The organism is Cupriavidus cauae (genome assembly GCF_026210475.1).
GTDB classification, from domain to species: Bacteria; Pseudomonadota; Gammaproteobacteria; order Burkholderiales; family Burkholderiaceae; genus Cupriavidus; species Cupriavidus cauae.
Genome location: NZ_CP080293.1, coordinates 1,246,451 through 1,361,793, shown reverse-complemented (window position 1 = coordinate 1,361,793; position 115,343 = coordinate 1,246,451). Strand labels below are relative to the sequence as shown.

The following is a 115,343-nucleotide window of genomic DNA, read 5'->3' as shown; positions in this document are numbered from 1 at the left end:
GCCTTCGGCTCGGGCGTGCGCAGGCGGATATGCAGCTCGCGCAGCTGCTTCTCGTCGACCGAGCTCGGCGCCTGCGTCAGCAGGTCCTGCGCGCGCTGCGTCTTCGGGAAGGCGATCACGTCGCGGATCGAATCGGCGCCGGCCATCATCGTGACGATACGGTCCAGGCCGAAGGCGATGCCGCCATGCGGGGGCGCGCCGTACTGCAGCGCATCCAGCAGGTAGCCGAACTTGACGCGCGCCTCTTCCTCGTTGATCTTCAGCGCGCGGAACACCTTGCTCTGCACGTCCTCGCGATAGATACGCACCGAGCCGCCGCCGATTTCCCAGCCGTTCAGCACCATGTCGTAGGCCTTGGCGATGCACTTGCCCGGATCGGTGGCCAGGTACTCCAGGTGCTCGTCCTTGGGGCTGGTGAACGGGTGGTGCATCGCGACCCAGCGGGCGTCTTCCTCGTCGTACTCGAACATCGGGAAGTCCACCACCCACAGCGGCTTCCACGCGTCCTCGAACAGGCCGTTGGCCTTGCCGAATTCCGAGTGGCCGATCTTCAGGCGCAGCGCGCCCATCGCGTCGTTGACGACCTTGGCCTTGTCGGCGCCGAAGAACAGGATGTCGCCATCCTGCGCGCCCGAGCGCTTCAGGATCTCGGCGATGGCGGCGTCATGCAGGTTCTTGACGATCGGCGATTGCAGGCCGTCGCGGCCCTTGGCCACTTCGTTGACCTTGATCCAGGCCAGGCCCTTGGCGCCGTAGATGGCGACGAACTGCGTATAGGCATCGATCTCGCCGCGCGAGATCTGGCCGCCGCCGGGCACGCGCAGCGCGACCACGCGGCCGTTGTCGCTGTTGGCCGGGCCCGAGAACACCTTGAAGTCGACGTCCTTCATGACCTCGGTCAGCTCGGTGAACTCGAGCTTGACGCGCAGGTCCGGCTTGTCCGAGCCGAAGCGGGCCATCGCCTCGCGGAATTCCATCACCGGGAAGCGGTCGTCCAGCGCCACGCCGATGGTGTTCTTGAACACCGTGCGGATCATGTTCTCGAACAGGTCGCGGATGTCCTGCTCGGTCAGGAACGAGGTCTCGCAGTCGATCTGCGTGAATTCGGGCTGGCGGTCGGCGCGCAGGTCCTCGTCGCGGAAGCACTTGGTGATCTGGTAGTAGCGGTCGAACCCCGACACCATCAGCATCTGCTTGAACAGCTGCGGCGACTGCGGCAGCGCGAAGAAGTGGCCCGGGTTGACCCGCGACGGCACCAGGTAGTCGCGCGCGCCCTCGGGCGTGCTCTTGCCCAGCATCGGCGTCTCGATGTCGATGAAGCCCTGCTCGTCCAGGTACTTGCGCACTTCCATCGCGACCTTGTAGCGCAGGCGCAGGTTGTATTGCATCTGCGGGCGGCGCAGGTCCAGCACGCGGTGCGTCAGGCGGGTGGTCTCCGACAGGTTGTCGTCGTCGAGCTGGAACGGGGGCGTGACCGACGGGTTCAGCACGGTCAGCTCATGGCACAGCACCTCGATCTTGCCCGAGGTCAGGTTGGCGTTCTCGGTGCCGGCCGGACGCGCGCGCACCTTGCCGGTCACGCGGATGCAGAACTCGTTGCGGATGTCCTCGGCGACCTTGAACATTTCGGGGCGGTCCGGATCGCAGACGACCTGCACCAGGCCCTCGCGATCGCGCAGGTCGATGAAGATCACGCCGCCGTGGTCGCGGCGCCGTTGCACCCAGCCGGTCAGGGCCACTTCCTGGCCGGTCAGTTGTTCGGTCACGAGACCGCAGTAGTGAGTTCGCATGGAGGACATAGGAGAAATTCCCGGTAAGGCGCGGCCGCGCTCGGGCGGCCCGCGGTCAATTGGAGTGCGATGGGTCGGCGGCGGAGGCGCCGGCGGCAGCGGCGGCGGGGGCTCGGCTCGGCGCGGCCTTGCGCGGCAGCTCGGCCGGCGCGACCACGCCCATCGACACGATGTACTTCAGGGCGGCATCGACGGTCATGTCGAGCTCGATGGTGTCGGCCTTGGGCATCATCAGGAAGAAGCCCGAGGTCGGATTCGGCGTGGTGGGCACGTAGACGCTGACGTATTCGCCCTGCAGGTGGTTCTGCACGTCGCCGCCGGGCCGGCCGGTCAGGAAGGCGATGGTCCACGAGCCCTCGCGCGGGTACTGCACCAGCAGCGCCTTGCGGAAGGCGTTGCCGGACGAGGACAGCAGCGTGTCCGAGACCTGCTTGACGCTGGAATAGATCGGTCCCACCACCGGGATATGGTGCAGCAGCGCTTCCCACCAGCGCACCAGGCGCTGGCCGATGAAGTTGTGCGTCAGCACGCCGACCAGCAGGATGAACAGCAGCGTCAGGATCGCGCCCAGGCCGGGCACGCGCATGCCGAACAGCTGGCGGTCAAACTGCCAGGCCTCGGGCAGCAGCGCGAGGCTCTGGTCCATCGTGCCGATGATCAGGCTGAGCACCCACAGCGTGATGCCCAGCGGGACCAGCACCAGCAGGCCGGTCAGGAACCAGGTCTTCAGTGCGGAAGTTTTCTTGTTGGTTGCCACGTTCCTTCCTGGTTCAGTGGCAGGCGCAGGCGCTGCCGCAGCCGCCGGCCGCGGGCGCCGCGCTGGCGGACGCCGACGTCTCGGCCGGCTTGGCGGCGCCGGCGTCGCCGGTGCTGCCCGCGCCCGAGCTGGCGCCGGTGCTGGCGCCGTTGTTGGTGTTGCCGCCGCGGAAGTCGGTCACATACCAGCCCGAACCCTTGAGCTGGAAACCGGCCGCGGTCAGCTGTTTCTTGAAGGCCCCCGCCGTATTGCAGGATGGGCAGTCGGTGAGCGGGGCATCGCTCATTTTCTGCAGCACATCGCGCCCATGGCCGCAGGCGTCGCAACGGTAGGCATAGATCGGCATCGTGGCTCTCCGGGAGATCCCCATTGGGTCAACAACGGGGGTCAACAAAGGGGTCAACAAAAAATCAAAGGAAATCAACGCGCGCGGCCGGCGCGGCGTTCCGGGCTGTCGCCCGCCACCGTCCGGCCATGCAAAGCCTTGAATTATAAACCGTTTGGGCGCCGTTGCCGCCGGAAAAGCGGCCTGCCTGGGGCGCAGACCGGCCGATTGAGGGGATTCGGCCGGATCGACGCCGGATTGGCGGCAGATGGGGCCCGGATTCGACTCGGATCGGCCCCGGATTTGCCGCGAATCCGCTCCGGAATCGCCCGGGTTCAGCGCCTCGCTTCAGCCCCGGATTGGCGTGCGCCAGCCCTTCCCGGCCGGAAATCACGCGATGTGCACTTCCTTGACCGGCGGGCGGTCGCCTATCCATTGCGGCAGCAGCGAGCCGACCAGCATGCCGCCCAGCGAGAACAGCAGGCCGACCATCTGCGGCGGCACCGCGGCCTCGGAGAACAGGATCTCGCAGACCAGCCACGAGCTCAGGCCCAGCAGGATCGCCGCCAGGCCGCCCTGGCGCGTGGCGCGCTTCCAGAACAGGCCGAAGGCCAGCGGCACGAACGACGACACCAGCGTGACCTTGTAGGCATTCTCGACCATGTGGAAGATCGACAGGTGCGAGTTCAGCGCGAACAGCGTGACCAGGACGGTAAACACCAGCACGACCGCCTGCATCACCCGCAGGAAGCGCCTGTCGTCGAGATGGCGGAAATACGGCCGCAGGATGTTCTCGGCGAACGTCACCGACGGCGCCAGCAGCGTGGCCGACGCGCAGCTCTTGATCGCCGACAGCAGCGCGCCGAAGAACATCACCTGGGCGAACAGCGGCGCGTGGTCCAGGATCAGCGTCGGCAGGATCAGCTGCGAATCGGTATTGATATAGCGCTGCACCATCGCCGGATCGATCAGCGTGGCCGAGTACGCCAGGAACATCGGGATGAAGGCGAAGCAGAAGTACAGCACGCCGCCCAGCACCGAGGCGCGGCCGGCGATCTGCTCGGTGCGCGACGACGTGACGCGCTGGAACACGTCCTGCTGCGGGATCGAGCCGAGCATCATCGTCGACAGCGCGGCGGCAAAGCCGATGATCTGGATCAGGTCGAGCTCCGGCAGGAACTCGAACTTGCCCGCCGCGGCCGCGTGCGACACCACCGCCGACACGCCGCCGGCCTGGCCGCTGACCTCGTAGCCGATATACAGCATGCCGATCACGATGATGATCATCTGGATGAAGTCGGTGATCGCCACCGACCACATGCCGCCGAACAGCGTGTAGACCAGCACGCTGGCGGCGCCGATCATCATGCCGGCGTCCTGCGACAGGGCGCCGTCCGACACCGTATAGAACACCAGCCCCAGCGCCTTGATCTGCGCCGCGACCCAGCCCAGGTAGGACACCACGATGCACAGCGTGGTCAGGATCTCGGCCAGGCGACCATAGCGGTTGTGATAGTAGTCGCCGATCGTCAGCAGGTTCATCCGGTACAGCGGACGGGCGAAGAACAGGCCGACCAGGATCAGGCACAGCGACGAGCCGAACGGGTCGGAGACGACGCCGGACAGCCCCTCCTTCAGGAATACCGCCGGAATGCCGAGCACCGTCTCGGAGCCGAACCAGGTCGCGAACACGGTCGCGGTGACCACGTAGAACGGCAGGCTGCGGCCGGCCACGGCGAAATCGGTCGTGTTGCGCACGCGCAGCGCGGCCCACAGGCCGATGCCGACCGAGATTACCCAGTAGATGATGACAAACCAGATCAGCATGCTGCTGCCCTATCCCAAAGAGCCCAGGGGCCAAGAAACCGAATGGCGGACGGCGGCAAGGTGCGCGCGTCCGCAGTCCAATTCATCGGTCGGGGCCGCGTGGGTGGCGGATCGGGTGCCCTGGGAGGAGCACTGGCCTGCGGTCGTAGCCGAATCAAGACGCGGATTATAGCGATGCAAGCGACGATACAAGCCCGTTGTGCCAAAAAAATTGGCAGCCGGGCGGGGCATCGGCCCGCACAGGGTCAGCGGCCGATATAGGCCAAACCGTCGGCCAACGGCGGGTCAACATCGGGCCACCATCGGGTCAGCATCGGGTCAACATCGGGCCAGCCGGCAGCCAGACCAACCCCGGCCAAACCCTCAACCGAACCAGTCCGCCAGCTGCGTCAGCACCAGCGCGATGGTCACCGCGCCGCCCAGCAGCAGCCCGATCGCCAGCATCCGGTTGGTGCGGCGCTGCTCGACCACCAGCGCGGCCAGCAGGCGGTCCTGCTGGCTGTTGTTGACCAGCGCGCGGCGCTCCAGGAACTGGTGGGCCAGGCGGGGAAAGTCGGGCAGCATCTTGGCCCACTGCGGCGCCTCGACCTGGATGCGTTCCCAGGCGCCGCGCCAGCCGACCTGCTCGTGCATCCAGCGTTCCAGGTAGGGCTTGGCGGTCTTCCACAGGTCCAGGTCCGGATCCAATTGCCGGCCGAGCCCCTCGATATTGAGCAGCGTCTTCTGCAGCAGCACCAGCTGCGGCTGGATCTCGACGTTGAAGCGGCGCGAGGTCTGGAACAGCCGCATCAGCACCATGCCCAGCGAGATTTCCTTCAGCGGCTTGTCGAAGTACGGCTCGCAGCAGGCGCGCACCGCGCTCTCGAGCTCCTCGACCCGGGTCTGCGGCGGCACCCAGCCCGATTCCACGTGCAGCAGCGCGACGCGGTGGTAGTCGCGGCGGAAGAAGGCAATGAAGTTCTGCGCCAGGTAGTTCTTGTCGAACTCCGACAGCGCGCCGACGATGCCGAAGTCCAGCGCGATATAGCGGCCGAAGGTCTCGGGCTGCACCGATACCAGGATGTTGCCGGGGTGCATGTCGGCGTGGAAGAAGCCGTCGCGGAACACCTGGGTGAAGAAGATCTCGACGCCCTCCTCCGCCAGCCGGTGCAGGTCGACCCCGGCGGCCTTCAGCGATTCCGTGCGCGAGATCGGGATGCCGTGCATCCGCTCCATCACGAACACCTCGCTGCTGCAGAAGTCCCAGAACACTTCGGGCACCAGCAGCAGTTCGGTGTCCTGGAAATTGCGGCGCAGCTGGCTGGCGTTGGCCGCCTCGATCATCAGGTCCAGCTCGTCGTGCAGGTACTTGTCGAACTCGGCGACCACCTCGCGCGGCTTGAGCCGCTTGCCGTCGGCCGAGACCCGCTCGATCCAGATCGCGACGTCGCGCATCAGCGCCAGGTCGCTGTCGATCACCGGCAGCATGCCGGGGCGCAGCACCTTGACCGCGACCTCGCGGCCGCGGTGCGTGCCGGCCTTCAGCGTGGCGAAGTGCACCTGCGCGATCGACGCGCTGGCGACCGGCTGGTATTCGAAGGTCTCGAACAGCTGCGTCAGCGGCCGGCCCAGCGAGCGCTCGATGATGGCGACCGCGACGGCCGGATCGAACGGCGGCACCTGGTCCTGCAGCAGCGCCAGTTCATCGGCGATGTCGGCCGGCAGCAGGTCGCGCCGGGTCGACAGCACCTGGCCGAACTTGACGAAGATCGGCCCCAGCCGCGTCAGCGCCAGCCGCAGCCGCACGCCGCGCGGCACGGTATCGAGCCGGCGGCCGATCGTGATGACCCTGACCAGCAGGCGGATATGCCGGTTCTGGAAACCGGACAGCACCAGCTCGTCCAGGCCGTAATAGAAGATGACAAAGGCGATCTTGCAGAGGCGCAGGAAACGGGTCATGCAGGTCTTGTTGGTAAGCCGGCCGGATCGGGGCGCGCTGTTGCGCGTCCTTGCCGCCGGCAGGCGGGATTCTCGTCAGCGGTTCCGCGGTCGGCGCGGTTGGCCCGGTGGCTCCGGTTCAGCGATGCGCGGACGGCAGCCGGGCGGGGCCGGTACCGGTGCCAGCGCCGGAGCCAGCACCCGTGCCGCGCTCCAGCCGCTCCAGGCGCTTTTCCAGCCGGGCCAGATCGTCGCGCAACGCGGCCACGTCGGCGCGGAAATCGTCCAGCGCGGCATGGCGGACCAGCGTCGGCTGTTCGTCCAGCAGGTATTCGGTCACGTTCTCGACCAGCGCCCGCCCGACCCGCAGCGCGCCGGCATGGGCCTGCTGCGCGCCGTCCACCAGCCGCTGCGCGACGCTGTCGCCGACGGTGCCGCCCATCACGGCACGCAAGGCCCGCGCCAGATCCTCCGCGGCATCCCAGCGCAGGCTGCGCGCCAGCGTCGACACGGTATTGGCCAGCTCGGCATCGCCTTCCAGACGCACATGGCGCATCGCGGCGGCCTGCCCGCCGGCGGCGACGTCGGCCACCACCAGCGGCCATTGCTGCAGCGGCACGGTGATGGTCACCGCGGGCGGCGGCGCGTCGGCGGCGGCCAGCGCCACCAGGCCCTGCGCGTCGATCCGCAGGGCCATCGCAAAGGCGGCGGCATCGAAGCCGATCACGCGGCCGGCATAGGGCGTCAGCAGCTTGCGCGCCCACGGTTCCTGTTCCAGCAGATGATTGAGCGCGGCGACGATGGGGCCGGCCAGCGCGGACGGAAGAGTGTTCATGGCGTGATGGGGCGGACCACGCCGGCCAGGCCGGCGCCAATGAAAAAGGCCCACGCGCGTTGGCGCGTGGGCCTCCATTCTAAGCCAGCGCCGGGCACATCACGCCGCGCCCGGAGACTGGCTCGACCAGCGGCTCAGCCGCGGACTCAGGATTCCTGCTGGATCCCGGCCAGCACCCAGCCGCCGGCGCCGCTGGCCGGCTTGGCCAGGTTCCACACTTCGGCGAACGGCTGGGCCGCCTCGCCCTCGTTCTCGCGGATCATGCCGCTGAAGCGCACGCTCGCCACATGCTGGTTGTCGGTGGACTCGATGCCGAGCAGCGTCGCGTCCAGCGTGACCACGTCGGTGTGGTTGCTTTGCGCGCCGCGATCGCCCAGGTCCATCTTGATCTCGGCAAACATTTCCGGCGTGGTGAATTCGCGGATGTCGTCGAGATTGCCGGCGTCCCAGGCGGCCTGCAGGCGCACGAAGTAGACCTTGGCGTTGCGCAGGAAGGCTTCGGTATCGAAGTCCGCCGGCACGCCCCAGGGCTGCACGCCTTGCGACTGCGCCACCCCGGCCGGTTGCAGGGCCGGTTGCGCGGCAGGCTGCGCCGAGGGCTGCAGCACGGGCTCGCGCATCATCGGCTCCTGGCCGCGATCGAAGGCGCCGCGGTTCAGGTCGGTACGGCCTGCACCGGGTGCAGCGCCAGCGCCGGCGTAGGCCGGCTGCGGGCGCTTGGCGCCGCCGCGGAACTTGCGGATCAGCCAGATGGCGACCATGGCGATCAGCGCGATCAGGATCAGGTTGGACAGGAAGGTCAGCGCGGCGCCGCCCAGGCCGAAGTGCGACAGCAGCCAGCCGATACCCAGGCCGGCGGCGATGCCGCCGAGGATGCCGCCCCAGTTGCGGCGGGGCGCGGCGGCCGTCGCGGCGCCGGCTCCGGCGGTCGCCGGCGCCGCCTGCTGGGCCGGTTGCTGAGCCTGCTGCTGGGCCGGCGTCTGCGGCGCCTGCTGGCGCTGCTGGGTCACGTTGGACGACTGCTTGCCGAAGCTGCGGGAGCCGCCCATGCGCTTGGCCTCCGCATCGAACACCATCCCGAAGGCCAGCATGCCGGCCAGCGACCCCGCCAGGAATTTTCCGCGAATCGTGGACATGATTTGTTATCCCCTTTTATTGCGCCGCAATCGGCGCTGATTCAGTACTTACGGCCGACATGCAAGGCGACCACGCCTGCCGTCAGGTTGAAGTATTCGACGTTCTCGAGGCCCGCTTGTTCCATCAACCGCACAAGCGACCCCTGGTCGGGGTGCATGCGGATCGACTCGGCGAGATACCGGTAGCTGTGGGCGTCGCCCGCGACGCGCTGGCCCAGCCAGGGCAGCACCTTGAACGAATAGACATCGTACGCCTTTTCCAGCGGCTTCCAGACCTTGGAGAACTCCAGCACCATGACCTTGCCGCCAGGCTTCGTCACGCGCCGCATCTCGGCCAGCGCCCGGTCCTTGTGGGTCATGTTGCGCAGGCCGAAGGCCACGGTGACCAGGTCGAAGTGATTGTCCGGGAACGGGATCCGCTCGGCGTCGCACAGGCAGGTCGGCGTCACGATGCCGTCGTTCAGCAGCCGGTCGCGGCCGACGCGCAGCATCGATTCGTTGATGTCGGTCAGCCAGACCTCGCCGGTCGGGCCGGCCTGGCGGGCGAATGCCTTGGCCAGGTCGCCGGTGCCGCCGGCGATGTCGAGCACCTTGTGGCCCGGCCGCACGCCGGCCTGGGCGATCGTGAACAGCTTCCACAGACGGTGCATGCCGCCCGACATCAGGTCGTTCATCAGGTCGTACTTCGACGCGACCGAATGGAACACGCCGGCAACCTTGCCGGCCTTCTCGGTCTCGTCGACCTTCTCGAACCCGAAGTGGGTTTCGCTCATCGCTGGCTCCAGAAATCCAGGGGAGTCGGTGGGGACCGGCCGGCTCAGTGGTGGCCGCAGCCGTGGCCGTGCGCCGCGGCGGGCGGCATCGGCGTGTCGCGATCGGCGCCGGCGGCCTCGAGCCGCCGCAGGTAGTCCTGCCACAGCGCCTCCTGCTCGGCGCCGAGGCGGTACAGCAGATCCCAGGAATAGATGCCGCTGTCGTGGCCGTCGGAGAAGCGGATCAGGATCGCGTAGTTGCCGACCGGCTCGACCGCGGTCACGTTGACGTCGCGCTTGCCGGTCTGCAGCACTTCCTGGCCCGGGCCGTGGCCCTGCACCTCGGCGGACGGCGAATAGACCCGCAGGTACTCGAACGGCAGCCGGAAGCTGGCGCCATTGTCGAAGCCGATTTCCAGCACGCGCGATTGCGTATGGACCGTCAGCGCGGTGGGGTGCGGGGTATCTTTTTCCAGTCCTGCCATGATTGTCGGCGCCAGCCGTGTTGGCGCGAACCCGGGCCCCGGGTCGGGACTCACGCCGAGTTCACGCTTCTTGTACGACCCGATAGCTTACCGCACGCGACCCGCCTTGCCCATCTTCCAGCGCCGGCCGGGGCACGCCGGCCTCGGTCGCCACGCCATCGGCCGCGCCATCGGACTGCAAGGTCTCGCGCTCCGGCAGATAGCGCAGGCGGCGATTGTGGAAGGCCGCGACCGTGCTGCGGTGCGCGATGCTGACGATTGCCGCGCCGGGCAGCGCGTCGACCATCAGCTGGTACATGGCACGCTCGGTTTCCTCGTCGAGCGCGCTGGTGGCCTCGTCGAGGAACAGGAAATCGGGCTTGCACAGCAGCGCGCGGGCGAACGCCAGCCGCTGCTGCTCGCCGGGCGACAGCCGCAGCGCCCAGTTGTCGAACACGTCCAGCTGGTTGGCGAGCGCGCCGAGCTGGGCCTGGCGCAGCGCGTCGCGCAGCGCCTCGGCCGGATGCGCGTCGCCGGCCTGCGGATAGGCCAGCGCGTCGGCCAGCGTGCCGACCGGCAGATAACTGCGCTGGGGCAGGAACAACGTGCGCGACGCCGCCGGCATCGCCACCGAGCCGCTGCCGTATGGCCAGATGCCGGCCAGCGCGCGGAACAGCACGCTCTTGCCGCAGCCCGACGGACCGGTCACCAGCCAGCGCTCGCCGCGCTCGATCGTCAGCGAGAACGCCGACACCAGCGGCCGCTTGACCACCGGCAGGCCGGGGCCGGACAGGACCGGAAGGGCCAGCGCCAGCGCGTCGATCTCGATGCGGTCGCGCCCGCCCGCGTGCGCCTCGCCGACGTTGACCTGGATGTCGTGCTCGCCGTCGTGCAGGCGCTCCTGCCGCTGGGCCTCGCGAATCGCGTGCTGGAAATCGATCAGGCGGTTCGACGCGGCCTTCCAGCCGACCAGCGTCGCGTAGTTGTCGACGAACCACGACAGCGCGCCCTGCACCTGGCCGAAGGCGGTCGACATCTGCATCAGCCCGCCCAGCGTCATCTTGCCGGCGAAATAGCGCGGCGCGGCCACCAGGATCGGGAAGATGATGGCGAACTGGCCGTAGCCCGAGCTGATGAAGGTCAGCCGCCGCGTATAGAACATCAGCTGGTTCCAGTTGACGCGGATCTGCTCGAAGCGCGCGCGCAGCCCGGCCTGCTCGGTGGGCTCGCCGCGATAGAGCGCGACCGGCTCCGCGTTTTCGCGCAGCCGCACCAGCGAGAAACGGAAGTTCGCTTCGTATTGCTCCTGCTGGAAATTCAGGCCGATCAGCGGCCGGCCGATCCAGTGCGTCAGCAGCGAGCCGAGCACCGCGTAGCCGCCGGCGAACCAGACCATGTAGCCGGGGATCGTCATCGTCGTGCCGCCCAGCGCGAAGCTGATCGGCCCGGACACCGCCCACAGGATGCCGACGAAGGACACCAGCGTGACCACCGAATTGAGCAGGCCGAGCGACAGCGACAGCGCGCCGTCGGTAAACAGCCGCAGGTCATCGGCCAGCCGCTGGTCGGGGTTGTCGGTGGCGTGGGTCTGCTCGATGCGGTAGTAGGCCTGCCAGGCCAGCCACTTGCCGAGGAACTGGTTGGTCATCCAGGTCCGCCAGCGCATCTGCAGCATCATCGTGTAGTACTGGCGGAAGATCGCGGCGACGATGAAGCAGGCCGCGATCATGCTGAACCGAAGCAGCAGATCCTTGAACGAGGCGTAGTCGCGCTGCTCCAGCGCGTTGTAGAACACGCGGTTCCACTCGTTGAGCAGCACGTTGATGTAGACGATGCCCAGGTTCAGCGCGACCAGCAGCAGCAACAGCCCGAGGCCGGCCTTGCGGTCCTCGGATTTCCAGTAGGGCTTGATCAGCGCCCAGGTCGCGCGAAAGCGCAGGCGGCTCTGGATCTGCAGCTCGCGGGCCGGAACGGCCGGACCGGGCACGGTAGCGGTGGTGGGCGTGGACATGAAGTCGGGTCGGCGAAGGGGAAAACGGGAGCGGCGGAATTGGCGGAAACGGCGTCATCGGCCTATCCAGCCGGATCAGGCATCAGACGGCGCCCGCCCCGGCCGGGTTCCACGCCCGCGGGGCAGACATCCCTATTGAGCGCATTGGCGGCGCGTCGGGTTGACAGCCGGGTTGACGGCCGGGGCGACCGGAGCGCGATGCGGGATCGGCGTCAGTCGGGATCGGCGTCAGTCGGCTCGCAACGCGGCCAGCGCCGCGCGCAAGGCCGGCAGCCGCGCCTGCAGCGCCTCGATGCGGCTCGCGTCGCCCTCGCGCTGCGGCGCGGCCCAGACCGCCTCGGGGAAGTGGGTATCCCAGCGATAGCGCGGGATGATGTGCCAGTGCAGGTGCGGCACCATGTTGCCGAAGGCGGCCAGGTTGACCTTGTCGGGCGCCATTACGTCGCGCACGGTGCGTTCGACGCGGGCCACCAGCCGCATCAGCCAGGCCTGGTCCGCCTCGGACAGATCGGTCTGCTCGGCCACGTGGTCCTGCCAGACCACGCGGCAGAAGCCCGGAAAGCGCTCGTGCTCGACGAGGATCACGCGGGCGCGCCGGCCCGGGTCCTGCCAGGCCAGCTCGCCTCCCTCCCCTTCGCAAAGCGGGCAGCCCGCCGCGCGGGCCGCGCCCTGCTCCGCCGCGCTCATGGCCGGGCCCTCACACCAGGACCCGCTCGATGCCGCCCGCGTTGGCCGCGGCGACGTAGTCGGGCATCCAGTTCTCGCCCAGCAGATGGCGCGCCATCTCGACCACGATGTAGTCGGCCTGCACCGAGGCGTCCTCGTTGTAGCGCGACAGGCCCTGCAGGCACGACGGGCAGCTGGTCAGGATCTTGACGTCGCCGTCGAAGCCGTCGGCGCGCAGCTTGCCGGCGCCCTTGCGCATTTCCTCTTCCTTGCGGAAGCGGACCTGCGTCGACACGTCCGGACGGGTCACCGCCAGCGTGCCCGATTCCCCGCAGCAGCGCTCGTTCTTCTCGATGCTGCCGGCCTCGCCATTGCCGCCCATCAGCTGGTTGACCAGCCTGGTCGGGTCCATCGTCTTGATCGGCGTGTGGCAGGGGTCGTGGTACATGTAGCGCGCCCCGGTCACGCCCTCGAGCTTGACGCCCTTCTCGAGCAGGTATTCGTGGATGTCGATGATGCGGCAGCCCGGGAAGATCTTCTCGAATTCATAGCCGGCGAGCTGGTCATAGCAGGTGCCGCAGCTGACCACCACCGTCTTGATGTCGAGGTAGTTCAGCGTATTGGCGACCCGGTGGAACAGCACGCGGTTGTCGGTGACGATCTTCTCGGCCTTGTCGAACTGGCCGGTGCCGCGCTGCGGATAGCCGCAGCACAGATAGCCCGGCGGCAGCACGGTCTGCACGCCGACGTGCCACAGCATCGCCTGCGTGGCCAGACCCACCTGCGAGAACAGCCGTTCGGAACCGCAGCCCGGGAAGTAGAACACCGCCTCGCTCTCGACCGAGGTGGCCTTCGGATTGCGGATGATCGGCACGATCTCGTTGTCTTCGATATCGAGCAGCGCGCGCGCGGTCTTCTTGGGCAGGTTGCCCGGCATCTTCTTGTTGACGAAGTGGATCACCTGCTCGCGCACCGGCGGCTTGCCGACCGTGGCGGGCGGATGCGCGGTCTGCTTGCGCGCCAGCGTCTTCATCAGCTCGTTGCCGGCGCGCTGGGCCTTGTAGCCCCAGTCCATCATGACCTTGCGGGTCATGTTGATGGTCTGCGGGTTGGTCGCGTTCAGGAAGAACATCGCCGCCGCGGTGCCGGGGTTGAACTTCTTCTGCCCCATCTTGCGCAGCAGGTTGCGCATGTTCATCGACACGTCGCCGAAGTCGATCTTGACCGGGCACGGCGTCACGCACTTGTGGCAGACGGTGCAGTGGTCGGCCACGTCGGAGAACTCGTCCCAGTGCTTGATCGACACGCCGCGGCGGGTCTGCTCCTCGTACAGGAAGGCCTCGATCAGCAGCGAGGTGGCCAGGATCTTGTTGCGCGGGCTGTACAGCAGGTTGGCGCGCGGCACGTGCGTGGCGCACACCGGCTTGCACTTGCCGCAGCGCAGACAGTCCTTGACGCTGTCGGCGATCGCGCCGATGTCGCTCTGCTGCATGATCAGCGACTCGTGCCCCATCAGGCCGAACGACGGCGTGTAGGCATTGCGCAGATCGGCGCCCGGCAGCAGCTTGCCCTTGTTGAAGCGGCCCTGCGGATCGACGCGCTGCTTGTACTGGCGGAAGTCGCCGATCTCTTCCTCGGTCAGGAATTCGAGCTTGGTGATGCCGATGCCGTGCTCGCCGGAAATCACGCCGTCCAGCGAGCGCGCCAGCGCCATGATGCGGGCCACCGCCTTGTGGGCGTCCTGCAGCATGTCGTAGTCGTCGGAGTTGACCGGGATGTTGGTGTGCACGTTGCCGTCGCCGGCGTGCATGTGCAGCGCGACGAAGACACGGCCGCGCAGCACCTGCTTGTGGATCTTCTGCGCCTCGTCGAGGATCGGCTTGAACTCGCCGCCGTTGAAGATCTTGCGCAGCTCGGCGCGCAGCTCGTTCTTCCACGATAGGCGGATGGTGCGGTCCTGCAGCAGGTGGAACACCGCGGCATCGGGCTGCTGCGCCAGGCGCGCCTCGAAGGCCTGGCCCAGCAGGCCCAGGCCATGGCCGATCAGCGCGGCGCGCGCCTGCGTCAGCGGCGTGTCGAGGTTGTCGCGCAGGTACATCCAGCGCGCGCGCACGTCGCGCAGCAGCGTCAGCGCCTGCTGCACGCGGTCCTCCAGCAGTTCGGCGCTGGGGATTTCGTTGGCGTCGTCGCTGCGGCCCAGCGGCAGGTTGCCGCGCGCGAAGAAGCTCTCCAGCTCGTCGGCGAGCTTGAGCTTGTTCTTGATCGACAGCTCGATATTGATGCGCTCGATGCCGTCGGTGTATTCGCCCATCCGGTTCAGCGGGATCACCACGTCTTCGTTGATCTTGAAGGCGTTGGTATGGCGCGCGATGGCGGCGGTGCGCGAACGGTCGAGCCAGAACTTCTTGCGCGCCTCCGGGCTGATCGCGACGAAGCCCTCGCCGCTCTTGCCGTTGGCCATGCGGATGACTTCCGAGGTGGCCCGCGCGACCGCGTTCTCGTCGTCGCCGACGATGTCGCCGATCAGCACCATCTTCGGGAAGGCATTGCGCTTGCTCTTGGTGGCGTAGCCGACCGCGCGCAGATAGCGCTCGTCCAGATGCTCGAGGCCGGCGAGGATCGCGCCGCCCGGCGTCTTCGACTCGATATCGAGGAAGTCCTTGATCTCGACGATGCTCGGGATCGCGTCGCGCGCCTGGCCGAAGAACTCCAGGCAGACCGTGCGGATATGGCGCGGCATCCGATGCAGGATCCAGCGCGCGCTGGTGATGATGCCGTCGCAGCCTTCCTTCTGCACGCCCGGCAGGCCGGCCAGGAACTTGTCGGTGACGTCCTTGCCCAGCCCTTCCTTGCGGAACTTGCGGCCCTCGATCGCCAGCGTCTCGCTGCGCAGCAGCTTCTCGCCCGGGGCGCGATTGCCGTCGAACCACTTGAGCTCGAAGGTGGCCACCGGCACGTCGTGGATCTTGCCCAGGTTGTGGTCCAGGCGCGTGACCTCGAGCCAGTTGCCCTCCGGATCCACCATGCGCCACCAGGCCAGGTTGTCCAGCGCGGTGCCCCACAGCACGGCCTTCTTGCCGCCGGCGTTCATCGCGACGTTGCCGCCGATGCACGACGCGTCGATCGAGGTCGGATCGACCGCGAAGACGAGGCCCGCCTTGTCGGCCGCGTCGGCGACGCGGCGCGTCACCACGCCGGCGCCGGAGAAGATCGTCGCGACCTTGCCCTGCACGCCCGGCAGGTCGGTCTCCTCGACCGGACCCAGCTGTTCGAGCTTCTCGGTATTGATGACGGCCGACAACGGTGTCAGCGGCACGGCGCCGCCGGTATAGCCGGTGCCGCCTCCGCGCGGAATGATGGTCAGGCCCAGTTCGAAGCAGCCCTTGACCAGCCCGGCGATCTCTTCCTCGCTGTCGGGGGTCAGCACCACGAACGGATATTCGACGCGCCAGTCGGTGGCGTCGGTCACGTGCGACACGCGCGAGAGCCCGTCGAACTTGATGTTGTCCTTCTGCGTGACGCGGCCCAGCACGCGCAACGCGCGCTTGCGCAGGTCGTAGGCGTCGGTGAACTCGCGCTTGAATTCCTCGATGGCCTGCCGGGCGAAGGTGACCAGCTGCTCGACCCGGTGCGAGCGGTCCTCGGCGGCCGGCTCGGCATGCTCCGCGCGATCGGCGGCGCGGCGCTTCTCGATCTCGGCGAGCCGGTGGTGCAGCGCGGAGATCAGCATCTCGCGGCGCTTCGGGTTCTCCAGCAGGTCGTCCTGCAGATACGGATTGCGGCGGACCACCCAGATGTCGCCCAGCACCTCGTAGAGCATCCGCGCCGAACGGCCGGTGCGGCGCTCGCCCCGCAGTTCGTCCAGGATCCGCCAGGCCTCCTCGCCCAGCAGGCGGATCACGATCTCGCGGTCGGAAAAGGAGGTGTAGTTATAGGGGATCTCGCGCAGGCGCGGAGGGGCGTCCTGCGCGGCGAGCTTGGCGTCGAGCACGAGTGGGGCATTCATGGGCGGGACCGCGGCATGCGGCGCACGGGGACGGTGCGCCTGTCGTCAACTAAAGCGCGATTGTACTGCAACGCCCCGTTTTTCCGCGGCGCAGCAATTCCATACCCGCGCTGGGGCGATGGGCACTCCGGCTGGCGGCGGGAATCGGCGGACCGTCTAGAACCAGGCCCGCATGGTGTCGCCGAGCCGCTGCCAGAAGCTGTCCGGAATCCACAGCAGCGCGCTGGTCATCGCCAGATAGCGCAGCAGCTTGCCGATCGCCATGTAGCCCAGGCTCGGCCAGAACGGCAGGCGCAGCCATCCGGCCAATGTGCACAATGGATCACCCAACATCGGCAGCCAGGACAGCAGCAGCGTCTTCGGGCCGAGCCGGCGCATCCAGCGGAAGTAGCGCGCGTCCAGCGGCGGCTTGCGGGGCTTGCGCGGATGCTTGCGGTGCTCGGCATGCTCGCGCTCGTGTTCGCGATGCTGGCGCCGCAGGTGGTAGCGCACCAGCGCCAGCTTGGCCGCATAGCCCAGCCACCAGTCGATCGCGCCGCCGAGCGTGTTGCCGGCGGTGGCCACCAGCAGCGCGGGCCAGTACATGTCCGGATTGAGCTTGATATAGCCGAATACTGCGGGCTCCGAGCCGACCGGCAGCAACGTCGCCGACAGCAGGCTGACGAGAAAGATCGCGCTCAGTCCAACCTTGGGCAGCGCGGCGGTGTCGAACAGCCAGTCGATCAGGCCTTCCATCGATGAATGCGGTGGTTCGGTGCAGGGTTCGAAGAGGGGTACGGTGGCCGTCGGCGACAAGGTCATGCCGGACCTGCCCCGCCCACGCGGCCGGCCATTCTAGCAAGCGCCGAACGGGGCAACCCGCATGGCACACCCCAGGGATTTGTGATTTACTGTTAGAGCCTTTTCGGCCCGAACGTTCACCGGCCGATGGACCGCGGCGGATCGCCCGTCGCCCGGATTGACCGCTGCATCGTTAGCTGCATCGTTGCTGTAACACTCGCTGCACCACCATCACGAAATAGCCGCGTTCCAACAAGCGGCAGCACCGCGCCGTAGCCTGTTCCGGGCAGTCATCGCGCATTTTCGGGATACACGCGGGATGTCCGGGGCCGGCCATGTGCGTCCACCCACATGGAGACCAGCATGGCGATTCCCATCCGCCTGACCGTCAACGGCAAGACCGTCGACGCCCAGGTCGAACCCCACACCCTTCTCGTCCAATTCCTGCGTGAACAGCTGCGCCTGACCGGCACCCATGTCGGCTGCGACACCGCGCAATGCGGCGCCTGCACCGTGCATCTGGACGGGCGGGCGGTGAAGTCGTGCAACCTGCTGGCGGTGCAGGCGGACGGTAGCCAGGTGACCACCATCGAGGGGCTGGCCCCCGACGGCGAACTGCATCCGATGCAGGCCGCCTTCCGCGACTGCCACGGCCTGCAATGCGGCTTCTGCACGCCCGGCATGGTGATGAGCGCGACCGCGCTGGTGCAGGAGCACCCGAACGCGGACGCCGCGACGATCCGCGCGCATCTGGACGGCAACCTGTGCCGCTGCACCGGCTATCACAACATCGTGCGCGCGGTGCAGCAGGGCCAGGCCGCGATGACCGGCGGCGCTGCATCGGCCAACGCATCGGCCAACGCATCGGCCACGGCACCGACCAACGCAGCGGCCACCGCAGCGGCCGAGTAAGGAGGAGCCCGCCATGAACGCACCCGAGACCCAACGGCTGGTCGGCGCCTCCGTCAAGCGCAAGGAAGACTACCGCTACCTGACCGGCATCGGCCAGTACACCGACGACATCGTGCAGCCGCAGCAGAGCTACGGCTATTTCGTCCGCTCGCCCTACGCGCATGCGCGCATCCGTTCGATCGACACGCGCGAGGCGATGGCCTCGCCGGGCGTGATCGGCGTCTTCACCGGCGAGGACATGGCGGCCGACAAGGTCGGCGGCCTGCCTTGCGGCTGGCTGATCCACAGCATCGACGGCTCGCCGATGAAGGAGCCCCCGCATCCGGTGCTGGCCCAGGGCAAGGTCCGCCATGTCGGCGACCAGGTCGCGCTGGTGGTGGCCGAGACGCTGCAGCAGGCGCGCGACGCCGCCGAGAAGATCGAGGTCGATTACGAGGAGCTGCCGGCGGTGGTGCGCACCGCCGACGCGACCTCGGCCACCGCGCTGGTGCACGACGACGTGCCGGCCAACACCTGCTACGTCTGGGGCCATGGCGATCGCGCGGCCACCGATGCGGCGTTTGCCAAGGCCGCGCACGTGACCACGCTGGAGATCGTCAACAACCGGCTGGTCCCCAACGCGATCGAGCCACGCGCGGTCAACGCCAGCTACAACCGCATGGACGACAGCTATACGCTGTACGTCGCCAGCCAGAACCCGCACGTCGAGCGGCTGCTGATGGGCGCCTTCGTGCTGGGCCTGCCGGAATCGCGGCTGCGCGTGATCGCGCCCGACGTGGGCGGCGGCTTCGGCTCGAAGATCTTCCTGTATCCGGAGGACGTCGCGCTGACCTGGGCGTCGAAGAAAGTCAAGCGGCCGATCAAGTGGACCGCCGAGCGTTCGGAGTCCTTCCTGACCGACGCCCACGGCCGCGACCATGTCACGCGCGCCGAACTGGCGCTCGATGCCGACGGCAAGTTCCTGGCGATGCGGGTCCACACGACCGCCAACATGGGCGCCTACCTGTCGACCTTCGCCTCCAGCGTGCCGACGATCCTGTACGCGACGCTGCTGGCCGGCCAGTACGCGACCCCGGCGATCTACGCCGAGGTCACGGCGGTGTTCACCAATACCGCGCCGGTCGACGCCTATCGCGGCGCGGGCCGGCCCGAGGCGACCTATGTGGTCGAGCGCCTGGTCGAGACCGCGGCGCGCGAGCTCGGCATCGATCCGGCCGAACTGCGCCGCCGCAACTTCATCCGCAGCTTTCCCTATGCCACGCCGGTCGGCCTGACCTACGACACCGGCGACTACGAGCCCTGCCTGCAGCGCGCGCAGGAACTGGCCGACGTGGCCGGCTTCCCGGCGCGCCGCGACGAAGCCCAGCGCCGGGGCAAGCTGCGCGGTCTCGGCTATTCCTGCTACATCGAGGCATGCGGGCTGGCGCCGTCCAATATCGCCGGGGCGCTCGGCGCGCGCGCCGGCCTGTTCGAGGTCGGCGAGATCCGCGTCCATCCGACCGGCACCGTGACCGTCTTCACCGGCTCGCACAGCCACGGGCAAGGCCACGAGACCACCTTCGCGCAGGTGGTGGCCGACCGGCTCGGCATCCCGCTCGACGCCGTCGAGGTGGTGCACGGCGACACCGGCCGCGTGCCGTTCGGCATGGGCACCTACGGCTCGCGTTCGCTGGCGGTGGGCGGCTCGGCCATCGTCAAGGCGCTCGACAAGATCGAGGCCAAGGCCAAGCAGATCGCCGCGCACCTGCTCGAAGCGTCGGCCGACGACATCGAGTTCAGCAACGGCGTGTTCCGCGTGGCCGGCACCGACCGCAGCAAGACCTTCGGCGAGGTCGCGCTGTCGGCCTACGTGCCGCACAATTACCCGCTCGACCGGCTGGAGCCGGGCCTGAACGAGAACGCGTTCTACGACCCGACCAACTTCACCTATCCGTCGGGCGCCTATGTCTGCGAGGTCGAGGTCGACCCGGACACCGGCGAGACCCAGGTGGTCAAGTTCACCGCTGTCGACGACTTCGGCAACATCATCAATCCGATGATCGTCGAGGGGCAGGTGCACGGCGGCATCGGCCAGGGGCTGGGGCAGGCGATGCTCGAGCAGTGCGTCTACGACGGCGACAGCGGCCAGCTGCTGACCGGCTCGTACATGGACTACGCGATGCCGCGCGCGGCCGATCTGCCCGACTTCACCGTCGAGACCGCGCAGGGCACGCCGTGCACGCACAACCCGCTGGGCGTCAAGGGCTGCGGCGAGGCCGGCGCGATCGGCTCGCCGCCGGCCTTCATCAACGCGCTGATCGACGCGCTGTCGCCGCTGGGCGTGCGCGACCTGCAGATGCCCGCGACCCCGCACCGGGTCTGGCAGGCGATCCACGCGGCCAGGCAGGGCGGCGGCACGCAGGGGGCTTCCCCGGCCGCGGGCCAGGCCGCGAACCAGACCACCGGCCAGACCGCCACCGCGGCCCGGACCATCTGACGCGCGAGGAGACTTCCATGTACGCATTCGAGTTCCAACGCGCGACCGATGCCCAGGCCGCGGCCGCGCTGCTGCGCAACGACCCCGACGCCAAGATCGTGGCGGGCGGACAGAGCCTGATCGCCGCGATGAAGCTGCGGCTGGCCGCGCCATCGACGCTGGTCGATATCAACCGCATTCCCGGCATCCGCGATATCCGCGTCGAGGGCGACACGCTGGTGATCGGCGCCGGCGCGCGACACGCCGATGTCGAGGCGCACCCCGAGGTCAAACGCCGGCTGCCGGCGCTGGCCGCGCTGGCCGGCGGCATCGGCGACCGCCAGGTGCGCGCGCTCGGCACGCTGGGCGGCTCGATCGCCAACAACGATCCGGCCGCCTGCTATCCGGCAGCGGTGCTCGGGCTAAACGCCACCGTGGTGACCGACCGGCGCAGCATCGCCGCCGACGATTTCTTCGTCGGCATGTACGAGACCGCGCTCGAGCCGGACGAGCTGATCACCGCGGTGCGCTTCCCCTGTCCGCGGCAGGCGGCCTACGTCAAGTTCCGCAACCCGGCCTCGCGCTTTGCGCTGGTCGGCGTGATGGTGGCGCGTGGCGTCGGCGGCGGCGCTGCGAACGGCAGCGGCGGTGGCAACGGTGGTAGCGGTGGCAACGGCGGCGACGTGCGCGTTGCCGTGACCGGCGCCGCCGACGCGGTGTTCCGCTGCGAGCCGCTGGAGCGGGCGCTGTCGGCCGACTTCAGCGCGGCGGCCGCCCGCGCGGTGACGATCCCGGCCGAGGGCCTGAACGACGACCTGCATGGGTCCGCCGAGTACCGGGCGCATCTGATTCCGGTGCTGGCGGCGCGGGCGGTCGAGCAGGCGCTGGGGCAATCGTCCATGCAGGCCTCCTCGCAGTCGTCCACGCCATCGCCCTGAAGCGGGGCGGGGCGGGACGTGAAGCGGCGCGGCGGGCCGTGAAGGACAGCGGCTCGCCGGTCCGCCGTCCCGCCGCAGTCTTTCCCCCTGCGAACCTGATTTCGTTTATCAGCGCGCCGCCCGCCTGCCAGCCATAGCCATCGCCAGCCATCGCCCGACCTCGCCTTCATGCTGCCCGATTCGATCGACCAGACCCTGACGCTGCTCCAGCGCGAGCAATATTTCGCCGACCGCGAGACCGCGACCGTGCTGTTCCTCGCGCTGAAGATGCAGCGCCCGCTGTTCCTGGAAGGCGAACCCGGCGTCGGCAAGACCGCGCTGGCGCAGGCGATCGCCGCGGGCCTCGGCACCAGGCTGTTGCGCCTGCAGTGCTACGAAGGGCTCGACGCCGCCAGCGCGCTGTACGAATGGGACTATCCGCGCCAGATCATGGCGCTGCGGCTGGCCGAGGCGCGCGGCGAGCGGCCCGAGGCGCAATCGCTGTACCGCGACGAATTCCTGCTCAAGCGCCCGCTGCTGGAGGCGCTGCTGCCCGACCCGGCCGCTCCTGCGGTGCCGCGCGTGCTGCTGATCGACGAGATCGACCGCGCCGACGAACCGTTCGAGGCCTTCCTGCTCGAGGTGCTGTCCGAATACCAGGTGTCGATCCCGGAGATCGGCCGCATCGCCGCGCAACGCCCGCCGCTGATCGTGATCACGTCGAACCGCACGCGCGAGGTGCACGACGCGCTCAAGCGCCGCTGCCTCTATCGCTGGATCGGCTATCCCGAGCGCCAGCGCGAGCTCGACATCGTCGCCGCCCGCGCACCAGAGGCCGCGGCCGCCTTGCAGACACAGGCGATCGACTTCGTGCACCGCCTGCGCGGCATCGATCTGTTCAAGGCGCCCGGCATCGCCGAGGCGATCGACTGGTGCCGCGCGCTGGCGGCGCTCGGCGTGACCGAGCTGGATCCCGATTCGGTGCGCGACACGCTCGGGGTCCTGCTCAAGTACCAGGACGATCTCGCGCGCGTCGACGGGCCGACGGTAGCCGAACTGCTGGCCGGCACGCCGACGGAGCCGGCCGGGGAGCGCTGAATGACGCCGCGCCAGCCAGCCGACGCGACTCCGCCCGAGCCTCGTTCGGGGACAGCGCCGGACGCGGCGGCGGCGCCGGTCCCGCCGGAGCCGCCGGGTCCACCGGTCGGGCACGCCACGCCGGTCGCGCCGGCGGCGCTGCCGCCGCCCCTGCCGGTGCTGGCCCGCAATATCACCCATTTCGTACGGCTGCTGCGCGCGGCCGGCCTGCCGCTGTCGCCGGCGCAGGCGGTCGACGCGCTGCAGGCGCTGCGGCATGTCGACCTGGGCCGGCGCGACGAGGTGCACGCCACGCTGGCGGCGCTGATGCTGTCCGGCCCAGATCAACGCCCGCTGTTCGACGCCGCCTTCGACCTGTTCTGGCGCGACCCCGACTGGGAGGGCAAGCTGCGCGCGCTGCTGCTGCCGCGCGTCGAGGCCGGCGCACCGCCGCCCCGCCGCAGCAATCGGCTCGCCGATGCGCTGGCCGCGCGCGAGCCGCCTGGCGCACAACCCGCACCGGTGCCCTCGCCTGCCGAGGAGCGCATCGGTGCGGTGCTGACCTTCTCGGCGCAGGAGCGGCTGGCGCAGCGCGACTTCGACACGCTGTCGGCCGACGAATGGCGCGCGCTGCAGCACCTGATCCGCTCGCGCCGCACGCATCTGGCCACCGAGCGCACGCGCCGGCTGCGCGCCGCCGCGCACGGCACCCATGCCGACCTGCGCGCCAGCGCGCGTCTGGCGGTGCGCCAGCACGGCGAATGGATGCGCTGGAAATATCGCCGCCACGCCGAGCGCCGCCCGCCGCTGGTGCTGCTGCTCGATATCTCGGGATCGATGAGCCAGTATTCGCGTGCGGTGCTGTACTTCTGCCATGCCTTGATGCAATCGCGCGAGCGGCTGTCGGTCTTCCTGTTCGGCACGCGGCTGACCAATGTCAGCCGGGCGCTGCGCGAGCGCGATCCGGACGACGCGGTCGAGGCCATCTCGCAGCAGGTGAGAGACTGGGCCGGCGGCACGCGCATCGGCGCCGCGCTGGCGACTTTCAACCGCCAGTGGGCGCGCCGCACGCTGGGCGGCCGCGCCACTGTGCTGCTGGTCACCGACGGCCTCGATCACGAACGGATCGACCTGCTCGGCGACGAGATGGCGCGCCTGCGGCGTTTCGCCCATCGCATCGTCTGGCTGAATCCGCTGCTGCGCTACGCGGGCTTCACGCCGCAGGCGCGCGGCGTGCAGGCGATCCTGCCGCATGTCGACGCGCTGCGCCCCGCCCACAACCTGGCCAGCCTGTTCGCGCTGGATTCGCTGCTGGCGGCGCCGCCTTCCGCATCGCATTCCGCATCGCATTCCGTGGCGCAACAGCGCCCCGGTCCGGCCCCGGGCCGGCGAGCCCCCAACGACAAGGAGAACACCGCACCATGGAAATGACCCAAACCCACCGGCTGCCGGTGCCGCAGCAGGTCGCCTGGGAGGCGTTGAACGACACGGCCCTGCTCCAGCATTGCATTCCGGGATGTGAGAGTATCGAGCCCGATGGCGACAACGCCTATCTGCTCAGCATGACGGCCGCGATCGGGCCGGTGAAGGCGAAGTTCAAGGGCCGGATGGCGCTGCAGGACATCCAGGCGCCGGACAGCTATACCATCGCGTTCGACGGCCAGGGCGGCGCGGCCGGCTTCGGCAAGGGCACCGCGAAGGTGCGGCTGGACCCCGACGGCGACGAGACCGTGCTGTCGTACACGGTGCAGGCGCAGGTCGGCGGCAAGATCGCGCAGATCGGCTCGCGGCTGGTCGACGGCGCCGCGCGCAAGATGGCGGACACCTTCTTCACGCGCTTTTCCGAGGCGGTCAGCGGCGGCCAGCAGCCGGCCGACGGACAGGCAGGCGAAGCCGGTGAACCTTTGGCGGGCGAATCGAACCAAGCCACTGCCGCCGGCGAACCGGCTGACAAACAAGCAGGCGAACAAACCAAACGGAAGCGATCATGGACAGCGTGGATCTCGAAGTCCTGAAAAGCAGCGTGCGCTGGACCGCCGAGGGCCACCGCACGCTGCTCGTCACGGTGGTCAGGACCTGGGGCTCGTCGCCCCGCCCCGAGGGTGCGATGCTGGCGGTGCGCGACGACGGGCTGGTGGTCGGCTCGGTGTCGGGCGGCTGCATCGAGGACGACATCATCGACCGGGTCCGGCGCGAGGGCATCGCGGCCCGCGCGCCGGAGGCGATCAAGTACGGCATCAGCGCCGAGGAGGCGCACCGCTTCGGCCTGCCCTGCGGCGGCACGATCGAGCTGGTCGCCGAGCCGGTCAGCGCCGACAGCGGACTGGCCGAGCTGCTGGACGCGGTCGAGAACGGCAGGCTGGTGACCCGCACGCTCGACATGGAGACCGGCAAGGCCACGCTGGGCCCTGCCGAGGCCACCGACGGCCTGACCTTCGACGGCCGCACGCTGGCGACGATCCACGGGCCGCGCTACCGGATGCTGGTGATCGGCGCCGGCCAGCTTTCGAAGTACCTGTGCCAGATCGCGGTCGGCCTCGGCTTCCAGGTCACCGTCTGCGATCCGCGCGAGGAATACACCGAGACTTGGGACATTCCCGGCGTCACCATGGTGCGCACCATGCCGGACGACACCGTGATCGAGATGAAGCTGGACGAGCGCTGCGCGGTGATCGCGCTGACGCACGACCCCAAGCTCGACGATCTCGCGCTGATGGAGGCGCTGCGCACGCGCGCGTTCTATGTCGGCGCGCTGGGCTCGCGCCGCAACAACCAGGCGCGGCGCGAGCGCTTGAAGGAATTCGACCTGAACGACGCGCAGCTGGCGCGGCTGCATGGGCCGGTCGGCATCTATATCGGCAGCCGCACCCCGCCGGAGATCGCGATCTCGATCCTGGCCGAGGTGGTGGCGGCGAAGAACCACGTGTCGCTGCCCGACATCCTGCAGGTCGAGGGCGCCAAGGCCGCGCGCGAACTGGCCGCCAACGAGGCGAGCGCATGCAGTCCGGGCCGCTGATCGATTCCGATCTGCCGGCCGGCATCCTGCTGGCCGCCGGCTACGGCCGCCGCTTCGATGCCAGCGGCGCGCGCAACAAGCTGCTGCAGGCGCTGCCGGACGGACGCACGGTGGCCTGGCACAGCGCCCGCACGCTGGCCACCGCGCTGCCTGGCGCGATCGCCGTCGTGCGGCCGGGACAACCCGAACTGGAACGGGAACTGAGCGAGGGCGGCTGCAAGGTCGTTGCCTCGGCGCGCGCCGAGGCCGGCATGGGTGCCGCGCTGGCGGCGGCGGTCACGGCCAGCGAACAGGCGGCCGGCTGGCTGGTGGCGCTGGCCGACATGCCGTGGCTACCGGTCGAACTGGTGCGCGCGGTGGCGCTGAGCATCGTCACGCCGGAGGCCAGCGCCGAAGCGATTGCCGCGCCGTGGCGCGACGGCCGGCGCGGCCACCCGGTGGCGTTCGGCCGCGCGTGGCGCGACGCGCTGCTGCGGCTGGACGGCGACGAGGGCGCCCGCGCGCTGCTGCAGGGCCGGGCGGTGACACGCATCCTGACCGATCACGACGGCGCCTTCAGGGATATCGATACGCCCGAGGACCTGCGCTGACGGCTGCGGGCGCGGCCCGCTAGCTGATTGCGTTCTCCCTCTCCTCCTCAGGGGGAGAGGGTTGGGGCGACGGAAAAAAGATGGAGTGCCCCATCACCCCTGATCGCTCTCCGCAAGACTGCGCAGGTATTCGCGGCTCCACCAGTGCACGTCCTGGGCGCGGATGTTCTCGAGCAGCTTCTGATGGCGGCTCTGCCGCTCTGCCAGCGGCATGTGCAGCGCCTGCTGGATCGCCTGCGCGGTGCCCTGGATGTCGTAGGGATTGACCAGCAGCGCTTCCTTGAGCTGCTCGGCAGCGCCGGCGAAGCGCGACAGCACCAGCACGCCGGGATCGTCCGGGTCCTGCGCGGCGATATATTCCTTGGCGACCAGGTTCATGCCGTCGCGCAGCGGCGTCACCAGCGCGACGCGCGCCGCGCGGCACAGCCCGGGCAGGCGCCGGCGCGACGTGGTGCGGTGGATATAGCGGATCGGCATCCAGTCGAGCTCGCCATACTCGCCGTTGATCGCCCCGGACATGCCCTCCAGCTGGCGGCGCAGATCGGCATAGGCGTCGACGGACTCGCGCGAGGGCGCCGCGATCTGGATCAGCGTGGCGCTCGAACGGTTCTCGGGATACTGCGCCAGCAGCGCCTGGAACGCCTTCAGCCGCTCCGGCAGCCCCTTCGAATAGTCCATCCGGTCCACGCCCAGCAGCAGCCGCCGGCGCGCGTACTGGGCCATCATCATCTCGTAGGTTTCCTGGGCCTCGTGGCCCTTGCCCAGCGAGACGAATTCGTCGACGTCGATGCCGATCGGAAACGCCTGCGCCCGCACGGTGCGATGGAAGGCGCGGTAGCGGTGGTCGCCCATCGGCTCGGCGCCGGCCTCGGACTGCGCGTAGCGCGCGAAGTGCTCGAGGTCGGCCTGGCTCTGGAAGCCGATCAGGTCGTAGGCGAACAGCGCGCGCATCAGCCATTCGTGCTGCGGAATGGTGGTCAGGATTGGCGGTGGCGGCAGCGGGATATGGAGGAAGAAACCGATGCGCTGGCCGCATCCCATCGCCCGCAGTTCCGCGGCCAGCGGAATCAGGTGATAGTCGTGGATCCAGATCATGTCGTCCGGCCGCAGCAGCGGCGCCAGCTTGCGCGCGAACAGCTGGTTGACGCGGCGGTAGACGTTCAGATGGCCGGCGTCGAAATCGGCCAGATCGACGCGGTAGTGGAACACCGGCCATAGCACGCCGTTGCTGTAGCCGAGGTAGTAGGCGTCGTGGTCCTCGCGGCTCAGGTCGACCGTGGCCAGCGTTACGTCGCCGGCATGCTGCAGATGCAGTTCGCCTTCTCCGGGCGTGCCACCCTGCGCGGTCTCGACGACCCGGCCGCTCCAGCCGAACCAGAGCCCGCCGGTGGCATTCAGCGTTTCGCCGAGCGCCACCGCCAAACCGCCGGCGGCGGCATTGCGGGGGTCGGCGACGCGGTTGGATACCGCTACCAGTCTTGACATAGGCCTCCTGTGTGGCGGCGCGCCGGCGCGCGCCGCCCGGTGAATCGGGGCCGGCTCAGATCACCGCGTCCCATGGCGACGACAGGCGCATCGCGCCGTTGATCAGGCCGACCATCGAATAGGTCTGCGGGAAGTTGCCCCACATTTCGCCGGTGACCGGATGCGTGTCCTCGGACAGCAGGCCGAGCGGATTGCGCGCGGCCAGCATCGCCTCGAAGATCTCGCGTGCCTGTTCCTTGCGGCCGATGCGCGCGAGCGCATCGATCCGCCAGAAGGTGCAGATGTTGAAGGCGGTCTCGGGCTTGCCGAAATCGTCGGGCGCCTCGTAGCGGCGCATGTAGGGGCCGTCGCACAGCACCTCTTCCAGCCGTTCGAGGGTCGCGACGAAGCGCGCGTCGCGCGGATCGATGAAGCCGACCTCGGCCATCAGCAGCACGCTGGCGTCGAGCTCGCGTCCGCCGAAGCTCTCGGCGAAGGCCTGGCGTTCCTCGCTCCACGATTCGCGCAGGATGCGCTCGCGCATCGTGTCCGCATGCTTGCGCCAGTAGGCCGCGCGCGCCGGCAGCCGCAGCTCGTCGCCGATCTTGGCGAGCCGGTCGCAGGCCGCCCAGCTCATCAGCGCGGACGAGGTATGCACCCGGGCGCGCGTGCGCAGCTCCCACATGCCGGCATCGGGCGTGCCGAACACGCGCACCGCCTGTTCGCCGACCTGCTCCAGCACGCGGTATTCGGCCGGGCCGCCGCGATGCAGCAGCCGGTGGTCGTGGAAGGCCTGCGCGGCGCCGAGCACCACGTTGCCGTAGACGTCGTGCTGGAAGTGTTCCTGCGCCTGGTTGCCGACCCGCACCGGCCCCATGCCGCGGTAGCCGGCGACATGTTCGAGCACGCTCTCGGGCAGCTCGCGTTCGAGGCCGATGCCGTACAGCGGCTGGATATGGCCGTCCTTGGACTGCATCACCACATTGGACATCCAGCGCAGATAGTCCTCCATGGTGCCGACTTCGGACAGGCTGTTGAGCGCGCGGATCACGAAGAAGGCGTCGCGCAGCCAGCAGAAGCGATAGTCCCAGTTGCGGCCGCTGTGCGGGGCCTCGGGAATGCTGGTGGTCATCGCGGCGACGATCGCGCCGGTCTCCTCGTACAGCGACATCTTCAGCGTGATGGCGGCCCGGATCACCGCGTCCTGCCATTCGCGCGGCACCGCCAGCCGGCGCGTCCACAGCTTCCAGTACGAGATGGTCTCCTGCTCGAAGTCGCGCGCGGTCTCGTCGACGCCGTGCTGCAGCGTCTCGTCGGGGCCGAGGATGAAGTTCATGCCCTGCGTGACGAGGAACGGCGTGTTGGCCATCACATAGGTCAGCGGCGCGTCGGTGGTCATGCGCAGCGTCATGTCGTCGCCGACGAAGCGGACGTGGCTGCTGCCGCGCGAGGTCTGCGGCACCGTGCGGCCCCAGTTGAAGCGCGGCGCGATGCAGACCCGCACGCGCGGCGCGCCCTTGACCGGGCGGATGCGCCGCACCAGCGTCAGCGGACGGAAATAGCGGCCGAGGCGGAAAAAACGCGGCGCGAAATCGGTGATCTCGAGGCAATTGCCGTGACGGTCCGTCAGGCGCGTGCGCAGCACCGCGGTATTCGGCTCGTACCATTGGCGCGATTCGGCGAAGTCCTCGATCTCGATCGAGAAGTGGCCGGCGTTCTCGCTCGGATCCAGCAGCGCGTTGAAGACCGGATCGCCGTCGAAGCGCGGCAGGCAGCACCAGACGATGCGGCCGCGCGAATCGACCAGCGCCGAGAAGGCGCAGTTGCCGATCATGCCCAGCGATAGCGAAGGCGGGCAATATCGCCCGCCCTGCTGTGTGCCGTCGCTGTTGATCTCGTCGGCGCGGTTGCGTGCTACCCCGGATTCAGGCTGACTCACAAACTTCCCCCTTGTCAGGATGAGGTGGTGGACGCGGATGGATTGGTGCCGCTGCCGGACGGCGCCGCTGCCGCGGCAGCGGCGGGAGCGGCGTCGATATCGGTGCCGGCATCGGTGCCGGCATGGGTGTCGGCGCCGGCGGCATGCGCGGAAGATGGCCCGCCAGCCTCGCCGCCCTCGCCGGCGGCACCGGCACCACCGGCCGCACCGCCATCGAGCGCCTTCGCGCTGCGATGCAGCCAGGCGCGCAGGTCCGCGGGCGCCGGCACGCTGACGGTGGCGGCGCTCGGCCGCTGGCCGACCAGCACGCCGACCCCGCCCAGATGGGCGACCATCGCGAAGCCGTCCTCGTCCGTCACGTCGTCGCCGGCGAAGATCGGCATGCGGCCGGCAAACGGCGGCGAGCGCATGATCAGCTCGACCGCGCTGCCCTTGGTGACGCCGGCCGGCTTGACCTCGACCACCATCTTGCCGTGGAGCATTTCGAGTCCGCTGACATCGCCCAGCGCCTGGGCGACCTGTTCGCGCACCAGCGTCTCGAGCTCCGGCGCGGCGCGGTAGTGGACCGCCAGCGCCATCGGCTTGCGTTCGAGCCGCAGGCCGGGATGGGCCTGCGCGAAATCCTCGAGCCGCCGGTGCAGCCGGTCCAGGTCGGGGGCGGGGACTTCGAGCCGCCGGCCCTCGGCGTCGCGCAGTTCGGCGCCATGCACGCCCGCGGTGGGCAGTTGCAGCGGGGCCAGGAAGGCGTCAAGTTCGGCGATGGTGCGCCCCGATACGATCGCGACCGCGCCGCCCAGCTGCCGGTGCAGCGTGCGCAGCGTTCCCACCAGTCCCGCTTCGACCTGCACGAGCTCCGGGCGTGGCGCCAGGTCGGCCAGCGTGCCGTCGAAGTCGAGGAATAGCGCGTTATCGGGATCGATCAGCGGAAGGGATGACATCGCCGCACACCGTATCACGTTAGCTTGACGAGCGTCCACCGGATGGCGTCCTACAAGGCGGATGGGTCACCGGCGCACGCACGCCGCCGGCCGCGACGCCCCGCGAGCACCGCGGCGGTGCGGCACGCCAGGGGGCCTGCACCATGGCGTAGCACCGGGCGCCATGCGGACCCGACGCCGCCCGATCCTTTATCATTAGCGGTTTCCCGAACGCCAAGGCCGATGCCGGGGCGGCGCAAGCATCGCGCGCCGCGACCCCGAGCCGCCCTGCGCCCCGCCCCCGGCGCCGGCCCTCCGCCTTCCTCCGTCCATCCAATCCGGCCCCGCGCCGGTCGTCGACATGACCCGCAAGACAGCCAGCAAACCCGACTACCTGAAGAAGATCCTGACCGCCAAGGTGTACGACGTGGCGCAGGAGACCGAGCTGACCTACGCCCGCGAACTGTCGGCGCGAATTGGCAACGGGGTCTGGTTCAAGCGCGAGGACACCCAGCCGGTGTTTTCGTTCAAGCTGCGCGGCGCCTACAACAAGATGGCCTCGCTGAGCGCCGACGAACTCAAGCGCGGCGTGATCGCCGCCTCGGCCGGCAATCACGCGCAGGGCGTCGCGCTGGCCGCGGCGCGGATGGAGTGCAAGGCCATCATCGCGATGCCGGTGACGACGCCCCAGGTCAAGATCGACGCGGTGCGCAAGCACGGCGGCAAATGGGTGCAGGTCGTGCTGCACGGCGAGTCGTACAGCGACGCCTACCAGCACGCCGCCGAACTGCAGCGCAAGCACAAGCTGACCTTCATCCATCCGTTCGACGATCCCGAGGTGATCGCCGGCCAGGGTACCGTGGCGATGGAAATCCTGCGCCAGCACCCGGGCCCGCTGCACGCGGTGTTCGTCGCCATCGGCGGCGGCGGGCTGATCGCCGGCGTGGCGTCGTACATCAAGGCCGTGCGGCCCGAAATCAAGGTGATCGGCGTGCAGACGGTCGACTCCGACGCGATGAAGCGCTCGATCGAGGCCGGCAAGCGCGTCGAACTCAAGGACGTGGGCCTGTTCTCGGACGGCACCGCGGTCAAGCTGGCCGGCAAGGAAACCTTCCGCATCGCGCGCGAACTGGTCGACGAGATCGTGCTGGTCGACACCGACGCGCTGTGCGCGGGCGTCAAGGACGTGTTCCAGGACACCCGCAGCATCCTGGAGCCCTCGGGCGCGCTGGCCGTCGCCGGCCTGAAGGCCTATGCCGAGCGCGAGAAGCTCAAGGGCAAGAACCTGGTGGCGATCGCCTCGGGCGCCAACATGAACTTCGACCGCCTGCGCTTCGTGGCCGAGCGGGCCGAGGTCGGCGAGGCGCGCGAGGCGGTGTTCGCGGTGACCATCCCCGAGGAGCGCGGCAGCTTCCGCCGCTTCTGCGAGCAGCTGGGCACGCGCAACGTGACCGAGTTCAACTACCGCATCGCCGACAACCAGCTCGCCCACATCTTCGTCGGCGTGCAGATCGGCAGCCGCGCCGAGAGCGACAAGATCGCCGCGAGCTTCCGCCGCCATGGTTTCGCGGCGCTGGACCTGTCCAACGACGAACTGGCCAAGCAGCACATCCGCTATATGGTCGGCGGGCACTCCGCGCTGGCCCAGGACGAGCTGCTGTACCGCTTCGAATTTCCCGAGCGTCCGGGCGCGCTGATGAAGTTCCTGTCGAGCATGAGCCCGAACTGGAACATCAGCCTGTTCCACTACCGCAACCAGGGCGCCGACACGTCCAACATCCTGGTCGGCATCCAGGTGCCGAAGAACGAGAAGCGCGAATTCCGGGCCTTCCTTGCCACGCTCGGTTACTTACACTGGGAAGAAACCGACAATCCGGTCTACAAGCTGTTCCTGGCGTGACGGCGGCTGCCGTCCGCCGCCGTCACGCCGGGTGGCCGAACCGCCGGATTGCGGAAATCGCTTGATCGACGGATCGCCGAACCGCCGACCCGCCGAACCGCCGAACCGCTGAACCGCCGAACCGCTGAACCGCCGAACCGCTGAACCGCTGAACCGCTGAACCGCCGAACCGCTGAACCGCTGAACCGCTGAATGGCGGAACCCCGACAGGAGTCCTCATGACCGTGCCCGAACATTCGCCGCTGGGCAAAGTCTCGGCCTACAAGACCGAGTACGACGCCAGCCTGCTGTTTCCGATCCCGCGCGCGCCCAAGCGCGCCGAGATCGGCCTGCCCGACGGCCGCGCGGTGCCGTTCTTCGGCGTGGACATCTGGAATGCCTACGAGCTGTCGTGGCTCAATCCGAAGGGCAAGCCGCAGGTCGCGCTGGCGAGCTTCATCATCCCGGCCGACACGCCGAACATCGTCGAATCGAAGTCGTTCAAGCTGTATCTGAACAGCTTCAACCAGACCCGGCTGGAATCGCCGGAGGCGCTGCAGCAGCTGCTGCGCAACGACCTGTCCGAAGCGACCGGCGGCGCGGTGCAGGTGCGCCTGACGGCCGAGCCGGACTTCGGCCGCCAGCAGATGGGCGAGCTCGACGGCCTGCTGCTGGACCGCCTCGACATCGAGACCGACATCTACGAGCCGGCGCCGCAGCTGCTGCGCGCCGACCAGGAAGAGACGCCGGTCGAGGAGACGCTGGTCTCGCATCTGCTCAAGTCGAACTGCCTGGTCACCGGGCAGCCGGACTGGGGCAGCGTGCAGATCCGCTATGTCGGCGCGCCGATCGACCAGGAAGGGCTGCTGAAGTACCTGATCTCGTTCCGCAATCACAACGAGTTCCACGAGCAGTGCGTCGAGCGCATCTTCATGGACGTGCTGCGCCAGTGCAAGCCGGTCAAGCTGGCCGTCTACGCGCGCTATACGCGGCGCGGCGGCCTGGACATCAATCCATTCCGCACCAACTTCAACACGCCGTGGCCGGATAACCGGCGCAACGCGCGGCAATAAGGCCCCTCTCCGAAGACAAGGCCGGGCCGGCGTCGGCGCGACAGCGCTGCGCCGGCCTTCTTTGTAACAGGGCTTGAATTAATTAATGCGCCAATTAATATCCAGCACACCAGATCCTTCCGACCATGACCGCCCGCCGCTCCCGCTCTTCCGCCGCTTCTCCCGCCGCCCTCCCTGCTTCGCCGCAGCAGCCCGCGCCGTTACGGCGCCCCGGCCGTCCCGGGCGCAGCGCCCCGGCGGGCAAGGGCCTCGGCAGCGCGCCGCCGCGCGGCCCGGGCCGTACGCTTGCCGCCGAGGACCAGCGCGAGCGCCTGCTGGACGCCGCCGTGACGCTGTTTGCCGAGCACGGCATTGCCGCGACCCAGGTCAAGGCCATCGCGGCCCGCGCCGGCGTGACGCCGGCGCTGGTCCACTACTACTTCGGCGACCGGGGCCGTCTGCTGGACGCGGTGGCCGAGGAACGCCTCGGGCCGCTGGTGGACCGGGTCTTTGCGCAGGCTGAGCCGGGCGACGCCGCGCCTGGTGCCGGTGCTGGTGCTGGTGCTGGTGCTGCTGCTGGTGCTGGTGCTGGTGCTGGTGCTGGTGCTGGTGCTGGTGCTGGCGTTGGTGCTGGTGCTGACGTTGGTGCTGGCGCTGGTGCTGGTGCTGGCGCCGGGGGCGGTGCTGGTGCGAAGGCCGCCGCCAAAGCCGGGGACAGGGCCGGAGCCGGTTCAAGGGCAGGAGCCGATATCGATGCTTCGGGCGCGGTTGCCGACCCCGCCGCGCTGCTGGCCGGCATCGCCGAACGGCTGATCCGCGCGGCGGTGGCCACGCCATGGTTTCCGGCCCTCTGGGTGCGCGAGATCGTCACCGGCGAGGGCCAGCTGCGCGAACGCGTGATGCAGCGCTTCGGGCTGCAGCGCCTGGGCGTCGTGGTCGCCGCGCTGAGCGAGGCGCGCGAGCGCGGCCGGATCGACGCCGCGCTGGCCCCGCCGCTGCTGATGGTCTCGGTGATCGGCCTGGCGCTGCTGCCGCTGGCCACCGGCCATATCTGGCGGCGCCTGCCGGGGGCCGACGCCGTCGATGTCGACGCCATGGTCGCGCATGCGCGCGCGCTGCTGACGCATGGCATCCGTCCCGCGGAACGTGCCGTCCCCTCTGCCGTCCCCTCTGCCGTGCCCTCTGCCGTCCCCTCTGCCGTGCCCTCTGCCGTGCCCGGTGCCGCGCCCGATGCCGTGCCCTCTGCCGTCTCCTCTGCCCGCCCTGAGGTGCGGCCCACCGATCGCCGCAAGGGCCGCGCCGCCGATCGCCGCTGACCACCACCGACCCGCACCGCCGCCATGCCCGCCGCCGACCTTCCGCAGATCGATTGCCACCCACCCGCGTCATCGCCTCCGGCAGGTCGACGGAGCGCATGGTTACGGATTGGGGCGCTGGCGGCGCTGGCTCGGGCCTGGGCGCTGGCGGCGCTGGCCCGGGCCTGGGCGCCGAACCCGGCGGGGGCCGGCGCGCTGGCGGCGGCGCTGGTCCTGTCCGGCTGCGGCGACGCGCCCCCCGCCCGCTGGCAAGGCTATGTCGAAGGCGAGTTCGTCCACCTGGCCTCCCCCTTCCCCGGCCGGCTGGAGCGCCTGAGCGTCGAGCGCGGCCAGCAGGTCGCCGCCGGCGCGCCGCTGTTCGCGCTGGAGACCGAGGAAGAATCGACCGCCCGCGCACAGGCGGTCGCGCAGCTCGAAGCCGCGCAAGCGGAGCTCGCCGATCTGCAGACGGGCCGGCGCCCCCCGGAAATCGACGCCGTCCGCGCGCAACTGGCGCAGGCCGAGGCCGCCGCGCAGCGCAGCGCCGCCGCGCTGGCGCGCGACGAGGCGCAGTTGCGCATCGGCGCGATCCCGCAGGCCCAGCTCGAACAGAGCCGCGCCACCGCCCAGGCCGACGCCGCTCGGGTGCGCGAGCTGCGCAGCGATCTGGCGGTGGCCCGACTGCCCGGACGCGAAGCGCGCCGCGGCGCGCAACAGGCCCAGGTCGAAGCCGCGCGCGCCGCGCTGGCGCAGGCGGACTGGCGGCTCTCGCGCAAGGCCATCGCCGCGCCCGCGGGCAGCCTGGTCTACGACACGCTCTACCGGCAGGGCGAATGGGTGCCGGCCGGCAGCCCGGTGGTGCGGCTGCTGCCGCCGGGCAACGTCAAGGTCCGCTTCTTCGTGCCCGAAGCGGCGGTCGGCACGCTGCGGGCCGGACAAACCGTACGGCTGACCTGCGACGGCTGCGGCGCCGCGATCCCGGCCACGATCCGCTACGTCTCCAGCCAGGCCGAATACACGCCGCCGGTGATCTACAGCAACGAGACGCGGCGCAAGCTGGTCTTCCTGGTCGAGGCGCGTCCGGCGCCGGCCGACGCGGTGCGGCTGCACCCGGGCCAGCCGGTGGAGGTCGAGCCGGCTGCGGCGGCAACGAACGAATCGGCCCCAACGGCCCCCGCAAGTGGAGCGCGGCCATGAACGGCAGCGCGCCAGCCGACACCCCGACGATGGAGCGCGATGCCCCCGAACTGGCGATCGACGTGCACGACCTGGGCAAGCGCTTCGGCGACAAGCAGGTGGTCGACGGCCTGACGCTGCAGGTGCGCCGCGGCGAGATCTTCGGCTTCCTCGGCCCCAACGGCAGCGGCAAGACCACGTCGATCCGCATGATGTGCGGGCTGCTGACGCCCGACGCCGGCCACGGCACCTGCCTGGGCTTCGACATCCTGCGCGACAGCGCGCAGATCAAGCGCCGCGTCGGCTATATGACGCAGAAGTTCTCGTACTGGGAAGACCTGTCGATCCGCGAGAATCTCGACTTCGTCGCGCGCGTCTACGGCGTGCCCGATCGCAAGGCGGCGGTCGAGCGCGCGCTCGACGGACTGGGGCTGGCCAGCCGCGCGCGCCAGCTCGCCGGCGCGCTGTCGGGCGGCTGGAAGCAGCGGCTGGCGCTGGCCGCCTGCCTGCTGCACGAACCGGAGCTGCTGCTGCTCGACGAGCCCACCGCCGGCGTCGATCCGAAGGCGCGGCGCGATTTCTGGGAGCAACTGCATCGGCTCGCCGCGCGCGGCATCTCGGTGCTGGTCAGCACGCACTACATGGACGAGGCCGAGCGCTGCCACAAGCTCGCCTATATCGCCTACGGCAAGTTGCTGGCGCAGGGCACCGCCGAGCAGGTGGTGGCGGCGCAGGGCCTGTCGACCTTGTCGGTCGAGGGCGGCGACCTGAACGCGCTGTCGCGCCAGCTCGCCGACGAAGCGGCGGTCGAGCAGACCGTGGTGTTCGGCAACGCGCTGCATGTGACCGGCCGCGACGCCGCCGCGCTGGAAGCCACGCTGCGGCGGCTGGCCGGCGAGGGCCGGCACCGGATCGCACCGGTGGACACCAGCCTGGAGGACGTGTTCATCCACATGATGAACCGGGCGGACGACAACATGCGGGCCGACAACAGTGCGCGCGCGGACCGGCGGGCCGCCGGGCATGCACGGAGGGCCGGACCGTGAGGCGCGATGCGCGAGGCCATGCGAGAGGAGATGCGGGAGGCGATATGAGAGCCGGCGGGCACGCCGGCGAAGCGCCCCTCGGCTTCTCGCTGCGGCGCTGGTGGAGCATCGTGCTGAAGGAATTCCTGCAGCTGCGCCGCGACCGCGTGACGTTCGGCATGATCGTCGGGCTGCCGGTGCTGCAGCTGCTGCTGTTCGGCTTCGCCATCAATACCGATCCGCGCCAGTTGCCCACCGGCGTGATCGCCGCCGACCACAGCGAATTCACGCGCTCGCTCGTGGCCAGCATGCAGGCTTCGCGCTATTTCCGCGTAATCGGCACGCTGCCGGACGAGGCCGCGGGACGCGAGGCGCTGATGCGCGGCGAGCTGCAGTTCGTCGTCACCATCCCGCCCGATTTCACGCGCCGGCTGCTGCGCGGCGAACGGCCCGCGGTGCTGGTCGAGGCCGACGCCACCGATCCTTCGGCGACCGGCGCCGCGCTGGCCGCGCTGGCGCAGATGCCGGTCGCGGTCGCCGACAAGGACCTGAAGGGCCCACTGGCGCCGCTCGCCGGCGGCAAGCCGGCCTTCGACGTGCAGGTGCACCGGCTCTACAACCCCGAGGGCCTGACCCAGTACAACATCGTGCCGGGCCTGATGGGCGTGATCCTGTCGATGACGATGGTGATGATGACCGGGCTGGCGATGACGCGCGAACGCGAGCGCGGCACGATGGAGAACCTGCTCGCCACGCCGGTGCGCCCGCTCGAGGTGATGAGCGGCAAGATCGTGCCCTATGTCTTCATCGGGCTGATCCAGAGCACCATCATCCTGCTGGCGGCGCGCTGGGTCTTCGGCGTGCCCTTCGTCGGCTCGGTGGTCGCGGTCTATCTGGCCGCGCTGCTGTTCATCGCCGCCAACCTGACGGTCGGCATCACGCTGTCATCGCTGGCGCAGAACCAGCTGCAGGCGATGCAGCTGACCTTCTTCTACTTCCTGCCGGGCATCCTGCTGTCGGGCTTCATGTTCCCGTTCCAGGGCATGCCGCAGTGGGCGCAGGCGATCGGCAACCTGCTGCCGATGACGTATTTCCACCGGATGATCCGCGGCATCCTGCTCAAGGGCAGCGGCTGGACAGAGCTCTGGCCCAATGTCTGGCCGTTGCTGCTGTTTACCGCGGTGGTGATGGCGATCGCGGTGCGCTTCTATCGACGGACGCTGGATTGAGGGCGGTGAGATTGTGGTGCCGATGCGACCGTGATGGCCGATGCGACTGCGACTGCCGAAGCGACGGTGAAGACCGATCGGGCTGTGACGATCGACCGATGCGTTCGCCAAACCTCGATGCCAGCAAGGAGATTGCGATGACCCTGTCCGCGTTCCGATGCAAACGGCTGGCACCGCTCGTCGGTGCCGCCACGCTGCTCGCCGGCTGCGCCGTCGGCCCGGACTTCGTCGCACCGCCCGCGCCCGACGACACCCGCTACGGCGCCGGGTCCTCGCCTTCGACGACGACCTCCGCGCCAGTGCGGCACGGTGATGCGCAGCGTCTGCTCGATGGAGCCGACGTGCCGGCGCAGTGGTGGACGCTGTTCGGCAGCGCCGCGCTCGATGGCGCCATCCGCACCGCGCTCGCCAACAGTCCGACGCTGGCGCAGGCGCAGGCCAGCCTCGAGCGCGCGCAGCACGACTACGCGGCGGCGGCGGGCATCGCGCAGTGGCCCGCCATCGACGCGCGCCTCGACGCCGCGCGCCAGCAGGTCAATATCGAGTCGATGGGGATCACGGCGTTCCCCAGTCCCCCGCCCTTCACGCTGTACGGCGCGTCGGTGCGGGTCTCTTACGTGCTGGACCTGTTCGGCGCCCAGCGGCGTGAACTGGAAGGCCTGCGCGCGGCGGTGGATTTCCAGCGCTTCGAGCTCGAGGCCGCGCGGCTGTCGCTGGCGGCCAATGTCGCCACCGCCGCCATCCGCGAGGCCAGCCTGCGCGCGCAGATCGAGGACACCGAGGCGCTGGTCGACGCGCAGCGGCGGCAGCTGGCGATCGTCGAGCAAGGGGTCACGCTCGGCGGGACCGCGAGGGTCGAAGCGGAGCGCCAACGCGGCGAACTGGCGCAGACCGAGACGCTGCTGCCGGGCCTGACGCGGCAGTTGGCGGCGACGCGCCATCAGCTGGCGGTCTATCTGGGATTGCCGCCGGCAGCGGCGGCGGAGCCGGTGAGCGAACTCGCGGGCGAACCGGCGCACAAGGCGGCGAGCGCTCCGACCAGTGGACCGGCGAGCGAACGCGCGCGCCAACCGTCGAGCGAGCGGTCGAACAAAGCGGCGAGCGCCCCGACGGGCGGACCGGCGGCCGAACCTGGGGCGGACAGCGAGGCGGGACAGGCCGCTTCCAACGCGCCGGCCACCGCCGTGCCGGTATTCCGCCTTGCCGAACTGCGGCTGCCCGACACCTTGCCGGTCAGCCTGCCCTCGACGCTGGCGCGCCGGCGTCCCGATATCCGCGCGGCCGAGGCGCTGCTGCACCGGGCCAGCGCCGATATCGGCGTCGCCACCGCCAACCTGTATCCGAGCCTGACGCTGTCGGCGAGCGCGGGCACGCAGTCGCGCAGCGGCGGCGACCTGTTCGATCACCTCAATGTATGGAATATCGCCGCGGGACTGGTGCAGCCGGTGTTTCGCGGCGGCGCGCTGCGGGCGCGGCAACGCGCGGCGGAGGCGGCCTATCGCCAGGCGCTGGCGGCGCACCGGCAGGCGGTGCTGCAGGGGCTGCGCGAGGTTGCCGATGCGCTGCAGGCGGTGCACAGCGATGCCGCCACGCTGCGCGCGCGGGCCGAAGCGGCCCGGCGCGCCGCCGCCACGCTTGCCATCGTCACCGAGCAATATCGGCTCGGCGGCGTCAGCCAGCTGGCGCTGATCGACGCGCAACGCCAGCATCGCGAAACCACGCTGGCGCTGACGCGGGCCAGCGCCGATCGGCTGGCCGATTCGGCGGCCCTGCTGCAGGCACTCGGCGGCGGCGGGTGGCAGACCGAGGCCGAGGCCAATGCCGGGGCCCCGCCGCCGCACCGGGCCGCCAACCCCGCGACCACGGCCTCGCGCTGAACCTCCGCGGCGGCTGGTGGCAGGCCGAGGCCGACGGCGCGCCGCGGGAACTCGCCGGCGGCCCCGCGACGACGGCCTCGCACTGAGCCTCGGCGGAGGCTGGTGGCGGGGCGGGACCGGCGGCGCCACGGAACCACGGCCTTGCGCTGAAGCGTCGGCCCGGCGTCCAAGCTCGGCTCCGCCTCAGACCGGCGCGTTCGCCGCCGCGGCCAGCAGCGCGGCGACTTCGTGCTGTCCCGCGGCCTGCGCCAGCGTCAGCGCGGTGTGCCCCTTGGCATTGCGCAGCAGCGCATTGGCGCCGCCCTCGAGCAGCAGCCTGACCACGGCGACGTCGCCGGACCGTGCGGCGAACATCAACGGCGTCGTGCCGTGCTGATCGGCCGCATCGACGCCGGCACCGGCCTGCAGCAGCAGGGCCACTGTGCGCGCCCGCACCGCCGGGGACCGCCCCAGCTCGTCGCTCGCCGCCGCCAGCAGCAACGGCGTGCGCAGCGCCGCATTGCGCTGCTGCAGGCTATCGCCGGCGCCATGCATCAGCAGCATCGCCACCACCTCCGGGTGCAGCGCCGCTGCCGCGTAGCCGAGCGGCGTCCAGCCTTCGGCCTGGCACGCCCGCGGATCGGCGCCCGCGGCCAGCAGCGTCGCGGCCACGTCCGCATGGCCGTAGACCGCGGCGCGCATCAGCGGCGTACGCCGCGCAGCGTCGCGCCCGTCGACCGCGGCGCCATGTTCGAGCAGCAGCGCCACCGCGTCGCGCCGGCCGAAGGACGCCGCGCGCGCCAGCGGCGTCTCGCCGTCGGGAAAGGAGGCCAGGTCTATCAGCCAGGCGCCGTGCGGCTGCGCAGCCGCGATCAGCTCGCGCATTGCCGCCAGATGGCCGCGCCCGGCGGCGATGGCCAGCGCCCCGTGTCCGCGCGGCGACAGCGGCAGCGACAAGGATTCGGCGCGCGCCAGCCACGGCGCCAGTTGCGCCACGTCTCCGCTGCCGGCGGCGTGGGCCAGTTCGCCGGTACCGCTGCGTGCGAGCCAGCCGAGATAGTCCGAGACCAGTTCGCCGATGGTGGCCGACAGCGCGCCGTCGTCTGCCAGCGTGTCCGCCGCCAGCGCCACCGGCGGCTGATGGTCGCCATTGCGGGCCGACAGCGCCAGTTTCGCGGCATGGGTGCCCTGGTACTCCAGCTGGCGCAGCAGCGCGCGTACCAGCTGCGGCGCGGGCGGCCGGACCAGGAAGGCCAGATGCAGCGCGGTATCGCCATTGACGTTGGTCAGCGCCGGATCGGCGCCATGCTGCAGCAGACGTTCGACGGTCTTCAGATCGCCGCCGGCGAGCATCGCCAGGTGCAGCGCGGTATTGCCATCGCGGTCCGGCGCCCGCAGCAGCGCGGGCTGGCCGGCGGCGAGCGTGTCGATCGCCGCGGCGTCGCCGCGCGTGATGGCGGCATGCAGGGCGGCATGCAGGGCGGCGACCTCCGCCCCTTCCACGGTGGGTGCGCCGCCCGCCGCACCGGCAGGTTTGGCGTCGACGAGACTCCTGGTTGTTAGCACCATGCGTGTTCTCCTGGCGTTGGGGATGGGCGCCGCGGAAGGTGGCGGCGCCGGTTGCCAGCCGAGCGCCGGGATGGCGGGCTGGCGGCGTAAGGACGGCGGTGGACTTGCTGGTGGGAGCAGGCGGCTGCCTGTGGAATCGGGTAGCTGCCGGCGGCCGCCGGTGGCGGCTTGTCGTTGCCAGCGGCGGCCGGGGGACTGCGGAGACTGCCGGCGGCGATTCCGGCAGCCGGAGCGGTATGCCGCTCGACCGGACGCGCCCACCGCCGGCGCCGCCATGCTATGGGTGCCGGCTGGCGGAATCTATTGAAAACACCCGGAATCTGTGCAAAGGAGCGCGCCGGGAGAATCGGCGGCAGTCGGTGCGGCGTCCCGCGTCCGGCGGCCATCGGCGGGCCGCCAGGCGGCGTCCGGGTGGCATTCGGACGCGTCCGCGGGACTTTTGCTAAAGTTTACGCCCGACTTTCCACCGCCCCCGGCCTTGGGCGCGGTGCGGCCATCGAAAGGATTCCCCCATGTCTTCCGGCGTCATCCGCATCCGCGGCGCGCGTCAGCACAATCTCAAGCAAGTCGATCTGGACCTGCGCACCGGCGAAATGACGGTGGTCACGGGTCCGTCCGGCTCCGGCAAATCCAGCCTGGTCTTCGACACCCTCTATGCCGAAGGGCAGCGGCGCTATGTCGAGACCTTCAGCGCCTACGCCCGCCAGTTCCTCGATCGCATGGACCGCCCGCAGGTCGAGCGCGTCGAGGGCGTGCCGCCGGCGATCGCGATCGACCAGACCAATCCGGTGCGCAGCTCGCGCTCGACGGTCGGCACCATGACCGAGCTGAACGACCACCTGAAGCTGCTGTTCGCGCGCGCGGCCCAGCTGTTCGACCGCGAGACCGCGCTGCCGGTGCGCCACGACACCCCCGAGACGATCTACGCCGAGCTGCTCGAACGCACCCGCGACGGCGATCCGCGCCTGGCGGTGACCTTCCCCGTCGAGCTGCCGGAGTCCGCGACCGAGGACGAGATCGCGCAATGGCTGTCGGTCAGCGGCTACACCCGCGTGCAGGCGCAGCGCGTGGTGAACTCGCCGACAGGCCCGCGCAAGATGCTCGACGTGGTGGCCGACCGCTTCCGCCTGCAGCGCGCCGACAAGGCGCGCGTGGTCGAGGCGATCGAGTCCTCGCTCAAGCGCGGCGCCGGAAGGGTCAATATCTACGTGCTGCCGGAGGGCGAAGCGGCTTCCGGGGAAGCCGCCGACGCCGAAGCCACCATCTGGCGCTTCTCCACCGGCCTGCACTGTCCTGAAAGCGACCTGCGCTATGCAGACCCGCAGCCGGCGCTGTTCTCGTTCAACTCGGCCTACGGCGCCTGCGAGGCCTGCCGCGGCTTCGGCCGCGTGATCGGCGTCGATCTGGGCCTGGTGATTCCCGACCGGCGCAAGACGCTGCGCGAGGGCGCGATCAAGCCGATGCAGACGCCGGCATGGAAGGAGTGCCAGGACGACCTGATGCGCTACGCCGCGCGCGCCGGCATTCCGCGCGACACGCCGTGGGCCGAACTGACCCAGGCGCAGCGCGACTGGGTCATCGACGGCGATCCCGCCTGGAACGGCAAGTGGAACAGCCAGTGGTACGGCGTGCGCCGCTTCTTCGACTATCTGGAGTCGAAGGCCTACAAGATGCATATCCGCGTGCTGCTGTCGAAGTACCGCAGCTACACGCTGTGCGAGACCTGCGGCGGCGCACGCCTGAAGACCGAGGCGATGCTGTGGCGCCTGGGCTCGCGCGAGAACGCCGATGCCGTGCTCGATCCCGCCCGCCGCGTGATGCCGCGTGGCGTGGCCTGGCGGCGCGACCAGCTCGAGGCGCTGCCCGGCCTGACCGTGCACGACCTGATGCTGCTGCCGATCGAGCGCATCCGCCGCTTCTTCGACACGCTGACGCTGCCGAGCGCGCTGCTCGACGACGCGCTGAAGCTGCTGCTGACCGAAGTCCGCACGCGCCTGAAGTACCTGTGCGACGTCGGCATCGGCTACCTGACGCTGGACCGCCAGAGCCGCACGCTGTCCGGCGGCGAGGTGCAGCGGATCAACCTGACCACCGCGCTCGGCACCTCGCTGGTCAACACGCTGTTCGTGCTGGACGAGCCCAGCATCGGCCTGCATCCGCGCGACCTGAACCGGATCGTCGAGGCGATGCGGCGGCTGCGCGATGCCGGCAACACGCTGGTGGTGGTCGAGCACGATCCGTCGGTGATGCTGGCCGCCGACCGCCTGATCGACATGGGCCCGGGCCCCGGCGAGCGCGGCGGCGAGATCGTCTACGACGGCACGCCGGCCGAGATCCGCCACGCCGGCACGCTGACCGGCCAGTACCTGAGCGGCCAGCGCCGCGTCGCCGATGCGTCGGACTGGGTCCGCCGGCCGGTCGACGACACCACGCCGCGGCTGGTGCTCGAAGGCGCCAGCGAGCACAACCTGCAGGACGTCACCGTGTCGATCCCGCTGCAGCGCCTGGTCTGCGTGACCGGCGTGTCGGGCTCGGGCAAGTCGACGCTGATCCAGGACGTGCTGCACCCCGCGCTGGCCCGCCATTTCGGCCGCGCCACCGAAAGCCCCGGCGCGCATCGCGCACTGGTCGGCGCCGAGCAGATCGGCGATGCGGTGTTCGTCGACCAGTCGCCGATCGGCAAGACCGCGCGCTCCAATCCGGCCAGCTATGTGGGCGCCTTCGACGAGATCCGCAAGCTGTTCGCCAAGGCACCGCTGGCCAGGCAGCGCGGCTATACCGCCGGCACCTTCAGCTTCAACTCGGGCGACGGACGCTGCCCGACCTGCGGCGGCTCGGGCTTCGAGCACGTCGAGATGCAGTTCCTGTCCGACGTCTACCTGCGCTGCCCGGACTGCGACGGCACGCGCTATCGCGCCGAAATCCTCGAGGTCAGGATCGAGCGCGGCGGCCGCGCGCTGGGCATCGCCGACGTGCTGGAGCTGACCGTCAGCGAGGCGGTGGCGCTGTTCGCCGCCGACGCCGAGGTGCTGCGCGTGCTGCAGCCGATCGTCGACGTCGGCCTCGAATACGTGAAGCTGGGCCAGCCGGTGCCGACACTGTCGGGCGGCGAGGCGCAGCGCCTGAAGCTGGCCGGCTTCCTGGCCGAGACCGCGCAGGCCGCGCGCAAGCGGGTCGCGCCGGACGCCAGCGAAGGGCGGCTCTTCATGTTCGACGAGCCGACCACCGGCCTGCACTTCGACGACATCGCCAAGCTGATGCGCGCCTTCGGCAAGCTGCTGGACGGCGGCCATTCGCTGATCGTGATCGAGCACAACCTCGACGTGATCCGCGCCGCCGACTGGCTGATCGATCTCGGCCCCGAAGGCGGCGACGCCGGCGGGCAGCTGGTCTGCGCGGGCACGCCGGACGACGTCAAGCGGTGCGCGGCTTCGCATACCGGCGCGGCGCTGGTGCAGTACGAGAACCAGATCGGGCGCAGCGACGCGCAGGCCGAGCACGACGCGCTGCGGCTGCAGTCGGCGCACGGCTCGCCGGCGGCCCGCCGCGCGCGGCGCGCGCTGGCCGAAATCCAGGGCGAGAACGTGGTGCGCATCGTCAACGCGCACGAGCACAACCTGAAGTCGCTGAACGTCGATATCCCGCACAACAAGTTCAACGTGGTGACCGGCGTGTCGGGCTCGGGCAAGTCGACGCTGGCCTTCGACATCCTGTTCCACGAGGGCCAGCGGCGCTATCTCGAATCGCTGAACGCCTACGCGCGCTCGATCGTGCAGCCCGCGGGCCGGCCCGAGGTCGACGCGGTGTTCGGCATTCCGCCGACCGTGGCGATCGAGCAGCGCCTGTCGCGCGGCGGCCGCAAGAGCACGGTGGCGACCACCTCCGAGGTCTGGCACTTCCTGCGGCTGCTGTACGTGAAGCTCGGCTTGCAGCACTGCGTGCACGACGGCACGCCGGTCAGCGCGCAGAGCCCCGAATCGATCGTCGCGCAGCTGCTGCGGGAATACCGCGGCCAGCACGTCGGCCTGCTGGCGCCGCTGGTGGTCAACCGCAAGGGCGTCTATACCGATCTCGCCAAATGGGCCAAGGCGCGCGGCCATACGCACCTGCGCGTCGACGGTGCCTTCCTGCCGGTCGATCCGTGGCCGCGGCTGGACCGCTTCCGCGAACACACGATCGAGCTGCCGGTCGGCGACGTGGTGGTCTCTCCCGACAACGAGGCGGCGCTGCGCGCGCTGCTGGAGCAGGCGCTCGAGCACGGCAAGGGCGTGATGCATCTGCTGGCGCCGCTGGACGGCCTGCGCGAAGCGTTCGGCAACGGCCACAACGGCGATGGCGTCGGCCAGACCAAGGTCTTCTCGACCAAGCGCGCCTGCCCGCAATGCGGCACCAGCTATCCCGAGCTGGACCCGCGCATGTTCTCGTACAACAGCAAGCATGGCTGGTGCGAGAGCTGCGTCGGCACGGGCCTGGCGCTGACGGGCGAGCAGCGCGCCGCCTATGACGACAGCGTGATCGGCGGCGACGAACGCGGCCGCGAGCAGACGCTGCCGTCGGAGGAGCTCGAGCCCGAAGGGGTCGGCCATGCGGCCTGCCCCTCGTGCCACGGCACGCGGCTGAACGCGGCCGCGCGCGCGGTCAGCTTCGCCGGCCGCTCGATCGTCGACATCGCGCAGTGGACCGTGTCGCAGACCCGCGCGTGGATCGAGCAGCTGACGCTGGGCGGCCGCGACGCCGAGATCGCGCGCGACGTGGTCAGCGAGATCCGCAGCCGGCTCGAATTCCTCGAGGAGGTCGGCCTGGGCTACCTGAGCCTGGACCGCGCCGCGCCCAGCCTGTCGGGCGGCGAGGCGCAGCGGATCCGGCTGGCGGCGCAGCTCGGCAGCAATCTGCAGGGCGTCTGCTATGTGCTGGACGAACCGACCATCGGCCTGCATCCGCGCGACAACCGCATCCTGCTCGACGCGCTGCGCAAGCTCGGCGACAAGGGCAACACGCTGGTGGTGGTCGAGCACGACGAGGACACCATCCGCCGCGCCGACCACATCATCGACATCGGCCCCGGCGCCGGCAAGCGCGGCGGCCATGTGGTCGCGCAAGGCGGCGTCGCCGATCTGGCGGCGCAGCCGTCGTCGCTGACCGGGCAGTTCCTGGCCCGGCCGATCGTCCATCCGCTGCAGGCGCGCCGGCCCGTGTCGGTGGCGGCAGCGCGAGGCAAGGCGAGCACTGCCGACGCGGCCGTGCCCGAGCGCTGGCTGACCGTGCACGGCGCCACGCTGCACAACCTGCGCAACGTCACCGCCAGCCTGCCGCTGTCGCGGCTGGTGGCGATCACCGGCGTCAGCGGCTCGGGCAAGTCCACGCTGGCGCGCGATGTGCTGATGACCAACCTGCTCGATGCGGTCGGCCGCTCGGTGCTGTCGTCGCCGGCCACGCGCCGCGCGCGCAAGTCGGCGCAGGCAAGCGAGACGGCGGCGGGCACCGCGGGCGCCAGCAAGGGCGTGAGGAAGCTCGACGTCCAGCATGTCTGGCAGGGCTGCGAGTCGGTGACCGGCTGGGAGGCGATCGACCGCGTGCTCGAGGTCGACCAGACCCCGATCGGCAAGACGCCGCGCTCGTGCCCGGCCACCTACATCGGCGTCTGGGACGCGATCCGGCGGCTCTTCGCCGATACGCTGGAGGCGCGCGCGCGTGGCTATACCGCGTCGCGCTTCTCGTTCAACACCGGCGACGGCCGCTGCCCGGCCTGCGAGGGCCAGGGCGTGCGCACCATCGGCATGAGTTTCCTGCCGGACGTCAAGGTGCTGTGCGACGTCTGCCACGGCCAGCGCTTCAACGCGGAGACGCTGGCGGTGTCCTGGCGCCGCCGCAATATCGGCGAGGTGCTGACGATGGAGATCGACGAGGCGGTGGAGTTCTTTGCCGCGCAGTCGAACATCGCGCATCCGCTGCAGCTGCTCAAGGACGTGGGACTCGGCTACCTGACGCTGGGCCAGCCGTCGCCGACGCTGTCGGGCGGCGAGGCACAGCGGATCAAGCTGGTCACCGAACTGGCCAAGGTGCGCGACGACATCACGCGCCGCGGCCAGAAGCCGCCGCATACGCTGTACGTGCTGGACGAGCCGACCGTGGGCCTGCATATGGCGGACGTCGCCAAGCTGATCCGCGTGCTGCACCGGCTGGTCGACGGCGGCCACAGCGTGGTGGTGATCGAGCACGACCTCGACGTGATCGCCGAAGCCGACTGGGTCATCGACCTCGGTCCGGAAGGCGGCGACGGCGGCGGCACCATCGTCGCGGCGGCACCGCCGGACGTCCTGGCGCGCACGCCGGGCAGCCATACCGGGGCGGCGCTGGTGCCGGTGCTGGCGCGCACCGCGGCGGTCGCGGCCAACGAGGTCGGGCCGAGGGTGGTGCGCGGGGCAGTGGCATAGCCCCGCTCGATCCCCAGACAGCAGAAGAAGCAGAAGAGGCCGCGCGAGCGGCCTCTTCTGCCATGGGCTCTGGCGAAGCACCACCAGCGCGCACATCCTTCCCGCGAAGCCGAACGGGAATCCCAACGTCTTTCCAACGTCGCTGGATCCCCGCGTCCGCGGAGACGGCTGCGTTCTCGCTTACGCCCCCAACGCTCCCGCATCCGGCACCACCAGCGCCACCAGGTCGTTCAGTTCCGTCAGGGCGGTGCGATGCACGACCGCGGCGGGTACCACCTCGCCGTTGACGGGATCGGGCAGATCGCGCGTCGCGCAGGCGGCCGCGACTACCGTGGTGGTGAAGCCCAGATCGAGCGCGGCGCGCGCCGTTGCGCTGACGCACATATGGGTCATGAAGCCCGCCACCACCAGCTGCTTGCGGCCGGTCCTGGCCAGTGCGTCGGCCAGGCCCGTGCCGGCGAACGCGTTCGGCAGGGATTTGGCGATCACCGCCTCGCCCTGCGCAGGCGCCAGTTCGGCAATCAGCTCGACATAGGGCCCCTGCGGATCGAAGATCGCCCCGCCGGGCTTGCCGTGATGCTGGATGTGCACCACCGGTGCGCCCGCCTTGCGGGCGGCGGCCAGCAGGCGCTGGCACTCGGCGACGGCCTCGGCCATGCCGGACAGCGGCAGGCTGCCGTCGACATACTCGCGCTGGTGGTCGATCAGCACCAGGCTGGCTTGCTGCCAGTCGGCCGGCTGGCGGGTCGCGCCGGCGAAATCCATCAGGGTCTTGGCTTGCGGCATGGGGTCTCTTCCTCGTCGAATGCACGACATCGTGCGGTGCCGCCATGATAGGGTTCGGCTTGCCGATTCACCATGCCAAATTCCGACGAGGCACTGTGCAAAAACGAACAGCCGGGACCACCCATTGGGACGATCTGCTGACCCTGGCCGTGCTGGCCCGTTCGGGCAGCTACGCCGCCTGCGCGCGCGAGCTCGGACTGACGCACGCCACCGTGATTCGCCGGCTGCGGCGGCTGGAGACGGCGCTGGGCGCATCGGTGGCCGAATCGATGCAGGGCCGGATCGAACTGTCGCCAGCCGGGCGCATCGCGCTGGCCGCCGCCGAGCAGATGGAGCGGCATGCCGCGCGCATCGGCCGCGAACTCGAAGCGCGCCGCGCCAGTCCCGGCAGCGTTTCGGGCACCGTCAAGCTGACCGCCACCGAGGGCGTGGCGACGCTGTTCATCGCGGAGCGGCTGCCGGCGCTGCGCGAGCGCCATCCCGGGCTGACGGTGGAACTGATCGTCGAGGCGCGCCGCGCCAGCCTGGCACGCCGCGAGGCGCATCTGGCCATCCGGCTCAATCGCCCGGTCGAGGAGCAGGTGGTAGCGCGCCGCGTCGGCACGATCCACTACGGCGTCTACGGCAACGCGGCCATGCGCCGCCGCTACGCCGACGAGGGCCTGGCCGCGCTCCCGTTCTGCCAGCTCACGCTGTCGCTTGCCCCCGGCGTGGCGCTGCCCGAGATTCGCTGGGTCGACCGGCAGATCGCGCGCGACGCCATCGTGCTGTCGAGCAACAGCGTCGACACGCTGCTGATGGCCGCCGCGGCCGGCACCGGGGCCGCGCTGCTGCCGCACTTTGCCGCGCGGACGCAGCCATCGCTGCATCGGCTGCAGGACTGCCCCGACGTAAGGCGCGAGGTCTGGCTGGCCTATCCGTCCGAATACCGGCGCCAGCCGCGCTTTCGCGCCGTCGCCGACTGGCTCGCCGAGTGCTTCGCGGAGATGCCATAGGGGGCCATTGGGGGGGCCATTGGGGGGGGGCCATTGGCGGGTCATTGGGGGCCCATGGGGCCATGGGGGCCATGGGGCCACAGGCAGCCATACGGGGCCATAGGGAGCCATAGGTCAGCCCCAGCACGCCAGCCGCTACGGTGTCTGCCGCTGCACCGGCGCCCCGATGCCGGCGTCCGTCACGGGCGCGATCACCAGATAGCGCCGCGCCTCCTGGCGCTCGCCGCCGCCGGCGACCACCTGCCGGATCGGTCCGACCGTATTGACGATCGCCGATCCCGCCGGATTCGCCATGAAGCGCGCCAGCGGCTCGATGCGGCCGCCGCCGTCGGCCCGCTCCGCCAGGCCCAGCACATAGGCCTGCTTCGGCTGCAGTCCGGTGACCGAGGCCTGCAGCACCTGCACCAGCCCCTGATCGAACAGCGCGACGCTGGTCGGCGCCTGCTGGGAAGGTGGTTGTTGCGCAAGCGGCTGTCCGCCGGCAGCGACCGGCACCAGCGACAGTTGCGTGGCCCGGGCGATCGTTCCCGCAGGCTGCAGGTTCTGCCGCCCATCTCCCTGCCTGACCGCGTCCGGCACGTAGACCACCGCCTGCGGCGCCTGACCGACGGGGATCGTCGCGACCACGCGCTGGCTCAGCGTGTCGATCGCCGCCAGCGCGTCCTCGTTCTCCAGCCCGACATAGATGCGGCTGCCGTCGCCCGACGGCCACAGGCCGTGCGGCAGCTTGCCGACCGGAATGGTGGCGACCGCCGCGAAGTCGTCGGTGCGGAACACCGTGACCTCGTTGGTCCCGCCCACCGTCACGTAGGCGAACTGGCCGTTGCGGTTGCGGACGAAATTGACGTGGTTGGTGATCGGCCCGGTATCGATGGTGCGGATTGGTGCGAACGGCGGACGCGCATCGAACACCTGCACCTTGCCGATGTCCTTCAGCGTGAACCAGACCTGCTTGCCGTCGGGCGTCGCCGCGATGTTCGGGCAGAAGGCGCTGGCCTGCTCGATGGTGGCGATCACCTTGTGCTCGGCCACCGAGACCACGCTGGTGCGCGGCTGGAACGACGAGCAGACATAGCCGTACTTGCCGTCCGGCGAGAAGATCTGCATGCCGGGACCCGCAGGCACCGTGATGCGCGTCTTCTCCCGATAGGTGGCCGCGTCGATCACGGCAACATAGTCCTCGCCGCGCACGGTGACCCAGACCTCCTTGCCGTCCGGCGTGTAGAACGCCTCGTGCGGCGAGCGGCCGAGATACGTCACGTGCCTGACCGCATTGGTCTGCGTGTCGATGAAGGACACCGAGTTCGAGCCGATCGACACCACCGCCAGCGTGCGGCCGTCCGGCGAGAAGCCGAGGCCATGCACAAGCAATTGCCCCTTGTACAAGGGGCTGAAGTTCGCCGGCGTCGGCTCGCCCAGCCGGATCATGCCGAGCACCTCGTTGGAGGCGGGGTCGGTGACGGACACCGTGTTGGAGAACTGCTCCGCGGCATAGATGCGGTCGCGATGGCTGATGGGCCGATCCGGATCGGTGGCGGCGCGGGGCGGCTGCCCGGCCTGCGTGGCGGCCGGCAAGGCCAGCGCCAGGGCCGCGATGGCGGCGACGACGGCGGCGGTCGGGGTGGGCTTCATCGTGGCTCCTTGTGCGAATGGTGGACGGTGCGGTGGCGGTGGCCGCCGCCGGCGGCCGCGGCGGGATCGGAGGACATATCGGCCGGCGTTGTGGCCGACGTTGTGACCGACCTGGTGGCCGACGTAGTGGGGGACGTCGTGGCCGCCGTAGTGGCCGACGTATCGGCGGATGTATCGGCGGATGTATCGGCACCGGGCGGCGCCAGCCCGATCGCCAGATACATCGCCGCAATCTCCTGCTGCTGCGTGGCGATGATTTCCTGCGCCAGCCGGCGCAGTTGCGGATTGCGCCCGTACCGCAGCTGCGCCATCGCCATCTCGATCGCGCCGCGGTGGTGCGGCACCATCATGTGGACGAAGTCGCGGTCGACGTCGCCGCTCGGCGTGATCGCCATCTCGTTCATCATCCGCTCCATCGCACGGTCGTTCTCGGCGAGGAAGGCGGCGTGGTTGGCGGCTTCGGTGGAGGCCGCACCCGTGGCCGCCGAGGGCTCGGCCCCGGCTGCCGGCGCAACGAATATCGCCAGCGCCCCGACCAGGGTCACGGACATGGCCACGGACATGGCCACGGGTATGACCAACGGCATGGCAAACGGCATGGCGGACGCCACCCGCGCGGCGCCGCGGTCGCGGCCGCGCCATCGAAAACAGACTGGCATGCTGCACTCCTCGAGGTCCGTACCCACAGGTGAACAGCGCTCCCGCCCCGCTTATTCCCGCCGAGCGGCAAAAAAATCCGGACGGTGGCCGGCATTGGCCGGAATAAAATCGCCCCGATGGTGTTCACGCTGCAAGGGCACAGCGCAGGGGAAACCCGGCGCGGCCCGCCGACCGACAAAGGAACAGCGATGGGGGTTCGTGAAGAACTGATCGACCACGTGCCGCGGCTGCGCCGCTATGCGCGCGCGCTGGTCCACAACCGCGAGCTGGCCGACGACCTGGTGCAGGACACGCTCGAGCGCGCGCTGCGCCATGCGCGGCAATACCACGACGGCACCGATCTGCGGGCCTGGCTATTCACGATCATGCATAACGCCTTCGTCAACCAGATGCGCGGCGCCGGCATGCGCGCGACGCATGTGCCGATGGACGACGACACGCTGTCCGACGGCCTGTCCGGCGCGGAGTGGCACAGCAAGGCGGCCAATCCGGCGGGCTCGCTGGAAGTGCGCGACCTCGATTACGCGCTGCAGCGGCTGCCGGCCGAACAGCGCGAGGTGGTGCTGCTGGTCGGCCTCGAATCGATGAGCTATGCCGAGGTCGCGCTGGCGCTCGGCATCCCGGTCGGCACCGTGATGTCCCGGCTGTCGCGCGGGCGCGAGCGCCTGCGCAGCCTGATGGCCGGTGTCAAACCCAAAGCCCGACTGAGGGTGGTGCGATGAGCAACGAAGCATTCGCGATCAGCGAGGAAGAGATCCACGCCTACGTCGACGGCATGCTGCCCGACGCGCGGCGCGCCGAAATCGAGCAGCGGCTCGAGCACGACCCCCAGCTCGCCCAGCGGATCAGCCAGTACTACGCGCTGAACCACATGCTGCACGCGCGCTACGACCGCGTGCTGAACGAACCGCTGCCGTCGCGGCTGCGCGACCCCGGCCGGCGCGGCGCATGGCTGCGCCGGCTGGACTGGAAGCTGCTGGGCGGCATGGCCGCGGCGCTGGTGGTGGGCATCGGCATCGGCGCCAATGCCGATGCGTGGCGCCGCGCGGTGCCGTCCTTCGGCGGCGAGCTGGCCCGGCGCGCGCCGACGGGGCTCGATACCGGCGAATCGTTCGCGCGCCAATCGGCGATCGCCCACGTGATCTATGCCCCCGAGGTACGCCGGCCGGTGGAGGTCGGCGCGGACCGCGAGCAGGAGCTGGTCAAATGGGTATCGAACCGGCTGGGGGCCGATGTCCGCCCGCCGATCCTGACGCGCACCGGCTTCTCGCTGATGGGCGGACGCCTGCTGCCGAGCAACCACGGCCCGGTCGCGCAGTTCATGTACCACGACGCCAACGGCGAGCGCATCACGCTGTGCATCTCGCACCGCGACCTCGCCGCCGACGTGACCGCGTTCCGGCTGTATCAGGACGGTCCGGTCAATGTCTTCTACTGGATCGACGGCAAGTTCGGCTACGCGGTGTCGGGCGGCATCGACCGCCAGCGGCTGCTCGAGCTGGCGCACGACGTGCACGCGCAGGTCGCCGCGCAGTAGCGCCGCCGGGCGGCGGTGGGCGATGGCGGCGCGGCCTCAGAACGTCTTCGTCAGCGAGGCCCAAGCCGTGCCGCGGCCCATGTAGCGTCCGCTGGCGTTGGTGTAGACGGTCCGGTCCGCGTTGGTGTCGACATAGGCCACGGCCAGCGCGAAGCCGTTGCCCAGGTCCCTGGTCAGGCCGAGCTTCCAGTCGGCATACGAGGCGTCGGCCGCCTGCACCTTCTGGTAGCCGACATGCGTGTTCAGCGTCAGGCCCCAGACCTGCAGCGGCACGTTGGCCGACAGGTCCGCATACCAGCTGTGCCGGCTGTCGGCGAGGCCGAACAGCTTGGTCGGCGCATACGAGACCTTGAGGGACACCGGACCGTAGCCGACGCCGGCATAGGCTTCGGTGGTATGGGGACGGGTGAAGCCGCCCGGGTAAGCACCGGGGTAGTAGTACTGCAGCACGCCGACGTCGTAGCTCCATTTGCCCTCGGTGCCGAAGGTGTTCCTGAAGCCCGCGTAGAAGTCCATCTCGATCGGCGCCGACACCTCGTCGTTGCTGTCGCCCAGCCAGCTGATGCTCGAGTTCCAGTTGCCCAGATAGAAGCCGCTGGCATGGCTGTAGTCGAAGCCGCCCTGGATCGCGGGCCGGCGATCGGTCTGCGTGATGCCGCGATAGCGGTAGTCGGTGGCCAGCGACAGATTAGCCGTCAACGTGTGCGGCGCGGTCTGCGCGGCCGCCGGCATCGCGGACAGCAGCGTGATGGAGAGCAGAGAAGCGGCGGGCAGGGAAGCGGCGAGCAGCGCCGCGGCGGGATGGCGCGGTAGCGTGATTCGGATCATGAGAATCGTGGCGAAGTAGAAGGGACAGTCCCGTTGGGGACCTTCGCCACGATAGGCATCGGCGCGTAAAAACGGTGTCAAGAGTGCGAGGCGCGGCATGCGAACCGCGTAAAGGCGCACGCCGGGCGTTCATGCCCCGGGGTCGCTCACCCCGCGAAGCGATAGCCGATGCCGGTCTCGGTCAGCAGGTGAACGGGCTGCGCGGGATCGCGCTCGAGCTTGTGCCGCAGATGACCCATGTAGACGCGCAGATACTGGCTGCTCTCCGACTGCGACGGCCCCCATACCTCGCGCAGCAGTTCGCGATGGGTCATCACCTTGCCCCGGTGGGCGATCAGCACCGACAGCAGGCGATACTCGATCGGCGTCAGATGTACGGGCTGCCCCGCGCGCGTGATCACGCGACTGGCGAGGTCCACCTGCACGTCGCCGAAGGCGATCAGGTGGGTGCCCTGCGGATTGGTCCTGGCGTGCCGGCGCAGCAGCACGCGCACGCGCGCCACCATCTCGCCCACGCCGAAGGGCTTGGTCAGATAGTCGTCGGCGCCGCCGTCGAGCGCGACGATCTTGTCGGCTTCGTCGCTGCGCGCGGACAGCACCAGGATCGGCACCTGGGTCCAGCTGCGCATCTCGCGGATCAGCTGGACCCCATCGCCGTCGGGCAGGCCGAGATCGAGGATCACCAGATCGGGCTGACGCGTGCCGGCGTCGATCAGCCCTCGTTTCAGCGTCTCGGCCTCATGCACGGTGCAGCCCTCGGCCTCGAGCGTCGCGCGTACGAAGCGGCGGATATGCGGCTCGTCTTCGACCAGCAACACCGTGGGAGAGAATTCGAATGGCATGACGGTAGTGGTTTCCTTGGGATCGACGTGGTGCGGACGTGGTGCGGACGTAGCGAGGACGTGGTGCGGACGTGGGCCGAATGTGTTGCGGATGGCGGTGCGCGGATTCGAACGAACAGTCCGCCGGCTCAAGCGGGCGGCATGTCGGACTCGGCCTCCACCGCCGGCGGGTTGCCGCGCGGCAACGCGACCACGAAGCGGGCGCCGGGCCCGTGCACGGCCCGGCGCGCCGCGGACCGCGCCGGTTCGACCCAGATCCGTCCCCCGTGGGCCTGCACGATCGCCTCGCAGACGGCGAGCCCGAGGCCGACACCGGCCGTGGCCGACTCGCGCTGCCCGCGCGTGAACTTCTCGAAGATCTGCCGCTCGCTGCCGGCCGGCACGCCGGGGCCCTCGTCCTCCACGGCGATGCGGATCTCGCCCTCGCCTCCCACGCTGCCCTTGCCGTCTTCGCTGTCCTCCCCGTCCTCGCGGCCCTCGCTGGCCTTGCCGTCCTCGCCAGCCTCGACGGCCTCGCCAGCCTCGACGGCCTCGGCAGACACGCGGATCGTCGTTCCCGCCGGCGTGTATTTGCCCGCATTCTCCAGCAGATTGCACAGCACGCGCTCGATCAGCACCGCGTCGCACTCGACCAGCGGCACGCGCGACAGGTCGGCCACCTCGACGCGGTGCCGCGACAACGACTCGCGCATCGCGGCCAGGCTCGAGCCGACCAGCTCCTCGACCGACTGCCACGCCCGCGTCATCCGCACGTCGCGGCTTTGCAGCCGCGCCATGTCGAGCAGGTTGACCACCATCGTGCGCATCCGCTGCGCCTGCTCGAGCATCGCGTCGACGGTATCGGCCACCGAAGGCGCCAGCGGCGGGTCGGCACGCCGCAGCGTCTCGGCCATGCCGATCAGGCCGGTCAGCGGCGTGCGCAGATCGTGCGATACGGCGGCCAGCAGCGAACTGCGCAACCGCTCCGACTCCATCGACAGCAGCGCCTGTTGCGCAACCTCGACATAGTGCAGCCGCTCGATGGCGATCGCGATCAGCGTGCAGAAGCCATCCACCTGGCGCCGCAGCGCAGGCTGCGCGAACGCGCGCCACGCGGCCGGCTCCACCGCCAGCACGCCGCGCGTCCGCATCGGCGCCTTCAGCGGCAGATAGAGCACGGTGCTGCCGGGCAGCGTGTGCGTGCCCGTGCCGGCGGGCTGGCCGTGGTCAAACACCCATTGCGCCAGCACGCGGTCGATCGAATCGGTGCGCGCGGCGGTGTCCTGCTGCTCGGCGTCCATCACCGGCGGCAGCAGCTTGCCGTCGGGGGACGTCAGGAAGAACGCCGAATTGGCATCGAACGCCGCCCGCAGGAAGCGGCTGCCGATCGGCACGATCTGCTCCAGCGTCAGCGCCGACGACAGTTCGCGCGCGAGCTCGTACAGCGTGCGCGCATCGGTCTCGCGCCGCACCGCGACCTGCGCCTGCTCGCGCAGCCCCGCGGTCAGCTGGCCGATCACCAGGCCCACCGACAACAGAACCACGAAGGTCAGCAGGTACTGCACGTCGGTGACGGCGAACGACAGCCGCGGCGGCACGAAGAAGAAATCGAACGCGGCCACCGACAGCACCGAGGCCAATGCCGCCGGCCCGCGGCCGTGCCGCAGCGCGACGCCCATCACGGCAGCGAGGAACAGCATCGCGATATTGACCACGTCGAACCACGGCGTGGCCAGCGCCGACAGCGCCGAGGCGCCGGCGCACCAGACCACGGCCCACAGGTAGTCGCCCCGCCCCGCGCCTGCGGTGCCGGCGTCGGGCTGCCCCTCGGCGGCGTCGTGGCCCGGCCGCGGATCGGTGCGCGCGGGGTTGCGAGCGGGGTTGTGAATGGTATCGGCGGCCACGCGGATGATGTCGATCTCGGGACAGCCCCTCGCCAGCGCGTCGGCAAAGCTGCGCCTGCCGAACCAGGCCGCCGGCGCGCCGACCAGCGGCGACAGGCCCAGCGCCAACAGCGAACGCGCGCGATCGGCGAGCGACGCGCCGCCGCGCCGCCAATCGCCCGGCGCGCGCCCGATCACCACCTTGGTCAGGTTGTGGCGCCGCACATAGCCGGCGACCGCCTGCACCATGTCCGCGCCGGCCAGCGTCTCGGTGCGTGCGCCGAGCTGCTCGGCCATCCGCATCGCATCCTCGAGCCGGGCCCTGGCGCGCTCAGAAGGCGGCGCCAGCCGCGGCGTGGCGACCGTCACCACATGCCAGTCGCAATCGAGCTGGCCCGCCAGGCGGCGCGCGCTCCTGACGACCTGCTCGGCATCGTCGCCGCTGCCGATGCAGGCGAGCACCGCCTCGCGCGTGCGCCATACCGGCTGCACCGGTTCGGACTGCCGCCACGCACGCACGTCGTCATCGACACGCTCGGCGGTGCGGCGCAGCGCCAGCTCGCGCAACGCGATCAGGTTGCCCTTGCGGAAGAAATGGCGCGCGGCATGGCGCGCCTGCTCGGGTAAGTAGACCCTGCCCTCCTTCAGCCGGCGCAGCAGCTCGTCGGCCGGCAGGTCCACCAGCACGACCTCGTCGGCGCCGTCGAACACCGCGTCGGGCACCGTTTCCCAGACGCGGATGCCGGTGATGCCGCCCACCGCCTCGTTCAGGCTGTCCAGGTGCTGGACGTTGACGGTGGTCCAGACATCGATGCCGCCCGCGCGCAGCTCCTGGATGTCCTGCCAGCGCTTCGGGTGGCGGCTGCCCGGCGCATTCGAATGCGCGAGCTCGTCCACCAGGATCAGCGCGGGTTGGCGCGCCAGCGCGCCGTCGAGATCGAATTCGTGCAGCACGCGGCCGCGATAGGGCACCTCGCGCATCGGCAGCCGCTCCATGCCGGCCAGCAGCGCCTCGGTCTCGGCGCGGCCGTGGGTCTCGACCACGCCGATCGCCACATCGGCGCCCTCTGCCATCGCCGCCCTCGCCGCGGTCAGCATCGCGAAGGTCTTGCCCACGCCGGCCGAGGCGCCGAAATACACGCGCAGCTTGCCGCGTGCGGCCCGCTCGCCCTCCTGCTGGACCATCTGCAGCAGGGCATCGGGATCGGCGCGCGCACCGGCATCGCGCAATTCGGCTTCGGTCATCGGCAATGCAACCGGGCTGGACTATGGCAGAACAATGGCAGAACAAGGGAGGGCAAGGCGAAGGCCATTCTGCCACGGCCCGCGCGGCACTACTTCGGGCCGAGCGCGTCGAGCGCCAGGTTCAGCCGCAGCACGTTGACGCCGGCAGCGCCCAGCACCGCCAGGGCAGGCCGGTCGGTGTGGGCAGCGATCAGCTGGCGTACCTGCTCCAGCGGCAGGCCGCGGGCGCGGGCAACCCGCGCCGCCTGATACTCGGCCGCTGCCGGGCTGATATGCGGATCGAGGCCGCTGCCCGAGGCGGTGACCAGGTCCACCGGCACCGGGGCCGTGTTGCCGGGGTCTGCCGTGCGCAGCGCCTCGATGCGCGCGCGCGCCGCATCCGCCAGCGCGGGATTGCTCGGGCCGAGGTTCGAGCCGCCCGAGGCCGCCGCGTTGTAGGGCATCGGCGCCGTGGCGGACAGCCGGCCCCAGAAATAGCGCGGCTCGGAAAACGGCTGCCCGATCAGCGCCGAGCCGATCGTCGTGCCGTCCCTGACGATCAGCGAGCCGGCCGCCTGATGGGGAAACAGGCCCTGGGCGAGGCCGGTGACGACGGCCGGGTAAAGCAGGCCCGTCAGCACCGACAGCGCGGCGAAGACGGTCAGCAGCGGGCGCAGCAGGGCCGCCTGCGGTGCGGGGACGGACGCGGGCTGCAGCGATGCGTTGGTGTTCATCATGGATCGATGTCCTTGTGTGGTTCGGTGATCCGGTGATCCGGTGATCCGGCGATCCGGTGACTCGGTAACTGCGCGACCCGGCGCTCAGGCCCAGCCCAGCAAGGTCAGCAGCATGTCGATCAGCTTGATGCCCACGAACGGCACCAGGATGCCGCCGAGCCCGTAGACCAGCAGGTTCCGCCGCAGCAGCGCCGCGGCGCCCAGCGGCCGGTAGGCGACCCCCTTCAACGCCAGCGGAATCAGCACGACGATGATCAGCGCGTTGAAGATCACCGCGGACAGGATCGCCGACGCCGGCGTGGACAGCCCCATCACGTTCAGCAATGCCAGCTGCGGATAGGTCGTGGCGAAGGCCGCCGGAATGATCGCGAAGTACTTGGCGATATCGTTGGCGACGCTGAAGGTGGTCAGCGAGCCGCGCGTCATCAGCATCTGCTTGCCGATCTCGACGATCTCGATCAGCTTGGTCGGGTTGCTGTCGAGGTCGACCATGTTGCCGGCCTCCTTGGCCGCCTGCGTGCCGGTGTTCATCGCCACCGCCACGTCGGCCTGGGCCAGCGCCGGCGCGTCGTTGGTGCCGTCGCCGGTCATCGCCACCAGCCGCCCTTCGGCCTGGTACTGGCGGATCAGCTTGAGCTTGGCCTCGGGCGTGGCCTCGGCCAGGTAGTCGTCGACGCCCGCCTCGGCGGCGATCGAGGCCGCGGTCAGCCGGTTGTCGCCGGTGATCATCACGATCCTGATGCCCATCCGGCGCAGCTCGCCGAAGCGCTCGCGGATGCCGGTCTTGACGATGTCCTTGAGCTCGATCACGCCCAGCACGCGGATGTCGCTGCCCTGCTCGCCGCCTTGCTGGATACCCTGCTCGTCGGCCACCACCAGCGGCGTGCCGCCGGCGCGGGCGACCTCCTCGACCGCTTGCGCCACCGCATCGGGAAACTTGCCGGCGCGCTCGGCGACGTAGCGGCGCACCGCGTCGGCCGCGCCCTTGCGCACGTGCCGCACGTGCCCTCGTTCGCCGTCCTCGTGAACGTCGACGCCGCTCATCCGCGTCTGCGCGGTGAAGGGCACGAACTCGGCATGGCGCGGCGCCACCTCGGGGGTGCGCGGGTCCGCCTGCCGGCGGGCCAGCGCGACGATGCTGCGCCCTTCCGGCGTGTCGTCCGCCAGCGAGGACAGCCACGCGGCTTCGGCCAGGCGCGACGGCGCCACGCCGGGCGCGGCGATGAAGCGCGAGGCCTGGCGGTTGCCGTGCGTGATGGTGCCGGTCTTGTCGAGCAGCAGCACGTCGACGTCGCCGGCCGCTTCGACCGCGCGGCCCGAGGTGGCGATCACGTTGGCCGCCATCATGCGGCTCATGCCGGCCACGCCGATCGCGGACAGCAGGCCGCCGATGGTGGTCGGAATCAGGCAGACCAGCAGCGCCACCAGCACCGTGACGGTCACTGGCACGCCGGCCTTGGCGACCAGCACGCTGTAGACCGAGAACGGCTGCAGCGTCGCGGTGGCCAGCAGCAGCACGATGGTCAGGCCCACCAGCAGGATGGTCAGCGCCAGCTCGTTTGGCGTCTTCTGGCGCTTCGCGCCCTCGACCATCGCGATCATCCGGTCGATGAAGCTCTGGCCCGGGTTGGCGGTGATGCGCACCACGAGCCAGTCGGACAGCACGCGCGTGCCGCCGGTCACCGACGAGAAGTCGCCGCCCGATTCGCGGATCACCGGCGCCGATTCGCCGGTGATCGCGCTTTCGTCGACCGAGGCGACCCCTTCGATCACCTCGCCGTCGCCGGGAATCATGTCGCCCGCCTCGACCAGCACCACATCGCCGCGGCGCAGCGCCGTGGCCGCGCGCGGCTCGGTCGGGCCGCCGCGCCGGCCGTCCTTCAGCACACGCGCCGTCACCGTGGTGCGCAGTCCGCGCAGCGCCGCCGCCTGCTGCTTGCTGCGCCCTTCGGCCAGCGCTTCGGCAAAGTTGGCGAACAGCACCGTGAACCACAGCCAGACCGACACGGCCAGGATGAAGCCGGCGCTCTCGCCGCCGGCGGAGGTTTCGGGCGCGAAGGCCGCGCGCAGGAACAGGATCGTGGTCAGGATGCTGCCGGCATAGACCGCGAACATCACCGGATTGCGCAGCTGCTGGCGCGGCGACAACTTGCGCCAGGCCGCCACCAGCGCCGGCTTGAGCAGCTGCGGCGCGAACATGCCGCGCGCCGGGGCGCGATCGGAAAGCGCGGGTTGGCGATCGGTCACGGGCGTGCCGGCCGACACTTCGCCCGGATTGCCGCCGATCTCGGCCGCATTGGCCGTGGATTCTTGTTGCATGGGATCTCCGCAGTGCGCTAGAGAGGAGGGAGGAACGCCGACGCGGTCGGAACACGCGCGGCGTCCGATGTCATCAGGGGAACGCCCGGCTCATCGAACTGGCTCATCGAACTGCCTCATCGAACCGGCTCATCGAACCGAACCGGCTCATCGAACGGCGGCGCCCTGCAGCTGCTCGGCCACGGGACCGAGCGCGAGCGCGGGCACATAGGTCAGCGCACCGACCAGAAGCACGGTGCCCACCAGCAGCACCACGAACAGCGGCCCGTGCGTGGGCATGGTGCCGCCGCTGGCCGGCACGCGCTTCTTCGCGGCGAGGGCGCCGGCCATCGCGAGGACCGGGATGATGACCCAGAAGCGGCCGAACCACATCGCGGCGGCCAGCAGCGTGTTGTAGAAGGGCGTGTTGGCCGACAGGCCGGCGAAGGCACTGCCGTTGTTGTTCGCGGCCGAGGACAGCGCGTACAGGATCTCGGAGAAGCCGTGCGTGCCGGGATTGAGCACGCCGGCGCGGCCGGCCTCCATCGACACCGCCGCCGCCGTGCCCAGCAGCACCAGCAACGGCGTGACGAGGATCACCACGGCGGCCATCTTCATCTCGTAGGCCTCGATCTTCTTGCCGAGATATTCGGGCGTGCGGCCGATCATCAGGCCGGCGATGAACACGGCCAGCACCGCATACACCAGCATGCCGTACAGGCCCGAGCCGACCCCGCCGAACACGACCTCGCCGAGCTGCATCAGCAGCATCGGCACCAGTCCGCCGAGGGCCGTGAAGGAGTCGTGCATCGCATTGACCGCGCCGCACGACGCCGCGGTCGTGACCGTGGCGAACAGCGCCGATGCGGCCAGGCCGAAGCGCGTTTCCTTGCCTTCCATGTTGCCGCCGTCCTGCCAGGCCGACGCGAGGCTGTCCACCGGCAATCCCGCCAGCGCGGGGTTGGGCTGCTGCTCGGCCAGCGCGGCCACGCAGGCCATCGCGACGAAGATCGCGGCCATCGACGCCAGCACCGCGATGCCCTGGCGGCGATCACCGACCATCTCGCCGAAGGTGAAGCACAGCGCGGCGGGAATCAGGAAGATCGCCAGCATCTCGATCAGGTTCGCCAGCGCGGTCGGGTTCTCGAAGGGATGCGCCGAGTTGGCGTTGAAGAAGCCGCCGCCGTTGGTGCCCAGCATCTTGATCGCCTCCTGCGACGCGACCGGACCCATCGCCAGCGTCTGCCGGTCCGTGCGGACCGGCTCCGCGACGGGCCTGCCCTCGGCGTCCAGTACCGGCTGCCCGGCGGCATCGGTCTTCGGCATGGTGTACTCGACCGCGGACACCATCGACACCGGCTTGTAGGCGTCGAAGTTCTGGATCACGCCCTGGCTGACCAGGGCCAGCGCGATGACGGTCGCGATGGGCATCAGCACATAGAGCGTGGTGCGGGTCATGTCGACCCAGAAGTTGCCGATGGTCGCCGCGCTCTGGCGCGCGAAGCCGCGGATCAGCGCGAATACCACCGCGATACCGGTCGCCGCCGACACGAAGTTCTGCACGGTCAGGCCCAGCATCTGCGTCAGATAGGCCATCGTCGATTCGCCGGCATAGCCCTGCCAGTTGGTGTTCGCGACGAAGCTGATCGCCGTGTTGAACGCGGAATCGGGCGACACCGGGCCGAAGCCCTGGGGATTGAGCGGCAGCACGCCCTGCAGCCGCTGCAGGCCATAGACCACCAGCACGCCCAGCACGTTGAACGCGAGCACGGCGACGGCATACCGCTTCCAGCCCATCTCGGCATCGGCGCGTACGCCGGCAACGCGATAGAGCAGACGCTCGACGGGCCGACCCCATGCGGTCAAGGCGTATTGGCCGTCCTCGACGGCGCGGCGCAGATAGCGCCCCAGCAGCGGCGCCATCGTCAGCAGGATGGCGAGAAACAGGGCCAGCAGGCCCATGAACTGCGTGGTCATCAGAATTTCTCCGGGCGCAGCAGCGCGATCAGCAGATAGACGAACATGGCCGCGGCCATCGCCGCGGCCAGCAGATCGGTCCAGTTCATCGTTGCCCCCTGCCCGGGGTGGCACCGCACTGCGGCGGCGTGTCGTTGGCCGGCCCGTGCGGGCGCACATTCGCCGGCGCGCGCGGCGCCAGCACGACGCACAGCTGCAGCAGCACGGCACAGAGTCCGGCGAAGCCGAACAGTACGATCAGGAAAATCCCGTCCATGGCAAATACCGAGAGTGATACCGGCTTGCAGATTAGGGAGGGGCGGCTAAAAACGGGGTAGAAAGGTGGAGGGGTGCCGTAAAGAAGGTATAAAGATGCGGCAGAGGGCATCCGTCAATGGATTTGCCGCATTGTTTTGACAGCCCGGCACATGACCTGTATAACGGGAACCGCAGGATCTTCAAGCAAGCACGTCGATTACCGAGTTGGCCGCCCCCGGCTCCGCCACTTCTTCTCCATGTTTCTTCTTGATCGTCATGCCCCTCGGGACATTCGTCCGATGGGAACAATCCAGGAGATATACATGGATACCGGTACCGTAAAGTGGTTTAACGATTCGAAGGGCTTCGGCTTCATTACGCCGGACGCCGGCGGCGACGATCTGTTCGCGCATTTTTCGGAAATTCAGGGCAGCGGTTTCAAGTCGCTGCAGGAAGGACAGAAGGTGCGCTACGTGCGCGGCGTCGGCCAGAAGGGCCCGGCCGCCACGAAGATCGAACCGGTCTGACGCTTGCCACGAAAACCCCGCGCTTGCGGGGTTTTTTATTGCCGGCCTCTTTTTCTGCCTGTCGCAGCCAGCCGGCGTCCACGTTGTTCAACAGGAGCGATGCATGGACTCCCTTCCTACCGCCAGCTACAAGGGCTACGAGCTCTACCCGCTGGTCTACCGGCGCACCCCGGTGCAGACATGGCCGCGTACCAAACCCGAACTTGCTTTTGACGTCTCGGTGATGATCTGCATCGAAGGCCAGCCCCCGGGCAACGAGCAATCACGCCTGTACCGCCTGACCAGCGGCTCGTGCGAGAACGTCGGCACCGCCCGACGCGCCGCCGTCGACTACGGCCGCGCCATCATCGACGGCCTGGTCCCGACCGAAACGCTGCCTACGGCCTGAAGCGCCAAAGCGAGCCCGCCATGAGCGAAGCCGTCAGTTACCTCTGTACGTTGCCATGGGCCGGTACCAGCCTCGCCTACCATGTCAGCGTCAATTTCGCCGGTTCCGGCGAATGCGATTGCGTTCGATTCACCAGTTTCGTCGGCGTGGGCCGGCGCTCGTTCACGATCCGCGCCGATGCGGATGCGGATACGGTTGCGGCCCGCGGCACGCTGACCCGCGACGGCGAGGCGCTGTGCCGGCTGGCGATCGGCCAGGCGCTGCGCGACGCGCTGCACGACAAGACCCTCGCCGGCGATCATCTGCTCGACGCGCTGGCCGCCCCGTGGCAAGGGGAACTGCGCCCGGTACGATCGCGCGACGCCAGCCGGCCGGCCCGTTCGCGGCTGCAGTCGTTCGGCGTGTAAGGGGCGGGTAAAGGAACCGGGATAGAAGGACCAGCGCGTACGGTTCCGCGTATCACCGCCCGCACCGTCGATCTCGTTCAGCGCTCCCGCTGCTCGGCATCGGCGCCCGCCTGCACCGATTCGGCGCCCAGGCGCACCACTTCGATCCGATCGATGCGCCGTTCGGTCGCCTCGACCACCGTGAAGCGATAGCCGTCCAGATCGATCGCGCTGCCCACCGGCGGCACGATGCCGAAACGGTCCAGCAGCAGGCCGCCCAGCGACGCATAGCGCCCCTGGGATTGCGTCCACGGTTCGCCCAGCTCCAGCACGTGGGCGACCGCATGCAGATCGGCACTGCCGTCGATCAGCCAGCGCCCCTCCCCCGCCGCCGCGATGGTCGGAAGTTCGTCCTCGTCGGGGAATTCGCCCGCGATCGCTTCCAGCACATCGACCGGCGTCACCACGCCCAGCACCGCGCCGTATTCGTCGGTCACCAGCACCAGCTGGCCGCGCGACGCGCGCAGCGTCTCCATCAGCGGCAGGATGCGGATCGATTCCGGCACCACGATCGGCGGCCGCAGGCTGGCTTCGTCGATGCGGCCTTGCTCGGCCAGCGTGCCGATCAGGTCCTTGCCGCGCGCGACGCCGAGGATATCGTCCAGCTGCCCGCGGCAGACCGGAAAGAAGCTGTGCGGCGTGGCGAGGATCTGGCGGCGCAGCGTGTCGGCGTCCTGCTCGATATCGATCCACGACAGTTCCGAGCGCGGCGTCATGATCGAGCGCACCGAGCGTTCGGCCAGCGACAGCACGCCGCTGACCATGGTGCGCTCCTCCGGCGCGAAGGCCGGTGGCGCGGCGGTGTCGCGCCTGATCGGCTCGCCGGCCTCGCCCTCGGCGGCCCGGCGCGCGCCCAGCAGGCGCAGCACCGCATCGGCGGTGCGCTGCCGCATCGGGCGGCGCGCCTCGTAGCGCAGCAGATTGCGGCGTGCCAGCTGGTTCAGCGCCTCGATGCCGACCGAGAAGCCGATCGCCGCGTACAGATAGCCCTTGGGGATATGGAAGCCGAAGCCGTCGGCGACCAGGCTCAGGCCGATCATCAGCAGAAAGCTCAGGCAAAGCACGACCACGGTAGGGTGCGCATTGACGAAGCGCGTCAGCGGCTTGGATGCAAACAGCATCACCGCGATGGCGAACACCACCGCGACCATCATCACGCTCAGATGGTCGACCATGCCGACCGCGGTGATCACCGAGTCCAGCGAGAACACCGCGTCCAGGATGACGATCTGCGTCACCACCAGCCAGAAGCCGGCATAGGCAGGCTTCTCGGTCTCATGGTGGGACTTGCCCTCGATCCGCTCGTGGAGCTCCAGCGTGGCCTTGACCAGCAGGAAGATGCCCCCGCCCAGCAGGATCAGGTCCCGCCCCGAGAATTCCAGCGGCCCGAGCGCGAACAGCGGCCGCGTCAGCGTGACCAGCCACGACATCACCGACAGCAGACCCAGCCGCATGAACAGCGCCAGCGACAGGCCGATGATGCGTGCCTTGTCGCGCTGCTCCGGCGGCAGCTTGTCCGCCAGGATCGCGATGAACACCAGGTTGTCGATGCCCAGCACGATCTCGAGCACGATCAGCGTCGCCAGGCCTATCCAGATCGTGGGGTCAGTCAGCCATTCCATGTGGGCATCGTCGCGTGGGGAAGGAGCAAGGGGGGACGCTGCGCACGGAACGGGAATGGCCGCGGCAGCCGGATACGCCACAGTGTAGGGCCTGGGCCGGCTACCGCGTCAATAGGTGGGAGGATGACAAGACCGCGGCGCGCCTTCGATCAGGCAGCCGCGCGCGCCGGTGCCCTGCCGGCGGGACGCGCCAGCTGCAGATGGTCGCGCAGCGTCGCGCCCGTGTACTCGGTGCGGAAGATGCCGCGCCGCTGCAGGATCGGCACCACGCCGTCGACGAAGTCCTGCAGGCCGTCGGGCAGTGCATCGGGCATCAGGTTGAAGCCGTCGGCGGCGCCATCGCGGAACCAGTGCTCGATGTCGTCGGCGATCTGCTCGGGCGTGCCGACGATCACGCGGTGCCCGCCGCCGCCCGCCAGCTCGCGGATCAACGCGCGCACCGTCAGGTTGCGCCCTTTCGCCGCGGCCAGCGTCGCGCGGAAGAACGTGTGGTTGCCATTGGCCGGCACCGCCAGATCGTCCGGCAAGGGCGCATCGAGTTCGAGCCGCCCCACCTCGATGCCCAGCGTGCCGGCCAGGCGGTTCAGGCTGTAGTCCCACGGAATCAGATCGACCAGCGCATCGCGCCGTTGCCGGGCCTCGGCCTCCGTGGCGCCGATGATCGTGGTCAGGCCCGGCAGCACCTTGACGGCATTCGGGCCGCGCCCGAGCGCTTCCGCCCGCGTATTGATCGCACGCCGGTAGGCCAGCGCCTCCTCGAATGACTGCGCCGCCGAGAACACGGCCTCGGCGTGGCGCGCCGCCAGCTCGCGTCCATCGTCGGAACCGCCGGCCTGGAACAGCACGGGATGGCCCTGCGGCGGCCGCGGCAGGTTCAGCGGTCCGTGTACGTCGAAGAACGCGCCGTGATGGGCCACCGGCTGCAGCCTGCCGGTATCGACGAAGCGCCCGCCGGCCTTGTCACCGATGAAGGCATCGTCCTCCCAGCTGTCCCACAGCGCCTTGACCAGCGCCGTGAATTCGTCGGCGCGCGCATAGCGCTGGCCGTGGTCGGGCGGTGCGCCGCGGCCGAAATTGCGCGCCGAGCCCGCATCGGCGGTGGTCACCACATTCCAGCCGGCGCGGCCGCCGCTGACATGGTCCAGCGTCGCGAAGCGCCGCGCGATGTTGTAGGGCTCGTTGTAGCTGGTCGATACCGTGGCGACGAGGCCGATGTGCGTGGTCGCGGCGGCGACGCAGGCCAGCAGCAGCGTCGGCTCCAGCGCGGTGATCGGACGGAAATGGATCTGGTCCGCGATCGAGGCGTTGTCGGCGAGGAAGATCGCATCGAACTTCGCGGCCTCGGCGATGCGCGCGACGCGGACGTAGTGCTGCACGTCGACGAAGGCGCCCGGATCGCTGGCGGGCAGGCGCCATGCCGAAGGCACGAAGCCGGAATGCAGCGCGTTGATGTTCAGGTGCAGCTGGCGCGAGGGCGCTGTCGAGGTCGTTGTCGGTTTGATTGTCGTTGCCATGGCTCATCTGCCGGTGTTCAGAACACCCGGCCCTCGGTCAGATGCGTGGTCTCGCCGTTCAGGTGGTAGGCGCCGATAACGCGCGCCTTGTGCAGCAGCGGGTTGTGGCTGGAGATCGTGCGCAGATTGCGCCAGTGGCGGTCGAAGTTGTAGCGCTTCGCCGTGAACGACGCCCCGCCCGCCTCGAACATCCGCTCGCCGACGTGCAGCGCCAGCTTGCTGACCACCAGCTGCGTCTGCGCGGTGGCCAGCGCGCCCTGCAGCACCAGCGCCTCGGCATCGTCGGCGCCCGCCTGCAGCGCGTCGGCCGAGCGGTCCAGCACGCGCGCGTTCTCCCGGACCAGCGCGTCGATCGCGTGGCTGTGCGCGGCCAGGTCGCCGATGACCTGCTGGATGACATGGTCCTCGCGCGCGGACGGCGCGGGACTGTGCAGCGCGGGACGGCCATGCCGCTGCACGTAGTCCCGCGCATCGGCCCACGCGTTGCGCACGATGCCGGCGGCCACCGCGACCAGATGCAGCTGCCGCAACGCGCCGCAATGGCGGCCGACCAGCGTGCTGTTGCCGCGCCGGGTCACCTCGTCGGCAAATACCTGCACGTTGTCGAGCACCAGGCTGCCGCTGGCCGTCATGCGCTGGCCCATGCCGTCCCAATCGTCGACCACGCCGAAGCCGGGGCGATCGGTCGGAATCACGATCGACGCATCGGCGCCGTCGGCATCCTTGACGTTGATGCGCGCGTAGTCGGCGAAGGCCGTGCCGGTCGAGTAGTACTTGCGGCCCGACAGCCGGTAATGGTCGCCGTCGCGGCGCAGCGCCGTGGTGATTTCGCCGGGCCGGGCGGTGCCGACCTCCGTCGACGCCCCGCCGAAGATCGCGCCGCCGACGACGCGCCGCACCTGCAGGTCGTTGAAGGCCGAGCGCGGCGACAGGCGCAGCGCCTCGGTCTGATCGAAATGGATGCGCAAGGCATGCGCGACGTTGGACTCGTGCGCCGCGATGGTCGCGATCACCTCGAACAGATCGACCAGCGAGCCGCCCAGCCCGCCCTGCTCCACCGGAATCCGCAACAGGCCCAGGCCCGACTGCCGGAACAGCGCGAAGCCCTCATAGGGCAGCAGGCGCCGGGCCTCGCGCGCCGCGGCATCGGTACCGATCTTCTGCGCGAGCTCGGGCAGCGACTCCAGCGCCGCGCGCAGGGCATGGCGCGCATCGAAGTCCAACGGGGCATTCATTGGCGGGTCCTCTCGTCTGCAATACGAGCCTGAGAGGATAGGGACGGGACCTGCGGAGGGGAACGAAGGAAACGGGATATCGATATCCGCGGCGACGTTCTTTGGATAGGAGCGCGCACAGTCGCGCCGCCGAAATGCCATCCGCCGATGAACGCCACCCAATGAAAAGAGCCCGCATGAAGCGGGCTCGATCGGATGCCGGTGAAGCGCGGAACCTGGACTCAGAACGGAATATCGTCGTCCATATCCTCGAAGCCGTTCGACGGCGACTGCTGCGGCCGGCGTGCGCCGCCCTGGCCGCCACCACCGCCCTGCGCACCGCCACGGCCGCCGCCACCGCCATAGCCGCCGCCCGACGATTCGCGCGCGTAGCCGCCGCCTTCCTCGCCGCCGCCGCCGCCCTGGCGCGAGCCCAGCATCTGCATCTGCTCGGCGACGATCTCGGTGCTGTACTTGTCCTGGCCGGACTGGTCCTGCCACTTGCGGGTACGGATGCGGCCCTCGATATAGACCTGGGAGCCCTTGCGCAGGTACTGGCCGGCGATCTCGGCGAGCTTGCCGAAGAAGGCCACGCGGTGCCATTCGGTCAGCTCCTTCATGTCGCCGCTCTGCTTGTCCTTGTAGCGGTCCGTGGTGGCCAGCCGGATATTGGTCACGGCATCGCCACTGGGCATATAGCGCGTTTCGGGGTCCGCGCCGAGGTTGCCGACGAGGATGACTTTGTTGACGGATGCCATGAGGTGTTCTCCGAGAACCGCGCCCCGATGGGCGGCGCGGCAATGTGCTGACTGATTTGACTCTTTCGACTGATTTGCGCCCGGCGCGCCGATGGTAGTGCGGCCCGGCGCCGGAAAGCGTTTCCGCGTGATGCGGCCGTTGCCGTGGACCGCCGTGGACCGCGCTGGAGACGTCGTGCCCGGCAGGCCGCCGCGTCAGTGCGCCGGCTGCGGCTCGCTGTCCGGGCCGCCGTGGCGGACCCTGGCGGGCGGCGGCTTCATGCCCCAGGCGATTATAAGCCAGAGCACCAGCACGGCCGCGCAGCCATGGAAGACCGCGCTGCGGCCGGCGTGCTGCAGCAGCCAGCCCCCGACGGCGCCGCCGAGAAACAGCCCGATCGCCTGGGTGGTGTTGTAGACCCCGAGCGCGGCGCCGCGCGAGGCCGCCGCGTAGCGCGACACCAGCGAGGGCTGCATCGCCTCCAGCACGTTGAAGGCGACAAAAAACAGCAGCAGCACCCCGACGATCGGCCACAGGCCATGCACCGCGGCGAACAGCAGCTGCACCGCCGTCATCAGCGCGACCGCGCCGAGCAGCACCGGGCGGATCCGGCCGTAGCGCTCGGCCGCCATCATCGGCGCCAGCATCAGCAGGAACGACACCAGCACGACCGGCAGATAGACCTTCCAGTGCGAGTCGACCGGCATGCCGGCATCGGCCAGCATGCCCGGCACCACCATGAACATCGCCACCTGGGAGGCATGCAGCGCCAGCACGCCGACGTTCATGCGGGCCAGATCGGGATTGAGCAGCACCTTCGGCAATACCCGGTGCAGCGGCAGCTGGTCCGGGTGGGGCGGCGGCGGAGTCGGCACCAGGAACAGCGTGACGGCGATCGCCAGCAGGCCGAGCACCGACATCAGCGTGAAGATGCCCGGCATGCCGATGGTGCGCAGCAGCGGCGAGGCAATCACCAGCGACAGCGCGAAGGTCAGGCCGATGCTGCCGCCGACCATCGCCATCGCCTTGGTGCGATGGCGCTCGCTGGTCAGGTCGGCGATGCAGGCGGTGATCGCGGCCGAGATCGCGCCCATGCCCTGCAGCGCGCGGCCGGCGATGATGCCGGTCAGCGTGTCGGAGAACGCCGCCACCAGCCCGCCGGCGACGAACAGCAGCAGGCCCCCGACCATCACGGGCTTGCGGCCGATGCGGTCGGACAGCCAGCCGAGCGGGATATGCAGGAAGGCCTGCATCAGGCCGTAGATGCCCATCGCCAGGCCGATGCGCTGGGCGTCATGGCCATCGGGCAACGTACGGGCGTATTCGGCGAAGACCGGCAGGATCAGGAACAGGCCCAGCATGCGCAGCGCGAAGATGCTGGCCAGCGACACGCTGGCGCGCAGTTCGATACGGCTCATCCGTGCGGAGACCGTGCCGGCTGTTCGTTCGGCACCATCGGCCGCGGCTGGGGAAGAAGACTGGGTCGACGGCATTGCGCTCGTGGGGACTCGGGGGAGACGGGTGGCCGGCCATGCGCCGGGCCCCGCGCCGCGGTGCGCGGCCATGCCGGGGCGCCATGCGAACCGCCACCGTGGCCACCGTGCCGGGCGCCGGAGCCGCGCCCCCTCGCCGGCAGGGGGCAGAGGCAGGGGCAACCCCGGAAACCGAAGTTCGGTATATTAGCAGGTTTGCTCCCGGCGCCAGACGCCGGATCGGCGGGAAGTGGCCCGGGCTGGCGAGGAAAATCGGCCAGCGGCACGGACGTGGCGGCCAGCGGTGGACAGGTTGCGGCAGGCAGCGGCCGAGGCAGCGGCAGATCGCCGCAGAGGCCGGCAGGCAAAGGCAAAAGCCGCGGCCGAAGCCGCGCCAAGACGGCCGCCGGCACCCCTTCCCCGCCGGCCCGCGCCGAGGCCCCGGCCTGCTTCCTGCTTTGAGCGTACGCCTGCCGCCAGCCATGGCGCGGGCGCTCCGTGAGACCGGCCTGTCGACCCCGACTGGCGGCCCCGCCTGGCGAAGACAAACGGTATATGGAAGAAATCAGAATCCGTGGGGCCCGCACCCACAATCTCAAGAACATCAATCTCGATCTGCCGCGCAACAAGCTGATCGTGATCACCGGCCTGTCGGGCTCGGGCAAGTCCTCGCTCGCCTTCGACACGCTCTATGCCGAAGGCCAGCGCCGCTACGTCGAGTCGCTGTCGGCCTATGCGCGCCAGTTCCTGCAGCTGATGGAAAAGCCGGACGTCGACCTGATCGAAGGCCTGTCGCCGGCGATCTCGATCGAGCAGAAGGCCACCAGCCACAACCCGCGCTCGACGGTCGGCACCGTCACCGAGATCCACGACTACCTGCGTCTGCTGTACGCGCGCGCCGGCACGCCGTATTGCCCCAACCACGACCTGCCGCTGCAGGCCCAGAGCGTGTCGCAGATGGTCGACGCGGTGCTGGCGCTGCCGGAGGACACCAAGCTGATGATCCTGGCGCCGGTGGTGGCCGACCGCAAGGGCGAGCACACCGACCTGTTCGAGACGATGCAGGCGCAGGGCTTCGTGCGCTTTCGCATCCGTTCGGGCGGCGGGGCCGCGCACGAGGCGCAGGCCAAGGTCTACGAGGTCGATGCGCTGCCCAAGCTGAAGAAGACCGAGAAGCACAGCATCGAAGTGGTGGTCGACCGCGTCAAGGTGCGCGCCGACATCAAGCAGCGCCTGGCCGAATCGTTCGAGACCGCGCTGCGGCTGGCGGACGGCCGCGCCATCGCGCTCGAGCTGGACAGCGGCGCCGAGCATCTGTTCAGCTCGAAGTTCGCCTGCCCGATCTGCTCGTACTCGCTGCCCGAGCTCGAGCCGCGGCTGTTCTCGTTCAACAACCCGATGGGCGCCTGCCCGAGCTGCGACGGCCTGGGCCAGATCACCTTCTTCGATCCGAAGCGGGTGGTGGCCTTCCCGAACCTGTCGCTGGCCTCGGGCGCGATCAAGGGCTGGGACCGCCGCAACCAGTTCTATTTCCAGATGCTGCAGAGCCTGGCGGCGTTCTACGACTTCGACCTGGACACCGCCTTCGAGGACCTGCCGGCCGAGGTGCAGCAGGTGGTGCTGCATGGCTCGGGCGAGACCGAGATCCCGTTTACCTACATGAACGAACGCGGCCGCACCACGACGCGCTCGCATGTGTTCGAGGGGATCATCCCCAATCTGGAGCGCCGCTATCGCGAGACCGATTCCGTGGCGGTGCGCGAGGAGCTGGCCAAGTACCAGAACAACCAGCCCTGCCCCGCCTGCCATGGCACGCGGCTGCGCACCGAAGCGCGCCACGTCAAGGTCGGCGACGGCGAACAGGCGCGCGCGATCTACGAGATCAGCGGCTGGCCGCTGCGCGACGCGCTGACCTGGTTCCTGACGCTGCAGCTGCAGGGCGCCAAGCGCGAGATCGCCGACAAGATCGTGCGCGAGATCTCGGCGCGGCTGAACTTCCTGAACAACGTCGGGCTCGACTATCTGTCGCTGGAGCGCAGCGCCGACACGCTGTCGGGCGGCGAGGCCCAGCGCATCCGGCTGGCCTCGCAGATCGGCTCGGGCCTGACCGGCGTGATGTACGTGCTGGACGAACCGTCGATCGGGCTGCACCAGCGCGACAACGACCGGCTGATCGGCACGCTCAAGCATCTGCGCGACATCGGCAATTCGGTGCTGGTGGTCGAGCACGACGAGGACATGATCCGCGCCAGCGACTATGTGGTCGACATCGGCCCCGGCGCGGGCGTGCATGGCGGGCAGATCGTCGCCGAGGGCACGCCGCCGCAGATCGAGGCCTCGCCGGCCTCGCTGACCGGGCAGTACCTGTCGGGCGAGCTCAGCATCGAGGTGCCGGCCACGCGCACGCCGCCGGACCCGGAACGGATGCTGCGCATCCTGAACGCCAGCGGCAACAACCTGAAGCAGGTCAATGCCGAGATTCCGGTCGGCCTGCTGACCTGCGTGACGGGCGTGTCGGGCTCGGGCAAGTCGACGCTGATCAACGACACGCTGTATCCGGCGGTGGCGCGCCATCTGTACGGCTCGACGCCGGAGCCGGCCCCGCACGACCGCATCGACGGGCTGGAGCACTTCGACAAGGTCATCAACGTCGACCAGAGCCCGATCGGGCGCACGCCGCGCTCGAATCCGGCCACCTATACGGGGCTGTTCACGCCGATCCGCGAGCTGTTCGCCGGCGTGCCGTCGGCCAAGGAGCGCGGCTACGATCCGGGCCGCTTCTCGTTCAACGTCAAGGGCGGGCGCTGCGAGGCCTGCCAGGGCGACGGCGTGCTCAAGGTGGAGATGCACTTCCTGCCCGATGTCTACGTGCCCTGCGACGTCTGCCACGGCAAGCGCTACAACCGCGAGACGCTGGAGGTGCTGTACAAGGGCAAGAACATCTCGGAGGTGCTGGAGCTGACGGTCGAGCAGGCCTACGAGTTCTTCAGCGCGGTGCCGGTGGTCCGGCGCAAGCTGCAGACGCTGCTCGACGTGGGGCTGGGCTATATCCGCCTGGGGCAGGCGGCGACCACGCTGTCGGGGGGCGAGGCGCAGCGCGTCAAGCTGTCGCTGGAGCTGTCCAAGCGCGATACCGGCCGCACGCTGTACATCCTCGACGAGCCCACCACCGGCCTGCACTTCCACGATATCGCGCTGCTGCTCAAGGTCATCCACAAGCTGCGCGACCAGGGCAATACCGTGGTCATCATCGAACACAACCTCGATGTGATCAAGACCGCGGACTGGGTGCTGGACCTCGGCCCCGAGGGCGGCGCCGGGGGCGGGCAGATCATCGCGCGGGGCACGCCGGAGGACATCGCCGCCAGCAAGGCGAGCTTTACCGGGAAGTATCTGGCGCCGCTGCTGAAGCGGCCCGTGGAAGCGGCCGCAGCGCAGGCCGCGGCACGGGCCCCGGCGCGGGTCAGGCGCCGCTGACGCGCGGCGGCGCCCTGCCCTCGTCGGCGGGCACCATCGGTGCGCGCGCCGGGGCAGGCGTGCCGCCGGCGGCCGCGGGCGCAGGGATGCCCTCCTCCTGCGGCTGGCCGTCCTCTTCCCGCATCCGGCTGCGATCGAGGGCGCCGGCTTCCTCCAGCACCGGATAGGCGGTGGCGCAGAACAGCGAGTTCAGGCGCTTCAGGTCGCTGATCACGTCCAGGTGCAGCGAGCTGGTGTCGATGCTCTCGATGGTCTGCGTGGCCACGCGGCGCAGGTGGGTATGCGAATACTTGCGCTCCAGCTCGCGGAAGGTCGCCTTCTCGCGCATCAGCTGCCGCGCGCTCTTCAGGTCGCCGTTCAGGAACACCGACAGCCCCAGCCGCAGATTGCTGATCAGCCGGGCGTGCATCTCGGTGATCTCCTGCATGCCGGCCTCGGAGAACACTAGGTTGTGCGCGATCTTCTTGTCGCGCGCGTCGAGCAGGATCCGCTCGATGATGTCCGCCGCATGCTCCAGGTTGATATTGAGCGAGATGATTTCGGTCCAGCGGCGGCCGTCGCGCTCGTCGAGCGCCTCGACGCTGATGCGCGTCAGGTACAGCTTGATCGCGGTGTAGAGATCGTCGATCTCGTCGTCGATGCGGCAGGTGGCGGCGGCCAGCTTGGCATCGTTGGTCCGCAGCACGCGCAGCATGTTGTCCAGCATCTGCTCGACGCGGTCGCCGATGCGCAGCACCTCGCGCGCCGCGTTGGCCAGCGCCAGCGTCGGCGTGGACAGCGCGGCCGGGTCGAGATGGCGCGGCGTGACCTGGCTCTCGCCGGTGTTGCGGCCCGGCAGGATGGTTTCGCACAGCCGCGCCAGCGGCGCGGTCAGGCCGATCAGCGCGACCGCCAGCACCACGTTGAACAGCAGGTGGAAATTGACGATCAGCCGCTGCGGGTCCGCATCGAGCGCGCGCAACAGCGTCTGGGCTTCGTCCAGCAGCGGCAGCGCCACCACGCAGCCGAGCAGGCGCGACAGCAGATTGCCCAGCGTCACCCGCTTGCCGGGCTGGTTGTTGCCGGAGGTGGTCAGGAACGCCGAGATGCCCGAGCCGAGGTTGGCGCCCAGCACCAGCGCCAGCGCGACGGGGATCGACACCACGCCGGCCGAGGCCAGCGCGCCGCAGAACAGCACCACCGCGAGGCTCGAATAGGACAGCACGGTCAGGAAGGCGCCGACCAGCATGTCGAGCGCGGTATCGCCGGTCAGGCTGGCGAACAGCACCTTGACGCCGGCGGCCTCGACCACCGGACGGGTCGCATTGGAGATCAGCTCCAGCGCCAGCGTGATCAGCCCCAGGCCGATCAGCACGCGGCCGACGTGGCCGGGCCGGCTGCCCTTCCAGCTCAGATGCGCGATCACGCCGACGAAGATCAGCAGCGGCGACAGCCACGACAGGTCCAGCGAGAACACCTGCACCATCAGCGCGGTGCCGACGTTGGCGCCAAGCATGATGGCCAGCGCGGGGGCGACCGCGATCAGGCCCTGGCTGACGAAGGAACTGACGATGACGGCGGTCGCATTGCTGCTTTGCACCAGGCCGGTCACGCCGAGGCCGGCGGCAAAGGCGGTGAAGCGATTGGCAACGCTGGCCGAGAGCACGTGGCGCAGATTCGCGCCGTAGACGCGCAGAATGCCGACCTTGACGATATTCGTGCCCCAGACCAGCAGCGCGACCCCGGAGAGCAGATGAAGCAGAACGCCCATGGTGTGGCACCCATTGCGGCCGGTGCGGCGGTCAGAGGCAGGGGCCGCCCGGCCCTTGTTGTGAATGAACGGCCATTATGCGCCCGCGCCGCGGGCAAGGGCAACGCGGGGCGCCAGCGATGGTGGGCTTTGCAACGCTTCGCGGCGCTGCGGCGTTGCGACTTTGCGGTTCAGTGGCCTTCGAATCGGCACACGGTAAACAGCGGCAGCCCGCTGTCGAGCAGATGGCGCGAGCCGCCAAGCTCCGGCAGGTCGACGATCGCCGCGCCCTCCACTACGGTCGCGCCGAGCCGCTCCAGCAACCGGCGTCCGGCCATCATGGTGCCGCCGGTGGCGATCAGGTCGTCCACCAGCAGCACGCGGTCGCCCGGCTTGCAGGCATCGGCGTGGATCTCGACGGTGGCGCTGCCGTATTCGAGCTCGTATTCCTCGGCCACGGTCTGGAACGGCAGCTTGCCCTTCTTGCGGATTGGCACGAAGCCCAGGTTCAGCTCGTAGGCGACGATCGCGCCGAGGATGAAGCCGCGCGCGTCGATACCGGCCACCACGTCGAGGCCGGCATCCATGTAGCGGTGCACGAACACGTCGATCAGCACGCGCAGCGTCTTCGGGTCCTGCAGCAGCGGCGTGATGTCGCGGAACATCACGCCGGGCTGCGGCCAGTCGGGCACGGTGCGGATGCGGTCGCGCAGATAGGTGGTGACGTCGCCCAGGGGCGGGGACTGGATGGTGGGAGCGGGCATGGTCTGAAACTGCGGATGAAAGGGGTGGCTGAAGCGCCAGCCATCTAGGATAACGGCTTCCTGTCCCCTACCCCTCTCCCGCGGTGGGAGAGGAGATCGGTTTGCGTCCGTCGCTGTGCTTGCTGTCTATTTCGCCCCGCTCCCACTTGCGCGTGGGGGCCGCGGAGAGGGGGCGTGCTCCGTCAGCGTTCGGTCAGGCGCTGCTCGGCCGCCTCGAGCGCCTCGGGCGTGCCGCGCAGCACCAGGATGTCGCCGGGCTCGAGCACGGTATCGGGCTGCGGATCGAAGGCGCGGATGCCGCGCCGCCGCACGGCGGTGACCTCGACGCCGATATGCTCGAGCCCCAGCGTGCCCAGGCGCCGGCCGACCGCGGTGGCGTCCGGGCCCAGCGACAGCGAATGCAGACGCACCGAGTCGCGCTCGATCATGTCCTCCTCGTCGTCGCGGCCGTGGAAGTAGCCGCGCAGCAGGCTGTAGCGCGCATCGCGCGCCTGCTGCACGCCGCGCACCACGCGCCGCATCGGCACGCCCAGCAGCACCAGCGCATGCGAGGCCAGCATCAGGCTGCCCTCGATGATCTCGGGCACGACCTCGGTGGCGCCGGCGCGCTGCAGCGCCTCCAGCTCCGAATCGTCGACCGTGCGCACGATCACCGGCAGGGCCGGCTCGAGTTCGTGCACATGGTGCAGGACCTTCAGCGCCGACGGCGTGTTGGCATAGGTGATGATCACCGCCGCGGCGCGGTGGATGCCGGCGGCGATCAGCGCCTCGCGCCGGCCGGCATCGCCGTAGACCACCGTATCGCCGGCCGCGGCGGCCTCGCGCACGCGGTCAGGGTCCAGGTCCAGCGCGACATAGCCGATGCCCTCGCGCTCGAGCATGCGCGCCAGGTTCTGGCCGCTGCGGCCGTAGCCGCAAATGATTGCGTGCTTCTCGGTCTGCAGGCTCTGCGCCGCGATGCGCGTCATGTTCAGCGATTGCAGCAGCCATTCGTTCGCGGCAAAGCGCATCGCGATCGCGTCGCTGTACTGGATCAGGAACGGCGCCACCAGCATCGACAGCAGCATCGACGCGAGAATCACCTGCGTCAGCACCGGATCGACCAGGCCCAGCCCGTCGATCTGGTTCAGCAGCACGAAGCCGAACTCGCCGGCCTGCGCCAGCCCCAGGCCGGTGCGGATCGCCACCCCGGGACGCGAGCCGAACAGCCGCGCCAGGCCCGCGATCAGCAGAAACTTGAACAGCACCGGCACGATCAGCAGCGTCAGCACCAGCCACAGGTTGTCGATCACCACGCGGACATTGAGCAGCATGCCGATGGTGACGAAGAACAGCCCGAGCAGCACGTCGCGGAACGGCTTGATGTCCTCCTCGACCTGATGCCGGTACGGCGTTTCCGCGATCAGCATGCCGGCCATGAAGGCGCCGAGCGCCATCGACAGCCCCAGCCGCTCGGTCAGCGCCGCCATGCCCAGCGTGACCAGCAGCAGGTTCAGCATGAACAGTTCCTGCGAGCGGCGGGCGGCCACCACATGGAACCAGCGGCTGACCACTTCCTTGCCGAGCACGAAGATCAGCGTCAGCGCCACCACGATCTTGATGATGGCCAGGCCCAGCGCCATCGGCAGCTCGCCGGGGTCGCGCGACAGCGCGGGAATCACGATCAAGAGCGGCACCACCGCCAGATCCTGGAACAGCAGCACGCTGAAGATGTTGCGGCCGTGCTCGGTCTCCAGCTCCAGCCGTTCGGACAGCATCTTGGAGACGATCGCGGTCGACGACATCGCCAGCGCGCCGCCCAGCGCGATCGAGGCCTGCCAGCTCAGGTCGAACACCGCGCTGAACAGCCAGCCGACCGGCGCCACCGCCAGCATGGTCAGCACCACCTGGCTGCCGCCCAGGCCGAACACCAGCCGCCGCATCGAGCGCAGCTTGGCCAGATTGAACTCCAGCCCGATCGAGAACATCAAAAAGACCACGCCGAACTCGGCCAGGTACTTGGTTTGCCCCGAATCGCTGGCCAGGCCAAGCGCGTGCGGTCCGATCAGGATGCCGACCGCCAGATAGCCGAGCATCGGCGGCAGCTGCAGCATGCGGAAAGCAACCACGCCGAGCACGGCGGCGGCCAGCAGCACAAGGGTCAAGTCCAGCGGAGAATGCATTCGGGCGGGCCGGTGGTGGTGCGAGCGGTGGTGCGAGCGGTGCTCGTGCGGTACTGGTTGTGGTGCGAGCTGTGGTCCGAATAGCGGTGCAGCAGTGCAGCGGTTGCGCCGGCGGTAAAGCAAGCGGTGGACCAGGAACGGCCTGCCCGGCACGGCGGCATGTTGCCGGGGGCGGCCAGCCGGCGCAGACCGAACCCGGACGCGGAGGCAGACGCCGGGCCGGACGCGCCGCGACCGGCCCGGGCGTCATCGCATTCATTGGTATACTTCGTCGCCATGATAGCCAATTTCAATGCGGAAAGAGCACTCGAGCTCGCACGCCATACCCTGCAGATCGAAGCCGATGCGGTCGCCGCGTTGTCGTCGCGGCTGACGCCGGACTTCGCGCGGGCGGTGCAGCTGGTGCTGGAGTGCTCGGGCCGCGTGGTCGTTTCCGGCATCGGCAAGTCCGGCCATATCGGCCGCAAGGTCGCGGCCACGCTGGCCTCGACCGGCACGCCCGCCTTCTTCGTCCATCCCGCCGAGGCCTCGCATGGCGACCTCGGCATGGTCACGCGCGACGACGTGCTGATCGCCTTCTCCAATTCGGGCGAAACATCCGAGCTGCTGTCGATCGTGCCGATCGTCAAGCGCATCGGCGCCAAGCTGATCTCGGTGACCGGCAATGTCGAATCGAACCTGGCGCAGCTGGCCGACGCGCATCTGGACGCCCGCGTCGAGAAGGAAGCCTGCCCGCTGAATCTCGCCCCGACCGCCAGCACGACGGCGGCGCTGGCGCTGGGCGACGCGCTGGCGGTGGCGGTGCTCGACGCGCGCGGTTTCGGCGAAGAGGACTTCGCCCGCTCGCACCCCGGCGGTGCGCTCGGCCGCAAGCTGCTGACCCATGTGCGGGACGTGATGCGCACAGGCAATGCGGTGCCCGAAGTCCGCGAAAGCACGCCGCTGGCACAGGCCCTGATGGAGATCACCCGCAAGGGCATGGCCATGACCGCCATCGTCGATGCCGAGGGCCGCGCGATCGGCGTCTTCACCGACGGCGACCTGCGCCGGCTGCTGGAAACGCCGCGCGACTGGAAGACCGTGCCGATCGGCGAGGTCATGCATGCCAACCCCTTCACCGTCGGGCCGGACCAGCTCGCGGTCGAGGCGGTGCAGGTCATGGAAGCAAACCGCATCAACCAGCTGCTGGTGGTCGACGCCGACCAGCGCCTGGTGGGCGCGCTGCATATCCATGACCTGACCCGGGCCAAGGTCATCTGACGAACGCCATGCGGGATCTGTTCCCTTCCCTGTCCCGCCTCGCGCTGCGGCTGATGCCGCTGCTGCTGATGGCGCTCGTTGCCGGCAGTACGTTCTGGCTGGTGCAGATCAACACGCCGCGCCAGGTCAGCGATACCGAACGCCAGAAGCGCCATGTGCCCGACTACTGGATGGAGCGCTTCACCGCGACCGAACTGGCCGAGGACGGCAGCACCAAGATGCGCTTCACCGGCGAGCGGATGATCCATTACGAGGACGACCAGACCTACGAGGTCACGCGGCCGGCGATGCGCGCCTACGAACCGGACCGGCCGCCGGTGACCGGTACCGCGGACCTGGGCAAGATGAACGCCGACGCCAGCGTGATCGACCTGTTCGGCAACGCCCATATCGTTCGCGTGCAGGGCGCCGATCCATCGCAGGACCCGCAGATGAGCGCGACCTCGAGCTACTTCCAGATCCTGATCAACGACGACATCGTGAAGACCGACAAGCCGGTCAAGCTGACCCGCGGACCGTCGGTGATGACGGCCAACGGCCTGGTCTTCAACAATGTCACGCGCGAGGTCAATCTGCTCGGCAATGTGCGCGGCACCATCGTGATGGCGCCGCGCGGCGGCGGCGCGAAACAGCCATGACGCATCGCGCCCCCGCGCCAGGCGCGCACCATTCGAACGATCTCCGCGCCAGTCCGGGCCACCCGCCCCGTCTGGACGATTCCCGGACAACGCCAATCAACGCCATCGTGGCCAACATGACCCTGACCCTGACGACCTGGACCCGCCGCCGCGCCACCGCCGTGCTGCTCGCCTTCGCCGCCGGCATGACGCTCGCCCTGCCGGCGCTCGCCGAACGCGCCGACCGCGACAAGCCGCTGGTGCTCGAGGCCGACAACGCCAGCTACGACGACGTCAAGCAGATCTATACGCTGACCGGCAACGTGGTGCTGACCAAGGGGACCATGGTGCTCAAGTCCGATGCCGCCGAGGTCCGCACCGATCCCGAGGGCTACCAGTACGCGGTGGCCACGTCCAAGGGCGGCAAGCAGGCCTATATCCGGCAGAAGCGCGACAACGTCGACGAGTACATCGACGGCTGGGGCGACCGCATCGAATACGACGGCAAGCAGGAAGTGGCCAAGCTGATCGGCAATGCGCGCATGGCGCGGCTGGCGGGCGCCAAGGTGGTCGACGAGATCCGCGGCGCGGTGCTGACCTACGACAGCCGCAACGAGTTCTACACCGCGGCCGGTGGCAGCGGCAACGCGGCGCCGGCGAACCCGTCCGGCCGCGTACGCGCCGTGCTGTCGCCGCGCCAGAGCCAGGGGACCGGCGGCAGTGGCGCCGGCGTGGACCTGAAAGGCTCGCCGACGGCCAAGCCCTGATCGCTTCCCGGGCCTGACGTACCCGCACGCCGCGCACGCTCCGCCACGTACGCTTCGCCACGCCCGCTTCGCATGACGCAGTATCAAAGGATTGCCCACATGTCCGTTGCCGACACCGCTACCGCCACCGCTCCCGCCGCCAACGCCAACACCGCAGCCGGTGCCGGCGCGGGCACGATGCCGGCCACCAGCAACCTGGTGGTGCGTCATCTGAAGAAGCGCTACGGCTCGCGCACCGTGGTCAAGGACGTGTCGCTGGACGTCAAGAGCGGCGAGGTCGTCGGCCTGCTCGGCCCCAATGGCGCGGGCAAGACCACCTCGTTCTACATGATCGTGGGCCTGGTCGCGCTCGACGAAGGCGACATCGTGCTCGACGGCCAGCACATCAGCGGCCTGCCGATCCACGAGCGCGCGCGCATGGGCCTGTCGTACCTGCCGCAGGAAGCGTCGGTGTTCCGCAAGCTCAATGTCGAGCAGAACATCCGCGCGGTGCTGGAACTGCAGCGAGACAACGGCAAGGCGCTGTCCGGCGCCGAGATCGAGCGGCGGCTGGACAGCCTGCTCGACGATCTGCAGATCGCGCACCTGCGCAACAACCCCGCGCTGTCGCTGTCGGGCGGCGAGCGCCGCCGCGTCGAGATCGCACGGGCGCTTGCCTCGGCGCCGCGCTTCATCCTGCTCGACGAGCCGTTCGCCGGCGTCGATCCGATCGCGGTCGGCGAGATCCAGCGCATCGTCAGCTTCCTGAAGGCACGCAATATCGGCGTGCTGATCACCGACCACAACGTGCGCGAGACGCTGGGCATCTGCGACCACGCGTACATCATCAGCGAAGGCGCGGTGCTCGCGGCCGGCGAGCCCAAGGACATCATCGCCAATGAATCGGTGCGGCGCGTCTATCTGGGCGAAAACTTCCGCATGTAATGGCGGTTTGGCGCGCGGCCGCCCTCGTACAGAGGGCGGCCGTTTTCGTTCGTGCGCGGTTCATGTACCGTTCCTTCCCTGGTGATCCATCAGGCAATCGCTTCTGACCACGCAATCGAAACTTCCGATAGCAAATTCCGTTCCATCGCGGCCGAAGTTGCGCATAAAATAGGCCGCATGAAACCGTCGCTACAGCTACGCCTCTCCCAGCATCTGGCCCTGACGCCGCAGCTGCAGCAGTCGATCCGGCTGTTGCAGCTCTCCACGCTGGAACTGCAACAGGAAGTCGAGCAGGCGCTGACCGAGAATCCCCTGCTCGAACGCGAAAACGACTGGATCGAAAGCCCGCTGCGGGTCGCCGCCGACGGGTCGGTCAATGTCCAGACCACCACCACGACCCCGTCTTCCGAGCCGACGGCCCCCGCCGATTCGCGCGCGGATGGCGCCGCGTCCGCCGACGACGGCTATGCCGACGGCGCGGGCGACGATTATGGCGGCGACTGGAGCCTGGACGATTTCGCCCGCCGTCCGCAAAGCGACGAGGACGAGAAAACGCCGCTGCAATTGCGCGATGCCGAGCCCACGCTGCGCGAATATCTGATGGAGCAATTGGCGCCGCTGAAAATCTCCACGCGCGACAAGGGCCTGGCGATTTTCCTGATCGAATCGCTCGACGACGACGGCTACCTGAGCGCCTCGCTCGAGGAAATCCTTTCCGAATTGCCTGAAGAGCTCGAATTCGAGCTCGACGAAGTGCATGCGATGCTGACGCTGCTGCAAAGCTTCGACCCGCCCGGGGTCGGGGCGCGCAACGCGGCCGAATGCCTGTCGCTGCAACTGCGCCGCATCGAACATCCGCAGCGCGAGCTGGCGATGACGATCGTGCGCCATCACCTCGAACTGCTGGCCGCGCGCGATTACACCCGCCTGAAGAAGGCGCTGCAGGTCGACGACATGCAGCTGAAGGCCGCGCACGAGCTGATCCGCTCGCTCGCGCCCTATCCCGGCCACGCCTACAGCCGGCCGGAAGCGGATTTCGTCGTGCCCGACGTGTTCGTGCGCAAGAGCGGCCATAACTGGATCGCCCAGCTCAATCCCGATGTGATGCCGCGGCTGCGCATCAACGACATGTATGCGCAAATCTTGCGCGGTGCAAAAGGCGATACCGGCGCCGCGGGATTGCAGCAGAAACTGCAGGAGGCGCGCTGGCTCATCAAGAATATCCAGCAGCGTTTCGACACCATTTTGCGCGTCGCACAAGCCATCGTGGAGCGGCAAAAGAATTTCTTCACGCACGGTGAAATTGCGATGCGCCCCTTGGTTTTGAGGGAGATAGCCGATACACTGGGTCTACACGAGTCGACCATTTCTCGTGTGACTACCAATAAGTACATGGCCACCCCGATGGGGACATTCGAGCTGAAATATTTCTTTGGCAGCCATGTATCGACCGAAACCGGCGGTGCCGCCTCTTCCACCGCAATCCGTGCGCTGATCAAGCAGTTGATAGGAGCCGAAGACCCCAGAAACCCGTTGTCCGACAGCCGGATTGCCGAACTGCTGGGGGAACAAGGCTTCGTCGTGGCGCGACGTACCGTCGCCAAATACCGTGAAGCCTTGAAGATCCCCGCCGTGAACCTTCGCAAGTCTTTGTAGCCGAGTCGCATCGCCTGCCTGGTGCGGCTCTTTCAGAAGGAGAAGCGCTATGAACTTCAAGATCAGTGGACACCACTTGGACATCACGCCTTCGCTGCGTGAGTACGTGGAAACGAAACTGGAGCGAATCCTCAGGCATTTCGATCAGGTTATTGACGTCAGCGTGCTGCTATCGGTCGACAATCAAAAGGAAAAGGATCGCCGTCAACGCGCGGAAATCAATGTGCATCTGAAGGGCAAGGACATCTTTGTCGAGGCGCACCACGAAGATCTCTATGCGGCGATCGACATGCTGGTCGACAAGCTGGACCGGCAAGTGATCCGCTACAAGGACAAGGTGCAGAGCCACGACCGCGAATCGCTGAAGTACCACAGCTTCGTGGCCAGTCAGGCCCAGCAGTAGCTTGAAGATTCGGCTCGGCCACAACGCCGGCCGGCCTTGAAGTGAGGAAAGAAGCCGTGCCAGGAGCACGGCTTTTTTGCGCCCCGCGTGGACGTTCGAGCGAGGCCGCGGTGCCGCCTCGCCGTGCAACCTATAGGATGAAACCGGGATGGGGTTCCGTCTGGCCGGCTTCCCGGTGTATGCTGTGCAATACATATAGAGAATGCCCGCCCCGTTTCCTTGCGCAATGCCGCTCGGGGCGATCGGCATCGGACGGCAGGGAGCCCCCCTGCACTATAATGTGCCGCACGCTGATAGTCGGGAAGCGGCGGCAACGAACGCACCGCCCAGCAACGGCAGACCGGCCCACGCCGGCAAGAAACCGCATGGCGGCGCCAGTATCAGGAATTCCGCGCATTTCAAATGAACCGTTTGGCCAAACTGCTGCCGCCCGGCAATATCTCGCTCGACGTCAGCGTCACCAGCAAAAAACGCGTGTTCGAACAGGCCGGGCTGCTGTTCGAGAACAACCATGGCGTGGCGCGCGCCACGGTGACCGACAATCTGTTCGCCCGCGAATCGCTCGGCTCGACCGGCCTTGGCGCCGGCGTGGCCATTCCGCATGGCCGCATCAAGGGCCTGAAGCAGCCGCTGGCCGCCTTCATGCGGCTTGCCGAGCCGATTCCGTTCGAATCGCCCGATGGCAAGCCCGTTTCGCTGTTGATCTTCCTGCTGGTCCCCGAACAGGCCACGCAGCAGCATCTCGAAATCCTGTCGGAAATCGCTCAGCTATTGTCCGATCGCGATATGCGTGAAGGCCTCGCCGCTTTGCCGACGCCCGATGCGGTTCACCAGTTGCTGGTGCAATGGCATCCTTGACCCTCTCGGCGTAAGCGGCCCACCGCCGCGCCACCCGCATTCACCACCGCCCCAGCGCCCCGCCTCATCCCGCATGGAACTCACCGGCGTTACCTCCCAGTCGATCTTCGACGACAACGCAGCCGACCTCAAATTGTCCTGGGTGGCCGGGCTGGAGGGCGCCGATCGCGCCTTCGATCTCGACTTCGCACGCGAGGCGACCTCGGCGGCCGACCTGGTCGGCCACTTGAACCTGATTCACCCGAACCGGATCCAGGTGCTCGGCAAGCCGGAGATCACCTACTACCAGCGGCTCGACGACGAAACGCGCAAGCGCCAGATGGGCGAGCTGATCCTGCTCGAGCCGCCCTTCCTGGTGGTGGCCGACGGCATGGAGCCGCCGCCGGACCTGGAACTGCGCTGCACGCGCTCTTCCACGCCGCTGTTCACGACGCCGGTATCCTCGGCCGCGGTCATCGACCACCTGCGGCTGTATCTGTCGCGCATTTCCGCGCCGCGCGTGACCATGCACGGGGTGTTCCTCGATATCCTCGGCATGGGCGTGCTGATCATGGGCGAATCGGGCCTTGGCAAGAGCGAGCTGGGCCTCGAATTGATCTCGCGCGGACACGGCCTGGTCGCCGACGATGCGGTCGATTTCGTGCGTCTTGGCCCCGATTTCGTCGAGGGCCGCTGCCCGCCGCTGCTGCAGAACCTGCTGGAAGTGCGCGGCCTGGGCCTGCTCGACATCAAGACGATCTTCGGCGAAACCGCTGTGCGCCGGAAGATGAAGCTCAAGCTCGTGGTCCAGCTGGTTCGCCGCAACGACGGCGAATTCGAGCGGCTGCCGCTCGATTCGCAATATCTCGACGTGCTCGGCCTGCCGATCCATATGGTGAAGATCCAGGTGGCGGCCGGCCGCAACCTTGCGGTGCTGGTGGAGGCGGCGGTGCGCAATACCATCCTGCGCCTGCGCGGCATCGACACGCTGCGCGATTTCATGGACCGCCAGCGTGCGGCGATGCAGGCCGATGCGGCGTCGCGCGGCCAGGGCCGCCTGCTTTGAGCGTCTGACCGAGCCCGATTCCTTCGGCAGCCCGGGCCGCGCCGCAACTGCGCCTTGACGCATCGGCGTGCCGGACACGCCGACAGCGTCAACCTGATTGGGGTTTTCAGCGTTTTGTGCTGTAATGGGCATCACGCCCAGCCTGCGCCGTTGCGCATCCTGCGCTTGGCGACCCGATCCTCAGTCAGGAGATTTCAGCATGAAGACACTGATCGCAACCTGCGTGCTGCTGTGCCCTCTGGTCGCCACGGGCGCCTTTGCCCAGACCGCCTCCGGCAACAGCCAGCAGAGCAAGATGAAGACGTGCAACACGCAGGCGGCCGGCAAGACGGGCGACGAGCGCAAGGCCTTCATGAAGGAATGCCTGTCGGCCAAACCCGCCACCGCCGGCAACTCGCAGCAGCAAAAGATGAAGGCGTGCAATGCGCAGGCGAGCGGCAAGAAGGGCGACGAACGCAAGGCGTTCATGAAGGAATGCCTGTCCGCATGACGGCACACCGAGCCGGCATTGTTCCGGAGCGCCGGAAAGCGAAATAGACGGCGAAACAAGAGTCGGAAAGAAATAAAGGCGAATCGCGCGGCACACGGCGGTTCGCCTTTTTCTTTGCCGGCTCACTACCCATTGCGCGGCTTTCGCACGCTTTCGCCGCCATTTCCGCCGATGGCCGCCTCACGAGCCGCGGATTTCATCGGACCGTCATGACGCAATCATCACGCGATGCTATCCTTCAAGCGTTATGCGCATCGTCCTCATCACCGGCATTTCCGGCTCCGGCAAATCGGTTGCATTGAACGTGCTCGAAGACGCAGGCTACTACTGCGTCGACAACCTGCCCGCGCAGTTCATCCCCGAACTCGCCCGCTACCTTGCGGCCGAGGGCTACACGCATCTGGGTATCGCCACCGATATCCGCAGCCGCGAATCGCTGGCCAGGCTGCCGGAGACGCTGCGGAGCCTGTCGGCCGATCACGAGGTCCGCGTGGTCTTCCTGACCGCCAATACCGATTCGCTGGTGCAGCGCTATTCCGAAACGCGGCGGCGCCATCCGCTGTCGGTGCGGCTGGCTGCGCGCGAGGCGGACGGCGCGCCCGTACCGAACGAGACCCCGCTGGTCGAAGCGATCGAGATGGAACGCGAGCTGCTGAGCCCGCTGGCCGAATCGGCGCATCGCATCGACACCAGCAATGTGCGCACCAATACGCTGCGCGCATGGATCAAGGATTTCATCCGCGACGACAATCTGGAGCTGACGCTGCTCTTCACGTCGTTCGGCTTCAAGCACGGCGTGCCGAGCGATGCCGACATGGTGTTCGACGTGCGCTCGCTGCCCAATCCGTATTACGACCTGCAACTGCGGCCCCTGACCGGACGCGATGCGCCCGTCATCGATTTCCTGCAGAGCCAGCCGATGGTGCTGGCGATGGCCGAGGACATTCGCGCCTACGTGGAGAAATGGCTGCCGAGCTTCGTCGCGGACAACCGCAGCTATCTGACGGTCGCGATCGGTTGCACCGGCGGCCAGCACCGCTCCGTGTACATCGCGGAAAGACTTGCCAACTACTTCCGCGCGCATGGTAATGTGCTGGTCAGACACCGCGAGCTGGTGCCGGTAGGCTGAACCGGGCAGCGCCAAGGCGGTGGATCCCGGCGGCGGCGCCACCTGCGTGCCCTCGCCCCGTGAGCGAAAGTCTTCTCGGGATCGCATGTCTTCCAGTTCCCCAGCGTCCAATCACGCGGCACCGCTCCACGTCGAAGTCGACAGCCTGCCGCTGTTTCCCCTCCATACCGTGCTGTTTCCCGGCGGCCGGTTGCCGCTGCGCGTATTCGAACCCCGCTATGTCGACATGGTCCGCAATTGCCTGCGCGACAACGCGGCGTTCGGCGTCTGCCTGATCGCCAGCGGCCCCGAGGTCGCGCAGGAAGGCAGCGCCACGGTGCCGGAAGCGGTCGGTTGCCTGGCCGAAATCGTCGACTGCAATATGGAGCAGCTGGGCGTGCTGCTGATCGAGACGCGCGGCAGGCAGCGCTTCCGCGTGCTCGAGCACCATACCCGCGACGACGGCCTGCTGGTCGCGCGCGCCGAGCTGCTGCCCGACGACGTGATCGACTGCAAGCTGGAATTGCTGGGTGAATGCCTGGCGGCACTGCGCCGCATCGTGGCCTCGCTGCATGCGCCGCCGCACAAGCTGCCATTCGCCGAACCGATGCAGTGGGAAGACCCGAGCTGGGTCGCCAACCGGCTATGCGAACTGCTGCCGGTGCCGATGAAGGCCAGGCAGATGCTGATGGCGCTGCCCGACGCCGGCATGCGGATCGAGATCGTGCATCGCTTCATGCGCCAGCACCACATGCTGTAGCGCGCGGCCGCCCCCAGCGGCCGGTGCGAGCCCGTGCGCCCCGCTGCAGGCAGGCGCCGACCAGTACCACTCCTTGCTTCAGAACAATTGCGGCAGTCCCTCGCCGGCCAGCAGCTTGCGCACTGGTGCCGGCATGCCCAGCTCACCGAGCCGGTCCAGCGACAGCCAGCGCCATTGCTCCGCCGCCGCGCCCGCATCGCTTGCATCGCCCGGCCCCACACCGACCACACCGACCACACCGCCAACACCGCCAACACCGCTTCCATCGCGCAACCCCAATGCCGCCATGTCGACCCGCACCGCGCGGATCAGCAGCCGGAAGTGGGTGAAAACGTGCGTCATCTCGGCAACCATCGCGGCGCGCGCCGGCGTGCCGAAGGCCCGCCCGAAGGCAAGCGCATCGTCCTCGGCCTGTTCGGCATCGAACGGCAGCGCCGGCACGGGCAGCTCCGGCAGGCTCCACAATCCGCCCCAGATGCCGCTGTCCGCGCGCAGCCGCAGCAGCACCTCGCGGCCATGCCGCAATACCACCATCACCGTGCTGCGCTCCGGTATCGGCGCACGCGCCTTCGGCGTCGGCAGCACCGCGGTCAGCCCCTCTCGCCGCGCGACGCACAGGTCCGACAGCGGACAGCGCGCCGCGTCTTCGAGACAGGCGGGCTTGCCGCGCGAGCAGACGGTCGCGCCCAGATCCATCAGCCCCTGCGTGTAGGCCACCATGTCCTCGGACTGGCGCGGGCCCGGCGCGGGCAGCGCGGCCTCGGCCATCGCCCACATCCTGTTCTCGATCGCCTTCTCCCCGGGATGGCCGTGCACGCCGAAGCAGCGCGCGAAGACCCGCTTGACGTTGCCGTCGAGAATCGGCGCACGCACGCCCGCGCTGAACGCCGCGATCGCCGCCGCGGTCGAGCGGCCGATGCCGGGCAGCTCCGCCAGCAGGGCCGGATCGCCGGGAAACCGGCCGCCGTACTGCTCGACCACCAGCTTCGCGCAGCGGTGCAGATTGCGCGCCCGCGAGTAGTAGCCCAGCCCGGCCCACAGCGCCATCACCTCGTCGGCCGGCGCCTCGGCGAGCGCCTGCACGGTCGGCAGCCGCGCCAGAAAGCGCTGGTAGTAGTCGATCACCGCGCTGACCTGGGTCTGCTGCAGCATGATCTCCGACAGCCAGATCCGGTAGGGATCGCGCGTGTTCTGCCAGGGCAGGTCGTGGCGCCCGTGCCGGCGCTGCCATTGCACGACCCGGGCGCCAAAATCGGACGGCACCTCGGCGGACGGCACCTCGGCGGCGGCGGGATCGGCAGCGGAATCCGTGGTGGCGCGAATGGTGGATCGAGTGGTAGAGCGGCGAGGCATCGATAAGTAGCGAGGGTCGGCGGTGTTTTTCGAGTCAGGCGCGGCGTGTCGCTCCGCTCAGCGCTGGCATTGCGGGCAATAGAAGGTCGAGCGCTGCCCCTGCACGATCTGCCGGATCGGCGTGGCGCAGTGCCGGCAGGGCTTGCCGGTGCGATCGTAGACCAGGCAGTCGAGCTGGAAATAGCCGCTGGCGCCGTCGCTGCCGACGAAATCGCGCAGCGTGCTGCCGCCGCGCTCGATCGCCAGCGCCAGCGTCTCGCGCACCGCGGCGGCGAGCCGTTCGCAACGCGCACGCGACAGCCGGCCCGCGGCGGTGGTCGGCCGGATGCCGGCGCGGAACAGGCTCTCCGAGCAATAGATGTTGCCGACGCCGACCACGATATCGCCCGACAGCAGCACCGTCTTGATCGCCGCGCTGCGCCCGCGCGTATGGCGATACAGCCAGTCGCCGTCGAAGGCCGGGTCGAACGGCTCGATGCCGAGATTGCGCAGCAACGGATGGGTGGGCAGCAGCGCCTCTGGCAGCGTGGTCCACAGCACCGCGCCAAAGCGGCGCGGGTCGCGGAAACGCAGCGTCAGCGGGCGGCCGGCCGCATCGCGCAGAAGCAGGTCGATATGGTCGTGCGTGCCCGGCGCGGGCGGCTCGTGCCAGACGCGCAGCGTGCCGGTCATGCCGAGGTGGATCAGCAGCCAGCCGGCGTCATCGCCATCAGCCACGCTCCCGGTCACGCCACCAGCAACGCCGTCGGCCACCACCTCCGCCTCGCGCACGCACTCAAGCAGCAGATATTTGCCGCGCCGCTCGACACGCCGGATGACCCGCCCCGGCAGGCAGGCCTCCAGTTCCTCGGGCACCGGCCAGCGCAGGCCGCGATGGCGCACCGCCACCCCGGCGATGCGGCTGCCCTCCAGATGTGGCAGCAGTCCCCGTCGGGTCACCTCGACCTCGGGCAATTCCGGCATCGAACCTCTCCTTTGCGCACGACTCCAAGCGGCAGACGCCATGCCAGCCATGGTGCACCGCAGCCGGGCATTGTAGCGGCACGTTACAATGGCCCTAACTTGTCATATGGCACCACGCGTGCCGGAGTCCCACCCATGCCGGACCGCCTGGACCGCATCTCCGCTCTGCTCCCTTCCCACGTACCGCTTGACGAGCCGCCCGCGCAGACCGCCGCGCGCCGCGCGGCACCGGGCCGGCGCCTGCTGCCGCTGCTGGTGGCGGCCCTGGTCGGCGCCGGCGCGCTGACCGGCTGCGCCAGTGCGCGCAATGCCCGGTCGGCCCAGGCCGATGCCGCACGCGCGGAGGCGAAGTCCGACGGCGCCGAAACCGGCCGGCCGATGTTCACGCTGGGCAGCGACGGCGAGCTCGAGCCGACCCCGGCGACGCCGCTGCCGCCGAAGATGCCGCTGCCGGAGCTGCCGCTGACGGCCGACATCATGTACCGCGTGCTGGCCGCCGAGATCTCGATGCAGCGCGGCCTGACGGGCCCGGCCTATCGCACCTACGTGGAACTGGCCCGCTCGACCCGCGACCCACGCTTCGCGCAGCGCGCCACCGAAATCGCCTTCAATGCGCGCGTCCCGCAGCAGGCCCTCGACGGCGCCCGCCTGTGGACCGACCTGGCCCCGACTTCGCCGGCCGCGCGCCAGGTGCTGTCGACCTTGCTGGTGCTCAACGCACGCTGGGAAGAAGCCGAACCGCTGCTGTCGCTGCAGTTGAACGGCGTGCCGCCGAGCCATCGGCCCGAGGCCATCCTGCAATTGCAGCAGCAACTGTCACGCACCAGCGATCCGGCCGGCGCGGCGGCGCTGCTGCAGCGGCTGGTCGCCAACGACATGCAGTCGGCCGAGACGCGGCTCGCGCTGGCACGGGCCAAGGAAACCGCCGGCGACGTGCCGGGCGCGCTGGCCGAGCTCGACGAAGCGCAGCGCCTGCGTCCCGACTACGAAGCCGCGGCGCTGATGGCGGCCGAGCTGCGCGCCGACAACTCGCCCGAACAGGCGATCGCCGGCCTGAAGCGCTTCCTCGACAAGGCGCCGGCCTCGGTGAACGGCCGCATCACGCTGGCGCGCGTCTATCTGCAGCGCAACGAGATGGACGCGGCCCGGCGCGAGTTCGAGGCGCTGCGCAAGGTCGCGCCCGACGATCCGCGCGTGCCGCTGGCGCTGGGTCTGACCGGGCTGCAGGCGCGCCGCTACGACGAGGCCGAGCGCTATCTGCACGAATATCTGCGGCTGGCCGAAAAGGCCCCGAGTTCCAACCCCGACGTCGCGTACCAATACCTCGCGCAGATCGCCGAGGAGCGCAAGGACTACGCGGGCGCGGTGCAGTGGCTGGACCGGATCGAGGACCAGCGCATGGTGGGGGCGGCATCGGTCAAGCGCGCGCAGATGCTGGGCCGCATGGGCCGGCTCGACGATGCGCAGGCGATCTTCGGCGACATGCTGGCCGATGCCGAGGACATCCCCGATCCCGACCAGCGCGCGCAGCGGATGATGGCGGTACGCCAGGCCGAGGTCGGCATGCTGATGGAAGTCAAGGCCTACGACCGCGCCCGCAAGGTACTGGACGAACGCGTCAAGGCCGAGCCCAGGAATGCCGAATGGCTGTACGAGCTGGCGATGCTCGACGAGCGCGAGAAGCGCTACGACAGCATGGAACGCCGGCTGCGCCAGTTCATCGCGATGCAGCCGGACCAGAAGCAGGGCTACAACGCGCTGGGCTATTCGCTGGCCGATCGCAACATCCGCCTGCAGGAAGCGCTGAAGCTGCTGGAGAAGGCGACCGAGCTGGGCCCCGACGATCCGTACATCATGGACAGCCTGGGCTGGGTCAAATTCCGCCTGGGGCAGTTGCAACCGGCCGCCAAGCTGCTGCGCGACGCCTACGCCAAGGCGCCCGAGGCCGAGATCGCCGCGCATCTGGGCGAGGTGCTGTGGCAGCTCGGCGAGCGCGACGAGGCCCGCAAGACCTGGGAGGAAGGCGTCAAGCTGGACCCGAACAATGAGACGCTGGTCGAAACGCTGCGGCGCTACAACGTGCGATTGGCGCAGTAGCGTCGCCGGCGTGCCGCCCGTACCCGGCAGGCTGTGCCTTCATCGAGATTCATCGCCCTCCATCGACATTCATCGCCGGCACGGTCCGCGCCAACGCGCGCGCCGTGACCCGGTACCGATCTGCGTTTTCCGCATGGACCGATCCCGCCGTACCCTGACCCTGCTTTGCCTGTCCGCGCCGCTGTGGCTCGCCGCCTGTGCCAGCGTCACGCCGTCGCGCCAGTTCGATGCCGCCGCCGGCGCCCGCGCCAGCGAATTGACCGGGCGCTTTGCCGCCAACTACGTCCGCTATGGGCGTGACGAAGGCGTGCAGGGCAGCTTCCACTGGCGCGAGCAGGGCGAGAACGTGCGGCTGGACCTGATTTCGCCGCTGGGCCAGACGCTGGCGGTGGTCACGGCGACGCCCTCGGGCGCGACGCTCGACCTGCCCAACGAACCGCCGCGCAACGCGCCCCAGGTCGATGCGCTGCTGGAGCAGAGCCTCGGCTTCGCGCTGCCGGTGGCCGGCATGCGCGACTGGCTGCGCGCCCGGCCGGCACCCGGTGCCCCGGCCAGCGCCACGCGCGACGCCCAGGGCCGGCTCGAGACGCTGTCGCAAAACGGCTGGACCGTGCGCTACGCGGCCTGGCAGGCCGCGCCGAACGGCGCCGAAACGCTGCCGCGCCGGATCGACCTGGCGCGCGACGGCGCCGGCGGACCGATGTCGGTCAAGCTGGTGATCGACGCCCCGGCTTCGCATTGATCGCCCGATGTCGGCCCCCTTGCCCCCCGCGCAACTGCGCGACTGCCCCGCCCCGGCCAAGCTGAACCTGTTCCTGCATGTGACCGGGCGCCGCCCCGACGGCTATCACACGCTGCAGACGGTGTTCCAGCTGATCGACTGGAGCGACACGCTGCATTTCGAACGCCGCGACGACGGCGCGGTACTGCGCGTGACCGACGTACCCGGCGTGCCGGCCGACAGCGACCTGGTGGTGCGCGCGGCCAGGGCGCTGCAGACCGCCACGGGAACCCGGTACGGCGTCGAGATCGCGCTGGACAAGGCGCTGCCGATGGGCGGCGGCATCGGCGGCGGCTCCTCGGACGCCGCCACCACGCTGCTGGCGCTGAACCGGCTGTGGGGCCTGGGCCTGGGGCGCGAGCAATTGATGCGGATCGGCCTGGGCCTGGGCGCCGACGTGCCCTTCTTCGTGTTCGGCCAGAACGCCTTCGCGCAGGGGATCGGCGAGGAGCTGACCGCCGTCGACCTGCCGGACAGCTGGTTCGTGGTCATCCATCCACGCCAGCATGTGCCGACCGCAGCAATTTTTTCCGACGAACGCTTGACAAGGGATACGCCCATCTCCATAATTGCGGACTTCGCTGCTTGCACAAACAAATTCGGTTTCGGTCGCAACGATCTGGAAGCGATAGCGACAGCGAAGTTCGGCGAAGTTGCCCGAGCCCTTGCCTGGCTGAAACAATTCAGTCCGGAGGCGAGGATGACCGGTTCCGGTGCCTGTGTGTTTGCACGTTATCGTGACGAGCAAACTGCGCAACAGGTGCTCGACCGGTTGCCATCCGAATGGGATGGCAGATGCGTGAGAAGTTTGTCGCGCCATCCGCTCGCAGCGTTCGCATAGCAAGTTTTCGTTCGGCGTTGTGGCAGTCGGCGCAACGAAGAACGGTCCCGGTTGTGTAGGGGAGTCGCCAAGTCGGTTAAGGCACCGGATTTTGATTCCGGCATTCGAGGGTTCGAATCCTTCCTCCCCTGCCATTACATTCCTCGCAGATCTGCAGAATCCGTCGCCGGCAGCGCCGGCGACCCTCCCCCAGCAGCAAGACAGGTGCCCCTCATGAGTAGCGACGGCTTGATGGTATTCACCGGCAACGCCAACCCCAAACTCGCGGAGGCTGTCGTGCAGCACCTCGGCATTCCGTTGGGCAAGGCGCTGGTGGGCCGATTCTCCGATGGCGAAGTCCAGGTCGAAATTCAGGAAAATGTCCGCGGCAAGCACGTGATCGTGCTGCAGTCCACCTGCCAGCCGACCAACGACAACCTGATGGAACTGATGGTGATGGTCGACGCGCTCAAGCGCGCCTCGGCACGCAGCATCACCGCCGCCATGCCCTACTTCGGCTATGCCCGCCAGGACCGCCGCCCGCGCTCGGCGCGCGTCGCGATCTCGGCCAAGGTGGTTGCCAACATGCTGGAAGTGGCCGGTGTCGAGCGCGTGCTGACGATGGACCTGCACGCCGACCAGATCCAGGGCTTCTTCGATATCCCGGTCGACAACATCTACGCCTCGCCGGTGCTGCTGGGCGATCTGCGCGAAAAGAACTACGGCGATCTGCTGGTGGTCTCGCCCGACGTGGGCGGCGTGGTGCGCGCCCGCGCACTGGCCAAGCAGCTGAACTGCGACCTGGCCATCATCGACAAGCGCCGTCCCAAGGCCAATGTGGCCGAGGTGATGAACATCATCGGTGAGGTCGACGGCCGCAACTGCGTGATCATGGACGACATGATCGACACCGGCGGCACGCTGTGCAAGGCGGCCCAGGTGCTGAAGGAACGCGGGGCACAAAAGGTGTTCGCCTACTGTACCCACCCGGTGCTGTCCGGCGGCGCGGCCGCCCGCATCGCGGACTCGGCGCTGGACGAAGTGGTCGTCTGCGACACCATTCCGCTGCGCGACGACGCCCGCCAGACCGGCAAGATCCGCCAGCTGTCGACCGCCTCGCTGCTGGCCGAGACGTTCACCCGGATCGTCAAGGGCGACTCGATCATGTCGCTGTTCGCCGATTCCTGAGCTTCCTGTTAGAATTCAAGGCTTTGTCGCGTCCGCCGGCTTGTCCGCAAGCGGCGATGCGACGCAGAGGCGCCCGGTCACCGTACCTGGCGCCGGTTCATCGGGCTGTCTGGTCGCGGGCAGCCCTCTTACTTTTTGGAGTCCACAATGAAAGTCATCGCTTTCGAGCGTAGCGTACAGGGAACGGGTGCGAGCCGCCGCCTGCGCAACGCCGGCAAGACCCCCGGCATCATCTACGGCGGCACCGCCGAACCGAAGATGATCGAGCTCGATCACAACGCGCTGTTCCACGCGCTGAAGAAGGAAGCCTTCCACTCGTCGATCCTCGACCTGGAAGTGGGCGGCACGACCGAGAAGGCCCTGCTGCGCGCCTTCCAGATGCACCCGTTCAAGCCGCTGGTGCTGCACGTCGACTTCCAGCGCGTGTCGGCCACCGAGAAGATCCACGTCAAGGTGCCGCTGCACTTCATGAACCAGGAAACCGCTCCTGGCGTGAAGCTGGGCCACGGCATCATCAACCACATCCTGAATGAACTGGAAGTGTCGTGCCTGCCGGGCGACCTGCCGGAATTCATCGAAGTGGACATGGGCGCCGTCGAACTGGGCCAGACCGTTCACCTGTCGGACCTGAAGCTGCCGAAGGGCGTGACCCCGATCACGCACGGCGACGACAACCCTGCCGTGGCGAGCATCGCCCTGCCGGCCGGCGGCGTGTCGGAAGCGGCCAGCGAAGGCGAAGGCGAGACGCCGGCTGCCTGATCGGCGCCAGCCCTTGGCTGACCCGGCGGCACTGTCGTATCGACAGGCGCCGCCACAAAGACCGCCGGTTCGTCCGGCGGTTTTTTTTCGCGTATGCTTTCCTGCTGCGCCGCGTCCCGGATGCCGTGCGTGTCCGTCACCGAACCCGTTTGCACCATGATCAAGCTCATCGTCGGCCTCGGTAATCCCGGGGCGGAATACGAAGCCACCCGGCACAATGCCGGCTTCTGGCTGATCGACCAGCTGGCCCGCATGGGCGGTGCCACGCCACGCGTGGAAGGCCGCTTCCATGGGCTGGCGGCGCGCGCGCGCCTGTGGGATCAGGATATCTGGCTGCTGAAGCCGTCGACCTTCATGAACCGCTCCGGCCTGGCCGTGGTGTCGCTCGCTCGCTTCTACAAGATCCTGCCCGACGAGATCCTGGTCGCGCATGACGAGATGGATTTGCCGGCCGGCGCGGTCAAGCTCAAGCGCGGCGGTGGCTCGGGCGGGCACAACGGCCTGAAGGACATCTCCGCGCATCTGTCGACGCCGGATTACTGGCGCCTGCGCATCGGCGTGGGGCATCCGCGCAACGCCGGCGGTGCGGGCGATCGCGAGGACGTCGTCAACTTCGTGCTCAAGCCCCCGCGCCGCGAGGAGCAGCAGGCGATCGACGAGGCGATCGACCGCAGTATTGCGCCCGTGTCGCTGCTCGCCAAGGGCGAGGCCGAACGCGCGATGATGCAGTTGCATTCGGCCAAATGATGCTTTGCTGGCCTGCGCCGAGCCGCCGCGGCGTCCCTCTGCGGCGTGCCGTAGCGCGGTTCACACTATTACTGTGACCGGCGCTGCTTCCGCGGTCAGCTTTGTCTCGGTGCGGGGAGTCGCCCTAATTTCTGCGGCGCAGCGGGCACCATCGCCATCCACGAGATTGCGAATTTTTATCTTCAATTCCTCGACAACGGGGCCTCTGACAGCCGGATCAGGAGAGCAAAAGCGCAGCGGCCAAAGATCTTCGCGGGTCAAGCCAATCTGTTTCAGGGTGTGCTTGATCAGCCGTCGCGCCTCGGCATCAGATCCGTCGGCCCTGTCGAGCAGTTGGACTGTTCGGTCGATGATCTCATCAAGCGGTGGCAACTCGTTGTCGCTCGGCGCGCCCGCCCCCGATGCAACAGCGTTATTGTTGGCCTTATCGATCGCGGCCTGGATGGATTTGGCAGAATTGCGATTGCGAATTCCGGCATAAAGCGTCCAACCCGCCAATGCCAGGCCACCGATGATGCCGAACAGAATACCGCCGGTCGACACTCCGCCCACTACCAGGAACAGGGCCAGGGAAATCCCGCCGACCGCCATCGCCGCAGCGCCATAGGTGATCCGCCACTTACCCACGCGGATTTGGTTTTTGGCGTCGTCCTGGGCCTTAGCTTCGTTGCGCTCGGCATGCGTAAGCAAAGACTCTGCAAGCCGGCCGGCATCCGCGAGTTCGGCTTGCTGGCTGCCTTTTGCCTCCTTGAGTCCTTCTTTGGCGTCTTCGATTGCTTCCAAGGCGCGGCTCGCCGCCGCCAGCTTTCTCAGGCCGTCATGCCAACGCAGTGCGCCCGCAACGATATGGAGTGCGCCGCAACCGAGGCTAAATGCAAACCCGCAAATGGCGGTCGCTGTAGCGTTGATCGGCACTGCCGCAAGGTGCAATAGCTCGCTGACCTTCAAGCCATCCCATAGCAACGCCAAGTTGCAGCCAACGCCACCACCCTGCAAGATGCCGTCGCGCGCGAACATGACGGAGGAGTGCTTCAAGGTATTTGTGGCATCGCGATGGCCTATTTGCGCAGCTTCATACTCAAGGTAGCTTAGCGCCAACTCAGGCATCGGCTTTCCATCGACCTTGCCGTGTGTTGAAGACTGTGCGACAGAAGTGCTGCCGTCTCGAGAATATGCAGGGGGAACTTCGGGACCGAACGCTATGCCTTCGTTTGCAAGTCCATCTTTTAGCTTTCCACTCTGGGCTTCGGATTTCTGGCCTCGAATGTAGTTTGCAAACGCTTGATGCCTGTCCCCGTTGTCGTCCATCTGCTGCCCAGTGCGCTGATGTCTGTGAGCGTGCCTTCCAAATACAACGGACGTTATGATCATTTCGGCCAATGATGCGACGCTGCCGAGCGCAACTCCGGCTTGCGAAACGGTATGTCTGGCCCCCTCAGCGGTAAATCGGGTAGTAAGGAGCGCTGAGGTTGGATTTGCGCGGAAGAAGGTCGTGATGGACTCTACAAATGCACCGACCCTGCATAGGGCAATGCTGCTCCAGCCCCAATATAAACCCGTATTGGCCACGGCAACCTGCCGCTCTCCCGGCAAAATTCCGCGCCGGTGGGCAACCCAACTCACATAGGTAACATGGCCGCACACGCTTCCCATGGATCGTCTCCTCCTGAGTCTGCCAAGCGCGACGAGCACCTGTCGAACCTGGACTTCTATCCGGCATTTGTTTAGCTACGACGCCGTTGGAACGCTTTCTTTGGTCTTAAGAGCCACCACCGCCGGCGGTCTCGCACCACGGAACAACGTTACGCGAATACATGGTGCCGACAATCTCCTGGTGCCGGCGCTGCCTCCTCGTCCGTTCTGTCGCGTACCGCGGACTTGCCATGTATCGCAATAGGCGCCGGTTATCTATTTCCTTCTCATCCGGGGCGTATATAGGGATTGTGGATTCGCTAATCGCAACACCAGAAGGAAATCCATTAAAGCGATTCCGCATCATCTCTATGGCTGGGAAACCATATTTGGGATCCTTGCCATGTTTTTCCCAGCGTCGTTGAATAACGACAGCAGTAACAGCCAAACCAAGCACGGCGGCGGATTTGATGGACGTCGAGGGCGGGATCAACTCGAGGATACGTTTCCATCTCGCCTGATCATGTATCCTCGTATCGCCACCTAGCCGCTGCGCCTGTGCGATCGCGCCAAGCAGCGGCTCGGCGTTGAGCAGTAGCGGCGTTGCGAGGCGAAGCAGCGTGTCGTGGAAGTCTGCTCCTACACCTTCGCAAGGTACGCGGCATGCAAATTCGGTCAATACCGTGATGGCCCAATATGGGGAACGGGCCATAGCATGTTGGAACACGGTGTGTAGAACCTCTAGCTTGGCGCTCTCCGACAGTTTGTGGAACAACGGCCAGACCTCGTGGAACACCCGTTCCGGGATACGAGGGTACATTTTCCCGAGCCGCCTGAAGGTCTCCTCGAATATCGTCCTCGCACGCCAACGATTCCATCGGTATCCGGTGAAGAAGTTCAGCAGAAGCGATACGTCCTTCATGCATGGCGACTGCGACCGGAAATCCAGGCTCTTCTTGCTCGCAATCAAGTCCCGGAACAACTGAAACTCTGGCCAATAAGGTTTGAGTTGCTGATGAAGAAGGCGGCACGTCATAGCAAGCGTCGCCCGTTCGAAGGGATCGGCAAGATAAGTGACGATCCTGTCGGTAGCCACTTTCGGCAACGCAGCGATATGCTTGTTTTCGCCTTCCGGTGTGCGTCGCGTGCCCTCCGTCCGCAAAAAAGCCTTCGTCAGAACCGCCATGACGCCATGCGAATTGTCACGCAAGGCGATGGCCGACCCACCCACCCCAAGCTGGCCCTCGGACCGGCCGAACGACGCCATTTCATAGGTGCTGGTACCCGGCAACGCCGGGCTTGGATAACCCTCGGTGCAGACTTGCGGCATGGCGCTCTCCCGAGCTGTAGGAATGCCATGCACATTTGCATAGTGACAGGCGCCTGCGCTTAACAAAGGATTGGTGTTCGACAACTTTTGATTGCGGCCGACGCGAGAAATACAGCCTTGTGCGGCCTAGGCAACCGAAAGGAGGATCGACAAAGAAAAAAACCCCGCCATCGTCGATGCCGGGGTTTTTGCTGCAGTCGTGATGCAGTGGGCCAGTAGAGTCCCGGCGCGTGGCGGGGCCGCCTCAGGCGGCGTGCTTGGCGGCGGTCAGCAGCCGGTAGCGCTGCATCAGCACCTCATGGGTCTCGACCCGGTTCGGGTCGCGCGGAATGCACGCGACCGGGCACACCTGCTGGCATTGCGGCTCGTCGAAGTGGCCGACGCATTCGGTGCATTTGTTGGGGTCGATCTCGTAGATTTCCGGCCCCATCGAAATGGCTTCGTTCGGGCACTCGGGCTCACAAACGTCGCAATTGATGCAATCGTCGGTGATGATCAGCGCCATGGTGGTTCCTTCTGCTATCCGGCCATCGCCGCGCGATACGCCGCCGGAGTCCGCCCGCGCCCGACTGGCCGCGTCCTGACGGTTTCCGAACCCCGTATTCTAGGCGTTTTCGGGCCGGCCCGCCGAGCCGGCCCTGGCCTTGGCGCCGACCCGCGGCGGCGGACGGCGGACGGCAGGCGGCGGCCGATCGAGGGCTCAGTCGCCCTTGCCGATCTTTTCCTTGAGCCAGCGCTCGACGGAGGGGAAAACGAACTTGCTGACGTCGCCGCCCAGCACCGCGATCTCGCGCACGAAGGTGCCGGAGATGAACTGGTATTGGTCGGACGGGGTCAGGAACATCGTTTCGACGTCCGGCAGCAGATAGCGGTTCATGCCGGCCATCTGGAACTCGTACTCGAAGTCCGACACGGCGCGCAGGCCGCGCACGATCACGCGCGCATTGTTCTTGCGCACGAAGTCCTTCAGCAGGCCGGAAAAGCCGTCGACGCGCACGTTCGGATAGTGGCCCAGCACTTCCTTGGCGATGCCGATGCGCTCCTCCAGCGAAAAGAAGGGGCGCTTGTTGGGACTATGGGCGACTCCGACCACCAGCTCATCGAAGATATTGGACGCCCTGCGCACCAGATCCTCGTGTCCCCGGGTCAATGGATCGAACGTGCCGGGATAGACCGCGACGACCATGCTTCCTCCTTGTTCTGCCCGCTGCCGTGAATCGGCAAGCCGCACCGGCACCGGCTTTGCAGCCGGCTTGCGCCGATGCCGCCAGGCGAGCGTTGGCGACAGCGGCGTAGTGTACCCCTAAATGCGCGGCTTGAAAGCCGCCGCGGGGAGCGGGCGCGAGGGCCCTGGGCGATCATCGCGCACCGGCGCGCGAAGCGCCAGCGGCCGGATTCAGTCGGCCGCGCCGCGATGGCGCAGCAGGTGGAAATGGACTGCGCCGGCACGCGCGTGGCGCACGATTTCCAGCGATGCGGGCACCGGCGCATCGGCGCCGTTCAGGGGGTTTTCCGATTCGACATAGACCAGCCCCGCCGCATGGGTCAGCCGCTCGGCATGGGCCAGCGCCGGTCCGATCCAGTCTTCTGCGAACGGCGGATCGAGAAAGACCACATCGAAGCTGGCGGCCGGCATCTGCGCCGCGATGGCGAAGGCATCACCCTGGAGGATCTGGATCTGCTCGGCGCCGAGCCGGTCCTGGTTCTCGCGCAGCTGACGCACCACGCGCGGATTGGCCTCGACCATCGCCACATGGGCGGCGCCGCGCGAGGCGGCCTCGAAGCCCAGCGCGCCCGAGCCGGCGAACAGATCCAGGCAGCGCTGGCCGCTGAGGTCCTGGCCCAGCCAGTTGAACAGCGTCTCGCGGACGCGGTCCGGCGTAGGCCGCAGGCCTTCCGCATCGAGCACCGGCAGCGGGGTGCGCTTCCAGCGGCCCCCGATGATGCGCACCTGCGCCGGGGTCTGACGGGAGGAGAACGAGGGAACGCGCCCACGGGGGGCGGTCTGGGTGCGCCCGCCGGCGGCGGGCTGCGGAGAGGGGGAACGCGGACTCATTCCGTGATTGTAGAGCCTGGCGGGCGGGCGGCTGGCGCCGGCGCGCAGGCGGCGCCGGAACGCTATGCGCGCCAGCGCACCGAGTCCAGCCCACGAAGGGGCGACGAATCGGCGCTCGCGCGATGCTTCGCTGGCCCGGGCTCAGCGGGCGGCCGCCGTCGGCGCGCCGCCGGCAGGCCCGCCGACGATTACAGTCGCCATCGCGTCGGGGCGCACATGGCGCTGGAAGGCCTGCCTGACGTGCTGGCGATCGACCTTGGCGATCTGCGCGGTCCAGGTATCGAGGTAGTCCAGCGGCAGCCCGTACCAGCCGATATTGGCGACATTGGTCAGCAGCTTGCGATTGCTGTCGATCCGCAGCGGGAAGCCGTTGATCAGATTGTCCTTGGCCGCCTTCAGCTCGGCCTCGGTCGGCCCTTCCTCGACGAAGCGCTTGAGCACCTGCCGCACCAGCGCCAGGGCCTCGTCGGTCTGCGCCTTGCTGGTCTGCAGGCCGATGCCGAACGGTCCCGGCTGCTTGGACGGGGCGAAATAGCTGTCGACGCCGTAGGTCAGCCCGCGCTTCTCGCGCACCTCCTCGGTCAGCCGGGAGCTGAAGCCGCCGCCGCCGAGCACATAGTTGCCGACCAGCAGCGCGAAATAGTCGGGATCGCCGCGCGCGATGGCGGGCTGGCCCAGCACCACGGTGGCCTGCTGGGCCGGATGCGGAACGCGCTGCACGCTGGCGCCGATGTCCATCTTGACCGGCGGCATCGCCGGCGGTGCGGCGCCGTTGGGCAGCCCGCGCGTCAGCAGCTCGGCGATCTGCTCGGCCTGGCGGCGGTCGATCGCGCCGATCAGCGTGACCACCGCGCGCGAGGCCGCGTAATTGGCGCGCCAGAAGCGCTCCAGGTCGGCGCGCGTGACCGAGGCGACCGACTCCGCGGTCGCCGACATGCCGTAGGGATGGTTCGGGTAGATGGCCTTGGACAGCAGCTTGTCGGCGATCACGCCCGGACGCGTATCGCCCTCGCGGATGGCAGCGATCATCCGCTCCTTCTCGCGGGCGACCACGGCCTCGGGGAAGGTCGGCGCCTTGATCAGCTGCGCGGCCAGCGTCACCGACTGCGTCAGTTCGGGGTTCGAGGTCAGCGTCCGCAGGCCGATGCCGCCGCGGTCGCCGCCGGCCGCGCCGCCGAAGCTGGCACCGGTATCGGCGAAGGCGTCGGCGATCTGCGCCTCGTCGCGCGCCGGCTGGCCTTCCACCGCGCCGGTGCCCTTGTCGAGCAGCGCGGCCGTCAGCGTTGCGAGCCCGGCCTTGCCCGGCGGGTCATAGCGGCTGCCGGCGTCGAAATCGACATTGATGTCGAGCATCGGAATCGACGGGCTGCGCACGAAATAGACGCGGGCGCCGGTCGACGCGGTCCAGTGTTCGATCGGAATGGCGGCCTGCGCGGTGGCGGCGCCCAGGCCGGCCAGCAGGCCGGCGGCCACCGCCAGCGCCCGGCGCAGCCGCGCCGAGGGACGGGAAAACGAGAGCGAATCCATGGCGAACATCGGCGGTCCTCAGTGGCGCAGGCCGGACGGGGCCTGGGGCTTGGGCTGGTTGGGATCGATCGGCTGCGGCAGCAGCGTTGCCACGGTCAGGTTGTCGTCGCTGAAGTACTTGCCCGCCACCGTCTTGACCTGCTCCGGCGTGACCTGCTTGATCCGCTCGAGAATGCGGTCCAGCTGCTGCCACGAGATGCCGGCGATCTCCGCGACGCCGATCTCCATGCCCTGCCCGAACACCGAATCGCGCTTGTAGATCTGGCCGGCCACGACCTGCGCCTTGACGCGCCGCAGCTCTTCGTCGGACACGCCCTCGCGCGCGATCCGCTCGATCTGCTGCCGCAGGGCGCGCTCGATCTCGTCGGTGGTATGGCCGTTGGCGGGCGTGCCGTCGAGCACGAACAGCGACTCGCCACGATTGATGCCGTCATAGCCGACATTGACATCGTCTGCCAGCCGCTGCGTGCGAACCAGATCGCGCGTCAGCCGCGCATTGTCGTAGCCGTTGAGCACGGCGGCCAGCACCTCGAGCGCATACGGATCGATGTCCTTCTCGACGTCGCGCAGGCGCGGCACCTTGTAGGCCAGCACCAGATAGGGATTCTCCGCGGGTGCCTTGACCCAGATCCGCTTGACGCCCTTCTGCGGCGGCTCGATCTGCGGCTTGCGTACCGGCAGCGGACGCGGCTTGAGCCTGCCGTAGGTGCGCTCGGCCAGCGCGCGCCCCTCGGCCGGATTGACGTCGCCCGCGACCACCAGGATCGCGTTGTTGGGCACGTACCACTCGCGATACCAGGCGCTGACATCGTCGACGCGCATATTGACCAGATCGTTCATCCAGCCGATCACCGGATGGCGATAACCCGCGCTGGTGTAGACCGTGGCCAGCAGCTGTTCGTAGACGGTGCCGCGCGGCGAGTCGTCGGTGCGCAGCCGGCGCTCTTCCATCACGACCTTCATCTCGCGTTCGAAGTCCTCGGCGCGGATCACCAGGTTCGCCATGCGGTCCGCTTCGAGCTCCATCATCCGCGGCAGATGCTGCTTGGCGATCTGCTGGAAGTACATGGTGAAGTCGCGGTTGGTCATTGCGTTCTCGCGGCCGCCGAGCGCGGCGATCTGCCGCGAGAACTCGCCCGGTCCGACCTTGGGCGTGCCCTTGAACATCATGTGTTCGAGCATGTGGGCGACGCCCGTGGTACCGCTGACCTCGTCGATGCCGCCGACGCGATACCAGACCTGATGGGCGACCGTGGGCGCGCGGTGGTCTTCCTTGACGATCACGCGCATGCCGTTGGCGAGCTTGAATTCGGTGGTGCCGCCGTCGGGCACCGCCGCCTGTACCGCCGCGCCGGGGGCTGGCGGCGCATCGACCGCCACGCCCTGCGCATGTGCAAGCGGCATCCAGGCGGCAGCGGCGAGCAGCGCAAGCGAGGCCAGACGGGCCGGAAGGGACCGGGAATCAGGCCGCCACGATGGCGGAGAGGATGGCGAAGCGGAATGCCGGCGCCGATCGGCGCCTCTGGTGACATGCTGATGGGCGGGCATTGCGCCCTGCCACGTCGACGCCGCGGTCGACCCTGCGCGATGGTTCATGCGACCCCGTCTGCTAGAATTTTGCCGATTGATTCTACCGGGGTATGGACCCCTTTCCCAATGTTTAGTTTCTGGAAGAAGCGCAAGGCCGAGCCCACCGGCGCGCCCACCGAGGCGCCGACCGAGGCACCATCGGCCCCGGCGGCGCAGGCACCGGCCGCCGAAGCGCCGCCGGTCAGCGCCGCACCGCCGCAGCCGGAAACGGCGGCCCCGTCCGCATCGATCGGCACGACGATCGAGACCACCCCGGCGGCCGCCGAAGCCAAGCCCGCACCGTCCCGACTGTCTCCACTGTCCTGGTTCACGCGTTCCTCGCGGCCGGCGGCGGAAGCCGCTCCGCAGGCGGAGCCGCAGCGAGAGCCTGAGCCGGAGCCACAACCCGAACCACGGCCCCAGCCACAGGCCGCACCACAGGCCGCACCGCAGCCGACACCACAACCCGCACAACAACCGGCACAACCGGCACGCAACCTCGCGCCCGAGCCCGTCCCGGCCACGCAGCCCCAGGCCGCGCCGCTGTCCGTGCCCGTGCCCGTCGCCACGGAGAGCGACGATGGCGACGATGACGGCGAGATGGTGCTGGTCCCGGTGCCGCCGCCGAGCGAGGAAGCCAAGCGCGGCTGGATGCAGCGGCTGCGCACCGGCCTGTCGAAGACCAGCCGCGGCATCAGCACGCTGTTCGTCGGCGTCAAGGTCGACGAGGCGCTGTTCGAGGAATTGGAGACGGCGCTCCTGATGGCCGATGCCGGCGTCGAGGCCACCGAATACCTGCTCGGCGAACTGCGCCGCCGCATCAAGAGCGAGCGCATCGACACCGCCGAGGGCGTGCGGGTCGCGCTGCGCGATCTGCTGACCGAACTGCTGCGTCCGCTCGAAAAGACCATGGAGCTCGGCCGCGAGCAGCCGATGGTGATGATGATCGCGGGCGTCAACGGCGCCGGCAAGACGACCAGCATCGGCAAGCTGTGCAAGCACTTCCAGCACTACGGCCAGTCGGTGCTGCTGGCCGCGGGCGACACGTTCCGCGCGGCGGCGCGCGAGCAGCTGACGATCTGGGGCGAGCGCAACAACGTCACCGTGGTCTCGCAGGAGAGCGGCGACCCGGCCGCGGTGATCTTCGACGCCGTCAATGCGGCCCGCGCGCGCCGCGTCGATATCGTGATGGCCGACACCGCCGGCCGCCTGCCGACGCAGCTGCATCTGATGGAAGAGCTGAAGAAGGTCAAGCGCGTGATCGGCAAGGCGATGCCCACCGCGCCGCACGAAGCGCTGCTGGTGATCGATGCCAACACCGGCCAGAACGCGCTGGCGCAGGTGAAGGCCTTCGACGATGCGCTGCAGCTGACCGGCCTGATCGTGACCAAGCTCGACGGCACCGCCAAGGGCGGCATCCTGGCCGCGATCGCGCGCCAGCGTCCGGTGCCGGTCTACTTCATCGGCGTCGGCGAAAAGGTCGAGGACCTGCAGCCGTTCAAGGCCGACGAGTTCGCGCGGGCCCTGCTCGGCGATTGATCGCGCGTCGAGCGCGACGGCAAATAAAAACGGGCGCCGCTGGGAAACAGCGGCGCCCGTTCTTCATTGACGGCCCTTCGCTTGCTGGCGTCGGCTACTCCGCGTCTGGCTGCGCCTTCGGCGCTGCCTGCTGGAACGCCGGCAGCTCCATGCAGGCGTCGAAGATCCGCACGATGGTCGGATAGGGTTCCAGACCGACCTGGAATCGCTGCGCGTTGAAGACCTGCGGCACCAGGCAGATATCGGCCAGCGTCGGCGTATCGCCGAAGCAGAAGCGGCCGGCCTTGCCCTCGCGCGTCAACGTGGCCTCGAGGCCGTCGAAGCCGATCTCGATCCAGTGGCGATACCAGGCGTCCTTGGCTTCCTCGCTGACGCCGAGCGTGTGCTTCAGGTACTTGAGCACGCGCAGGTTGTTCAGCGGGTGGATCTCGCAGGCGATCGACTGCGCCAGCGCGCGCACGTAGGCGCGGTCCAGCGCCGTGCCGGGCAGCAGCGCCGGCTCGGGATGGGTCTCGTCGAGATATTCGACGATCGCCATCGACTGCGACAGCGCGTGGTCGTCGTCGAGCAGCGTCGGCACCAGCGCATTGGCGTTCAGCGCGCGGTACTGCTCGCTCAGCTGCTGGCCGCCATCCTTGAGCAGATGCACCGGCACGTATTCGAAGGGCAGGCCCTTGAGCGCCAGCGCGATGCGCACGCGGAACGCCGCCGAACTGCGGAAATAGCTGTAGAGCTTGAGCATTGCTTCAGACCACCTTGACCGACAGTTCGCCGACGCCTTCGATCGCGCATTGCATGCGATCGCCCTTGACCACCGGGCCCACGCCCTCGGGGGTGCCGCTATAGATCAGGTCGCCCGGCTGCAGCTCGAACAGCTTCGACAGATACGACACCATCTCCGGCACCGACCAGATCAGGTCCGACAGGTCGCCGCGCTGCTTCTCCGCGCCGTTGACTGCCAGCGTCACCGCGCCGCGCTCGGGATGGCCGATGGCCTGCACCGGCACGATCGGGCCGATCGGCGCCGAATGGTCGAACGCCTTGCCGGTCTCCCAGGGGCGGCCGGTCTTCTTCGATTCGTTCTGCAGGTCGCGGCGCGTCATGTCCAGGCCCACCGCATAGCCGAACACGTGCGAGGCGGCCTGCTCGACCGGGATGTCGCGGCCGCCCTTGCCGATCGCGACCACCAGCTCGACTTCATAGTGGACGTTGTTCGAGCCCGGCGGATACGGGAACGTGCCCTCGGCGCCGTCGGCCACCGGGCTGACCGCATCGCTGGGCTTGCAGAAGAAGAACGGCGGTTCGCGGTCCGGGTCCGATCCCATCTCGCGCGCGTGGGCGGCGTAGTTGCGCCCGACGCAGTAGACCCGCCGCACCGGGAAACGCGCGCTGCTGCCGCGCACCGGCACGCCGGTGGGCGCGGGGGGTTGGAATACGAACTCCTCGGTCATGCATCTCTCCACTGGATGGATTCTGGAATGGGTTTCGGAGGGCGGTCCGGTCGGCGCGGCGAGCGCGGCGCGGGACCTGCCCGCGAGGGTGCGCGGCCAAGGCCTGCGGGTCGCGTCGGGGGCGCCCTGGGCCTCGCGGCAGGGCATCAGCATACACCGGCCGCCCCATCGCGGGGCAAGGCTACGCCCCAAAACCCGGCGTGATTCTTGCATGAAGCAAGGAGCAGACATCGGCCGCCGAAGCGGCCACAGAAAGCCGGCGAACCAGCCGGCCACCGAACGTCGGCCACCGCCTGACCGAACCATGAATCGCCGCCCGTCCCCTCCCCCGCCCGTGCGTTCCGTATCGTCGGCCGCATCATCGGCTGCTCCTTCGGCCGCACCGCCGGCCTCGGCAGCGGCCGTGCCCACTACGGCCGGGCGGCCGCTGCGCATCCTGCTGGTGCGCGATCCGCTCGACGCGGATCCGCTGAACGTCGACACGATCCGCGCGGGGCTGGCGGCGGCCGGCTTCAGCGAGGTCGAGACGGTGGACGCGGACCTGGCACTGCCCGACGCCATCGCCACGCGGCAGCCGGACCTGATCATCATCGCGTCGGAGTCGGCCGCGCGCGATACGGTCGAGCACGTCTGCGTATCGACCCAGCATGCGCCGCGCCCGATCGTGCTGTTTACCGACAACGACGACGCCGAGCGCATCAAGTCCGCGCTGACGGCCGGCATCACCGCCTATATCGTCGACGGCCTGCGCGCCGAGCGCGTCAAGACCGTGCTCGACGTCGCCTACGCGCGCTTCCAGCTCGACCAGGCGCTGCGCGCGGAGCTCGACGCGACCCGGCTGAAGCTGACCGAGCGCAAGCTGGTCGAGCGCGCCAAGGGCCTGCTGATGCAGGCGCGCGGCCTCAGCGAGGACGAAGCCTACAAGCGCCTGCGCACGATGGCGATGGAGCGCGGCCTCAAGCTGGTCGACGCCGCCCAGCGCGTGATCGACGTGATGGGCTAGGACGCCCGTGGCCGCTTTTCTTCAGGAGCCTGCATGCCCTCTCGCCCCAGTCCCGACAAACCCGGGCGCCCGGCCCTCGCTGCCGACGCCGTGCGCCACGGCGCCGACGCGCCGCCCGCCAGTCAGCGCCGTCGCCGCGCACCGACCACCGCCGCGGGCGCCAGCGTGATGACGCTGGTCGATCCGATGGTGCGCGCCGGTGCCTGGGCGGCCGGCTCGGATGCGCCCGAGAAGCCCGAGGTCCGCATCGGCTTCATCCCGCTGACCGATTGCGCCTCGGTGGTGATGGCCGCCGCGCTCGGGCTGGACCGCAAGCACGGCATCCGCATCACGCCGACCCGCGAGGCCTCGTGGGCCGGCGTGCGCGACAAGCTGGTCAACGGCGAGCTCGATGCCGCGCACGTGCTGTACGGCCTCGTCTACGGCGTGCAGCTGGGCATCGGCGGGCCGAGGAAGGACATGGCGGTGCTGATGAACCTGAACCACAACGGACAGGCGATCTCGCTGTCGGCGAAGCTGGCCGACAAGGGCGTCAGGGACGGCGCCAGCCTGCGTGCCTACATGACGCGCGAGCCGCGCCAGTACACCTTCGCGCAGACCTTCCCCACCGGCACGCATGCGATGTGGCTGTACTACTGGCTGGCGGCCAACGGCATCGATCCGCTGCGGGAGGCACGCACGATCACCGTGCCGCCGCCGCAGATGGTGGCCACTATGCGGGTCGGCCATATGGACGGCTTCTGCGCCGGCGAGCCGTGGCACGCGCGCGCGATCGCGGATCGCATCGGCTTCACCGCCGAGACCACGCAGGGCATCTGGCGCGACCATCCGGAGAAGACGCTGGCCACCACCGCCGAGTTCGTGCAGAAGTATCCGAACACCGCGCGGGCGATGGTGGCGGCGGTGCTGGAGGCCTCGCGCTTCATCGACGCGTCGGCGTCGAACCGGCGCCGGACCGCGGAGACCATCGCCGCGCCGTCCTATGTCGACAGCGACATGGACCTGATCCTCGACCGCATGCTGGGCCGCTATGCCAACGGCCTGGGCAGGACCTGGGACGACGCCCATGCGATGCAGTTCCATCGGGACGGCGAGGCGAACTATCCCTACCTGTCCGACGGCATGTGGTTCCTGACGCAGCACAAGCGCTGGGGGCTGCTGAAGGAACACCCGGACTATCTGGCGGTGGCACGCAAGGTCAACCGGATCGATGTCTACCGGCAGGCCGCCGCGGCCGCGCAGGTGCCGCTGCCCGCCAGCGACTTCCGCACGGCGAAGCTGATGGACGGCGTGGTGTGGGACGCCAGCCGGGACCCGAAGGCCTATGCCGACGGCTTCGCGATCCAGGCATGAGGGCACCCGCGCGCCGCCTGCACGCCGCCTGCAGCCGCCTGCGCGTATCGCGCTATCATCGGCCGAAAGCGCGCTGACCACGCCGCCCTCGCGGCACCGCCGCTACCGCATTGTGCGCGCATGGCCGCGCAATGCCCCTGGCGCACCGCCCTTACCGTATTGCCCTACCCCTAGCGCACCGACATGCCCGCTGACCGCCACGACACCTCGCCCGCCTTTTCCGCGGCGCCCTATATCAAGGAAATCGGCCGCGGCGTCGCCGGGGCGCGCGCCCTGCCGCGCGACGATGCCCGCCTGCTGTTCGACGCGATGCTGTCCGGACGCGTCTCGGACCTCGAGCTGGGCGCCGTGCTGATGGCGTACCGGATCAAGGGCGAGGCGCCGCACGAGCTCGCCGGCATGCTGGAGGCCGCGCACGCGCATTGCCTGCCGCTGCCGGCGCCGGAGCGCCAGGTGGTGGTCATTCCCAGCTACAACGGCGCCCGCAAGCAGCCCAATCTGGTGCCGCTGCTGGCGCTGCTGCTCGCACGGGAAGGCATCCCGGTGCTGGTGCATGGCACGCGCGAATTCAATCAGCGGGTCACCAGCATCATGCTGTTCGAGGCCTTGGGGATCCCGCCGTGCGCGACGGTGGACGAAGCCGCGCGGCGGCTCGCGCAGCCCGGTGCCGGCGGCGATGCCGATCCCGGCCCGCTGGCCGTGCTGCCGATCGACGTGCTGTCGCCGGCCCTGTCGGCGCTGCTCGACAAGCGCACCGTGATCGGGCTGCGCAATTCCTCGCACACCATCGTCAAGATGCTGCAGCCGGTCGGGGCGCATACGCCGGCCGAGGCGCTGCGGCTCTACAGCTACACCCACCCGGAATACCGCGAAACGCTGACGGACTACTTCTCGCACGAGCCGGCCAACGTGCTGCTGGCGCGCGGCACCGAGGGCGAGGTGGTGGCCGACGCCCGCCGCGGCAGCCGTATCGACTGGCTGCACGACGGCCATCAGCGCACGCTGGTCGATCCGATGTCGGGCTCGGTCGCCGACGTGCCGGCGCTGCCGCCGGGCACGGACGTGGCGCTGACGGCGGCGTGGATCCGCCAGGTGCTGTCCGGCGCCGTGCCGGTGCCGGCGCCGATCGCGACGCAGATCGAGACGATCCGCGGCTGCCTGCGGGAGAGCGCGCGGGTCAGCTGGGTCAGCCCGCTGTAGCAAGGCCTTTCCCACTCCCCCCCTCTCCCCGCCCCTCTCTCGCCCGCGGGAGAAGGGCGCAAACCACGACGCCCGCCTTTCAAACCCGCCGCGGCGGCAGCGGAATCCGTTCGGTCTCGCCCGGCACGTGCGGGAATTCGTCGTTCTCCCAGCGCCGCGCCGCTTCCTCGATCGCCTCGCGGCTGCTGGCGACGAAATTCCAGAAGATATGCCGCCGGCCGTCCACCGGTTCGCCGCCGAGCAGCATCAGCCGCGACGGCTCCAGCGCGGTGACCGTGGCCTCGGCGCCCGGCGTCAGCACTGCCAGATGCTCGGCCGGCAGCGCGGTGCCGTCGATCGCGGCGGCGCCGTCGACCAGATACAGGCCGCGCTGTTCGTGCTCGGGCGGAATCGCCAGGCTGGCGCCGGCGTCCAGTTCCAGCGCCGCATAGAGCGTGCGGCTGAACACCTGCACCGGCGAGCGCGCGCCGAAGGCATCGCCGGCGATCACCGTGATGCGGGCGCCGCCATGGACCAGTTGCGGCAGCGTCGCCGCCGGATGGTGGAAGAACGACGGCGCGACGGTCTCATGCTCGCGCGGCAGCGCGACCCAGGTCTGGATGCCGTGCAGGCGCGGGCCGGCGTCCCGGGCGGCCTGGGGCGAGCGCTCCGAATGGACGATGCCGCTGCCGGCGGTCATCCAGTTGACGTCGCCAGGCCGGATCGTCTGTTCGCTGCCGACGCTGTCGCGATGGACGATTTCGCCTTCGAACAGATAGGTCACGGTGGCAAGGCCAATATGCGGATGAGGGCGCACATCCATACCGTGGCCGGGCGGCAGTTCGACCGGACCCATATGGTCGAAGAAGATGAACGGCCCCACGGTCTGGGCGGCGGCGGAGGGCAGCACACGCCGCACCGAGAAGTCGCCGATATCTCTTACATGCGGTTTCAACAAATGTTCAATGGCGGACATGACTGACACTCCAGAGACGTGAGCGGATCGAGGCAGTGCTGGCAAGTGTAGCCCCTGCGGCTCCATGGCATGGACCCTGCAGCAGAACCGGCAGCGGAGCCGACGCTCTAACGAACTCATGTCCGCGCCCGCCGACGTTACGCAGGAGGCCTTCCGGCGAGCCTAAACCGCTATGGAATATTTTCTCCGATACTCTGGAACTATCACGGCGGACCGGACTCCAATTAGCACTCACCCGGCTGGAGTGCTAATATGCGTTGCATTGCAGTGTGGGAAGCGCCGGCGACGACGCCGTTGATGCTTCCGACACGCGGGCACGCCGCCCGCCGGATGCGAAAGGAGCCCTGAGTGAACGCAGTCCTGTCTGCCGATTCGATCACCATGAACAACACCCTGCCGATGGTGCCCCAGCGCGCCAACAGCATGGCCCTGACCCTGCCCGCCGGGCTGGGCAATCTCGACAGCTATATCCAGGCTGTCCACCGTATTCCGATGCTCACCGCCGAGGAGGAGCAGCGGCTCGCGCGCGAGCTGCGCGACCACGACTCGGTCGAGGCCGCCCGCCGGCTGGTGATGTCGCACCTGCGCCTGGTCGTATCGATCGCGCGCCAGTACCTGGGCTACGGCCTGCCGCACGCGGACCTGATCCAGGAAGGCAATATCGGCCTGATGAAGGCCGTCAAGCGCTTCGACCCGGACCAGGGCGTGCGCCTGGTGTCGTACGCGATCCACTGGATCAAGGCGGAGATCCACGAGTACGTGCTGCGCAACTGGCGCATGGTCAAGGTCGCGACGACCAAGGCCCAGCGCAAGCTGTTCTTCAACCTGCGCAGCCACAAGCAAAGCGCCCATACCTTCACGCCGGACGAGATCGACGCGGTCGCGCGCGAGCTGAACGTCAAGCCGGAAGAAGTGATGGAGATGGAAACCCGTCTGTCGGGCGGCGATCTGGCGCTGGAAGGCCAGGTCGACGACGGCGAGGAGGAGTTCGCTCCGATCGCCTACCTGGCCGACAACCACAACGAGCCGACCCGCGTGCTCGAGGCCAAGCGCCAGGACCGGATGCAGGTGGAAGGCCTGGAGCAGGCGCTCACCAAGCTCGATCCGCGCAGCCGCCGCATCATCGAGGCGCGCTGGCTGCAGGTCAACGACGACGGCTCGGGCGGCGCCACGCTGCATGAGCTGGCCGACGAGTTCGGCGTTTCGGCCGAGCGGATCCGCCAGATCGAGTCCGCCGCGATGAAGAAGATGAAGGGCGCGCTGCAGGCCTTCGCATGATGGACGCCGAGGCAAGCAGCAAGCCGTAAGCCGCCGGGCCCCCGCATACGCGGGGACGGCGGGGTGAAGGGCCGGGTTCCGCAAGGACCCGGCCCTTTTCCTTTGCCTCCCGCACCGC

The 115,343-nt window shown here is 68.9% G+C and carries 95 protein-coding genes, 1 tRNA gene and 1 pseudogene (1 of these 97 cut by a window edge); 48 read left to right on the top strand and 49 right to left on the bottom strand.

The features are described 5' to 3' along the window. From aspS to KZ686_RS06025, 13 genes are all read right to left on the bottom strand, one after another. Window positions 1–1,799, bottom strand: the 5' portion of a protein-coding gene (gene aspS, locus KZ686_RS06085; protein ID WP_149317645.1) for an aspartate--tRNA ligase. 10 nt of this gene lie to the left of the window's left edge; only the first 1,799 of its 1,809 coding nucleotides appear in the window; its start codon is at window positions 1,797–1,799; its stop codon lies off the left edge, out of view. A gap of 46 nt (window positions 1,800–1,845) precedes the next feature. Next, window positions 1,846–2,547, bottom strand: a complete 702-nt coding sequence (locus KZ686_RS06080) for a DUF502 domain-containing protein (protein WP_149317644.1) — start codon at window positions 2,545–2,547, stop codon at window positions 1,846–1,848. A 13-nt stretch (window positions 2,548–2,560) separates the two neighbouring features. Next, window positions 2,561–2,893: an FmdB family zinc ribbon protein gene (locus KZ686_RS06075; protein ID WP_149317643.1), complete on the bottom strand. Its 333-nt coding sequence runs from the start codon at window positions 2,891–2,893 to the stop codon at window positions 2,561–2,563. 369 nt (window positions 2,894–3,262) lie between these two features. Next, window positions 3,263–4,699, bottom strand: a complete 1,437-nt coding sequence (locus KZ686_RS06070) for a sodium:solute symporter family protein (RefSeq protein WP_226108535.1) — start codon at window positions 4,697–4,699, stop codon at window positions 3,263–3,265. A gap of 363 nt (window positions 4,700–5,062) precedes the next feature. After that, window positions 5,063–6,637, bottom strand: a complete 1,575-nt coding sequence (gene ubiB, locus KZ686_RS06065; RefSeq protein ID WP_150084475.1) for a ubiquinone biosynthesis regulatory protein kinase UbiB — start codon at window positions 6,635–6,637, stop codon at window positions 5,063–5,065. Between the two features lie 118 nt (window positions 6,638–6,755). Then, on the bottom strand, window positions 6,756–7,451 hold the full coding sequence (locus KZ686_RS06060) for a ubiquinone biosynthesis accessory factor UbiJ (protein WP_226108537.1): 696 nt from the start codon (window positions 7,449–7,451) through the stop codon (window positions 6,756–6,758). 146 nt (window positions 7,452–7,597) lie between these two features. After that, window positions 7,598–8,587, bottom strand: a complete 990-nt coding sequence (locus tag KZ686_RS06055) for a Tim44 domain-containing protein (RefSeq protein WP_149320273.1) — start codon at window positions 8,585–8,587, stop codon at window positions 7,598–7,600. A gap of 41 nt (window positions 8,588–8,628) precedes the next feature. After that, the gene (gene ubiE / locus KZ686_RS06050) at window positions 8,629–9,360 is read right to left on the bottom strand and encodes a bifunctional demethylmenaquinone methyltransferase/2-methoxy-6-polyprenyl-1,4-benzoquinol methylase UbiE (RefSeq protein ID WP_149320274.1); all 732 of its coding nucleotides are present in this window, start codon (window positions 9,358–9,360) and stop codon (window positions 8,629–8,631) included. A gap of 44 nt (window positions 9,361–9,404) precedes the next feature. Beyond that, window positions 9,405–9,824, bottom strand: coding sequence for a gamma-butyrobetaine hydroxylase-like domain-containing protein (locus KZ686_RS06045; RefSeq protein WP_149320275.1), 420 nt, complete (start codon window positions 9,822–9,824; stop codon window positions 9,405–9,407). Window positions 9,825–9,885: 61 nt separating this feature from the next. Then, window positions 9,886–11,814: an ABC transporter ATP-binding protein/permease gene (locus tag KZ686_RS06040; RefSeq protein WP_265633235.1), complete on the bottom strand. Its 1,929-nt coding sequence runs from the start codon at window positions 11,812–11,814 to the stop codon at window positions 9,886–9,888. Between the two features lie 228 nt (window positions 11,815–12,042). Further along, window positions 12,043–12,501: an HIT family protein gene (locus KZ686_RS06035; protein WP_265633234.1), complete on the bottom strand. Its 459-nt coding sequence runs from the start codon at window positions 12,499–12,501 to the stop codon at window positions 12,043–12,045. 10 nt (window positions 12,502–12,511) lie between these two features. Further along, window positions 12,512–16,486: an FAD/FMN-binding oxidoreductase gene (locus tag KZ686_RS06030; protein ID WP_265633233.1), complete on the bottom strand. Its 3,975-nt coding sequence runs from the start codon at window positions 16,484–16,486 to the stop codon at window positions 12,512–12,514. Between the two features lie 156 nt (window positions 16,487–16,642). Further along, window positions 16,643–17,221, bottom strand: a complete 579-nt coding sequence (locus KZ686_RS06025) for a YqaA family protein (RefSeq protein ID WP_149320159.1) — start codon at window positions 17,219–17,221, stop codon at window positions 16,643–16,645. 408 nt (window positions 17,222–17,629) lie between these two features. Between KZ686_RS06025 and KZ686_RS06020 the strand changes: the two genes are divergently transcribed. The 8 genes from KZ686_RS06020 to KZ686_RS05985 all read left to right on the top strand — a co-directional run bounded on the left by KZ686_RS06020 (window position 17,630) and on the right by KZ686_RS05985 (window position 26,233). Next, complete coding sequence (locus KZ686_RS06020; protein ID WP_150084480.1) at window positions 17,630–18,178, top strand: (2Fe-2S)-binding protein; 549 nt, start codon at window positions 17,630–17,632, stop codon at window positions 18,176–18,178. Window positions 18,179–18,191: 13 nt separating this feature from the next. Next, window positions 18,192–20,654, top strand: a complete 2,463-nt coding sequence (locus KZ686_RS06015; protein ID WP_265633232.1) for a xanthine dehydrogenase family protein molybdopterin-binding subunit — start codon at window positions 18,192–18,194, stop codon at window positions 20,652–20,654. A gap of 17 nt (window positions 20,655–20,671) precedes the next feature. Next, a complete protein-coding gene (locus tag KZ686_RS06010) occupies window positions 20,672–21,571 on the top strand; it encodes an FAD binding domain-containing protein (RefSeq protein ID WP_265633231.1) in 900 nt (299 codons plus the stop codon). 168 nt (window positions 21,572–21,739) lie between these two features. Next, a complete protein-coding gene (locus KZ686_RS06005; protein ID WP_226108545.1) occupies window positions 21,740–22,648 on the top strand; it encodes an AAA family ATPase in 909 nt (302 codons plus the stop codon). Window positions 22,649–22,804: 156 nt separating this feature from the next. Next, on the top strand, window positions 22,805–24,058 hold the full coding sequence (locus tag KZ686_RS06000; RefSeq protein ID WP_407648537.1) for a vWA domain-containing protein: 1,254 nt from the start codon (window positions 22,805–22,807) through the stop codon (window positions 24,056–24,058). Beyond that, window positions 24,049–24,642 (top strand): CoxG family protein, encoded by a 594-nt coding sequence (locus KZ686_RS05995; RefSeq protein WP_149320154.1) that lies wholly within the window; start codon window positions 24,049–24,051, stop codon window positions 24,640–24,642. The genes KZ686_RS06000 and KZ686_RS05995 overlap by 10 nt, the downstream gene beginning before the upstream one ends. Next, window positions 24,615–25,643, top strand: a complete 1,029-nt coding sequence (locus KZ686_RS05990; protein ID WP_149320153.1) for an XdhC family protein — start codon at window positions 24,615–24,617, stop codon at window positions 25,641–25,643. The genes KZ686_RS05995 and KZ686_RS05990 overlap by 28 nt, the downstream gene beginning before the upstream one ends. Then, entirely contained in the window at window positions 25,625–26,233 is a 609-nt protein-coding gene (locus tag KZ686_RS05985; RefSeq protein WP_149320152.1) for a nucleotidyltransferase family protein, read from the top strand. The genes KZ686_RS05990 and KZ686_RS05985 overlap by 19 nt, the downstream gene beginning before the upstream one ends. 93 nt (window positions 26,234–26,326) lie before the next feature. Here the strand turns inward: KZ686_RS05985 and otsA are convergent, their stop codons facing one another. From otsA to otsB, 3 genes are all read right to left on the bottom strand, one after another. Next, window positions 26,327–27,718 (bottom strand): alpha,alpha-trehalose-phosphate synthase (UDP-forming), encoded by a 1,392-nt coding sequence (gene otsA / locus KZ686_RS05980; RefSeq protein ID WP_149320151.1) that lies wholly within the window; start codon window positions 27,716–27,718, stop codon window positions 26,327–26,329. A gap of 55 nt (window positions 27,719–27,773) precedes the next feature. Beyond that, window positions 27,774–29,531 carry a glycoside hydrolase family 15 protein gene (locus KZ686_RS05975; RefSeq protein ID WP_265633420.1) on the bottom strand — a complete coding sequence of 586 codons (1,758 nt, stop codon included), beginning with the start codon at window positions 29,529–29,531 and terminating at the stop codon, window positions 27,774–27,776. Window positions 29,532–29,650: 119 nt separating this feature from the next. Then, on the bottom strand, window positions 29,651–30,574 hold the full coding sequence (gene otsB, locus KZ686_RS05970; RefSeq protein WP_265633229.1) for a trehalose-phosphatase: 924 nt from the start codon (window positions 30,572–30,574) through the stop codon (window positions 29,651–29,653). A gap of 340 nt (window positions 30,575–30,914) precedes the next feature. Between otsB and ilvA the strand changes: the two genes are divergently transcribed. The 9 genes and pseudogenes from ilvA (at window position 30,915) to KZ686_RS05925 (ending at window position 40,086) form a co-directional block, all read left to right on the top strand. Next, the gene (gene ilvA, locus KZ686_RS05965; protein WP_265633228.1) at window positions 30,915–32,453 is read left to right on the top strand and encodes a threonine ammonia-lyase, biosynthetic; all 1,539 of its coding nucleotides are present in this window, start codon (window positions 30,915–30,917) and stop codon (window positions 32,451–32,453) included. 218 nt (window positions 32,454–32,671) lie between these two features. Beyond that, window positions 32,672–33,505, top strand: coding sequence for an NADPH-dependent 7-cyano-7-deazaguanine reductase QueF (queF, locus tag KZ686_RS05960; RefSeq protein WP_226108550.1), 834 nt, complete (start codon window positions 32,672–32,674; stop codon window positions 33,503–33,505). 125 nt (window positions 33,506–33,630) lie between these two features. Beyond that, a pseudogene (locus KZ686_RS05955) lies at window positions 33,631–33,945 on the top strand (helix-turn-helix domain-containing protein); the annotation flags it as partial. Window positions 33,946–33,994: 49 nt separating this feature from the next. Beyond that, on the top strand, window positions 33,995–34,297 hold the full coding sequence (locus KZ686_RS05950) for a hypothetical protein (protein ID WP_265633509.1): 303 nt from the start codon (window positions 33,995–33,997) through the stop codon (window positions 34,295–34,297). Between the two features lie 11 nt (window positions 34,298–34,308). After that, complete coding sequence (locus tag KZ686_RS05945) at window positions 34,309–34,800, top strand: hypothetical protein (RefSeq protein WP_265633508.1); 492 nt, start codon at window positions 34,309–34,311, stop codon at window positions 34,798–34,800. A 24-nt stretch (window positions 34,801–34,824) separates the two neighbouring features. Then, the gene (locus KZ686_RS05940; RefSeq protein ID WP_265633227.1) at window positions 34,825–35,976 is read left to right on the top strand and encodes an HlyD family secretion protein; all 1,152 of its coding nucleotides are present in this window, start codon (window positions 34,825–34,827) and stop codon (window positions 35,974–35,976) included. Then, window positions 35,973–37,001, top strand: coding sequence for an ABC transporter ATP-binding protein (locus tag KZ686_RS05935; RefSeq protein ID WP_265633226.1), 1,029 nt, complete (start codon window positions 35,973–35,975; stop codon window positions 36,999–37,001). The genes KZ686_RS05940 and KZ686_RS05935 overlap by 4 nt, the downstream gene beginning before the upstream one ends. Before the next feature lie 44 nt (window positions 37,002–37,045). Beyond that, window positions 37,046–38,209 (top strand): ABC transporter permease, encoded by a 1,164-nt coding sequence (locus KZ686_RS05930; protein ID WP_265633225.1) that lies wholly within the window; start codon window positions 37,046–37,048, stop codon window positions 38,207–38,209. Between the two features lie 137 nt (window positions 38,210–38,346). Further along, window positions 38,347–40,086, top strand: coding sequence for a TolC family protein (locus tag KZ686_RS05925; protein ID WP_265633224.1), 1,740 nt, complete (start codon window positions 38,347–38,349; stop codon window positions 40,084–40,086). Between the two features lie 183 nt (window positions 40,087–40,269). On the opposite strand, the gene KZ686_RS05920 is transcribed toward KZ686_RS05925, so the two are convergent. Further along, window positions 40,270–41,634: an ankyrin repeat domain-containing protein gene (locus KZ686_RS05920; protein ID WP_265633223.1), complete on the bottom strand. Its 1,365-nt coding sequence runs from the start codon at window positions 41,632–41,634 to the stop codon at window positions 40,270–40,272. 512 nt (window positions 41,635–42,146) lie between these two features. On the opposite strand from KZ686_RS05920, the gene uvrA (KZ686_RS05915) reads away from it, so the two are divergent. After that, window positions 42,147–48,068 carry an excinuclease ABC subunit UvrA gene (uvrA, locus tag KZ686_RS05915; protein ID WP_265633222.1) on the top strand — a complete coding sequence of 1,974 codons (5,922 nt, stop codon included), beginning with the start codon at window positions 42,147–42,149 and terminating at the stop codon, window positions 48,066–48,068. A 180-nt stretch (window positions 48,069–48,248) separates the two neighbouring features. On the opposite strand, the gene KZ686_RS05910 is transcribed toward uvrA (KZ686_RS05915), so the two are convergent. Next, window positions 48,249–48,854, bottom strand: a complete 606-nt coding sequence (locus KZ686_RS05910; RefSeq protein WP_226108562.1) for a cysteine hydrolase family protein — start codon at window positions 48,852–48,854, stop codon at window positions 48,249–48,251. 95 nt (window positions 48,855–48,949) lie between these two features. Here KZ686_RS05910 and KZ686_RS05905 point away from each other — a divergent pair, with 95 nt between their 5' ends. Next, the gene (locus tag KZ686_RS05905) at window positions 48,950–49,849 is read left to right on the top strand and encodes a LysR family transcriptional regulator (RefSeq protein ID WP_265633221.1); all 900 of its coding nucleotides are present in this window, start codon (window positions 48,950–48,952) and stop codon (window positions 49,847–49,849) included. 135 nt (window positions 49,850–49,984) lie between these two features. Here KZ686_RS05905 and KZ686_RS05900 read toward each other — a convergent pair whose 3' ends face one another. Together KZ686_RS05900 and KZ686_RS05895 are read right to left on the bottom strand one after the other, a co-directional pair. Beyond that, window positions 49,985–51,481 (bottom strand): YncE family protein, encoded by a 1,497-nt coding sequence (locus KZ686_RS05900; protein WP_265633220.1) that lies wholly within the window; start codon window positions 51,479–51,481, stop codon window positions 49,985–49,987. After that, window positions 51,478–52,032 (bottom strand): DUF305 domain-containing protein, encoded by a 555-nt coding sequence (locus KZ686_RS05895; RefSeq protein WP_265633219.1) that lies wholly within the window; start codon window positions 52,030–52,032, stop codon window positions 51,478–51,480. Before KZ686_RS05895 ends, KZ686_RS05900 begins: the two co-directional genes overlap by 4 nt. A gap of 297 nt (window positions 52,033–52,329) precedes the next feature. On the opposite strand from KZ686_RS05895, the gene KZ686_RS05890 reads away from it, so the two are divergent. After that, window positions 52,330–52,863: an RNA polymerase sigma factor gene (locus KZ686_RS05890; protein ID WP_265633218.1), complete on the top strand. Its 534-nt coding sequence runs from the start codon at window positions 52,330–52,332 to the stop codon at window positions 52,861–52,863. Then, window positions 52,860–53,678, top strand: a complete 819-nt coding sequence (locus KZ686_RS05885; RefSeq protein WP_226108571.1) for an anti-sigma factor family protein — start codon at window positions 52,860–52,862, stop codon at window positions 53,676–53,678. The genes KZ686_RS05890 and KZ686_RS05885 overlap by 4 nt, the downstream gene beginning before the upstream one ends. A 36-nt stretch (window positions 53,679–53,714) precedes the next feature. Here KZ686_RS05885 and KZ686_RS05880 read toward each other — a convergent pair whose 3' ends face one another. From KZ686_RS05880 to KZ686_RS05845, 8 genes are all read right to left on the bottom strand, one after another. Next, the gene (locus KZ686_RS05880) at window positions 53,715–54,506 is read right to left on the bottom strand and encodes a TorF family putative porin (protein ID WP_407648516.1); all 792 of its coding nucleotides are present in this window, start codon (window positions 54,504–54,506) and stop codon (window positions 53,715–53,717) included. Window positions 54,507–54,652: 146 nt separating this feature from the next. Beyond that, window positions 54,653–55,348 (bottom strand): two-component system response regulator KdpE, encoded by a 696-nt coding sequence (gene kdpE / locus KZ686_RS05875; RefSeq protein WP_265633217.1) that lies wholly within the window; start codon window positions 55,346–55,348, stop codon window positions 54,653–54,655. A 128-nt stretch (window positions 55,349–55,476) separates the two neighbouring features. Continuing rightward, window positions 55,477–58,455 carry a sensor histidine kinase gene (locus KZ686_RS05870; protein WP_265633216.1) on the bottom strand — a complete coding sequence of 993 codons (2,979 nt, stop codon included), beginning with the start codon at window positions 58,453–58,455 and terminating at the stop codon, window positions 55,477–55,479. 89 nt (window positions 58,456–58,544) lie between these two features. Beyond that, window positions 58,545–59,168 carry a potassium-transporting ATPase subunit KdpC gene (kdpC, locus tag KZ686_RS05865; RefSeq protein WP_265633418.1) on the bottom strand — a complete coding sequence of 208 codons (624 nt, stop codon included), beginning with the start codon at window positions 59,166–59,168 and terminating at the stop codon, window positions 58,545–58,547. A gap of 87 nt (window positions 59,169–59,255) precedes the next feature. After that, window positions 59,256–61,490 carry a potassium-transporting ATPase subunit KdpB gene (gene kdpB, locus KZ686_RS05860; protein WP_407648515.1) on the bottom strand — a complete coding sequence of 745 codons (2,235 nt, stop codon included), beginning with the start codon at window positions 61,488–61,490 and terminating at the stop codon, window positions 59,256–59,258. Between the two features lie 147 nt (window positions 61,491–61,637). Continuing rightward, on the bottom strand, window positions 61,638–63,446 hold the full coding sequence (gene kdpA, locus KZ686_RS05855) for a potassium-transporting ATPase subunit KdpA (protein ID WP_226108577.1): 1,809 nt from the start codon (window positions 63,444–63,446) through the stop codon (window positions 61,638–61,640). Continuing rightward, entirely contained in the window at window positions 63,446–63,535 is a 90-nt protein-coding gene (gene kdpF / locus KZ686_RS05850) for a K(+)-transporting ATPase subunit F (protein WP_149320133.1), read from the bottom strand. The genes kdpA and kdpF overlap by 1 nt, the downstream gene beginning before the upstream one ends. Continuing rightward, window positions 63,532–63,702: a hypothetical protein gene (locus KZ686_RS05845; protein ID WP_190286441.1), complete on the bottom strand. Its 171-nt coding sequence runs from the start codon at window positions 63,700–63,702 to the stop codon at window positions 63,532–63,534. Before KZ686_RS05845 ends, kdpF begins: the two co-directional genes overlap by 4 nt. A 304-nt stretch (window positions 63,703–64,006) precedes the next feature. Between KZ686_RS05845 and KZ686_RS05840 the strand changes: the two genes are divergently transcribed. From KZ686_RS05840 to KZ686_RS05830, 3 genes are all read left to right on the top strand, one after another. Then, on the top strand, window positions 64,007–64,210 hold the full coding sequence (locus tag KZ686_RS05840; RefSeq protein ID WP_149320132.1) for a cold-shock protein: 204 nt from the start codon (window positions 64,007–64,009) through the stop codon (window positions 64,208–64,210). 103 nt (window positions 64,211–64,313) lie between these two features. Further along, window positions 64,314–64,598: a hypothetical protein gene (locus tag KZ686_RS05835; RefSeq protein WP_149320131.1), complete on the top strand. Its 285-nt coding sequence runs from the start codon at window positions 64,314–64,316 to the stop codon at window positions 64,596–64,598. Between the two features lie 20 nt (window positions 64,599–64,618). Further along, a complete protein-coding gene (locus tag KZ686_RS05830) occupies window positions 64,619–65,005 on the top strand; it encodes a hypothetical protein (RefSeq protein ID WP_149320130.1) in 387 nt (128 codons plus the stop codon). A gap of 77 nt (window positions 65,006–65,082) precedes the next feature. Here KZ686_RS05830 and KZ686_RS05825 read toward each other — a convergent pair whose 3' ends face one another. From KZ686_RS05825 to KZ686_RS05805, 5 genes are all read right to left on the bottom strand, one after another. Then, window positions 65,083–66,666, bottom strand: a complete 1,584-nt coding sequence (locus KZ686_RS05825) for a TerC family protein (RefSeq protein ID WP_265633215.1) — start codon at window positions 66,664–66,666, stop codon at window positions 65,083–65,085. Window positions 66,667–66,815: 149 nt separating this feature from the next. After that, the gene (locus KZ686_RS05820; RefSeq protein WP_265633214.1) at window positions 66,816–68,180 is read right to left on the bottom strand and encodes an LLM class flavin-dependent oxidoreductase; all 1,365 of its coding nucleotides are present in this window, start codon (window positions 68,178–68,180) and stop codon (window positions 66,816–66,818) included. Between the two features lie 17 nt (window positions 68,181–68,197). Further along, window positions 68,198–69,415: an acyl-CoA dehydrogenase family protein gene (locus KZ686_RS05815; RefSeq protein WP_265633213.1), complete on the bottom strand. Its 1,218-nt coding sequence runs from the start codon at window positions 69,413–69,415 to the stop codon at window positions 68,198–68,200. Window positions 69,416–69,636: 221 nt separating this feature from the next. Next, the gene (locus tag KZ686_RS05810) at window positions 69,637–70,152 is read right to left on the bottom strand and encodes a single-stranded DNA-binding protein (RefSeq protein WP_149320126.1); all 516 of its coding nucleotides are present in this window, start codon (window positions 70,150–70,152) and stop codon (window positions 69,637–69,639) included. A gap of 195 nt (window positions 70,153–70,347) precedes the next feature. Beyond that, entirely contained in the window at window positions 70,348–71,625 is a 1,278-nt protein-coding gene (locus KZ686_RS05805; protein WP_149320125.1) for an MFS transporter, read from the bottom strand. A 534-nt stretch (window positions 71,626–72,159) separates the two neighbouring features. Here KZ686_RS05805 and uvrA (KZ686_RS05800) point away from each other — a divergent pair. Continuing rightward, window positions 72,160–75,081, top strand: coding sequence for an excinuclease ABC subunit UvrA (uvrA, locus tag KZ686_RS05800; protein WP_265633212.1), 2,922 nt, complete (start codon window positions 72,160–72,162; stop codon window positions 75,079–75,081). Here the strand turns inward: uvrA (KZ686_RS05800) and KZ686_RS05795 are convergent. The 3 genes from KZ686_RS05795 to KZ686_RS05785 all read right to left on the bottom strand — a co-directional run bounded on the left by KZ686_RS05795 (window position 75,068) and on the right by KZ686_RS05785 (window position 79,736). Further along, the gene (locus KZ686_RS05795; protein WP_150084692.1) at window positions 75,068–76,831 is read right to left on the bottom strand and encodes a Na/Pi cotransporter family protein; all 1,764 of its coding nucleotides are present in this window, start codon (window positions 76,829–76,831) and stop codon (window positions 75,068–75,070) included. The genes uvrA (KZ686_RS05800) and KZ686_RS05795 overlap by 14 nt on opposite strands. A gap of 170 nt (window positions 76,832–77,001) precedes the next feature. Beyond that, window positions 77,002–77,574, bottom strand: coding sequence for an adenine phosphoribosyltransferase (locus tag KZ686_RS05790; RefSeq protein ID WP_149320122.1), 573 nt, complete (start codon window positions 77,572–77,574; stop codon window positions 77,002–77,004). Window positions 77,575–77,756: 182 nt separating this feature from the next. Then, a complete protein-coding gene (locus KZ686_RS05785; protein WP_226108588.1) occupies window positions 77,757–79,736 on the bottom strand; it encodes a monovalent cation:proton antiporter family protein in 1,980 nt (659 codons plus the stop codon). Between the two features lie 276 nt (window positions 79,737–80,012). Between KZ686_RS05785 and KZ686_RS05780 the strand changes: the two genes are divergently transcribed. The 11 genes from KZ686_RS05780 to KZ686_RS05730 all read left to right on the top strand — a co-directional run bounded on the left by KZ686_RS05780 (window position 80,013) and on the right by KZ686_RS05730 (window position 89,624). Next, window positions 80,013–80,996, top strand: coding sequence for a KpsF/GutQ family sugar-phosphate isomerase (locus KZ686_RS05780; RefSeq protein WP_149320120.1), 984 nt, complete (start codon window positions 80,013–80,015; stop codon window positions 80,994–80,996). Window positions 80,997–81,004: 8 nt separating this feature from the next. Beyond that, window positions 81,005–81,634, top strand: coding sequence for an LPS export ABC transporter periplasmic protein LptC (gene lptC / locus KZ686_RS05775; protein WP_149320119.1), 630 nt, complete (start codon window positions 81,005–81,007; stop codon window positions 81,632–81,634). 116 nt (window positions 81,635–81,750) lie between these two features. Continuing rightward, entirely contained in the window at window positions 81,751–82,380 is a 630-nt protein-coding gene (gene lptA, locus KZ686_RS05770) for a lipopolysaccharide transport periplasmic protein LptA (RefSeq protein ID WP_149320118.1), read from the top strand. Between the two features lie 99 nt (window positions 82,381–82,479). Next, the gene (gene lptB / locus KZ686_RS05765; protein ID WP_149320117.1) at window positions 82,480–83,304 is read left to right on the top strand and encodes an LPS export ABC transporter ATP-binding protein; all 825 of its coding nucleotides are present in this window, start codon (window positions 82,480–82,482) and stop codon (window positions 83,302–83,304) included. A 177-nt stretch (window positions 83,305–83,481) separates the two neighbouring features. Next, on the top strand, window positions 83,482–84,960 hold the full coding sequence (locus KZ686_RS05760; protein WP_150084715.1) for an RNA polymerase factor sigma-54: 1,479 nt from the start codon (window positions 83,482–83,484) through the stop codon (window positions 84,958–84,960). 49 nt (window positions 84,961–85,009) lie between these two features. After that, entirely contained in the window at window positions 85,010–85,363 is a 354-nt protein-coding gene (gene hpf / locus KZ686_RS05755; RefSeq protein WP_149320116.1) for a ribosome hibernation-promoting factor, HPF/YfiA family, read from the top strand. Window positions 85,364–85,765: 402 nt separating this feature from the next. After that, on the top strand, window positions 85,766–86,221 hold the full coding sequence (gene ptsN, locus KZ686_RS05750; protein ID WP_149320115.1) for a PTS IIA-like nitrogen regulatory protein PtsN: 456 nt from the start codon (window positions 85,766–85,768) through the stop codon (window positions 86,219–86,221). A 73-nt stretch (window positions 86,222–86,294) separates the two neighbouring features. Continuing rightward, the gene (gene hprK / locus KZ686_RS05745; protein ID WP_006576781.1) at window positions 86,295–87,266 is read left to right on the top strand and encodes an HPr(Ser) kinase/phosphatase; all 972 of its coding nucleotides are present in this window, start codon (window positions 86,295–86,297) and stop codon (window positions 87,264–87,266) included. A 199-nt stretch (window positions 87,267–87,465) separates the two neighbouring features. Then, a complete protein-coding gene (locus tag KZ686_RS05740; RefSeq protein WP_149320114.1) occupies window positions 87,466–87,756 on the top strand; it encodes a PsiF family protein in 291 nt (96 codons plus the stop codon). A 247-nt stretch (window positions 87,757–88,003) separates the two neighbouring features. After that, the gene (rapZ, locus tag KZ686_RS05735; RefSeq protein ID WP_149320113.1) at window positions 88,004–88,885 is read left to right on the top strand and encodes an RNase adapter RapZ; all 882 of its coding nucleotides are present in this window, start codon (window positions 88,004–88,006) and stop codon (window positions 88,883–88,885) included. Window positions 88,886–88,970: 85 nt separating this feature from the next. Then, entirely contained in the window at window positions 88,971–89,624 is a 654-nt protein-coding gene (locus KZ686_RS05730) for an LON peptidase substrate-binding domain-containing protein (RefSeq protein WP_150084691.1), read from the top strand. Between the two features lie 78 nt (window positions 89,625–89,702). Here KZ686_RS05730 and mutY read toward each other — a convergent pair whose 3' ends face one another. Further along, entirely contained in the window at window positions 89,703–90,977 is a 1,275-nt protein-coding gene (mutY, locus tag KZ686_RS05725) for an A/G-specific adenine glycosylase (RefSeq protein WP_265633211.1), read from the bottom strand. Between the two features lie 57 nt (window positions 90,978–91,034). After that, on the bottom strand, window positions 91,035–91,940 hold the full coding sequence (gene mutM, locus KZ686_RS05720) for a bifunctional DNA-formamidopyrimidine glycosylase/DNA-(apurinic or apyrimidinic site) lyase (RefSeq protein ID WP_265633210.1): 906 nt from the start codon (window positions 91,938–91,940) through the stop codon (window positions 91,035–91,037). A 135-nt stretch (window positions 91,941–92,075) separates the two neighbouring features. Here mutM and KZ686_RS05715 point away from each other — a divergent pair, with 135 nt between their 5' ends. The 7 genes from KZ686_RS05715 to pth all read left to right on the top strand — a co-directional run bounded on the left by KZ686_RS05715 (window position 92,076) and on the right by pth (window position 98,332). After that, complete coding sequence (locus tag KZ686_RS05715) at window positions 92,076–94,037, top strand: tetratricopeptide repeat protein (protein WP_265633209.1); 1,962 nt, start codon at window positions 92,076–92,078, stop codon at window positions 94,035–94,037. A gap of 133 nt (window positions 94,038–94,170) precedes the next feature. After that, window positions 94,171–94,779: a lipoprotein insertase outer membrane protein LolB gene (gene lolB / locus KZ686_RS05710; RefSeq protein ID WP_226108592.1), complete on the top strand. Its 609-nt coding sequence runs from the start codon at window positions 94,171–94,173 to the stop codon at window positions 94,777–94,779. A gap of 7 nt (window positions 94,780–94,786) precedes the next feature. Further along, entirely contained in the window at window positions 94,787–95,659 is an 873-nt protein-coding gene (gene ispE / locus KZ686_RS05705; RefSeq protein WP_149320108.1) for a 4-(cytidine 5'-diphospho)-2-C-methyl-D-erythritol kinase, read from the top strand. Between the two features lie 57 nt (window positions 95,660–95,716). After that, window positions 95,717–95,793 (top strand) — tRNA-Gln (locus tag KZ686_RS05700). 79 nt (window positions 95,794–95,872) lie between these two features. After that, entirely contained in the window at window positions 95,873–96,826 is a 954-nt protein-coding gene (locus KZ686_RS05695; protein WP_149320107.1) for a ribose-phosphate pyrophosphokinase, read from the top strand. 147 nt (window positions 96,827–96,973) lie between these two features. Continuing rightward, entirely contained in the window at window positions 96,974–97,585 is a 612-nt protein-coding gene (locus tag KZ686_RS05690) for a 50S ribosomal protein L25/general stress protein Ctc (protein WP_053821027.1), read from the top strand. A 156-nt stretch (window positions 97,586–97,741) separates the two neighbouring features. Continuing rightward, complete coding sequence (gene pth / locus KZ686_RS05685) at window positions 97,742–98,332, top strand: aminoacyl-tRNA hydrolase (protein ID WP_149320106.1); 591 nt, start codon at window positions 97,742–97,744, stop codon at window positions 98,330–98,332. 60 nt (window positions 98,333–98,392) lie between these two features. Here pth and KZ686_RS05680 read toward each other — a convergent pair whose 3' ends face one another. The 8 genes from KZ686_RS05680 to KZ686_RS05645 form a co-directional block, all read right to left on the bottom strand. Beyond that, the gene (locus tag KZ686_RS05680; RefSeq protein WP_265633208.1) at window positions 98,393–99,640 is read right to left on the bottom strand and encodes a hypothetical protein; all 1,248 of its coding nucleotides are present in this window, start codon (window positions 99,638–99,640) and stop codon (window positions 98,393–98,395) included. 451 nt (window positions 99,641–100,091) lie between these two features. Then, window positions 100,092–101,294: a hypothetical protein gene (locus KZ686_RS05675; RefSeq protein ID WP_265633207.1), complete on the bottom strand. Its 1,203-nt coding sequence runs from the start codon at window positions 101,292–101,294 to the stop codon at window positions 100,092–100,094. Between the two features lie 244 nt (window positions 101,295–101,538). After that, window positions 101,539–101,799: a YfhL family 4Fe-4S dicluster ferredoxin gene (locus KZ686_RS05670; protein ID WP_149320103.1), complete on the bottom strand. Its 261-nt coding sequence runs from the start codon at window positions 101,797–101,799 to the stop codon at window positions 101,539–101,541. Between the two features lie 195 nt (window positions 101,800–101,994). Further along, complete coding sequence (gene coaD / locus KZ686_RS05665; protein WP_006576803.1) at window positions 101,995–102,480, bottom strand: pantetheine-phosphate adenylyltransferase; 486 nt, start codon at window positions 102,478–102,480, stop codon at window positions 101,995–101,997. 210 nt (window positions 102,481–102,690) lie between these two features. Then, complete coding sequence (rsmD, locus tag KZ686_RS05660) at window positions 102,691–103,350, bottom strand: 16S rRNA (guanine(966)-N(2))-methyltransferase RsmD (protein WP_265633206.1); 660 nt, start codon at window positions 103,348–103,350, stop codon at window positions 102,691–102,693. Window positions 103,351–103,491: 141 nt separating this feature from the next. Next, entirely contained in the window at window positions 103,492–104,877 is a 1,386-nt protein-coding gene (locus tag KZ686_RS05655; RefSeq protein WP_149320102.1) for a M16 family metallopeptidase, read from the bottom strand. 18 nt (window positions 104,878–104,895) lie between these two features. Next, window positions 104,896–106,281 (bottom strand): M16 family metallopeptidase, encoded by a 1,386-nt coding sequence (locus KZ686_RS05650; protein WP_265633205.1) that lies wholly within the window; start codon window positions 106,279–106,281, stop codon window positions 104,896–104,898. A gap of 188 nt (window positions 106,282–106,469) precedes the next feature. Then, window positions 106,470–106,778 carry a hypothetical protein gene (locus tag KZ686_RS05645; protein ID WP_187829325.1) on the bottom strand — a complete coding sequence of 103 codons (309 nt, stop codon included), beginning with the start codon at window positions 106,776–106,778 and terminating at the stop codon, window positions 106,470–106,472. Between KZ686_RS05645 and ftsY the strand changes: the two genes are divergently transcribed. After that, on the top strand, window positions 106,765–107,985 hold the full coding sequence (gene ftsY / locus KZ686_RS05640; RefSeq protein WP_407648536.1) for a signal recognition particle-docking protein FtsY: 1,221 nt from the start codon (window positions 106,765–106,767) through the stop codon (window positions 107,983–107,985). The genes KZ686_RS05645 and ftsY overlap by 14 nt on opposite strands. A gap of 94 nt (window positions 107,986–108,079) precedes the next feature. Here ftsY and maiA read toward each other — a convergent pair whose 3' ends face one another. Both maiA and KZ686_RS05630 read right to left on the bottom strand, forming a co-directional pair. Continuing rightward, window positions 108,080–108,727: a maleylacetoacetate isomerase gene (gene maiA / locus KZ686_RS05635; RefSeq protein WP_149320100.1), complete on the bottom strand. Its 648-nt coding sequence runs from the start codon at window positions 108,725–108,727 to the stop codon at window positions 108,080–108,082. A 4-nt stretch (window positions 108,728–108,731) separates the two neighbouring features. Then, window positions 108,732–109,436 (bottom strand): fumarylacetoacetate hydrolase family protein, encoded by a 705-nt coding sequence (locus KZ686_RS05630; RefSeq protein WP_150084682.1) that lies wholly within the window; start codon window positions 109,434–109,436, stop codon window positions 108,732–108,734. 304 nt (window positions 109,437–109,740) lie between these two features. Between KZ686_RS05630 and KZ686_RS05625 the strand changes: the two genes are divergently transcribed. The 3 genes from KZ686_RS05625 to ybiB all read left to right on the top strand — a co-directional run bounded on the left by KZ686_RS05625 (window position 109,741) and on the right by ybiB (window position 112,992). Beyond that, entirely contained in the window at window positions 109,741–110,439 is a 699-nt protein-coding gene (locus KZ686_RS05625; protein WP_223819843.1) for an ANTAR domain-containing response regulator, read from the top strand. Window positions 110,440–110,472: 33 nt separating this feature from the next. Beyond that, on the top strand, window positions 110,473–111,792 hold the full coding sequence (locus tag KZ686_RS05620) for a CmpA/NrtA family ABC transporter substrate-binding protein (protein ID WP_265633204.1): 1,320 nt from the start codon (window positions 110,473–110,475) through the stop codon (window positions 111,790–111,792). Window positions 111,793–111,975: 183 nt separating this feature from the next. Further along, entirely contained in the window at window positions 111,976–112,992 is a 1,017-nt protein-coding gene (gene ybiB, locus KZ686_RS05615) for a DNA-binding protein YbiB (RefSeq protein ID WP_149320096.1), read from the top strand. A 79-nt stretch (window positions 112,993–113,071) separates the two neighbouring features. On the opposite strand, the gene KZ686_RS05610 is transcribed toward ybiB, so the two are convergent. After that, the gene (locus KZ686_RS05610) at window positions 113,072–113,947 is read right to left on the bottom strand and encodes a pirin family protein (protein ID WP_149320095.1); all 876 of its coding nucleotides are present in this window, start codon (window positions 113,945–113,947) and stop codon (window positions 113,072–113,074) included. Between the two features lie 381 nt (window positions 113,948–114,328). On the opposite strand from KZ686_RS05610, the gene rpoH reads away from it, so the two are divergent. Then, window positions 114,329–115,225 carry an RNA polymerase sigma factor RpoH gene (rpoH, locus tag KZ686_RS05605; RefSeq protein ID WP_407648535.1) on the top strand — a complete coding sequence of 299 codons (897 nt, stop codon included), beginning with the start codon at window positions 114,329–114,331 and terminating at the stop codon, window positions 115,223–115,225. The last annotated feature ends 118 nt before the right edge of the window (window positions 115,226–115,343 follow it).

Bases quoted from the DNA above. Each gene is read 5' to 3' on its own strand.
- KZ686_RS05610 (WP_149320095.1), bottom strand. From the start codon at position 113,947: ATGTCCGCCATTGAACATTTGTTGAAACCGCATGTAAGAGATATCGGC.
- KZ686_RS05975 (WP_265633420.1), bottom strand. From the start codon at position 29,531: ATGATCGGCAACTGCGCCTTCTCGGCGCTGGTCGATTCGCGCGGCCGC.
- KZ686_RS05715 (WP_265633209.1), top strand. From the start codon at position 92,076: ATGCCGGACCGCCTGGACCGCATCTCCGCTCTGCTCCCTTCCCACGTA.
- hpf (WP_149320116.1), top strand. From the start codon at position 85,010: ATGAACTTCAAGATCAGTGGACACCACTTGGACATCACGCCTTCGCTG.
- mutM (WP_265633210.1), bottom strand. From the start codon at position 91,940: ATGCCGGAATTGCCCGAGGTCGAGGTGACCCGACGGGGACTGCTGCCA.
- KZ686_RS05815 (WP_265633213.1), bottom strand. From the start codon at position 69,415: ATGAATGCCCCGTTGGACTTCGATGCGCGCCATGCCCTGCGCGCGGCG.
- KZ686_RS06015 (WP_265633232.1), top strand. From the start codon at position 18,192: ATGAACGCACCCGAGACCCAACGGCTGGTCGGCGCCTCCGTCAAGCGC.
- KZ686_RS05620 (WP_265633204.1), top strand. From the start codon at position 110,473: ATGCCCTCTCGCCCCAGTCCCGACAAACCCGGGCGCCCGGCCCTCGCT.
- KZ686_RS05825 (WP_265633215.1), bottom strand. From the start codon at position 66,666: ATGGAATGGCTGACTGACCCCACGATCTGGATAGGCCTGGCGACGCTG.
- KZ686_RS05995 (WP_149320154.1), top strand. From the start codon at position 24,049: ATGGAAATGACCCAAACCCACCGGCTGCCGGTGCCGCAGCAGGTCGCC.
- queF (WP_226108550.1), top strand. From the start codon at position 32,672: ATGACCGTGCCCGAACATTCGCCGCTGGGCAAAGTCTCGGCCTACAAG.
- KZ686_RS06010 (WP_265633231.1), top strand. From the start codon at position 20,672: ATGTACGCATTCGAGTTCCAACGCGCGACCGATGCCCAGGCCGCGGCC.
- kdpF (WP_149320133.1), bottom strand. From the start codon at position 63,535: ATGAACTGGACCGATCTGCTGGCCGCGGCGATGGCCGCGGCCATGTTC.
- ispE (WP_149320108.1), top strand. From the start codon at position 94,787: ATGTCGGCCCCCTTGCCCCCCGCGCAACTGCGCGACTGCCCCGCCCCG.
- KZ686_RS06075 (WP_149317643.1), bottom strand. From the start codon at position 2,893: ATGCCGATCTATGCCTACCGTTGCGACGCCTGCGGCCATGGGCGCGAT.
- KZ686_RS05895 (WP_265633219.1), bottom strand. From the start codon at position 52,032: ATGTCCGTGACCCTGGTCGGGGCGCTGGCGATATTCGTTGCGCCGGCA.
- KZ686_RS05780 (WP_149320120.1), top strand. From the start codon at position 80,013: ATGATAGCCAATTTCAATGCGGAAAGAGCACTCGAGCTCGCACGCCAT.
- kdpB (WP_407648515.1), bottom strand. From the start codon at position 61,490: ATGCAACAAGAATCCACGGCCAATGCGGCCGAGATCGGCGGCAATCCG.
- KZ686_RS05820 (WP_265633214.1), bottom strand. From the start codon at position 68,180: ATGGCAACGACAATCAAACCGACAACGACCTCGACAGCGCCCTCGCGC.
- KZ686_RS06040 (WP_265633235.1), bottom strand. From the start codon at position 11,814: ATGTCCACGCCCACCACCGCTACCGTGCCCGGTCCGGCCGTTCCGGCC.
- ptsN (WP_149320115.1), top strand. From the start codon at position 85,766: ATGAACCGTTTGGCCAAACTGCTGCCGCCCGGCAATATCTCGCTCGAC.
- maiA (WP_149320100.1), bottom strand. From the start codon at position 108,727: ATGCTCAAGCTCTACAGCTATTTCCGCAGTTCGGCGGCGTTCCGCGTG.
- KZ686_RS05920 (WP_265633223.1), bottom strand. From the start codon at position 41,634: ATGGTGCTAACAACCAGGAGTCTCGTCGACGCCAAACCTGCCGGTGCG.
- KZ686_RS05870 (WP_265633216.1), bottom strand. From the start codon at position 58,455: ATGACCGAAGCCGAATTGCGCGATGCCGGTGCGCGCGCCGATCCCGAT.
- ubiB (WP_150084475.1), bottom strand. From the start codon at position 6,637: ATGACCCGTTTCCTGCGCCTCTGCAAGATCGCCTTTGTCATCTTCTAT.
- KZ686_RS05690 (WP_053821027.1), top strand. From the start codon at position 96,974: ATGAAAGTCATCGCTTTCGAGCGTAGCGTACAGGGAACGGGTGCGAGC.
- uvrA (WP_265633222.1), top strand. From the start codon at position 42,147: ATGTCTTCCGGCGTCATCCGCATCCGCGGCGCGCGTCAGCACAATCTC.
- KZ686_RS05625 (WP_223819843.1), top strand. From the start codon at position 109,741: ATGAATCGCCGCCCGTCCCCTCCCCCGCCCGTGCGTTCCGTATCGTCG.
- KZ686_RS05840 (WP_149320132.1), top strand. From the start codon at position 64,007: ATGGATACCGGTACCGTAAAGTGGTTTAACGATTCGAAGGGCTTCGGC.
- kdpE (WP_265633217.1), bottom strand. From the start codon at position 55,348: ATGCCATTCGAATTCTCTCCCACGGTGTTGCTGGTCGAAGACGAGCCG.
- kdpC (WP_265633418.1), bottom strand. From the start codon at position 59,168: ATGAACACCAACGCATCGCTGCAGCCCGCGTCCGTCCCCGCACCGCAG.
- KZ686_RS06070 (WP_226108535.1), bottom strand. From the start codon at position 4,699: ATGCTGATCTGGTTTGTCATCATCTACTGGGTAATCTCGGTCGGCATC.
- KZ686_RS05740 (WP_149320114.1), top strand. From the start codon at position 87,466: ATGAAGACACTGATCGCAACCTGCGTGCTGCTGTGCCCTCTGGTCGCC.
- ybiB (WP_149320096.1), top strand. From the start codon at position 111,976: ATGCCCGCTGACCGCCACGACACCTCGCCCGCCTTTTCCGCGGCGCCC.
- KZ686_RS05630 (WP_150084682.1), bottom strand. From the start codon at position 109,436: ATGACCGAGGAGTTCGTATTCCAACCCCCCGCGCCCACCGGCGTGCCG.
- KZ686_RS05935 (WP_265633226.1), top strand. From the start codon at position 35,973: ATGAACGGCAGCGCGCCAGCCGACACCCCGACGATGGAGCGCGATGCC.
- KZ686_RS06020 (WP_150084480.1), top strand. From the start codon at position 17,630: ATGGCGATTCCCATCCGCCTGACCGTCAACGGCAAGACCGTCGACGCC.
- kdpA (WP_226108577.1), bottom strand. From the start codon at position 63,446: ATGACCACGCAGTTCATGGGCCTGCTGGCCCTGTTTCTCGCCATCCTG.
- coaD (WP_006576803.1), bottom strand. From the start codon at position 102,480: ATGGTCGTCGCGGTCTATCCCGGCACGTTCGATCCATTGACCCGGGGA.
- KZ686_RS05680 (WP_265633208.1), bottom strand. From the start codon at position 99,640: ATGGACGACAACGGGGACAGGCATCAAGCGTTTGCAAACTACATTCGA.
- KZ686_RS05845 (WP_190286441.1), bottom strand. From the start codon at position 63,702: ATGGACGGGATTTTCCTGATCGTACTGTTCGGCTTCGCCGGACTCTGT.
- KZ686_RS05835 (WP_149320131.1), top strand. From the start codon at position 64,314: ATGGACTCCCTTCCTACCGCCAGCTACAAGGGCTACGAGCTCTACCCG.
- KZ686_RS05880 (WP_407648516.1), bottom strand. From the start codon at position 54,506: ATGATCCGAATCACGCTACCGCGCCATCCCGCCGCGGCGCTGCTCGCC.
- KZ686_RS05910 (WP_226108562.1), bottom strand. From the start codon at position 48,854: ATGCCGCAAGCCAAGACCCTGATGGATTTCGCCGGCGCGACCCGCCAG.
- KZ686_RS05795 (WP_150084692.1), bottom strand. From the start codon at position 76,831: ATGGGCGTTCTGCTTCATCTGCTCTCCGGGGTCGCGCTGCTGGTCTGG.
- KZ686_RS05940 (WP_265633227.1), top strand. From the start codon at position 34,825: ATGCCCGCCGCCGACCTTCCGCAGATCGATTGCCACCCACCCGCGTCA.
- otsB (WP_265633229.1), bottom strand. From the start codon at position 30,574: ATGTCATCCCTTCCGCTGATCGATCCCGATAACGCGCTATTCCTCGAC.
- KZ686_RS05885 (WP_226108571.1), top strand. From the start codon at position 52,860: ATGAGCAACGAAGCATTCGCGATCAGCGAGGAAGAGATCCACGCCTAC.
- KZ686_RS05810 (WP_149320126.1), bottom strand. From the start codon at position 70,152: ATGGCATCCGTCAACAAAGTCATCCTCGTCGGCAACCTCGGCGCGGAC.
- KZ686_RS06060 (WP_226108537.1), bottom strand. From the start codon at position 7,451: ATGAACACTCTTCCGTCCGCGCTGGCCGGCCCCATCGTCGCCGCGCTC.
- KZ686_RS05925 (WP_265633224.1), top strand. From the start codon at position 38,347: ATGACCCTGTCCGCGTTCCGATGCAAACGGCTGGCACCGCTCGTCGGT.
- KZ686_RS05900 (WP_265633220.1), bottom strand. From the start codon at position 51,481: ATGAAGCCCACCCCGACCGCCGCCGTCGTCGCCGCCATCGCGGCCCTG.
- rpoH (WP_407648535.1), top strand. From the start codon at position 114,329: ATGAACAACACCCTGCCGATGGTGCCCCAGCGCGCCAACAGCATGGCC.
- rapZ (WP_149320113.1), top strand. From the start codon at position 88,004: ATGCGCATCGTCCTCATCACCGGCATTTCCGGCTCCGGCAAATCGGTT.
- KZ686_RS05695 (WP_149320107.1), top strand. From the start codon at position 95,873: ATGAGTAGCGACGGCTTGATGGTATTCACCGGCAACGCCAACCCCAAA.
- KZ686_RS05990 (WP_149320153.1), top strand. From the start codon at position 24,615: ATGGACAGCGTGGATCTCGAAGTCCTGAAAAGCAGCGTGCGCTGGACC.
- KZ686_RS05675 (WP_265633207.1), bottom strand. From the start codon at position 101,294: ATGCCGCAAGTCTGCACCGAGGGTTATCCAAGCCCGGCGTTGCCGGGT.
- KZ686_RS06025 (WP_149320159.1), bottom strand. From the start codon at position 17,221: ATGGAAGGCCTGATCGACTGGCTGTTCGACACCGCCGCGCTGCCCAAG.
- KZ686_RS06045 (WP_149320275.1), bottom strand. From the start codon at position 9,824: ATGGCAGGACTGGAAAAAGATACCCCGCACCCCACCGCGCTGACGGTC.
- KZ686_RS05650 (WP_265633205.1), bottom strand. From the start codon at position 106,281: ATGCCGCTTGCACATGCGCAGGGCGTGGCGGTCGATGCGCCGCCAGCC.
- hprK (WP_006576781.1), top strand. From the start codon at position 86,295: ATGGAACTCACCGGCGTTACCTCCCAGTCGATCTTCGACGACAACGCA.
- KZ686_RS05790 (WP_149320122.1), bottom strand. From the start codon at position 77,574: ATGCCCGCTCCCACCATCCAGTCCCCGCCCCTGGGCGACGTCACCACC.
- KZ686_RS06030 (WP_265633233.1), bottom strand. From the start codon at position 16,486: ATGAATGCCCCACTCGTGCTCGACGCCAAGCTCGCCGCGCAGGACGCC.
- KZ686_RS06055 (WP_149320273.1), bottom strand. From the start codon at position 8,587: ATGTCCACGATTCGCGGAAAATTCCTGGCGGGGTCGCTGGCCGGCATG.
- lptC (WP_149320119.1), top strand. From the start codon at position 81,005: ATGCGGGATCTGTTCCCTTCCCTGTCCCGCCTCGCGCTGCGGCTGATG.
- KZ686_RS05655 (WP_149320102.1), bottom strand. From the start codon at position 104,877: ATGGATTCGCTCTCGTTTTCCCGTCCCTCGGCGCGGCTGCGCCGGGCG.
- mutY (WP_265633211.1), bottom strand. From the start codon at position 90,977: ATGCCTCGCCGCTCTACCACTCGATCCACCATTCGCGCCACCACGGAT.
- KZ686_RS05890 (WP_265633218.1), top strand. From the start codon at position 52,330: ATGGGGGTTCGTGAAGAACTGATCGACCACGTGCCGCGGCTGCGCCGC.
- KZ686_RS05830 (WP_149320130.1), top strand. From the start codon at position 64,619: ATGAGCGAAGCCGTCAGTTACCTCTGTACGTTGCCATGGGCCGGTACC.
- KZ686_RS05785 (WP_226108588.1), bottom strand. From the start codon at position 79,736: ATGCATTCTCCGCTGGACTTGACCCTTGTGCTGCTGGCCGCCGCCGTG.
- KZ686_RS05670 (WP_149320103.1), bottom strand. From the start codon at position 101,799: ATGGCGCTGATCATCACCGACGATTGCATCAATTGCGACGTTTGTGAG.
- KZ686_RS05930 (WP_265633225.1), top strand. From the start codon at position 37,046: ATGAGAGCCGGCGGGCACGCCGGCGAAGCGCCCCTCGGCTTCTCGCTG.
- pth (WP_149320106.1), top strand. From the start codon at position 97,742: ATGATCAAGCTCATCGTCGGCCTCGGTAATCCCGGGGCGGAATACGAA.
- lolB (WP_226108592.1), top strand. From the start codon at position 94,171: ATGGACCGATCCCGCCGTACCCTGACCCTGCTTTGCCTGTCCGCGCCG.
- KZ686_RS05760 (WP_150084715.1), top strand. From the start codon at position 83,482: ATGAAACCGTCGCTACAGCTACGCCTCTCCCAGCATCTGGCCCTGACG.
- ilvA (WP_265633228.1), top strand. From the start codon at position 30,915: ATGACCCGCAAGACAGCCAGCAAACCCGACTACCTGAAGAAGATCCTG.
- KZ686_RS06005 (WP_226108545.1), top strand. From the start codon at position 21,740: ATGCTGCCCGATTCGATCGACCAGACCCTGACGCTGCTCCAGCGCGAG.
- rsmD (WP_265633206.1), bottom strand. From the start codon at position 103,350: ATGAGTCCGCGTTCCCCCTCTCCGCAGCCCGCCGCCGGCGGGCGCACC.
- ubiE (WP_149320274.1), bottom strand. From the start codon at position 9,360: ATGAGCGAAACCCACTTCGGGTTCGAGAAGGTCGACGAGACCGAGAAG.
- KZ686_RS05985 (WP_149320152.1), top strand. From the start codon at position 25,625: ATGCAGTCCGGGCCGCTGATCGATTCCGATCTGCCGGCCGGCATCCTG.
- lptB (WP_149320117.1), top strand. From the start codon at position 82,480: ATGTCCGTTGCCGACACCGCTACCGCCACCGCTCCCGCCGCCAACGCC.
- KZ686_RS05730 (WP_150084691.1), top strand. From the start codon at position 88,971: ATGTCTTCCAGTTCCCCAGCGTCCAATCACGCGGCACCGCTCCACGTC.
- uvrA (WP_265633212.1), top strand. From the start codon at position 72,160: ATGGAAGAAATCAGAATCCGTGGGGCCCGCACCCACAATCTCAAGAAC.
- KZ686_RS06035 (WP_265633234.1), bottom strand. From the start codon at position 12,501: ATGAGCGCGGCGGAGCAGGGCGCGGCCCGCGCGGCGGGCTGCCCGCTT.
- lptA (WP_149320118.1), top strand. From the start codon at position 81,751: ATGACCCTGACCCTGACGACCTGGACCCGCCGCCGCGCCACCGCCGTG.
- KZ686_RS05805 (WP_149320125.1), bottom strand. From the start codon at position 71,625: ATGCCGTCGACCCAGTCTTCTTCCCCAGCCGCGGCCGATGGTGCCGAA.
- otsA (WP_149320151.1), bottom strand. From the start codon at position 27,718: ATGTCAAGACTGGTAGCGGTATCCAACCGCGTCGCCGACCCCCGCAAT.